The organism is Alcaligenes faecalis (genome assembly GCF_002443155.1).
Taxonomy (GTDB): domain Bacteria; phylum Pseudomonadota; class Gammaproteobacteria; order Burkholderiales; family Burkholderiaceae_B; genus Alcaligenes; species Alcaligenes faecalis.
The window spans coordinates 2802528-2915722 of record NZ_CP023667.1 but is presented as its reverse complement, the minus strand read 5'-3'; the positions used below and the strand labels follow the sequence as shown (position 1 = coordinate 2915722).

106 protein-coding genes, 2 tRNA genes, 3 rRNA genes and 1 other RNA gene (2 of these 112 cut by a window edge) are annotated in these 113195 nt (G+C 56.2%); 59 read left to right on the top strand and 53 right to left on the bottom strand.

Translation table 11 applies throughout. The annotated features are described in order from the left end of the window. A protein-coding gene (locus CPY64_RS13700; RefSeq protein ID WP_042488842.1) for a 2,5-dihydroxypyridine 5,6-dioxygenase NicX family protein crosses the window boundary here: on the top strand, nucleotides 1-909 show its 3' portion. 144 nt of this gene lie to the left of the window's left edge; 909 of the gene's 1053 nt are visible here — the last part of the coding sequence; its start codon lies beyond the left edge, outside the window; it ends in the stop codon at nucleotides 907-909. Nucleotides 910-916: 7 nt separating this feature from the next. After that, nucleotides 917-1519 (top strand): N-carbamoylsarcosine amidohydrolase, encoded by a 603-nt coding sequence (locus CPY64_RS13695; protein WP_026485445.1) that lies wholly within the window; start codon nucleotides 917-919, stop codon nucleotides 1517-1519. A 119-nt stretch (nucleotides 1520-1638) separates the two neighbouring features. On the opposite strand, the gene CPY64_RS13690 is transcribed toward CPY64_RS13695, so the two are convergent. The 3 genes from CPY64_RS13690 to CPY64_RS13680 all read right to left on the bottom strand — a co-directional run bounded on the left by CPY64_RS13690 (nucleotide 1639) and on the right by CPY64_RS13680 (nucleotide 6293). Beyond that, entirely contained in the window at nucleotides 1639-4941 is a 3303-nt protein-coding gene (locus tag CPY64_RS13690; protein ID WP_042488837.1) for an autotransporter outer membrane beta-barrel domain-containing protein, read from the bottom strand. Between the two features lie 675 nt (nucleotides 4942-5616). After that, nucleotides 5617-6036: a type II toxin-antitoxin system VapC family toxin gene (locus tag CPY64_RS13685; RefSeq protein WP_042488835.1), complete on the bottom strand. Its 420-nt coding sequence runs from the start codon at nucleotides 6034-6036 to the stop codon at nucleotides 5617-5619. A 2-nt stretch (nucleotides 6037-6038) separates the two neighbouring features. Continuing rightward, nucleotides 6039-6293 (bottom strand): type II toxin-antitoxin system prevent-host-death family antitoxin, encoded by a 255-nt coding sequence (locus CPY64_RS13680; RefSeq protein WP_042488832.1) that lies wholly within the window; start codon nucleotides 6291-6293, stop codon nucleotides 6039-6041. Nucleotides 6294-6452: 159 nt separating this feature from the next. Between CPY64_RS13680 and CPY64_RS13675 the strand changes: the two genes are divergently transcribed. After that, entirely contained in the window at nucleotides 6453-7055 is a 603-nt protein-coding gene (locus CPY64_RS13675) for a nucleotidyltransferase family protein (protein ID WP_042488828.1), read from the top strand. Nucleotides 7056-7063: 8 nt separating this feature from the next. On the opposite strand, the gene CPY64_RS13670 is transcribed toward CPY64_RS13675, so the two are convergent. Both CPY64_RS13670 and CPY64_RS13665 read right to left on the bottom strand, forming a co-directional pair. Next, nucleotides 7064-7804: a flagellar brake protein gene (locus CPY64_RS13670; RefSeq protein ID WP_042488825.1), complete on the bottom strand. Its 741-nt coding sequence runs from the start codon at nucleotides 7802-7804 to the stop codon at nucleotides 7064-7066. A gap of 112 nt (nucleotides 7805-7916) precedes the next feature. Then, on the bottom strand, nucleotides 7917-8837 hold the full coding sequence (locus CPY64_RS13665; protein WP_042488820.1) for a delta(1)-pyrroline-2-carboxylate reductase family protein: 921 nt from the start codon (nucleotides 8835-8837) through the stop codon (nucleotides 7917-7919). Nucleotides 8838-9052: 215 nt separating this feature from the next. On the opposite strand from CPY64_RS13665, the gene CPY64_RS13660 reads away from it, so the two are divergent. Next, on the top strand, nucleotides 9053-9469 hold the full coding sequence (locus CPY64_RS13660; RefSeq protein ID WP_022983226.1) for a YidB family protein: 417 nt from the start codon (nucleotides 9053-9055) through the stop codon (nucleotides 9467-9469). A 149-nt stretch (nucleotides 9470-9618) separates the two neighbouring features. Here CPY64_RS13660 and CPY64_RS13655 read toward each other — a convergent pair whose 3' ends face one another. After that, a complete protein-coding gene (locus CPY64_RS13655; protein WP_042488816.1) occupies nucleotides 9619-10899 on the bottom strand; it encodes a bifunctional O-acetylhomoserine aminocarboxypropyltransferase/cysteine synthase in 1281 nt (426 codons plus the stop codon). 272 nt (nucleotides 10900-11171) lie between these two features. On the opposite strand from CPY64_RS13655, the gene CPY64_RS13650 reads away from it, so the two are divergent. Continuing rightward, nucleotides 11172-13850 (top strand): AsmA family protein, encoded by a 2679-nt coding sequence (locus tag CPY64_RS13650; protein WP_042488813.1) that lies wholly within the window; start codon nucleotides 11172-11174, stop codon nucleotides 13848-13850. Continuing rightward, entirely contained in the window at nucleotides 13847-14239 is a 393-nt protein-coding gene (locus CPY64_RS13645) for an MOSC N-terminal beta barrel domain-containing protein (RefSeq protein ID WP_052363036.1), read from the top strand. Before CPY64_RS13650 ends, CPY64_RS13645 begins: the two co-directional genes overlap by 4 nt. A gap of 62 nt (nucleotides 14240-14301) precedes the next feature. Here the strand turns inward: CPY64_RS13645 and CPY64_RS13640 are convergent, their stop codons facing one another. The 3 genes from CPY64_RS13640 to rsmD all read right to left on the bottom strand — a co-directional run bounded on the left by CPY64_RS13640 (nucleotide 14302) and on the right by rsmD (nucleotide 15801). After that, entirely contained in the window at nucleotides 14302-14559 is a 258-nt protein-coding gene (locus CPY64_RS13640) for a YfhL family 4Fe-4S dicluster ferredoxin (RefSeq protein ID WP_042488810.1), read from the bottom strand. Between the two features lie 85 nt (nucleotides 14560-14644). Continuing rightward, nucleotides 14645-15151 (bottom strand): pantetheine-phosphate adenylyltransferase, encoded by a 507-nt coding sequence (gene coaD / locus CPY64_RS13635; protein ID WP_003802378.1) that lies wholly within the window; start codon nucleotides 15149-15151, stop codon nucleotides 14645-14647. A gap of 20 nt (nucleotides 15152-15171) precedes the next feature. Then, nucleotides 15172-15801: a 16S rRNA (guanine(966)-N(2))-methyltransferase RsmD gene (gene rsmD, locus CPY64_RS13630; RefSeq protein WP_026485455.1), complete on the bottom strand. Its 630-nt coding sequence runs from the start codon at nucleotides 15799-15801 to the stop codon at nucleotides 15172-15174. 193 nt (nucleotides 15802-15994) lie between these two features. Between rsmD and ftsY the strand changes: the two genes are divergently transcribed. Then, a complete protein-coding gene (ftsY, locus tag CPY64_RS13625; RefSeq protein WP_307188533.1) occupies nucleotides 15995-17353 on the top strand; it encodes a signal recognition particle-docking protein FtsY in 1359 nt (452 codons plus the stop codon). A 141-nt stretch (nucleotides 17354-17494) separates the two neighbouring features. Here ftsY and CPY64_RS13620 read toward each other — a convergent pair whose 3' ends face one another. Continuing rightward, complete coding sequence (locus CPY64_RS13620) at nucleotides 17495-19024, bottom strand: CYTH and CHAD domain-containing protein (RefSeq protein WP_042488806.1); 1530 nt, start codon at nucleotides 19022-19024, stop codon at nucleotides 17495-17497. Between the two features lie 119 nt (nucleotides 19025-19143). Next, complete coding sequence (locus CPY64_RS13615) at nucleotides 19144-19971, bottom strand: IclR family transcriptional regulator (protein WP_042488803.1); 828 nt, start codon at nucleotides 19969-19971, stop codon at nucleotides 19144-19146. A gap of 115 nt (nucleotides 19972-20086) precedes the next feature. Here CPY64_RS13615 and ribBA point away from each other — a divergent pair, with 115 nt between their 5' ends. From ribBA to CPY64_RS13585, 6 genes are read left to right on the top strand one after another with little or no spacing between them, the layout of a single operon-like run. Next, nucleotides 20087-21253 (top strand): bifunctional 3,4-dihydroxy-2-butanone-4-phosphate synthase/GTP cyclohydrolase II, encoded by a 1167-nt coding sequence (ribBA, locus tag CPY64_RS13610; protein WP_042488800.1) that lies wholly within the window; start codon nucleotides 20087-20089, stop codon nucleotides 21251-21253. Nucleotides 21254-21267: 14 nt separating this feature from the next. Continuing rightward, nucleotides 21268-21786 (top strand): 6,7-dimethyl-8-ribityllumazine synthase, encoded by a 519-nt coding sequence (gene ribH / locus CPY64_RS13605; RefSeq protein WP_042488798.1) that lies wholly within the window; start codon nucleotides 21268-21270, stop codon nucleotides 21784-21786. Continuing rightward, a complete protein-coding gene (nusB, locus tag CPY64_RS13600; RefSeq protein ID WP_042488795.1) occupies nucleotides 21740-22255 on the top strand; it encodes a transcription antitermination factor NusB in 516 nt (171 codons plus the stop codon). The genes ribH and nusB overlap by 47 nt, the downstream gene beginning before the upstream one ends. Nucleotides 22256-22268: 13 nt before the next feature. Further along, nucleotides 22269-23231 carry a thiamine-phosphate kinase gene (thiL, locus tag CPY64_RS13595; protein WP_042488792.1) on the top strand — a complete coding sequence of 321 codons (963 nt, stop codon included), beginning with the start codon at nucleotides 22269-22271 and terminating at the stop codon, nucleotides 23229-23231. Between the two features lie 9 nt (nucleotides 23232-23240). Continuing rightward, a complete protein-coding gene (locus tag CPY64_RS13590; protein WP_035275669.1) occupies nucleotides 23241-23762 on the top strand; it encodes a phosphatidylglycerophosphatase A family protein in 522 nt (173 codons plus the stop codon). Further along, nucleotides 23759-24265 carry a CinA family protein gene (locus CPY64_RS13585; RefSeq protein ID WP_026485462.1) on the top strand — a complete coding sequence of 169 codons (507 nt, stop codon included), beginning with the start codon at nucleotides 23759-23761 and terminating at the stop codon, nucleotides 24263-24265. The genes CPY64_RS13590 and CPY64_RS13585 overlap by 4 nt, the downstream gene beginning before the upstream one ends. 4 nt (nucleotides 24266-24269) lie before the next feature. Here the strand turns inward: CPY64_RS13585 and CPY64_RS13580 are convergent, their stop codons facing one another. Next, nucleotides 24270-25070 (bottom strand): IclR family transcriptional regulator domain-containing protein, encoded by an 801-nt coding sequence (locus tag CPY64_RS13580; protein WP_042488788.1) that lies wholly within the window; start codon nucleotides 25068-25070, stop codon nucleotides 24270-24272. A gap of 149 nt (nucleotides 25071-25219) precedes the next feature. Here CPY64_RS13580 and CPY64_RS13575 point away from each other — a divergent pair, with 149 nt between their 5' ends. Next, the gene (locus tag CPY64_RS13575) at nucleotides 25220-26206 is read left to right on the top strand and encodes a Bug family tripartite tricarboxylate transporter substrate binding protein (RefSeq protein WP_042488785.1); all 987 of its coding nucleotides are present in this window, start codon (nucleotides 25220-25222) and stop codon (nucleotides 26204-26206) included. Between the two features lie 11 nt (nucleotides 26207-26217). Further along, nucleotides 26218-27480, top strand: a complete 1263-nt coding sequence (locus tag CPY64_RS13570) for a CaiB/BaiF CoA transferase family protein (protein WP_042488782.1) — start codon at nucleotides 26218-26220, stop codon at nucleotides 27478-27480. Between the two features lie 182 nt (nucleotides 27481-27662). Here CPY64_RS13570 and pyrF read toward each other — a convergent pair whose 3' ends face one another. The 4 genes from pyrF to CPY64_RS13550 form a co-directional block, all read right to left on the bottom strand. After that, entirely contained in the window at nucleotides 27663-28490 is an 828-nt protein-coding gene (gene pyrF, locus CPY64_RS13565) for an orotidine-5'-phosphate decarboxylase (RefSeq protein WP_042488778.1), read from the bottom strand. 5 nt (nucleotides 28491-28495) lie between these two features. Further along, nucleotides 28496-28879, bottom strand: coding sequence for a diacylglycerol kinase (locus CPY64_RS13560; RefSeq protein WP_042488775.1), 384 nt, complete (start codon nucleotides 28877-28879; stop codon nucleotides 28496-28498). A 154-nt stretch (nucleotides 28880-29033) separates the two neighbouring features. Next, on the bottom strand, nucleotides 29034-30680 hold the full coding sequence (groL, locus tag CPY64_RS13555; RefSeq protein ID WP_042488773.1) for a chaperonin GroEL: 1647 nt from the start codon (nucleotides 30678-30680) through the stop codon (nucleotides 29034-29036). 34 nt (nucleotides 30681-30714) lie between these two features. Further along, nucleotides 30715-31002 (bottom strand): co-chaperone GroES, encoded by a 288-nt coding sequence (locus tag CPY64_RS13550; RefSeq protein ID WP_009454802.1) that lies wholly within the window; start codon nucleotides 31000-31002, stop codon nucleotides 30715-30717. Nucleotides 31003-31323: 321 nt separating this feature from the next. Between CPY64_RS13550 and CPY64_RS13545 the strand changes: the two genes are divergently transcribed. Continuing rightward, the gene (locus CPY64_RS13545) at nucleotides 31324-32157 is read left to right on the top strand and encodes an aminoglycoside phosphotransferase family protein (protein WP_042488770.1); all 834 of its coding nucleotides are present in this window, start codon (nucleotides 31324-31326) and stop codon (nucleotides 32155-32157) included. On the opposite strand, the gene CPY64_RS13540 is transcribed toward CPY64_RS13545, so the two are convergent. From CPY64_RS13540 to CPY64_RS13520, 5 genes are all read right to left on the bottom strand, one after another. Then, on the bottom strand, nucleotides 32149-32706 hold the full coding sequence (locus CPY64_RS13540) for a DUF1697 domain-containing protein (RefSeq protein WP_042488768.1): 558 nt from the start codon (nucleotides 32704-32706) through the stop codon (nucleotides 32149-32151). The genes CPY64_RS13545 and CPY64_RS13540 overlap by 9 nt on opposite strands. Before the next feature lie 339 nt (nucleotides 32707-33045). Further along, nucleotides 33046-34464, bottom strand: a complete 1419-nt coding sequence (iaaH, locus tag CPY64_RS13535) for an indoleacetamide hydrolase (RefSeq protein ID WP_052363035.1) — start codon at nucleotides 34462-34464, stop codon at nucleotides 33046-33048. 122 nt (nucleotides 34465-34586) lie between these two features. Further along, complete coding sequence (locus tag CPY64_RS13530) at nucleotides 34587-35732, bottom strand: GGDEF domain-containing protein (protein ID WP_042488765.1); 1146 nt, start codon at nucleotides 35730-35732, stop codon at nucleotides 34587-34589. A gap of 132 nt (nucleotides 35733-35864) precedes the next feature. After that, nucleotides 35865-36065 (bottom strand): hypothetical protein, encoded by a 201-nt coding sequence (locus CPY64_RS13525; protein ID WP_009454811.1) that lies wholly within the window; start codon nucleotides 36063-36065, stop codon nucleotides 35865-35867. A 516-nt stretch (nucleotides 36066-36581) separates the two neighbouring features. After that, entirely contained in the window at nucleotides 36582-37283 is a 702-nt protein-coding gene (locus CPY64_RS13520) for a pirin family protein (protein WP_042488761.1), read from the bottom strand. Nucleotides 37284-37380: 97 nt separating this feature from the next. Between CPY64_RS13520 and CPY64_RS13515 the strand changes: the two genes are divergently transcribed. The 4 genes from CPY64_RS13515 to CPY64_RS13500 all read left to right on the top strand — a co-directional run bounded on the left by CPY64_RS13515 (nucleotide 37381) and on the right by CPY64_RS13500 (nucleotide 41249). Beyond that, nucleotides 37381-38298: a LysR family transcriptional regulator gene (locus CPY64_RS13515; protein WP_042488758.1), complete on the top strand. Its 918-nt coding sequence runs from the start codon at nucleotides 37381-37383 to the stop codon at nucleotides 38296-38298. A 61-nt stretch (nucleotides 38299-38359) separates the two neighbouring features. Beyond that, nucleotides 38360-38827 (top strand): nuclear transport factor 2 family protein, encoded by a 468-nt coding sequence (locus CPY64_RS13510; protein WP_042488755.1) that lies wholly within the window; start codon nucleotides 38360-38362, stop codon nucleotides 38825-38827. 248 nt (nucleotides 38828-39075) lie between these two features. Continuing rightward, nucleotides 39076-40065, top strand: a complete 990-nt coding sequence (locus tag CPY64_RS13505; protein WP_042488752.1) for a phosphate acetyltransferase — start codon at nucleotides 39076-39078, stop codon at nucleotides 40063-40065. Beyond that, on the top strand, nucleotides 40062-41249 hold the full coding sequence (locus CPY64_RS13500) for an acetate/propionate family kinase (protein WP_042488749.1): 1188 nt from the start codon (nucleotides 40062-40064) through the stop codon (nucleotides 41247-41249). Before CPY64_RS13505 ends, CPY64_RS13500 begins: the two co-directional genes overlap by 4 nt. 29 nt (nucleotides 41250-41278) lie before the next feature. Here CPY64_RS13500 and CPY64_RS13495 read toward each other — a convergent pair whose 3' ends face one another. Further along, nucleotides 41279-42184 (bottom strand): LysR substrate-binding domain-containing protein, encoded by a 906-nt coding sequence (locus CPY64_RS13495; RefSeq protein WP_042488746.1) that lies wholly within the window; start codon nucleotides 42182-42184, stop codon nucleotides 41279-41281. Nucleotides 42185-42428: 244 nt separating this feature from the next. Between CPY64_RS13495 and hglS the strand changes: the two genes are divergently transcribed. The 4 genes from hglS (at nucleotide 42429) to CPY64_RS13475 (ending at nucleotide 48276) form a co-directional block, all read left to right on the top strand. Then, a complete protein-coding gene (gene hglS, locus CPY64_RS13490; RefSeq protein ID WP_042488879.1) occupies nucleotides 42429-43817 on the top strand; it encodes a 2-oxoadipate dioxygenase/decarboxylase HglS in 1389 nt (462 codons plus the stop codon). Beyond that, nucleotides 43814-45118 carry an NAD(P)/FAD-dependent oxidoreductase gene (locus tag CPY64_RS13485; RefSeq protein WP_042488743.1) on the top strand — a complete coding sequence of 435 codons (1305 nt, stop codon included), beginning with the start codon at nucleotides 43814-43816 and terminating at the stop codon, nucleotides 45116-45118. Before hglS ends, CPY64_RS13485 begins: the two co-directional genes overlap by 4 nt. 70 nt (nucleotides 45119-45188) lie before the next feature. Further along, nucleotides 45189-46718, top strand: coding sequence for an L-piperidine-6-carboxylate dehydrogenase (gene amaB, locus CPY64_RS13480; protein ID WP_096917430.1), 1530 nt, complete (start codon nucleotides 45189-45191; stop codon nucleotides 46716-46718). 154 nt (nucleotides 46719-46872) lie between these two features. Beyond that, nucleotides 46873-48276 carry an amino acid permease gene (locus tag CPY64_RS13475; protein ID WP_042488740.1) on the top strand — a complete coding sequence of 468 codons (1404 nt, stop codon included), beginning with the start codon at nucleotides 46873-46875 and terminating at the stop codon, nucleotides 48274-48276. A gap of 48 nt (nucleotides 48277-48324) precedes the next feature. On the opposite strand, the gene CPY64_RS13470 is transcribed toward CPY64_RS13475, so the two are convergent. The 4 genes from CPY64_RS13470 to CPY64_RS13455 form a co-directional block, all read right to left on the bottom strand. Then, a complete protein-coding gene (locus CPY64_RS13470) occupies nucleotides 48325-49626 on the bottom strand; it encodes a sulfate adenylyltransferase subunit 1 (RefSeq protein WP_042488737.1) in 1302 nt (433 codons plus the stop codon). Further along, on the bottom strand, nucleotides 49626-50537 hold the full coding sequence (cysD, locus tag CPY64_RS13465) for a sulfate adenylyltransferase subunit CysD (RefSeq protein ID WP_042488736.1): 912 nt from the start codon (nucleotides 50535-50537) through the stop codon (nucleotides 49626-49628). The genes CPY64_RS13470 and cysD overlap by 1 nt, the downstream gene beginning before the upstream one ends. Nucleotides 50538-50546: 9 nt before the next feature. Beyond that, on the bottom strand, nucleotides 50547-51284 hold the full coding sequence (locus CPY64_RS13460) for a phosphoadenylyl-sulfate reductase (RefSeq protein ID WP_042488733.1): 738 nt from the start codon (nucleotides 51282-51284) through the stop codon (nucleotides 50547-50549). Between the two features lie 186 nt (nucleotides 51285-51470). Further along, nucleotides 51471-52361 (bottom strand): DMT family transporter, encoded by an 891-nt coding sequence (locus CPY64_RS13455; RefSeq protein WP_026485485.1) that lies wholly within the window; start codon nucleotides 52359-52361, stop codon nucleotides 51471-51473. 152 nt (nucleotides 52362-52513) lie between these two features. Here CPY64_RS13455 and CPY64_RS13450 point away from each other — a divergent pair, with 152 nt between their 5' ends. The 4 genes from CPY64_RS13450 (at nucleotide 52514) to CPY64_RS13435 (ending at nucleotide 57831) form a co-directional block, all read left to right on the top strand. Then, complete coding sequence (locus tag CPY64_RS13450) at nucleotides 52514-53950, top strand: aminotransferase-like domain-containing protein (protein WP_042488729.1); 1437 nt, start codon at nucleotides 52514-52516, stop codon at nucleotides 53948-53950. 191 nt (nucleotides 53951-54141) lie between these two features. Then, a complete protein-coding gene (gene ahpC / locus CPY64_RS13445) occupies nucleotides 54142-54705 on the top strand; it encodes an alkyl hydroperoxide reductase subunit C (protein WP_042488726.1) in 564 nt (187 codons plus the stop codon). 116 nt (nucleotides 54706-54821) lie between these two features. Beyond that, entirely contained in the window at nucleotides 54822-56414 is a 1593-nt protein-coding gene (gene ahpF, locus CPY64_RS13440) for an alkyl hydroperoxide reductase subunit F (RefSeq protein ID WP_042488723.1), read from the top strand. Between the two features lie 466 nt (nucleotides 56415-56880). Continuing rightward, the gene (locus CPY64_RS13435; RefSeq protein ID WP_042489577.1) at nucleotides 56881-57831 is read left to right on the top strand and encodes an IS110 family transposase; all 951 of its coding nucleotides are present in this window, start codon (nucleotides 56881-56883) and stop codon (nucleotides 57829-57831) included. A gap of 419 nt (nucleotides 57832-58250) precedes the next feature. On the opposite strand, the gene CPY64_RS13430 is transcribed toward CPY64_RS13435, so the two are convergent. Continuing rightward, nucleotides 58251-59159, bottom strand: a complete 909-nt coding sequence (locus tag CPY64_RS13430; RefSeq protein ID WP_042489272.1) for a LysR family transcriptional regulator — start codon at nucleotides 59157-59159, stop codon at nucleotides 58251-58253. A 263-nt stretch (nucleotides 59160-59422) separates the two neighbouring features. Between CPY64_RS13430 and CPY64_RS13425 the strand changes: the two genes are divergently transcribed. The 8 genes from CPY64_RS13425 to CPY64_RS13390 all read left to right on the top strand — a co-directional run bounded on the left by CPY64_RS13425 (nucleotide 59423) and on the right by CPY64_RS13390 (nucleotide 67846). Next, on the top strand, nucleotides 59423-60946 hold the full coding sequence (locus CPY64_RS13425) for an acetyl-CoA hydrolase/transferase family protein (protein ID WP_042489275.1): 1524 nt from the start codon (nucleotides 59423-59425) through the stop codon (nucleotides 60944-60946). 146 nt (nucleotides 60947-61092) lie between these two features. After that, nucleotides 61093-61728, top strand: coding sequence for a leucine efflux protein LeuE (gene leuE, locus CPY64_RS13420; protein ID WP_042489280.1), 636 nt, complete (start codon nucleotides 61093-61095; stop codon nucleotides 61726-61728). Nucleotides 61729-61791: 63 nt separating this feature from the next. Further along, nucleotides 61792-62778, top strand: a complete 987-nt coding sequence (locus CPY64_RS13415) for a diaminopimelate dehydrogenase (protein ID WP_042489282.1) — start codon at nucleotides 61792-61794, stop codon at nucleotides 62776-62778. Nucleotides 62779-62911: 133 nt separating this feature from the next. Further along, complete coding sequence (locus CPY64_RS13410; RefSeq protein WP_009454854.1) at nucleotides 62912-63103, top strand: YqaE/Pmp3 family membrane protein; 192 nt, start codon at nucleotides 62912-62914, stop codon at nucleotides 63101-63103. 87 nt (nucleotides 63104-63190) lie between these two features. Further along, entirely contained in the window at nucleotides 63191-64777 is a 1587-nt protein-coding gene (locus tag CPY64_RS13405) for an ABC transporter ATP-binding protein (protein ID WP_226791381.1), read from the top strand. Further along, on the top strand, nucleotides 64764-65825 hold the full coding sequence (locus tag CPY64_RS13400; protein ID WP_042489285.1) for an ABC transporter permease: 1062 nt from the start codon (nucleotides 64764-64766) through the stop codon (nucleotides 65823-65825). Before CPY64_RS13405 ends, CPY64_RS13400 begins: the two co-directional genes overlap by 14 nt. Next, nucleotides 65825-66742 carry an ABC transporter permease gene (locus CPY64_RS13395; RefSeq protein WP_042489288.1) on the top strand — a complete coding sequence of 306 codons (918 nt, stop codon included), beginning with the start codon at nucleotides 65825-65827 and terminating at the stop codon, nucleotides 66740-66742. Before CPY64_RS13400 ends, CPY64_RS13395 begins: the two co-directional genes overlap by 1 nt. Before the next feature lie 24 nt (nucleotides 66743-66766). Further along, the gene (locus CPY64_RS13390; RefSeq protein ID WP_042489290.1) at nucleotides 66767-67846 is read left to right on the top strand and encodes a BMP family ABC transporter substrate-binding protein; all 1080 of its coding nucleotides are present in this window, start codon (nucleotides 66767-66769) and stop codon (nucleotides 67844-67846) included. A gap of 242 nt (nucleotides 67847-68088) precedes the next feature. Here the strand turns inward: CPY64_RS13390 and CPY64_RS13385 are convergent, their stop codons facing one another. Further along, the gene (locus tag CPY64_RS13385) at nucleotides 68089-69495 is read right to left on the bottom strand and encodes an MATE family efflux transporter (RefSeq protein WP_042489294.1); all 1407 of its coding nucleotides are present in this window, start codon (nucleotides 69493-69495) and stop codon (nucleotides 68089-68091) included. A gap of 3 nt (nucleotides 69496-69498) precedes the next feature. Beyond that, complete coding sequence (locus CPY64_RS13380) at nucleotides 69499-69936, bottom strand: PaaI family thioesterase (protein ID WP_042489297.1); 438 nt, start codon at nucleotides 69934-69936, stop codon at nucleotides 69499-69501. A gap of 145 nt (nucleotides 69937-70081) precedes the next feature. Here CPY64_RS13380 and CPY64_RS13375 point away from each other — a divergent pair, with 145 nt between their 5' ends. Further along, entirely contained in the window at nucleotides 70082-70573 is a 492-nt protein-coding gene (locus CPY64_RS13375) for a copper chaperone PCu(A)C (RefSeq protein WP_042489300.1), read from the top strand. A gap of 117 nt (nucleotides 70574-70690) precedes the next feature. Here the strand turns inward: CPY64_RS13375 and CPY64_RS13370 are convergent, their stop codons facing one another. The 9 genes from CPY64_RS13370 to CPY64_RS13330 form a co-directional block, all read right to left on the bottom strand. Next, nucleotides 70691-71497, bottom strand: coding sequence for an alpha/beta fold hydrolase (locus CPY64_RS13370; protein WP_042489302.1), 807 nt, complete (start codon nucleotides 71495-71497; stop codon nucleotides 70691-70693). 90 nt (nucleotides 71498-71587) lie between these two features. Continuing rightward, nucleotides 71588-72274 (bottom strand): tol-pal system protein YbgF, encoded by a 687-nt coding sequence (ybgF, locus tag CPY64_RS13365; RefSeq protein WP_042489305.1) that lies wholly within the window; start codon nucleotides 72272-72274, stop codon nucleotides 71588-71590. 216 nt (nucleotides 72275-72490) lie between these two features. Next, entirely contained in the window at nucleotides 72491-72994 is a 504-nt protein-coding gene (gene pal / locus CPY64_RS13360) for a peptidoglycan-associated lipoprotein Pal (protein WP_009454878.1), read from the bottom strand. Nucleotides 72995-73028: 34 nt separating this feature from the next. Beyond that, the gene (tolB, locus tag CPY64_RS13355) at nucleotides 73029-74339 is read right to left on the bottom strand and encodes a Tol-Pal system beta propeller repeat protein TolB (RefSeq protein WP_009454880.1); all 1311 of its coding nucleotides are present in this window, start codon (nucleotides 74337-74339) and stop codon (nucleotides 73029-73031) included. A 15-nt stretch (nucleotides 74340-74354) separates the two neighbouring features. Further along, complete coding sequence (gene tolA, locus CPY64_RS13350; RefSeq protein ID WP_042489309.1) at nucleotides 74355-75473, bottom strand: cell envelope integrity protein TolA; 1119 nt, start codon at nucleotides 75471-75473, stop codon at nucleotides 74355-74357. A gap of 50 nt (nucleotides 75474-75523) precedes the next feature. Beyond that, nucleotides 75524-75970 (bottom strand): protein TolR, encoded by a 447-nt coding sequence (gene tolR / locus CPY64_RS13345; protein ID WP_009454886.1) that lies wholly within the window; start codon nucleotides 75968-75970, stop codon nucleotides 75524-75526. Continuing rightward, the gene (gene tolQ, locus CPY64_RS13340) at nucleotides 75970-76644 is read right to left on the bottom strand and encodes a protein TolQ (RefSeq protein WP_009454887.1); all 675 of its coding nucleotides are present in this window, start codon (nucleotides 76642-76644) and stop codon (nucleotides 75970-75972) included. The genes tolR and tolQ overlap by 1 nt, the downstream gene beginning before the upstream one ends. Nucleotides 76645-76646: 2 nt before the next feature. Next, on the bottom strand, nucleotides 76647-77072 hold the full coding sequence (gene ybgC, locus CPY64_RS13335; RefSeq protein ID WP_003805592.1) for a tol-pal system-associated acyl-CoA thioesterase: 426 nt from the start codon (nucleotides 77070-77072) through the stop codon (nucleotides 76647-76649). A gap of 65 nt (nucleotides 77073-77137) precedes the next feature. Next, nucleotides 77138-78874, bottom strand: coding sequence for a proline--tRNA ligase (locus CPY64_RS13330; RefSeq protein WP_042489313.1), 1737 nt, complete (start codon nucleotides 78872-78874; stop codon nucleotides 77138-77140). 64 nt (nucleotides 78875-78938) lie between these two features. Here CPY64_RS13330 and CPY64_RS13325 point away from each other — a divergent pair, with 64 nt between their 5' ends. The 3 genes from CPY64_RS13325 to CPY64_RS13315 are packed head-to-tail and all read left to right on the top strand — an operon-like array spanning nucleotide 78939 to nucleotide 81692. Beyond that, on the top strand, nucleotides 78939-79505 hold the full coding sequence (locus tag CPY64_RS13325; RefSeq protein ID WP_042489316.1) for an RNA pyrophosphohydrolase: 567 nt from the start codon (nucleotides 78939-78941) through the stop codon (nucleotides 79503-79505). Then, nucleotides 79486-80172: a response regulator gene (locus tag CPY64_RS13320; RefSeq protein WP_042489319.1), complete on the top strand. Its 687-nt coding sequence runs from the start codon at nucleotides 79486-79488 to the stop codon at nucleotides 80170-80172. The genes CPY64_RS13325 and CPY64_RS13320 overlap by 20 nt, the downstream gene beginning before the upstream one ends. Then, nucleotides 80169-81692: a sensor histidine kinase gene (locus CPY64_RS13315; RefSeq protein ID WP_042489322.1), complete on the top strand. Its 1524-nt coding sequence runs from the start codon at nucleotides 80169-80171 to the stop codon at nucleotides 81690-81692. The genes CPY64_RS13320 and CPY64_RS13315 overlap by 4 nt, the downstream gene beginning before the upstream one ends. 1 nt (nucleotide 81693) lies before the next feature. On the opposite strand, the gene CPY64_RS13310 is transcribed toward CPY64_RS13315, so the two are convergent. Continuing rightward, nucleotides 81694-82617 carry an NAD(P)-dependent oxidoreductase gene (locus CPY64_RS13310; RefSeq protein WP_042489325.1) on the bottom strand — a complete coding sequence of 308 codons (924 nt, stop codon included), beginning with the start codon at nucleotides 82615-82617 and terminating at the stop codon, nucleotides 81694-81696. A gap of 225 nt (nucleotides 82618-82842) precedes the next feature. On the opposite strand from CPY64_RS13310, the gene CPY64_RS13305 reads away from it, so the two are divergent. The 4 genes from CPY64_RS13305 to CPY64_RS19200 all read left to right on the top strand — a co-directional run bounded on the left by CPY64_RS13305 (nucleotide 82843) and on the right by CPY64_RS19200 (nucleotide 87187). Then, complete coding sequence (locus tag CPY64_RS13305; protein ID WP_042489328.1) at nucleotides 82843-83880, top strand: ABC transporter substrate-binding protein; 1038 nt, start codon at nucleotides 82843-82845, stop codon at nucleotides 83878-83880. A gap of 82 nt (nucleotides 83881-83962) precedes the next feature. Beyond that, entirely contained in the window at nucleotides 83963-85048 is a 1086-nt protein-coding gene (locus CPY64_RS13300) for an ABC transporter ATP-binding protein (RefSeq protein WP_042489331.1), read from the top strand. A gap of 12 nt (nucleotides 85049-85060) precedes the next feature. After that, nucleotides 85061-86746, top strand: a complete 1686-nt coding sequence (locus tag CPY64_RS13295; protein ID WP_042489334.1) for an ABC transporter permease — start codon at nucleotides 85061-85063, stop codon at nucleotides 86744-86746. A 159-nt stretch (nucleotides 86747-86905) separates the two neighbouring features. After that, a complete protein-coding gene (locus tag CPY64_RS19200) occupies nucleotides 86906-87187 on the top strand; it encodes an FAD-binding oxidoreductase/lyase (RefSeq protein ID WP_042489336.1) in 282 nt (93 codons plus the stop codon). A gap of 199 nt (nucleotides 87188-87386) precedes the next feature. Here CPY64_RS19200 and CPY64_RS13285 read toward each other — a convergent pair whose 3' ends face one another. Both CPY64_RS13285 and CPY64_RS13280 read right to left on the bottom strand, forming a co-directional pair. Beyond that, nucleotides 87387-88892 (bottom strand): tripartite tricarboxylate transporter permease, encoded by a 1506-nt coding sequence (locus CPY64_RS13285; protein WP_042489339.1) that lies wholly within the window; start codon nucleotides 88890-88892, stop codon nucleotides 87387-87389. A gap of 16 nt (nucleotides 88893-88908) precedes the next feature. After that, nucleotides 88909-89367: a tripartite tricarboxylate transporter TctB family protein gene (locus CPY64_RS13280; protein WP_042489341.1), complete on the bottom strand. Its 459-nt coding sequence runs from the start codon at nucleotides 89365-89367 to the stop codon at nucleotides 88909-88911. Between the two features lie 340 nt (nucleotides 89368-89707). On the opposite strand from CPY64_RS13280, the gene CPY64_RS13275 reads away from it, so the two are divergent. From CPY64_RS13275 to ssrS, 3 genes are all read left to right on the top strand, one after another. Next, a complete protein-coding gene (locus CPY64_RS13275; RefSeq protein WP_042489345.1) occupies nucleotides 89708-90112 on the top strand; it encodes a hypothetical protein in 405 nt (134 codons plus the stop codon). A 3-nt stretch (nucleotides 90113-90115) separates the two neighbouring features. Next, complete coding sequence (locus CPY64_RS13270; RefSeq protein WP_042489348.1) at nucleotides 90116-90427, top strand: cell division protein ZapA; 312 nt, start codon at nucleotides 90116-90118, stop codon at nucleotides 90425-90427. A 53-nt stretch (nucleotides 90428-90480) separates the two neighbouring features. Further along, a non-coding RNA gene (gene ssrS / locus CPY64_RS13265) (6S RNA) lies at nucleotides 90481-90664 on the top strand. 55 nt (nucleotides 90665-90719) lie between these two features. On the opposite strand, the gene lgt is transcribed toward ssrS, so the two are convergent. Beyond that, entirely contained in the window at nucleotides 90720-91517 is a 798-nt protein-coding gene (gene lgt, locus CPY64_RS13260; RefSeq protein ID WP_042489349.1) for a prolipoprotein diacylglyceryl transferase, read from the bottom strand. Nucleotides 91518-91601: 84 nt separating this feature from the next. Here lgt and CPY64_RS13255 point away from each other — a divergent pair, with 84 nt between their 5' ends. Both CPY64_RS13255 and msrA read left to right on the top strand, forming a co-directional pair. Then, nucleotides 91602-91970 carry a c-type cytochrome gene (locus tag CPY64_RS13255; RefSeq protein ID WP_045931215.1) on the top strand — a complete coding sequence of 123 codons (369 nt, stop codon included), beginning with the start codon at nucleotides 91602-91604 and terminating at the stop codon, nucleotides 91968-91970. Further along, nucleotides 91967-92497: a peptide-methionine (S)-S-oxide reductase MsrA gene (gene msrA, locus CPY64_RS13250; protein WP_042489352.1), complete on the top strand. Its 531-nt coding sequence runs from the start codon at nucleotides 91967-91969 to the stop codon at nucleotides 92495-92497. Before CPY64_RS13255 ends, msrA begins: the two co-directional genes overlap by 4 nt. Here msrA and CPY64_RS13245 read toward each other — a convergent pair. The 4 genes from CPY64_RS13245 to CPY64_RS13235 form a co-directional block, all read right to left on the bottom strand. Then, on the bottom strand, nucleotides 92494-93474 hold the full coding sequence (locus CPY64_RS13245; protein ID WP_042489355.1) for a membrane protein: 981 nt from the start codon (nucleotides 93472-93474) through the stop codon (nucleotides 92494-92496). The genes msrA and CPY64_RS13245 overlap by 4 nt on opposite strands. A gap of 232 nt (nucleotides 93475-93706) precedes the next feature. Beyond that, nucleotides 93707-93871, bottom strand: coding sequence for a hypothetical protein (locus CPY64_RS19115; protein ID WP_165589494.1), 165 nt, complete (start codon nucleotides 93869-93871; stop codon nucleotides 93707-93709). 11 nt (nucleotides 93872-93882) lie between these two features. After that, a complete protein-coding gene (locus CPY64_RS13240) occupies nucleotides 93883-94989 on the bottom strand; it encodes a YeeE/YedE family protein (RefSeq protein WP_052363050.1) in 1107 nt (368 codons plus the stop codon). Nucleotides 94990-95000: 11 nt separating this feature from the next. Next, a complete protein-coding gene (locus CPY64_RS13235) occupies nucleotides 95001-95966 on the bottom strand; it encodes a sulfurtransferase (RefSeq protein WP_052363051.1) in 966 nt (321 codons plus the stop codon). A 648-nt stretch (nucleotides 95967-96614) separates the two neighbouring features. On the opposite strand from CPY64_RS13235, the gene CPY64_RS13230 reads away from it, so the two are divergent. The 7 genes from CPY64_RS13230 to CPY64_RS13200 all read left to right on the top strand — a co-directional run bounded on the left by CPY64_RS13230 (nucleotide 96615) and on the right by CPY64_RS13200 (nucleotide 103853). Beyond that, on the top strand, nucleotides 96615-96929 hold the full coding sequence (locus CPY64_RS13230) for a cell envelope integrity TolA family protein (RefSeq protein ID WP_157766852.1): 315 nt from the start codon (nucleotides 96615-96617) through the stop codon (nucleotides 96927-96929). Between the two features lie 979 nt (nucleotides 96930-97908). Beyond that, a 16S ribosomal RNA gene (locus tag CPY64_RS13225) occupies nucleotides 97909-99445 on the top strand. A gap of 93 nt (nucleotides 99446-99538) precedes the next feature. Then, nucleotides 99539-99615 (top strand) — tRNA-Ile (locus CPY64_RS13220). Between the two features lie 11 nt (nucleotides 99616-99626). Next, nucleotides 99627-99702: transfer RNA gene (locus CPY64_RS13215), tRNA-Ala, on the top strand. Between the two features lie 378 nt (nucleotides 99703-100080). Next, nucleotides 100081-102963, top strand: a 23S ribosomal RNA gene (locus CPY64_RS13210). 181 nt (nucleotides 102964-103144) lie between these two features. Continuing rightward, nucleotides 103145-103257, top strand: a 5S ribosomal RNA gene (gene rrf / locus CPY64_RS13205). Together the 16S, 23S and 5S rRNA genes with 2 tRNA genes alongside form the textbook arrangement of a ribosomal RNA operon. A 230-nt stretch (nucleotides 103258-103487) precedes the next feature. Continuing rightward, complete coding sequence (locus CPY64_RS13200) at nucleotides 103488-103853, top strand: DUF4870 family protein (protein WP_042486956.1); 366 nt, start codon at nucleotides 103488-103490, stop codon at nucleotides 103851-103853. 376 nt (nucleotides 103854-104229) lie between these two features. Here the strand turns inward: CPY64_RS13200 and CPY64_RS13195 are convergent, their stop codons facing one another. From CPY64_RS13195 to CPY64_RS13185, 3 genes are all read right to left on the bottom strand, one after another. Continuing rightward, entirely contained in the window at nucleotides 104230-104811 is a 582-nt protein-coding gene (locus tag CPY64_RS13195) for a hypothetical protein (RefSeq protein ID WP_042486958.1), read from the bottom strand. 18 nt (nucleotides 104812-104829) lie between these two features. Beyond that, the gene (locus CPY64_RS13190; RefSeq protein WP_226791380.1) at nucleotides 104830-106275 is read right to left on the bottom strand and encodes a cryptochrome/photolyase family protein; all 1446 of its coding nucleotides are present in this window, start codon (nucleotides 106273-106275) and stop codon (nucleotides 104830-104832) included. A 105-nt stretch (nucleotides 106276-106380) separates the two neighbouring features. Further along, nucleotides 106381-106659 (bottom strand): SWIB/MDM2 domain-containing protein, encoded by a 279-nt coding sequence (locus CPY64_RS13185; RefSeq protein WP_042486959.1) that lies wholly within the window; start codon nucleotides 106657-106659, stop codon nucleotides 106381-106383. A gap of 319 nt (nucleotides 106660-106978) precedes the next feature. Between CPY64_RS13185 and pyrC the strand changes: the two genes are divergently transcribed. Together pyrC and CPY64_RS13175 are read left to right on the top strand one after the other, a co-directional pair. Then, a complete protein-coding gene (gene pyrC / locus CPY64_RS13180; protein WP_042486962.1) occupies nucleotides 106979-108037 on the top strand; it encodes a dihydroorotase in 1059 nt (352 codons plus the stop codon). 135 nt (nucleotides 108038-108172) lie between these two features. Further along, entirely contained in the window at nucleotides 108173-108925 is a 753-nt protein-coding gene (locus CPY64_RS13175) for a hypothetical protein (protein WP_042486966.1), read from the top strand. A 4-nt stretch (nucleotides 108926-108929) separates the two neighbouring features. On the opposite strand, the gene ruvB is transcribed toward CPY64_RS13175, so the two are convergent. Further along, nucleotides 108930-110000 (bottom strand): Holliday junction branch migration DNA helicase RuvB, encoded by a 1071-nt coding sequence (ruvB, locus tag CPY64_RS13170; RefSeq protein WP_003803078.1) that lies wholly within the window; start codon nucleotides 109998-110000, stop codon nucleotides 108930-108932. 201 nt (nucleotides 110001-110201) lie between these two features. Between ruvB and CPY64_RS13165 the strand changes: the two genes are divergently transcribed. Then, a complete protein-coding gene (locus tag CPY64_RS13165; protein WP_042486968.1) occupies nucleotides 110202-111161 on the top strand; it encodes a threo-3-hydroxy-L-aspartate ammonia-lyase in 960 nt (319 codons plus the stop codon). Between the two features lie 71 nt (nucleotides 111162-111232). Here the strand turns inward: CPY64_RS13165 and ruvA are convergent, their stop codons facing one another. The 3 genes in view from ruvA to purH are tightly spaced (at most 18 nt apart) and all read right to left on the bottom strand, a layout consistent with a single transcriptional unit that may run on beyond the window. Then, nucleotides 111233-111814: a Holliday junction branch migration protein RuvA gene (gene ruvA, locus CPY64_RS13160; protein ID WP_026484735.1), complete on the bottom strand. Its 582-nt coding sequence runs from the start codon at nucleotides 111812-111814 to the stop codon at nucleotides 111233-111235. An 18-nt stretch (nucleotides 111815-111832) separates the two neighbouring features. Then, complete coding sequence (ruvC, locus tag CPY64_RS13155) at nucleotides 111833-112378, bottom strand: crossover junction endodeoxyribonuclease RuvC (protein WP_003803085.1); 546 nt, start codon at nucleotides 112376-112378, stop codon at nucleotides 111833-111835. A 1-nt stretch (nucleotide 112379) separates the two neighbouring features. After that, nucleotides 112380-113195 carry the 3' portion of a bifunctional phosphoribosylaminoimidazolecarboxamide formyltransferase/IMP cyclohydrolase gene (gene purH / locus CPY64_RS13150; protein WP_026484736.1) on the bottom strand. The gene runs 777 nt beyond the window's last position, so 816 of the gene's 1593 nt are visible here — the last part of the coding sequence; its start codon lies off the right edge, out of view — the gene reads right to left on this strand; it ends in the stop codon at nucleotides 112380-112382.

The window sequence follows — 113195 nt, the reverse complement described above, 5'->3', positions numbered from 1 at the left end:
TCCATGGGCGCGATTGTGAATCGCTTGGACTTGTTGCCGGTCAACGCGGAAAAAGCCTTGAGCCGTGACTCGCTGGCGTACTTGGGTACGACCCCGCTGACGGGTAACGAAGCGGCGATCGCAGCCTTGAAGGCCAGTGATCTGGTTCTGGACCTGATGACCCTGTTGTTCTCGCCCGAGCAGATCGACATTCTGAAGTCGGGCACCAAGATCCTCTTGGCGGTGGAGCCACCCGAAATTCTGGTTCGTACTGTGCCAACCGAAGCAGATCGCGCACGCGTGACCGCTGCGGCCGCTTTGATCAAGGCCGCCAAGGAAATGAGCATCACCTCTCCTGCCGGTACGAACCTGCGTTGCCCGCTGGGTGAGTTCCCGGCGATTCGCGAGTACGGTTTTGTGGATGAGCCCGGTCGTTGGGACCACTGGCCCAGCGGTTTTGTGCTGACCTGGCCGAATGAGTTGGGCACCAACGGCACCATCGTGATCGACAAGGGCGACATCCTGTTGCCACAGAAGAAATACTCTACCGAGCAGATCATTCTGACCGTGGAAAACGGCTATGCCACCAAGATTGAAGGTGGTGTCGAAGCCGAGCTGCTGGACGAATACATGAAGACCTTCAACGATCCCGAAGGTTATGCGATTTCCCACATTGGTTGGGGTTTGCAGCCACGCGCTCACTGGTCCACTTTGGGTCTGTACTCGCGTGAGAACACCATTGGCATGGATGCCCGTGCGTTCGAGGGTAACTTCCTGTTCTCCTTGGGCCCGAACAACGAGGCTGGCGGCAATCGCACGACGGCCTGCCACATTGATATTCCTTTGCGCAATTGCACGGTCAGCCTGGATGGCCGCGCTGTGGTGCGTGATGGCAAAGTACTGGACGGAGGCGTTGGTGAGTACGAATGAAGGAGCGGTGTACGCTCAACAAGGTTTTGGGTCGACGCTGGAGCCTAAAGCTCCTTACGGCTTGTTGATTATTGATCTGGTGAACGGCTTTGCAGATCCTGCCGTGTTTGGTGGCGGCAATATTCCTGAAGCTATCGAGAACACACAGAAGCTGCTGGCAACGGCTCGTGAACAGGGCTGGCCGGTGGCTCACACCCGCATCGTGTATGCCGATGATGGCGCTGATAACAACATTTTCAGCATCAAAGTCCCTGGCATGCTGGGTCTGACCGAAGACGCCCACAACAGCCATATCGTGCCGGAACTGGCTCCTGCACCCGGTGAGTTCATCGTTCGTAAGAACGTGCCGTCGGCGTTTTTCGGTACACCCTTGGCGGCATGGTTGACGCAACGTGGTGTGCAAACGCTGCTGGTTGCCGGTGCGGTTACCAGTGGTTGCGTGCGTTCCAGCGTGGTCGATGCAATGCAACTGGGTTTCCGCCCCTTGGTGGTATCGGATTGCGTGGGTGACCGTGCAATTGGCCCTCACGAGGCGAACCTGTTCGATATGCGTCAGAAGTACGCCACCGTGGCAACACGTGAAGAAGCGATGAAGTTGATCGGTCTTTGATCGAGTATCGGTAGTCTGCCGCTTGGGGGCAGGCTGTCGGACCTGCGCCCCTGGGAGTCGAACGACTCTCGGGGGCTTTTTTATAGTTGCTGTTCAGGTCCGTGTGAGGCCATCGGTTTTTAAAACGCCCAGCGCAGATTCACCTGTCCTTGCAGCGACGAATATCCACCGCCGAACTGTGAGCTGATGCCGGTCCCAATCGACAGACGCTCACTGCGTTGCCAGGTCAGGCCTGCACGCAGGCTCATCGTGTCGCGGGGCAGCAAGTTATTACGGGTGTTGAACGCCGTATCCGTGGACGCAATGGCGAAACGGGCTGCTTGAGTCAGGTCGCGATCCAGCCATTCGTGATTCCAGCCCACGTCAACGTTCACGGCCAGCTTGCTGCCATCAGTCAGGTCGCGATTCCATTCCGCCGTTAGCCCCAGGCTGGAGCGCAAGGCGTCTACGCGCTTGCTGTCCAGGTGAAGGCGCGTGGCGGCGTTGCCCGATTCGTCGACCGATGGACGGGACACCAAGGCGTAGTTCATGCTGGCAAAGGGGCCTACCGAAAACGAGGGGTTCAGCTCCCAAAGGTAGCCTGTGCCTGCGTCAATCGACAGATTGCGTCCCGTCCAGTCGGACGAGTGCGTGGCCTGATAGTCTCCAATGGCAATTTGCCTGCGCATATCGGCTTGTTCCAGACCCAGGCGCAGCCCGCTGAATGCAAAAAGACCTTCCCGTGCACCGGGGCGGTATTGCAGATGGGCTGCAAGGCCGAACGCGGTGGCTTTGCTCTTGCCGGAGTAAGGGGCATCCGGTTTGACCGACAGATCGGAAATATCAAGCTGGGCTCCTACGGCGAAGTCAGGGGCCGACTCCAGGGCGCGCCCGGCTCCAACGATCAGGCCGTAGCTGTTGGCATCGTAGCCAAGCATGGACCCGCGTGTGTTTTGATCGCCACTGGCACCAAATACCAAGGCGTAGCCCTGCCAGTCGGTGCCGGGCCGCAACATGCTTTGGCTCAGGCCTTGGCGGGCGGTTTGCATGATTGAACGCTCGTGCATCAGGGAGGCGGCTAGTGCAGCGCTGTAGCCAGCGGGTGAGATCTGGTCCAGGGCGACGGATATTTGTGAGCCGTCCGTGGCCGAGAAATCGAGTGCTTGGAACAGGCCTTGTGCGGCTGCTGGCCCAGCGGCGGCTAGTTTGAACAAGGCTTGGCCGGCTTCTTGTTGGTTCTCGTCGCGGCCATACTGGCTATAGGCATTGTTGGCTCGCGTGGCTGACAAGTGATAGCGCTCATTACCCAAGGGAGCAACGTCAAATTGCAAGGTGGGTGATACGGAGGCGATTTGAGTGGTGCCGAAGCTGCCGCTGTAGCTGGTTGCTTCAACAAACGAGCCTGTGTCGACGGACCAGGCGTTTTGATACCAGTCGGCGGCGGGCGTCAGTTGCAGCGCGCCGGCCAGGTCCGCATGGCCACTGACGGCAAGGGTGTCGTGGCCGCCTTTGCCATCAAATTCGGCTAAGAGGCGGCCCGTTACTGTTTGTTGAAAGTCGCCATTTACATTGATACGCCCGACGGAGTTGCCGGGCGCCAGGGTGCCGGCATTAATCAGAGCATTGCCGCTGGCCAGATCGAAGCTGGCATTACCGCCTAAGGTTGCCGCTTCCTTGATGGTGGCGCTGTGAACCTGCAAGGTGCCGTTCAGTTGCGTTGTGCCGCCGTCAAATGACAGGGCCAGATTGTCTTTGCCGGTGATGTTGCCAGCGTAGCTCAAGTGGAATGCGGCATCGGGCTGATCAATGCTGCGGCCCATATTGTCGGCAGCCTGACCAAAGGACAGTGTAGTCAGGCGCAGCTGCTTGTTGTCGTCGCGTTCTGCGTAATGCGAAACTATATCGCCTTCAATTTGTGCGCCCTGCATCAGGTTGATGCGCCCAACGTAGGCATTGTCAGAGATCAGGATGGCCGCTTCTTGACCTGCAATTCGCCCGCTGATGTCGGCTTGTTGAACCAGGGGGCCGTTCAGTTCGGGGAGCAGGGCTTCATTGTAGCCCTCGCTGCTGCGGATGTAGGACCCACGTCGCTCGACCACGTTGCCTAGCGAGTTGGTGCCAAAATCAAAACGCAGGCCTACACCCTGAGGACCGGTAGCCTGGATGTCGCCGCGTTGAACCAGTGTGTGTCCACGTCCGTAGGCAAATTGAATGCCTTGCCCGTTCAAACCATCTGCGTAGATTCTGACGCCTGGATCGATGACAAGCGTGTTGTTCTCGCCATCGACCCGTATGCCTGCACCGCCTGATCCTGCTGCCAACAGGTCAGCGGCTTGTCGGACCTGATTATTGCTGCCATAGATATGCAGGCCCAAGCCTAATGTGGATTGGTTGTACTGGCCTGGAAGGTATTGTGTGCCCTCGGCATTTCGGGCAAAGAAGCCTTGTGTATTTACTAGCTTCAGGCCATCGCCGTAGATCGAACGTCCGAAGAAGTTTGCTCGGTCAATGGTGTAGCCTAGGTCTTGCAGAACCGCCAGCTCAGCTTCCATGAAACCCGAATAGTTACGGTAGTTCTGGTGGCTCATGACGCTGTTTCGAAGTTCGATATGGCTCATGAAGTCGCCGTCTATGTGGCCTCCATTACCTAGTATTTTTACGGGAACACCACGCAGGCCTCCTGCCAAAACTTGCTCGATATTGGCACCGACCAGAAAACCTTTGTCCTGACGCAAGTCGAAGGCATCAGGGTCGTAGGAGGTATTGCAACCATTGCACAGAATTTTCTGGCCTGCCTGTGCTGGATTACCGTTGTCGTCCCTTAGCAGTTGCGCCCAGCTGTTCAGCTGGGTTGTGAAATACGGTTGTATGTCATAGCGATCGCCTTTGTTTATCACATGGTTGGTCACGCCTAGCCCATGGGCAACTTCGTGGATGGCCGTCAGGAGTACGCTGTCTTTACCAGTCAGGGGTGTTTGTGTAAACGCCGGGTTTGTTGCGTAGTCGTGTTGGCCCAGGCCAAACAAACCATGTCCACCGAACGGCAGCGTGCCTGTGGCAGGTGACAGGCCGAAGATATTGTGTTGCATTTGCGTCAATGCGCTTTGGCCGTCGTTTGCTGTGGGTGAGCCTCCGTAGGCATTGCCTGGCATATTAATGGTGCCGATATTGATGATGGTCGCGGGATTGGAACCTTGGGTCTGGAGTATTTCAGCCCAATAGCCCAAGCCGTCAACGATCTCGTTTTTGTAGGCTTCATGACCTTGCCAGCTCCAGGAGGACGTAGTGCTCTCGTCGTCGAATGGATCATCGTCAATTTCAAAAAAACGCGCGATAAAGACGGGGCGTCCCGAGGCGTTTTCTATGATTCTGTCTTCCAGGGCTTGAGCAGACAGTGGGGCAATGACAAGCGCCAGGGCGGCACACAGTTTTGTTGGTTTCATTGTTAAGCAGGTGTTGAAGGCGCGAGATATTGTTTGCACTGGATGGCCCCTGAGGTAGAGGAAACAGTTTGATTGGAGTTGGGCGTTCATTATTGCTGCATCGTGAGGGGCTGACACAGGGGGAGTTCCCTTGGTCTGCGTCAGGAAAATATATCAGATGGTGTCAAATGGATATGGATGGTTTTAAACCCTTGGCCCTGTTTTTTAAACGGGGCGGTGGTTTGCCGAGGCCCAGGGATTGTGTGCTGGCAGGAATGGTCGTTGTTTAAGAGGAGCCTTCTTCTGGGCGTGCCGTTTGGGCTTTGAGTGAGGCCGGTGGATGGTTTTCTTGTGAGGCCCGGGTACGGCTTGTCTTGGCGGGTCTCTTGCCCACGCTGCGCGTGGGTTCCCTTGTCAGAGTACTGACTCGCCCGCCAAGCCGTACCCGGGCCTCACAAGAAAACACGCGGCACTGGTTAAAGCCCAAACGGCACTGGGGCGGAGGAAAAGAAACGAGGAGGGTGGGAGTTGGAGGGGAAAGTAGTCAGATAGTCAGGAGCGAGTCTGCCTGCCAAGGCCAGGATTGGGAAACTGAGGAGGCCGGAATAGTGACGCTGCTAAGAGATGATATTTGCTGGTGGCCGGGTATCTGAATAGAGGATGCTGGGGGCTGCTAATTTTGGAGAGCTGTTCGGCTCAGTGTTCCCACGGGTTGAGGAGGGTGACAGGGGTACCTTTGAAGTCTTTGGTGTTGCGCGTGACGACGGTCATGTTGTGAACCAGGGCTGTTGCCGCGATCAAGGCGTCCCGTTCGCCCTTCTTGTTTGGAACATGCAGTTGGGCACATTGTCGTGCTACCGCTGCATCAATGTTCAAGGTGGCTTGGGAGAATGCGGGTAGCACCTGATTTTCATACCAATTGCGCAATATGGTTCCCTGGGCGGCATCTTCCCGCTCTTTGCTCAGGATGCCTTGTTCCAGTTCCAGGACAGTAATGACGGATATGTACAGGGTGGCGGCGTTGACGCTGTGAATCCAGGCGGTGACATTTGCATCGGCTTTGCCGGATTTCATTTTCCGTATTTCGGAGACGACGTTGGTGTCCAGAAGGTACATGGTCAGAAATCAATGGGGCGAGTGTTGATGTTGCTATGAGCAGGTTCAAAGTCGATGTCGACGTCATCGTCAGACATGGCCAATTCATCAATGATGTTGCGGCGTTGCTCGGTCAGTTGCAGGTAATTCTGGAATGTCATTAGCACGTGTGAGGGGCGGCCACGATCGGTAATGATGACGGGACCATTGCTCGCGGCTTTTTTGGCCTCACTGGTGGCCTGGTTGAATTCTCGGCTTGAAAGAGTGGTGATAGTCATGATGCACCCTCCTGCGGTTTGTGAATGTAGTTATGTTACTACATTGAGTGTTGCTTGGTTTCTTCGTGCTTGTTTCTATCAATAAATTTATCCTGTAGGCAGGGGCGTGAAAAGACATGGTGTGACAGAGAAGTCACGTGAGACTGGAAAGGTGAATCAATGGCAGGGCAGCAGCATGTATCTGGAGTGACGGGCATTATTCTGGCGGCGGGCCTGGGTAGGCGGTTCGATCCGTCGGGCCAGCAGTTGAAGCTATTGGCCAAGACTGAAGATGGCAGAACGATGGTGCGCCGCGTCTGTGAGACGGCTTTGCCTGTGCTCGATGAGGTGCTGCTTGTTTGTGATGTTCATGAGCAGATTTTGCGTCAGGGGCTGGGTGACTTGCCGATCAGGTTTGTCCATGCACCTGAATCCATCCGCGGTATGGGTGTCAGCCTGAAAGCCGGGATCCACGCTTGCAGCCCCCGTTATGGTTATGTTGTTTTGCTGGCGGATATGCCTTGGTTGCGGCCAAGCACCGTAGCGGCGGTGGCCCAGGCTGTGCAGGATGGGGCCGGAATTGTACGCCCCGTTTTGAATGGCCAGCCCGGCAATCCGGTTGGCTTCGGGCTGGAATGGCGTCAGCAGCTTTTGGAGCTTGCAGACGAGCAGGGCGCGCGTAGTTTGTTGCAGGCCAACAAGGGTCAGACCTTGTTTGTACCTTTGGTGGACGAGGGGATTTTGCGGGATGTGGACACCCCCGGCGATTTGGGGATGCCCTAAGCATCGAATCAGCCGTGACCGCGCTGTTTGGCGATCTGCTGGCGCTCCAGGCGGCTGATGTAATGCTGAATCGCCATCTGTGTGGAGGCAGACAGATCAATGAAGGTACAGCCTAAACGTTGAATCTGTTTGCCATTAGGCAACTGCTGTGTTTCAGTACGCGCTACTTGTAGTGCCACTACAAAAGAACCGGCTTGCGGCAGTTCCAGCAGGGACTCGGTTTTATGCGTGCCGATCACCTCTGCCAGGGTTTGTGATTCGTCCACCAAAGACAAGCCGCCACCACTGATATCGTGCAGCAGAAAGCTTTTGGATTCGTTATTCAAGCGCAAGATCACCATGGCCGGTTCGCTGACAGGCACGTTGACGCGAAAGAACTCGCGTCGCTGCAGGCGGCGAATGGATTCGGGGATCGGGATCGCCAAAGCTGGCTGCCCTTCGTAGGACACGACCTCGGGGGTGGGGCCCTGAAACGTCACCTTGATCTTGTCTACCGATGTCTCGAAATGGGTGTGTTCAGACTGAAGCAGATTGCGGGTTTTTTCTTCTTTGTTGGCGGTATCAATCACCACCACGTTGTTGTCCAGATCAATATCCAGAATGGTGGTGACAATCCGGTCATTGCCTTGATTGGCTTCCATGTGCAGTAACAGGCCCCCTTTTTCGATAGCCCGTAAAACACGCAGAATTTCAAACTTGGACTGGATCTGATACGGATCGTCTTCGGTGGGAGGGAGCGTAGAGGTCATGGGTAGCGCGGCAAAAAGAGATCGGTAAGTGACTGTAAGAGATTGTACGCGCCAGAGTAACACTCTGGACGCGCTTTGGCGTGTGAGGTCAGCTAGTTAACAACCTAAGTATTTAGGCTCGATTCAAATGATGTAAAGCACAACGTGCCGCTGCCAAATCCCATGCAGCCGAGCCTACCGATTTGAAGAATAAAGGCTTGTCTTTTGGGGCGGGTGTACGCAGGGCTTGGTGAATGCTGTGGACTTGCTCCCAATCCACGCCAGCCTGGATCAGGTCGCCTGCTTCCTGGCGGGCACCGGCGACATCATCGGCATACAGGCGACTTGCCAGCAAAGTGTGTGGCTCGAATTCAGCCATATCCGGTTGGAAGGCGCCCAAGCCAATCAGCAAGCGGTCCAGGCGGGCAGCTTCGTGATACACGGGCGTCAGGCTGGATGTCAGGGCGATCAGCACATCAGTTTTTTCCGGAATAGCCGTGGCGGCCTGGACCCGGTCTCCGAATCGGGCTTGCAAAGACGTGGCCACAGCCTGTGCACGGTCTGGGTTACGGCCGGTCAGGGTGACGTGCGCTTTGGGGTACAGCGTCATGATGGCATCGCAATGCGCGACAGCCTGTTGCCCGTACCCCAGCAAAGTAATATGTTCCGGCCCTTGGGGCCACAGAGCTTGGATACCCAGCATGGATACAGCGGCGGTACGGCGTCCAGATAGGGTGGGAGCATCCAGAATCAATAAAGGCAAGCCATTTTGGGCATCGTAAACGCTGACCAGACCCTGGATACTGCCAAGCTTTTGTTGCTGATTGTCCAGCATTACATTGGCCAGTTTATGAACACCTATATCGTTTGAGACCGCAGGCATGGACAGCATTTTCCCGGTTTTGGGATAGTTCAGAACCTGACGGGTTGGGGCGACGATAGTGCCAGCAGCATATTGGGCCATGGCTTTGCCTAGCTGGGCGACCAGTTCGGGATAAGGCAGGGCACGAGCAGTCTCTTCAGATGACAGGACGGTATAGGAAGCTTGCGTCATTCCAGGGTCTCCATGGAGTCGGTCTGTGGGGGATGCCGGACTATTGATAATCCAGTGTAGCGTAGGCCCAGCCAAGGGCAATAGGGCCTTTCCGCCAGTGATCTATTGACCCACCTTGACAATTAATCCGCCCCGTCTGGCGGTCTGTCACGGCATAATGAGGCCTGATATCAGCACCTGCCCACGCGCGGGGCCGTGCATTGGGGAGAAAAATAATGAGTTTGCTTAATTCTGTTGTGTCGGCCTTGTCGGCTACGGATTCCAAATCCAAAGAGCAGGGCGCTTTGTTGCCCGCCCTGATTCAAGTCATCAGCAGCTATCCAGGCGGTTTGAGCGGCCTGATCGAGCGCTTTCGCTCGGGCGGTTTTGGCGATGTGGTGTCGTCCTGGATTTCGCAGGGCAGCAATCAGGAAATCGGCCAGCAGGATTTGCTGGGCGTGATGGGGCAACCCGCTATCAAGCAATTGGTGGACCTGTCGGGCTTGAATCAGCAAAGCGTGCTGGATAATCTGAAGATCATGCTGCCGTCCCTGATCAATCAAGCCAGCCCCAACGGTCAGTTTGACCCATCCCACATTACCGATGCCAGCAGCCTGCTGGGAGGTTTGACGCAGTTGTTTCGCAAGTCCTGATTCACTTGCGTCCGTGACGCGGTCTGCCTGAGGGCCGAATTACCAAGAATGAAAAAAGCCTGGAGTCGGTGCAATACCGATTCCAGGCTTTTTTAGCTTGATGCAGAAAAACCTGTACAGCAATTCCGGCCTGTACAGGTTTTTTGGTCTTAGCCGCGTGCTGCTGCTTCCAGAGCTTGTTCCAGATCGGCCAGAATGTCGTCGATGTGCTCCAGACCAATGGACAGACGCACCATGTCTTCGCTCACGCCCACAGCGGCCAGCTCTTCGGCATTGAGCTGACGGTGAGTCGTGCTGGCAGGGTGGCAAGCCAGGGATTTGGCATCACCAATATTGACCAGACGCAGCACCAGGTTCAGCGCATCGATAAAGCGGGTACCGGCTTCAATGCCGCCTTTGATACCAAAGGACAGAATCGCCGCAGGCTTGCCGCCCATGTAGCGCTTGGCCAGTTCGTGATCAGGATGGTCAGGCAGACCGGCGTACTTCACCCAGGACACTTGCGGGTGCTTATTCAGGTACTCGGCCACTTTCAGGGCGTTTTCTGTATGACGCTCCATGCGCAGAGGCAGGGTTTCGATGCCTTGCAGAATCTGGAAGGCGCTCAAGGGAGCCAGGGCAGCGCCGGTATTGCGCAGCGGAGCCACGCGGCAGCGACCGATAAAGGCGGCTGGGCCGAAGGCTTCGGTGTAGACCACGCCGTGGTAGGACGGGTCAGGGGTGTTCAGGATGGCAAAGCGCTCTTTGTGCTCGGCCCAAGGGAATTTACCGGAGTCCACGACCATGCCGGCGATAGTGGTGCCGTGGCCGCCCATGTATTTGGTCAGCGAGTGCACGACGATGTCGGCACCGTGCTCGATAGGACGGCACAGGGCAGGCGAGGCCACGGTATTGTCTACAATCAGGGGCACGCCATGACGGTGAGCGGCATCGGCCAGCGCACGGATATCAATGATGTTGCCAGCCGGGTTGCCGATGGTTTCGCAGAACACGGCACGAGTGCGGTCGTCGATCAGGGCTTCCAGCGCTTCGATGTCGTTGGGCTGGGCAAATTTGACGGTAATGCCCTGACGCGGGAAGGAGTGCGCGAACAGGTTGTAGGTGCCGCCGTACAGTTTACTGACGGACACAATGTTGTCGCCGGCCTCTGCAATCGTTTGGATAGCATACGTGATGGCCGCCATACCAGAGGCTACTGCCAGGCCCGCAACCCCACCTTCCAATGCTGCGACGCGCTCTTCAAGCACGGCATTGGTCGGGTTCATGATGCGGGTGTAAATATTGCCGGGTACCTTCAGGTCAAACAGATCCGCGCCGTGTTGCGTATTATCGAAAGCGTAGGAAGTGGTCTGATAAATCGGAACAGCAACCGCTTTCGTGGTCGGATCTGGCTGATAGCCAGCATGAATGGCAAGAGTCTCTAGTTTCATAGTAATTCTGGAATTGATTATCAAGTGGCTTATATAAGACAGAGCAAGCATAACCCCTGAATGTAGAGAAATACATCTAAGGGCGCAGACATTAAAAGTATGCCTATATTTCTTTCGGTAATAATGACTTATTACAGACAACTGGCTCTGCTTTTTAAAGAGCGGGTGGATATTTCTTATTTTCGTTACTTCGCAATGGCCCGACATGGGTTAGCATTTCGTATCCGGGCAGATGGCGTGTTGCATCCTGCCCCGAGGTCCTAGAGGCTTACATGAAAGTATGGTTTAAGCGGGGCTTATTCAGCCTCGTCGTTTTAGCTATTGTCACGGTGGTAGGCGGGGCGATTTTCCTGCTGACATTCAATCCTAATTCGTACAAACAGAAGCTGGCTGACATCGTCCAGCAAAAGTATCAGCGTACGCTCAAGATTGACGGTGATATCGAACTTTCTTTATTTCCCCGCATTGGCCTGTCCGTGCAGGGGCTGTCCCTGTCTGACCGTAATTCGGAAGATCCTTTTGCTTCTTTGGAAAGCGCCCGTTTTGCGGTGGCCTTGTGGCCCTTGATCAATAACCGCCTGGTGGTGGACCACGTCGCTGTTACCGGCTTCAAAGCCTGGATTGTGCGCGATGAAGAAGGCAAGCTGAATTTCGACGACTTGCTGCAAGCCCCGCCGGCCGGCCCTCACCTTCCCGTTGCTCGCTCCGGCGTGTCCTTGTTGCCCGCAGCTCAAGCTGCCGAGGCTCCTCAGCCAGCCGAGCCTGCTCTCGAGTCCTTGCCTGTCCCTGAGTTGATTGCCAAGCGCTCAGGCAGCGAAACGGATTTCCAGATTGATATTGCGGGTTTGAGCCTGAAGGGCGGTGAGATCCATTATTTCAGCAAACGCAGCAATGTGATTGGCCGCTTGTTGCAGCTGGAAGTGAACACGGGTCGCATGACCTTTGGTCAGCCTTTTGATGTGGCTTTCAAGAGCCGCTTGTCGGGGGACTATCCCGTGGCGGATGGCGTGCTGGAAGGGCAAGGGCAACTGAGTCTGGACCCCGCTTCCAAATCCTACGGTGCGCAAAAGCTGAATTTGAGCTTTATCGGTGATCTGGACCAGTTGCAGGCACAAAGCCTGACGCTTAAGGGGAATGTGGCCTACAAGGCTGCTCAGCGCCAGTTCAGTGCCACCAATCTGGATACCCAATTGCAAGGTCAGTGGTTGGGTGCTTACCCGGTCAGCGAACTCAATGCCACGCTAAATACGCCCAAGATGGAAATTGACAGCGTCAGCGACCTGGTGTCTTTCGAGAAGCTGGCTTTGCGTGTCCGTGGTAAGAATGAAGATCAGAATCTGGATCTGGCCTTGGATGTGCCTCGTATCCAGGTATCGCCTGCTCAAGCTGAAGGCTCACCGGTCGTTGCCAGCTTGAAAGTCAGCGGCCCCAAGGTCCTGGGCCTGGGCTTGACGCTGCAAGGTTTGTCCGGTAACAGCCAGGAATTGGTATTTGAGCAGGCCAAGCTGGATGGCGCCATCAAGCAAGGCAGCCGTGTTGCGCAATTGAAGGCCAGTTCTCCCATGCAGTGGCAACCGTCGAATGAATGGCTGCGTCTGCCAGAGATTCAAGCCAATATCCGCGTAGAAGACGAGGCTGACGCAGGTAGCCGCTTCGAGATGCCGCTGACTGGTCAGGCAGACCTGAACAAAGGCAAACAAGAATACAGTGCACAGTTAAGCAGTAGCACCGAGCAGGCTCAAGGCAGCCTGGATGTGAGCTTGCAAGATAAAGGTAAAGGGCCTTTGCTGGGCGCGGTGTTGAAAGCGGACAAGCTGGATCTGGACGAGTTGCGTTCGATTTTCTGGATGACGGCCCCTGACGTGGTGAGCACATCGGAGCCAGGGCCAGAAGCCGAAGCTCCGGAAGCCGCTGCCGAGCAGGAGCCGCCCAAGGCAGAGCAGGCAGAGGCTACTCCCGCAGCCGAAGAAGCGGTTGAAGAAGCTTCCTCTTACGCCTGGTTGGATACGCTCAGCTTTGATCTGCGTTTTGAAATCGAAAAGCTGCGCAGCCTGGGTGTGGTGATGGATCAGGTGAAAGCTCAGGTCAAGAACCAGGGCCAGTTGATCGATTTGTCGCAATTCAATGCGCAGGCGTATGAAGGTCAGCTTCAAGCCAAGGCCAAGGTTGAGCCTGGCAAGCGCTTTGAACTGGGCCTGAAGCTGCAGCAAATGCAGGTCGGTTCGCTCTTGCTGGATGCTTTTGGCAATGACTACCTGGCAGGCAAGGGTAATGTGGACCTGAACCTGAAGGCTCAAGGTGCCACAAGCGAAGAACGCTTGAATGCCCTGGAGGGTGGCCTGACGGTCGATTTGCATGATGGCAGCTGGCGCAGCGTTGATCTGGACCAGAGCGTGCGCGACATTAACGAAGCCGTGCGCAATGCCTTTGGCGGTCAGATTCCTTTGCTGCTGCCCGAGTCCGATCCTTTGCGTCGTACGGTGTTGAACCGTTTGCAGGGCAGTCTGGATATCAAGAAAGGACAAGCGACTTTCCGTAATTTACGGGCCACCACCCCGATTCTGACGGTGACAGCGGCTAAAGGTGCCACGTTGGATTTGGTGAACCAGCAAGCAGATGTGACCTTGCAGGCTCGCCTGAACCACAATAATCTGGCCGTGGAAGAGCGCAAGTCCTTCCAGGACCTGCGTAATGTGCTGATTCCTATCCATATCTCCGGTCCCTGGACAGGGCTGTCCTATCAGATTCAGTGGAAAGACATTGCCAGCAACTCCATCAAGAAGGCGCTACAAGACGGTTTGCTGGACTTGTTGAGTCAGCAAGCCTCGGAAGCTAAAGCAGAGTCCAAATCCGATGTGAAGTCCGAGGTGAAGCAGATCATCAAGGAAGAGCTGGGTGCCAAGGTTCCACAAACCGTGGGCGAAGCCATGAAGCAGTGGTTCAAGCCATGATTACGGATTCAGCGGTAAGTTCACCTGACGAGACGGTTTGCCTGTTGCAAGGCGGCCCGTCTCTAAGTGACAGCAAGGCACTGGCCTGCAAGGGACGTTGGGTTCTGGGGGATGATCGGGGGCAGGTTCTGGACGCCGATGCGCTGCCTGCCTTGGCCGAGCTCAGCATGGAACTGCGTTTTGGTCAGTTGGTGCTGCGTGCCCCCGGCATGTTGCGTCTGGATATTGAAGTGGACGTTATTGAAGACGATCCAGATTCTTTTTCCCTGTGGCAGGAAAATGGCCAGCCCGTGCAATTGGTAGACGAAGGGGATTTGCCTGCTCAGTGGTTCAGCTGCTATACAGGTCAGCCGCTGCGTTTGTTAAAGCGTTTGCCCCAGGCTGAGTAAGCCTTCTACGTGGTGGTCCACATAGAACAAGCCCTGCTTATGGCAGGGCTTTTTTATTCTGCTTATGTCGTAGGTTCGGACTGCAGCCGGTGATAGCGGGCAAGCAGCGTTTCCTGGCTTTCTTTGTGCTCGGGGTGAACCTCGATACATTCGACCGGGCACACCACCACGCATTGCGGCTCGTCAAAGTGGCCGACGCATTCTGTACACAGGTTGGGATTGATCTCGTAGATCTCCTCGCCCATATAAATAGCCAGGTTAGGGCACTGCGGCTCACAAACGTCGCAGTTAATGCATTCTTCAGTAATGTGCAGTGCCATAGCGCAGTGTCCTGATAAGCGTGGTCCTTGGATTTGACCAGTCGGTCACCCTACAGTGTAGTACGGACCGCTGCGCAGGGCGAGTTCAGGTGGCTGAAACCGCTTGCTGGTTGCGTTCCTTGGCTTTGGTTTGTAGCCAACGCTCCACGGACGGGAACACAAATTTGCCCACATCGCCGCCCAAAATGGCAATTTCGCGCACGATGGTGCCGGAGATGAACTGGTACTGGTCCGAAGGAGTCATGAACATGGTCTCGACTTCGGGCAGCAGGTGACGGTTCATGCCAGCCATTTGAAATTCGTACTCAAAATCGGACACGGCGCGCAGGCCACGTACGATAACGCGACCATTTTGTTCGCGTACAAAGTCCTTGAGCAGGCCGGAAAAGCTTTTCACTTCCACGTTCGGGTAGTGGCTGAGCACTTCGGAGGCGATCTCAACACGCTCTTCAACGGTGAAGAAAGGGCGCTTGTTCTGGCTGGAGGCCACACCGACCACAACGTGATCGAAAAGGTTGGCGGCTCGCCGGACCAAGTCTTCATGGCCTCGGGTCAGGGGGTCGAAGGTGCCGGGGTAAACAGCTGTGATCATGGTGCATCCGCGTAAGTGGTTCAAGTTGGCAGGTCGGAGTCCGGGGGGAGCGGTGCAGGCGTCCCGGAAAATTCGGCATTATTGACTGTTTTTTGCATCGCAGCAAATCGCAACAAATGATAATGTACCTGCCCTGCCTTATCCTGTCGTAGTATCCCGTATTGATCCGGGGCTTGTATAGGGGTTTCGGACTCAATGTAAACCAGTGCGTCCGGTGCCAGCACATTGGGCAGCAAGGGCCAGATACGTTCCATCCAGTCGTGCGCAAAGGGCGGGTCTATAAAGACCAGATCGTAGCGCATCTGGCTGCGCTCCAGAATATGGAGGGCGTCCCCCGCATGGATACGGACGTGATCTGCCTTGAGCTTGGTACGCAGGCTGCGCAAATTGCTAACAGCGGGTCCGTGGCGTTCCACCATTTGTACAAAGGCGACACCGCGCGAGGCCGCTTCAAAGCCCAGGGCTCCGCTACCGGCAAACAGATCCAGTACGTTCTTGTCGCTGAATTGTCCGCCCCAGAAGTGGTTAAGCCAGTTAAACAGCGTTTCGCGCACACGATCCGGTGTGGGGCGCAGGCCGGGTGCATCGACGACTGAAATCGGTGTGCGGCGGTAATCACCACCTACAATACGGACAGCATGTTTTCTCATTAGCGCTTTGATCGGATAATGTGGTCATTCAACAGAATTTTCTAGTGTAAATCGTATGTTCAGTTTTTTTAAAAGAAAGAAGGCCAAGCCAGAGCCACAAGTCACTCAAACGGAGCTGACCGAGCCGCTTTCTCCTGCCCAGCCCGAGGCTGACGGGGCAGACGCATCCCCTGCGGTATCGCAGGAGCAAAGCATGCCGGTTCAAACGCCGGCGGTCTCGCCGGCTGTGGCTGTGGATCGCCAGGCAGCCAGCCAGGCTGAACATCGCGCTGCTTCGCAGACCACGCCCACGCAGCCAGAGGTGCCACAACCGGCCCCGGCCAGTGTCCCTGCCCCAGAGCCTGCTCGTGTCTACGAGCCTGAGGTACAGCCCGTACCTGAACCTGTCCGTACTCCTGAACCGGAAGTGCAGCCTGTGCCGGTGCCTGAACCCGAGGTGCAACCGATTCCTGAGCCAGAGGTGCAGCCAGAACCTGAGGTTCAGCCGACTCCTGAGCCTGTGCCGCAGCCAGAACCCGAGGTGCCGCCGACTCCTGAACCGGAGCCACAGCCAGAGATTGTTCCCGTTCCCGCACCAGCGCCCCAGCCTGAGCCAGCTCCGGCCCCAGAGCCAGAAGCCGCCGCCCCTGTGGTGAAAACCTCCTGGATGTCCCGCCTGAAACAGGGCTTGTCGCGTACAGGACAGAGCCTGAGCAGCCTGTTCGTCGGTGCCAAGGTTGATGAAACACTGTTCGAGGAACTTGAAGACGCCTTGCTGATGGCAGATGCGGGCGTTGAGGCTACCGAGAAACTGATTACCGCCTTGCGTGCCCGTGTTCGCAAGGAAAAAGTCAGTGATGCGGCTCAGGTCAAACAAATCTTGTGCGACATCCTGACTGACCACTTGAAGCCCTTGGAGAAATCGTTCCCTCTGGAGTCGAGCAAGCCGCTGGTTGTCATGATTGCCGGGGTGAATGGTGCAGGTAAAACCACGTCTATCGGTAAATTGGCCCACACCTTCCAGGAGCAGGGCGCAAAAGTCTTGCTGGCCGCCGGCGATACTTTCCGTGCTGCTGCTCGTGAACAGCTGATTGAATGGGGCACCCGCAATAACGTCAGCGTTATTGCTCAGGATGGAGGCGACCCCGCCGCCGTGGCTTTTGATGCGGTACATGCAGGCCGTGCTCGTGATATGGGTGTGGTCATGGTGGACACTGCCGGTCGCTTGCCGACTCAGCTGCACCTGATGGAAGAGCTCAAGAAGATCAAGCGTGTGATTGGCAAGGCCGATGGCCAGGCTCCCCATGAAATTCTCTTGGTTGTAGACGGCAACACCGGCCAGAACGCCATTTCCCAGATCCGTGCGTTTGATGCGGCCTTGGGGCTGACTGGCCTGGTTGTCACCAAGCTGGACGGTACAGCCAAAGGCGGTACGCTGGCTGCCGTTGCAGCCTGTGCGCAAGGCGTACGTCCTATCCCGGTTTACTGGATTGGCGTGGGCGAGGGTATGCAGGATCTGCAGGCTTTTGTGGCACGAGAGTTCGCGTCGGCCTTGTTGGGCATGAACGCCTGACAGTCGCGTTTGGCTACAAAAAACCGGCGATGTCTTTGTAGGCATCGCCGGTTTTTTATTACTGAACTGTCCAAGGTGACAAGCGGCACTCGATAGAAACCAAAGGCTTGACCTGCGGATCGGCTTTAGTGGCCTTGCTGCTTAGCGTCGTAGCAATTCAGTCTGTGGCTGATGCTGATCCAAGGCATTCAGAGCATGCTGGGCATGGGCGGCACGCCCTTGGCGGGCATGAGTCAGCCAGTCCCGCGCAAATTGCGCCTGCTCGGGATTGGCTGCATGTTGAGCATACCAATCCAGTGCCACGTCCACATCGGTAACCGCGCCAATCAAGGCCTGACATTCGCGCAGCACTTTGTGCAGCCCTTGCTTGTCGGCAGCGCTGGGCAAAAACTCCAGGCAGTAGCGCAGGCTCTTGATCCGGTTGCGCAAACGATGCTGCTTGTCCTGACTGATCTGTGCGAAGCGCTGACTGCGCAATTGAATGGTCTGAAACCAGCGGCTGATACGGGCTTCGACCAGATGCTCGGGCTGGGGCACGCCATCCAGTTCTAGCGTAGGGCCGCAGATCAGGCTTTGCAGATTACTTAATAGCAAGGATTGGAACTCGGCGGCACTGGCCAGTTGTACAGGGTCGTGTTCCAGGTGGGCTGGAGTCGGTTCGGGGGCCGGACCGGGCATGCCAGCTTGCAGCAGCAAGGGAGTAATCTCCAGCTGCACCAGGTCGTGGTCACGCGCCTGACCAAACAGACCGAAGTAATGCGTCAGACGGGTATTGGCATAACCTTCGCTGGCTGACAGCCACATTTTGAACAGCTTGCGGCAGGAGCGCAGACGGCGCAGACCGACACGCATCAAGGCCAGGTAGTCGGCCTGACGGGAAGAGTCTGGGCGTATGCCATCCACGCCCGCCAGCAAAGCCGCATTGCGAATGACCTGCTCCAGGCTCATGGTGGCGCTCAGGCTGTAGAACTGCTCCAGGTCCTCGGTATCGACAAAATGGGGCTTGGGCAGATCGTAGGCCTTGCGCGTCAAGGCGGCAGCAACTTGCTCTGGCGACAGGTCCAGGCTTTCGGATTTCGCACGGCGACGATCCGCCAGACTGGCCAGTGCATCGCCGCGTTCGGACTTGCTGCGCATCTCCAGAATCAGGCCATGCTTGTACAGCCAGCGTTGGCCGACTTCAAACATGGACAGGCTCTCGCCGCTGATCAGTTCAATTTCCAGCTCGTTGACCAGCAGCTTCAAACCATTGGATTCGATATGGCCTACGTCGTAGGCCAGCTCCAGTTCCGACTGGCCTTGCTTGATCAGGGCCAGCTCGCGCTGGATGCGGGTTTGATAACGCGCTTGAATCTGATCCGCGTAACGAGCCAGCGCAGCGTGGGCGGGTGTGTCCTGATACAGGCTCAGGTCCAGTTCCGGGCCAGGACGGGGGTGATTGATTTCAATGCGGGACAGGGTATCAGGACCGGGCAGTTTGACGGTCTGAACCCATTGCTCGCCTTCCTTGCGCAGACGCAAGGCGATACTCGAGCGCGCCAAATCGCGTTCGGGCGTATCAAAGTAAATGGCATTTAAGGTAATGCTACCCGTGCGTACGGCGTCAAAGGCGGTCAATAAACCGGGACGGGCACTCTCGGGTACAAAAAATTTCAGTTCTTGTTCTAGCACAGCATCGCACTCGAGAAATCACCCACAACAGGTGGGCGGATAAAACGATTATTTTGCATGTAAACCAGCCAAACTTGAAGTGTCGACACCCGTATAAGTGTGTGTAGTCATGTCAAGTTTTATAAAGGGGGAGTACCTAGTGGCTCGCGCCAGCCCAACTGGTGTGAAATGCTGTTGGCGCACTGTCGCAACTGAGCCAGGATGGGGCTGTTGATACTGGCATCAAACAGCGTACTGGGGCCCAGACTGGTCAGGGCCAGCACAATCTGGCCGGAGTGATCAAACACGGGGACGGACAGGGCATCAATACCGGGCAAGGGGTTGCCCAGTGCCTGTGCCACACCTTGTTCACGGATTTTTTCCAGCATGGCAGCCAGTTCTTTGGGGCTGGGGCGCAGCGGACTGATACTGGTGACAACAGCGCTGTCACCTGCCTCGCGCTCAATGTAGTGGCGCGCCACTTCAGGGGGCAGCCAGGCGGCAAAGACGTGGCCGGTGGCCGTGTGCAGCATGGACATGACCGTGCCGCAGCGCATGTTCACATGGACTGGGTAGCTGGCCTCGCTGATATGAACCATGGTGGGTCCGTGTGAGCCCAGCACCGCCAAGCCCAGGGTGTGCCCGATGCGCGAGGCCCAGGCTTGAACCAGGGGCAGGGCAATCTTCACCGGGTTCTGGCTTTGCAAGCTGACCAAACCCATCTGCAAGGCAAACGGCCCAAGCTCGTACAGGCCGGTAGCCGGAGCCTGCTGCACCAGTCCTACGTTGGTAAAACTGACCAGATACGGGTGGGCTTTGGCCGAGCTCATTCCCGCCTGAGTAGCCAGATCACGCAACATCATGGGTTGTCCGCTGTCCACTAGCACTTTCAACAGGCCAAAACCCGTTTCAATGGATTGGATACGGCGACGTTTTTCGTCCAGAGCAGGCAAAATGGGTTCGGTCATAGGGGTTTGGGGCGGTTTGGCACGGTCTTCAAGTGTACCGACTAATGAAGCTGCCCGCCGGGGCCTGGGTGTCGTAAAATGGCCTTAATTATTATCTGTCTGAGCAAAGAGCACGATGAATCAAGAAATTCAGTCCGACGCTGGTCAACTGGGCGCCAGTCCAATCGCTCCCGTTCCAGAGATTGTTGAAGAGCTGCGCGCAGGTCGCATGGTTATTCTGGTTGACGAAGAGGACCGCGAAAACGAAGGCGATCTGGTCATGGCCGCCGAATTCGTGAATGCCGAAGCGATCAACTTCATGGTGACTCATGGTCGCGGTCTGGTTTGCCTGACCCTGACCGAAGAACGTTGCCGCCAACTGGACCTGCCTTTGATGGCCACCCGTAATGGCACACGTTTTGGCACCAACTTCACGGTGTCGATCGAAGCGGCTGAAGGCGTGGAAACCGGTATTTCTGCGGCTGACCGTGCCCGTACCGTGCAAGCGGCCGTGGCCCGTGATGCGCGTCCGATTGACCTGGTGCAGCCAGGCCACATTTTTCCGCTGAAGGCGGCCAAAGGTGGCGTGCTGGTGCGTGCCGGTCATACCGAAGCGGGCTGTGACCTGACGGCAATGGCCGGTTTGACCCCGGCGGCTGTCATTTGCGAGGTGCTCAATCCTGACGGCACCATGGCGCGCTTGCCGGATTTGCTGGTGTTCGCCCGCGAGCATGGCATCAAGGTTGGCACCATTGCGGACCTGATCCAGTACCGCAGCGAACACGAATCCATGATCGAGCGTCTGCACAAGAAACCCGTCAAGACCCCTTACGGTGAATTTGAGTGCCACGCCTACCGTGATCTGTCTTCTGGTGGCCTGCATCTGGCGCTGGTGCACGGTGAAATCAGCCCCGACGTGGAAACTCTGGTCCGTGTGCATGAACCGACTACCGTGCTGGATGTCTTGATTGAGGGCGATGTGGGCCACAGTTGGACCCTGCCCACTGCGCTGCGTACCGTGGCCAAATCCGACAGCGGTGTTGTGTTGCTGATGAATTGTCAGAACTCCGAAGAAGAGAGTTTTGAGCAGATCCAGGCCTGGGGCGCAGACAGCCCGGCACAAACGCCACGCGGTCGTCCTAGCCGCAATGATTTGCGCACGTATGGAATTGGTGCACAAATTTTGCGTGACCTCAATGTTGGCAAAGCCCGTTTGATGTCGCGACCACGTAAAATGCCAAGCATGGCCGGGTTTGCATTGACCGTGACGGGTTACCATAGCGAACCAGACTCTCAATCCTAAGCGGAGCTTCCAACATGAATCCTTACATTGTTACCCCTGACCTGAACGGGGAAGGTCTGCACATTGGTATTGTGCGTGCACGTTTTAACGAATCCATCGGCCTGACCGAATTGGAAGCCTGCCTGAAAGAGCTGGAGGCTCTGGGTGTGGACGAGCGCGACGTGACTGTTCTGTCCGTACCTGGCGCGTTGGAATTGGGCATTACTCTGGGCCAGATGGCCGAAACCGGCGAGTTTGATGCCCTGATCGCTCTGGGCGCCGTTATCCGCGGCGACACCTACCACTTTGAAGTGGTCAGCAATGAAAGCGCTTCGGCCATTACCCAAGTCTCCCTGGCAACCGGTATTCCTGTTGCCAACGGTGTACTGACCACCAACACAGATGAACAAGCCGAAGTTCGCGCTGCTGAAAAGGGTCGCGATTGCGCCCGTACAGCGGTCGAGCTGGGCAATCTTATCGCCGTCCTCGAACCCGAGCTGGACGACGATGAGGACGAAGATTACGAGGACGAAGATCTTGACGACGACAAATAAAGTCCCGGCCAGCAAGGCCAACGGACGATCCGCGCGCCGCCGCTCGCGCGAATTTGCCCTGCAGGGCATCTACTCCTGGCTTTTGCGAGGGGCAGATGGCCTGCAGGAAGCTACCTCCATCGACGCCCATATCCGGGGTGACGAGGAGTTTGGCGAAGCCGATGCCGCCTGGTTCAAAACCTTGCTGTTCGGCGTAATGCGCGAAGCCCCCGTGCTGCGCGAACGCTTTTTGCCTTATGTTGATCGTCCTTTGGAAGAGCTCTCTCCCATCGAACATGGCATCTTGCTGATTGGCAGCTACGAACTGGTGCATCACGTTGAAGTGCCTTACCGCGTTGCCATTAATGAAGCCGTTGAACTGGCCAAATCTTTTGGCGGTACGGACGGTTTCAAATTCGTGAATGGCGTGCTGGACAAACTGGCCGCCGACGTACGCGCACCGGAAGTTGCCAAGCAGGCCCGCCGCTAAAACGGGGCGTGCCGTGCTGAACGAGTTCGGTCTTATCCAGCAGTATTTCAATCGTCCCGCTCCCGAAGGTTATTTGGGAGTGGGTGACGATTGTGCCCTTTTTACTCCGACACCCGGTTGGCAACTGGCCAGCAGCGTGGATCTTCTGATCGAAGGGCAACATTTCTTTCCTGACGTGGACCCCTTTCTCTTGGGGCACAAGGCGCTGGCCGTGAATCTGTCGGACCTGGGCGCCATGGGAGCCAAACCACGCGCCTGCCTGCTGGCTTTATCCATGCCCGAAGTCCGGCCCGAATGGCTGGCCGCATTCTCCAAAGGTTTGTTCCAGTTGGCCGATCAGGCGCAATGTCCCTTGATTGGCGGTGATACCACGCGCAGCAAGCAAGGTGTGGTCATCAGCATCACGGTGCTGGGTGAAGTCCCGGCGGGGCAGGCTTTGCAACGCAGTGAGGCCCGGCCTGGTGACGATATCTGGTTGACGGGCACCCTGGGGGCGGCAGACATTGCCTTGCGTCTCCTGCAAGGTCGCCTGGCTTCGGATCCGGATCGACTGGCTGCCAGCCGCCCAGCCCTGGAGCAACCCTGGCCGCCGTATCGCCTGGGACATGCTCTGGCAGGTTTGGCTCATGCCGCCATTGATGTATCGGATGGTTTGGTCCAGGATCTGGGCCATATCGCCAAAGCCAGCCAATGTGCTGCCCATCTGGATTGGGATGCCTTGCCGCTGGACCCTTCCCTGAAAGGCTTGCCTGCCGACTTGCAACGTGAAGCGGTTCTGGTGGGCGGCGACGTTTTTCAGCTGTGTTTCACCGCAGATCCCCTGCGCCGCGAGTCCATCTTGACGCTGGCTCAGCGCGAAGGTGTGCAGCTCAGCCGTATTGGCTCCATGCATGCCGGTAGCGGGGTGCATGTGCGTGATCAACAGGGACTGCATCCTGCCCCTGCCCAGGGCGGTTTCGATCATTTTGGTGGCTGAGTCTGTGTCATGAGCACATTTCCTGATCCTTCCTTGAATCCGATTCAACGTCCTACCCTGGATTGGGTGGTGAAAAAGCCTTGGCGCTTGATTGCTTTTGGTGGCGGTACTGGCGTATTGCGTCCAGGGCCGGGCACTTGGGGCACGGTGCTGGCCTGGGTCTTGTGGGTCTTGGGTCTGCATGTGCTGACCGACACGCAAATGGCCATTTTCTTGCCGGTCACCTTTTTCATTGGTTGTTGGGCTTGTCACCGCACAGGCTACGATCTGGGTGTGTCCGATCACAGCGGCATGAACTGGGATGAGATGGTCGCTTTCTGGCTGGTGCTGTGGCTGATTCCGCAGACCTGGCTGGCACAGGGCATCGCATTCGTTTTATTTCGTTTCTTTGATATTCTCAAACCACCGCCGATCCGCTATTTTGATCGTCGTCTGCATAATGGTTTTGGCGTTATGTGGGACGATCTCCTGGCGGCAGGCTATACCTTGTTGCTGATGGCTGTCTTGGTACGTTTTGGAGTTTTCTCATGAGCGATTACGAGCACGGCAATGCCGCCCTGGCCCTGGGGCGAGCCCTTAAAGATCGCGGCTGGATGGTCGCCTGCGCCGAGTCATGTACAGGTGGCCTGCTGGCTGCTGCCTTGACGGACCTGCCCGGTTCCAGCGCCTGGTTCGAGCGCGGTCTGGTCACCTATAGCAACAAGGCCAAGGTTCAGGAACTGGGTGTGAACCAGGACACCCTGGATCGCTTTGGTGCAGTCAGCGAAGAAACCGCCATGGAAATGGCGGCGGGTGCGCTGGAAGCTACAGCAGATGCAGAGCTGGCTATTTCCACGACCGGCATTGCCGGCCCGGACGGAGCCACCGCGGGCAAGCCGGTTGGCCTGGTGTGCTTTGGTTTTGCACAACGCCGGGGCGACGGTATTGTGACCCGCGCCTCTGCCCGTATCTTTGATGGAGACCGGGCCCAAATCCGTCAGCAGGCCGTGGAATACGCCTTGGCCAGTGCGCTGACCATGCTCAATCCCGCCTGATTGCTCAGGCCGGCAACATCAAACCCAGCTGCCTGGCGCTCGAACGTAGTTCGGGCAGGCAGCGCTGGATCAATTTCTCTTCTGTATCCTGCCAGTCCTTGATGCTGATGCTCATCCCGGCCACGACGCGCCCGCTGGCACTGCGCACGGGTACGCCAATTGCCGTCAAACCTAGCTCCAGCTCTTCCTTGATCAAGGAATAATCCTTTTCCTGTACCTGCTTTAATTCGCGCAGCAAAGCCTCGCGAGTATGGGCGGTGTATTGCGTCATGATCTTGAAGGGAGCCAGCTCCAGATAGGCGTCCAGCCTGTTTTGTGGCAACTGCGACAGCATCATGCGTCCGATCGAGGTGCAATGGGCAGGCAGTCGGCTACCCAGGCCCAAAGACACAGTCAGCACACGCTGTCGTTGTGCACGTGCCAGATACAGGATCTCGTCCCCATCTAGCAAGGCCAGCGCACAGGTTTCACCGACACGATCACTTAAATCGTCCAGTATGGGTTGGGCCAGACTGACGATGGAGGTCGACGAAAAATAGGCATGACCCAGTTGCAAAATCGCCGGGCGCAGTTTCCAGAACGCACCTTCCTGCTCCGCATAGCCCAGGGCTTGCAGGGTATAGAGGCAGCGTTGCACCACTGCCCGCGCCAGGCCTGTTTTCAGAGCAATTTCTGCGGCCCGCAATGGTCGTCTTCTGTCTGAAAAAGCCGTAATTACCTGCAGGCCACGGGCCAGCGACTGCATATAGTCCGGGTCACCCTTGTAGCTGTTGGGGGCGGGACCTGTCTCTTTATTCGTTGTCATTGCTCAGTAAGGGGCAAGGCCTAGTTTTGTTCGATTAACGAACCTGATGGGATTCACAAGAATTATCGATGATAAATTGTAAAAAAAACAAGACTTAGCAATTTAATAATCAAGTTCGATTATCGAACAAAATAAGTTTGGAGTGATTCATGAAAAAAGTGCTCGCCCGTAAAGTGGCTCCTCTGCTGGCCGGAATGGGTCTGTTGTTTTGTTCCTTGGGTGCGCAAGCCGCGTACCCGGACAAGCCTATCCGTCTGGTTGTGCCCTTTACGCCGGGTGGCGTGACTGACGTGATTGCCCGCGGTGTTGCGCAGCAAATGTCCAAGGATCTGGGCCAGATCATCATTGTGGAAAACAAGCCCGGCGCCAGTGGCATCATTGCTACGGACTTTGTCGCAAAATCCGCCCCTGATGGCTACACCGTCTTGCTGGCCGCGGTGGGTCAGGCGGTGGTGAACAACCACCTCTACAAGAAACTGCCTTACGATCCCGCGCAGGACTTGACGGCTGTTTCGCTGGTGGCCGAAGGGCAGAACGTGCTGGTGGTAAATGCCAAGCAAAGTCCCTTCAATACGGGTGAGGAGCTGATCAGCCACGCTCGCGCCAATCCCGAAGATCTGACCTATGCGTCCTTTGGTAATGGTTCGTCCTCGCACCTGTCGGCAGCGGCCTTTACCACGATGGCCAATATCGATGTTATCCATGCTCCCTACCGTGGCAGCGCACCGGCCATGACGGACCTGCTGGGTGGTCACATCTCCTTCATGTTCGACAGCATGGGCACAGCGATTACGCACATCAACGCTAACACCGTGCGTCCCTTGGCCGTATCCGGTCCCGAGCGTTCCTCCTTGCTGCCAGAGGTTCCTACCTTCGCAGAGCTGGGTCTGGACCAGGGCTATAACGTGACAGCCTGGTTTGGTTTCCACGTCAGCAGCGGCACTCCGGCTGAAATTGTCGAGCGTCTGAGCCAGTCCATGAAAACCGTTAGCCAGAATGCCGAATTTGTTGAAACCTTCCGTCGCCAGGGTGTGGACATCATTTCCTCTACCCCTGCTGAATACGCCGAGTTCCTGCGTCAGGAAGACGAGAAGTTTGGCAGCCTGATCAAGCAAGCCAATATCACGCTGGACTAATCGTTTTTTGAATGGAGCACTGTAACGTGAGCGATCAGCACGCCTCGCAGGCGACGCGTCCTGCCCCTTTGGATGGCATCCGGGTTCTGGATCTGACACGCATTCTGGCTGGTCCATGGTGCACACAGAACCTGGCTGACCTGGGGGCCAATGTCTACAAGATAGAACGGCCCGAAACCGGCGACGATACACGCGCCTGGGGCCCGCCCTTTTTACAGACACCTGAAAAGGAAGATACGGCTGAAGCGGCCTACTACTTGTCGGCCAACCGTAACAAACAGTCGATCAGCCTGGACATTGCCAGCCGGGAAGGGGCGGATGTGGTGCGTGCCATGGCACGGGAATGCGACATCCTGGTCGAGAACTTCAAGGTGGGCGGCCTGGCCAAGTACGGCCTGGACTACGCCAGCCTGAAAGAGATCAACCCCCGTCTGATCTACTGCTCGATTACCGGCTTTGGCCAGACAGGCCCTTATGCCGAGCGTCCGGGTTATGACTTCATGATCCAGGCCATGGGCGGCATGATGAGCCTGACGGGCGAGCGTGATGACAAGCCCGGCGGTGGTCCACAGAAAGCGGGGGTTGCGGTGGCGGACCTGATGACGGGCATGTATGCCACCAGCAGCATTCTGGCCGCCTTGTTTGAACGTTCGCGCAGTGGCTTGGGGCAGCATATCGACATTGCTCTGCTGGACTGTCAGGTTGCCATGCTGGCAAACCAGAACATGAACTATCTGGTCAGCGGTCAGGCACCCAAGCGGGCGGGCAATGCGCATCAGAATCTGGTGCCGTATCAGGTGTTTCCGACGGAAGATGGTCACATCATTGTGGCTATCGGTAATAACCGTCAGTTCGCGGCTTACTGCGAAGCGATTGGTCACCCGGAGATTGTTGAGGATTCGCGTTTCAACATTAACAGTCAGCGGGTCAAGCACCGGGATGAGCTGGAGCAAATCCTGAGCGCCGCAATGCAAACACGTCCTAGTGCTTATTGGCTGGACGCCCTGGATAAGATTGGCGTGCCAGCCGGGCCTATCAATGATCTGCATGGTGTGTTCTCGCACCCGCAGGTCCAGGCCCGGAACATGCGGATCGAGCTGGACCACAGCCAGGCTGGCAAGGTCAGCATGACGGCCAGCCCCATGCGTTTTTCAGATAGCCCGGTGTCCTACCGCATGGCTCCACCGCAGTTGGGCGAGCATACCGAGCAGGCGCTGGAGAGTTTGCTGGGGGCGGATAGCCTGGAACTGAAGCAGTGGCGTAACCGGAACTAGATTGCGTAGTTCAAAATAAAAAGCCCCGCTCGTTTGGGATTGAATCCAAGTGAGTGGGGCTTTCTTGTATCTACACTAATTGCTGTCGCTGTCGCTGTCGCTGTCGCTGTCGCTGTCGCTGTCGCTGTCGCTGTCGCTGTCGCGATCCCCGGACTTGTTCGACAAGCCGGGAGGGCCATCAATCAACGCTGCTTGTTGCGTGCGTCATTAATGGCATTGCGCGTAGCAATTGCTGCAGCTTGTGCGGCATCACGCCAGTCATCGCCACGGCTGGCGTACAGAATGGCACGCGAGGAGTTGATCATCATGCCGTTGCCTTGGGAGTCCATACCAGCGGCAACCGTGGCGACCACGTCGCCACCTTGCGCGCCAATGCCGGGCACCAGCAAAGGCATGTCACCAATACGGGCGCGCACTTTGCCAATTTCATCAGGGAAGGTTGCGCCCACCACCAAAGCACATTGGCCGTTCGTATTCCATTTCTCTGCCACCAGGCTGGCTACGTGCAAGTACAGTGGGGTGCCGTCGGCCATTTCCATGAATTGCAGGTCCGAGCCGCCGGGGTTAGAGGTGCGGCACAGCACGATCACGCCCTTGTCCTTGTGCTCCAGATACGGCTCTACCGAGTCAAAACCCATGTAAGGGCTGACGGTGACGGCATCTGCACGGTAGCGCTCAAAGGCTTCGCGCGCGTACTGCTCGGCTGTCGAACCCACGTCCCCACGCTTGGCATCCAGAACGATGGGCAGGTGAGGGTAGCGGCTGCGAATGTAGTCGCACAGGTCTTGCAACTGATCCTCGGCACCCTGAGCGGCAAAGTAGGCAATCTGCGGTTTGATGCCACAGGTGTAGTCGGCGGTGACGTCCACAATCGTTTTGCAGAACTCGTAAATCGCGCCGGGTTTGTCGGCCAGCTCCAAAGGCAGGCGGGCAGGGTCTGGGTCCAGACCCACCATCAGCATGGATTGGTTGTCCGTCCAGGCACGGTTCAGTTTTTCTATGAATGTCATGGGAATCAGGAAAGTAAACGGCTATACAAAAAGCTGAGCCAGACGGCACCAGCAAAAATAAGGGACAGCAGCACGGCAGCACTGGCCAGATCCTTGGCCCGCCCGATCAAGGGGTGGTGCTCCAGGGTAATCGTGTCGGCCAGGGCTTCCAGGGCCGAGTTCAGCAGTTCCACCACCAGCACAAAGATCAGTGTGCCCAGCAAGACCAGAATCTCCGCCGGGGTTTGTCCCAGCCAGAATGCCAGTGGCGTCAGGACGACGGCCAGTGCCAGTTCCTGGCGAAAGGCAGCCTCATGGCGCAGGGCGGCGGCCAGGCCTTGCCCGGAGTAGCGCAAGGCATTGAACAGGCGGCCCAAACCACCTTTGCTTTTGAATGGAGAGTCTGACATGAAGGAAGCTGCTGATTGAAGTGCCCTGATTATAGGGGTTTGCTTGGACGAAAAAAAACCGGATGGAAAAATCCATCCGGTTTTTGTACTAAAAGCGTGGCGATCAGGGCAGAAGTGATCAATTTCCGCCCGGATCGGGGTGCTGATGTGTGGCTTAGAAGCCGCCCATACCACCCATACCACCCATGCCACCCATGTCAGGCATGGCTGGAGCAGGTTTGTCTTCCACGATTTCGGTTACGGCCACTTCGGTGGTCAGCAACAGGCTGGCGATCGAAGCTGCGTTTTGCAGAGCAGTACGAGTCACCTTGGTTGGGTCCAGAACGCCTTGCTCGACCAGGTCACCGTATTCGCCAGTAGCGGCGTTGTAACCGTAGGTGCCGGTGCCGCTGGCTACTTGGTTGACAACCACGCTGGCTTCTTCGCCGGCGTTGGAGACGATGGTGCGCAAAGGAGCTTCGATAGCACGCAGGATCAGCTTGATACCGGCGTCTTGGTCGGTGTTGTCGCCTTTCAGTTGGGCAACAGCTGCGCGGGCACGAATCAGTGCAACGCCACCGCCAGGAACGATACCTTCTTCGACGGCTGCGCGAGTAGCGTGCAGGGCGTCTTCAACGCGGGCTTTCTTCTCTTTCATTTCGACTTCGGTGGCAGCGCCAACGCGAATCACGGCAACACCGCCAGCCAGCTTGGCCACGCGCTCTTGCAGTTTTTCACGGTCGTAGTCGGAAGTGGACTCTTCGATCTGAACGCGGATTTGTTTCACGCGAGCTTCGATGTCGGTGCCATTGCCAGCGCCGTCGATGATCGTGGTGTTTTCCTTGGCCACTTCAATGCGCTTGGCCTGACCCAGGTCGTCCAGAGTCGCTTTTTCCAGGGACATACCGGTTTCTTCGGAGATCACGGTACCGCCAGTCAGGATAGCGATGTCTTCCAGCATGGCTTTGCGACGATCGCCAAAGCCAGGAGCTTTAACGGCGGTAGTCTTCAGAATGCCACGGATGTTGTTCACAACCAGAGTAGCCAGGGCTTCGCCTTCCACGTCTTCAGCAACGATCAGCAAAGGACGGCTGGTCTTGGCAACTTGTTCCAGAACGGGCAGCAGATCACGGATGTTGGAGATTTTCTTGTCGAAAATCAGCACAAACGGATCGTCCAGAACAGCAACTTGCTTGTCAGCGTTGTTGATGAAGTAAGGGGACAGGTAGCCGCGGTCAAACTGCATACCTTCGACCACGTCCAGTTCGTTTTCCAGGGATTTGCCGTCTTCAACGGTAATCACGCCTTCTTTACCCACTTTGTCCATGGCATTGGCGATGATCTCACCAATGGAGTGGTCGCTGTTGGCGGAGATGGAACCGACCTGAGCAATTTCTTTGCTGGTGGTGCAAGGACGGGACAGTTGACGCAGTTCGTCAACCACAACGCCCACGGCCTTGTCGATACCGCGCTTCAGGTCCATTGGGTTGATGCCGGCGGCAACAAACTTCAGGCCTTCTTCAACGATGGCTTGAGCCAGAACAGTAGCGGTAGTGGTACCGTCACCGGCATTGTCGGAAGTCTTGGAAGCAACTTCTTTAACCAGTTGAGCACCGATGTTTTCGAACTTGTCTTTCAGTTCGATTTCTTTGGCAACGGACACACCGTCTTTAGTAACGGTAGGAGCGCCGAAAGAGCGGTCCAGAACAACGTTACGGCCTTTAGGGCCCATGGTGGTCTTAACAGCGTTGGCCAGAACGTTAACGCCGCGCACGATGCGGGTACGTGCGTCGTCGCCGAAGTAAACTTGTTTTGCGGTCATGGTTTGAATCCTATTGAATTTTCGTTGGCGGTACTTATTCGATCACGGCGAAGATTTCTTCTTCGCGGATCACCAGCAGCTCTTCGCCGTCGATCTTGACGGCCTGGCCGGAGTATTTGCCAAACAGAACTTTGTCGCCGACCTTCAGATCCAGCGCCAGAACCTTGCCGTCCTCGGTTTTCTTACCGGGGCCAACGGCCAGGATTTCGCCTTGATCGGGCTTTTCAGTCGCGCTCTCGGGGATAACGATACCGGAAGCGGTGGTGCGTTCGTTGTCCAGACGCTTGACGATCACACGATCGTTCAAAGGACGCAGTGCCATGGAGAAACTCCTGTTTAAAGATGACTTTAGTTGTTGGTCCGATTGTGGGGGCGAGGCGTTTTAGCACTCAACCCCTTCGAGTGCTAATTATAGGGACGACTTTTCTAATTTCAAGAGCACCAGGGTCAGGCTGTTACATATTTGTCCTGGGGCGTGAAGTAGGGGGGAGGGAAACGCCGGGTTCTGGTGCGTGTCTGGACTTGGACTCACATTAATAAGGCAAGCTCAGTTAAGCTGGCCGCTTTCGATCATGAACGGTCGGGCATGATTGAACGCTAGGCTTTCCTTCTGTCTAGTTGGATTTCTACGAAAACAAGGTAAATGTCCAAGCTCAACCTATTCAACGTCTATCTCCAACGCTGGGGGGCTCAGGCCGCTGGCAAGCCGTTCAGTACCGCGACCAGCGATCTTCTGCCTGTGTGCCTTAGGGGGAAGTTGGAGGGGCAGCCGGCGATGATCAAAATCACACGAGATCTTGACGAGCGCATCGGCGGCCAAGTGCTGCAATGGTGGGCAGGTGATGGCGCGGCGCATGTATATGCCCGCGACCCGGACTCAGGAACACTGCTGATGGAGCGTGCAACAGGATCGAAGGATCTATTGCGTATGGCTTTAGAGGGGGAGGATGATGCAGCGACCACCTGTATCTGCCATGCCCTCGAACAATTGCACTCAAACAGACCTTCGGCCCCACCTGACAGTCTACGCCCCCTAAGTGATTTTTTTGAATCGCTTGCACCGATGGCACAGCAAGAGGGCGGTCTGATGGCTGAATGCGTAATAGTGGCCAATGAGCTGCTACGTGATCAGCGCGAGCAGGTCATCCTGCACGGGGATGCGCACCATAGCAATATCCTCGATTTCGATCAGCGTGGATGGCTGGCAATAGATCCCAAGCGCGTCACTGGTGAGCGCTATTACGACTACGTAAATGTGCTGTGCAATCCTGACCTTAAAACGAGCACCAATCCAGCGCGCTTTGCACGGCAGTTGTCGGTGGTCATTGACGTTGCAGGCCTTGAGCGTCAACGCTTGCTCAGATGGGTTATGGCTCATGCCGCTTTGTCAGCTGCCTGGTTTCTGGAGGACGGATTGCGCGTCGAGGCCAGCAAAGAGCTGGCCGTTGCGGATATCGCTCGACAGGCCTTAGCTTGAGGTTTCCATCCCAACCTTGTTACCCGTACTCAAGGCGATCAGCTTGCTCATGGTGTTGAAGTTGCGTGTCGTCGCAACGACCTTGAGCTTTCTCTCGATGAAATTATTGTTCGCTTTCAGGTCTCGATACCGGGTCGCACACACGATATAGGCGATGTCATCAATAACGCGGACTTGATCCGGTGCGTGCTCCAGGGCGTGGAAGGCATGCCGCAAGGCGCTGTCTGCCGGGGAGCGCAGCAGGGTGAAATATAGCTGGCTGGGGCTCTGGTCCTTGAAAGGATTGTTCGCCATGACTTGCATGAAATAAGCCGGCGTTCGGGCGATAACCTGAATATCTCCGCCCAGCTTGTTCTTGATGGTGTGGTGAACCAGTTGCTCCAGCTCCGGCTGTTCCAGCTCTGTGGACACAATCACATTGCCGCTTTGTATATAAGTCCGGACTTCTTTCAAACCCGCTGCTTCCAGAGCCGCACGTAGGGGTGCCATCAAGACCCTGTTCTTGCCGGTGGGCATGACGCCGCGCAATAAAAGAATCTGCGTATTCATGGTGTGTGCTGGCCGTGAAGTTGGGGTGTTGCCGTGCGGGCGGGAGTTTCAGTGCGCTATTTTATGCTGTATTAAAAAACAGTGGTGAGTTTGGTTTTCAAGGCTCGTCAGTCTGCATTGTGTGAGCATCACGGCTGGTTGGTGCAGATGTTGCGTCGGCGGTTTAGTGGTAATACGGACCCGGGCGCATGACGCCTTCGTGAGGAGCCTCATCAAAAAAACAGGCCGATTTCCCTAGGAATTCGGCCTGTTTCTTGTTGGGCTGATGGCATTTGGATGTGGCGAGTTATTCAGCCTGGTGCAGTAGCCTGCAGATTGCTTAATCCGCCTTTACGTCGTTTATGCCCGTTTGCTCAAATCCGGTGCAGGTGTGGCTGGTAGTAAAGGATCAATCGCACGGCACAGAGCCAGCAGTTGATCATCTGCACCGATACCGGCCTCAATCAACATCCCCACTGGCAGACCACCCGACAGGCCGATAGGCAGGGAAATACCCGGTGCGCCCAGGTTCGAACCCAAGTCGGTACGAGAGATGTAAGTGTTGAACGTAGGCACAGCCTTGCCGTTCATCATGGTGGTTTCATCATCGCCAATCGGGCAGGCGGTCAGCGGACTGGTTGGGAAGATCAGGCCACCCACATTGGACTGGCGCAGCAGGTCTGCATAGGCTTGCTGCATCAGGGGGCGGTCTACATTCAGCGCTTCTTCGTAGGCTTCCTGGCTGATGGTGTAGTCGCCCGTAATGGCGTCGAAAATCTCTTTCACATCGGGGCTGTGAATGCCAGCAATCAACTCGTCCAAGCTAATGTCGTACTTGTTTTCGGCCAGGTACAAAGGCAGGTTCTGCAAGGTTTCATACAGCACAATCGGCATGCCGACGCGGGCATTGATCTTCAGAGCCGGAGACAGGTCTACATCGACCAGCGTGATACCGGCTTTTTGCAAATCATCCAGAAACGCCAGGGTCACGTCGGCCACACCGGCATCCATATCCTTCCAGAAGCTGTCACGGGGTACGCCCAGACGCAGCTCCTTCAAGGAAGGAGTGGCAATCACAGTGGGGGCCTTCTGGCAGAGCAGGCTGTCCAGCAAGCTGATGTCAGCCAGACTGCGAGTCATGGGGCCTGCTGTATCGCGGGTAGGGGACAAAGGCACAATGCCCTGGCCCGAATAACGGCCCACTGTAGGACGGAAACCGTACAGGCCGCAAAGCGCGGCAGGTAAACGCACCGAAGCGCCCGTATCCGTGCCCAGGCCAGCCGGGAACTGACGAGCTGCCACAACCGTTGCAGTGCCACCGGAAGAGCCGCCGGGAATACGACTTGGATCATAAGGGTTGCGACTGGGGCCCGTAGTGGCGTTATTGGTCGTAATCCCAAAAGCCAGTTCGTGCATCACGGACTTGGCGGGCAGCACGGCACCGGCCTTGCGCAATTGTGCGACTACATCTGCATCTTTCAGCGGCACGCGACCTTGCAGGGCGCCGGTGCTGGACGTGGTGGGCATGTCCGTGGTGTTCAGGTTGTCTTTCATCACCAAAGGCACACCGTCCAGCGCCAAGGCTTCGCCACGGGCGCGGCGTGCGTCAGACTGATCGGCCTGCTGGTAAAACAGCTCTGAATCCAAATGTGCCAGACCGCCCAAATGGGCCATTTCTTGTGACTGTTTGAGCAGCTCGTCGGCAATCTCACGGGCGCTGAACTGGTTTTTTTCCAGACCTGCCAGCAGTTCGCTGGCGCTAAGTTCGGTAAGTGACATGGGGTCTCCTGGGGAGGCGTGAACGCCCCCGGCTTTTGCTGTGATAGTCCTATCAATCAGCATCTAACGGGGCTGTCTTGAAAAAAGAGACTGTAAGGGTATCAGCAAGCAGGAGGAATAACTCAGGACGCCTTCCAAACGACCTTGTTGCGGCCAGCATGCTTGGCTTCGTACAAAAGCCGGTCAGCTTGCTCAATGGCCTGGTTGATGTCGCCATTGCTGTTTAGCTGAACCACACCGAAACTGGCCGTCAGCGTATGCGCCGTGGCCGGGATATGCAGATTCATCACACTGCTGCGCAAACGCTCGGCAACCAGCACGGCGGTATGCAAGCTGGTGCTGCGTATCAGCAAGACAAACTCCTCGCCCCCAAAGCGGGCTGCCAAATCGTCCTGGCGAACCGTGCGAGCCAGTAAGGCCCCGAACTCCTTCAAGGCCCGATCGCCCGCCACATGGCCCCAGGTGTCATTGACCATCTTGAAGTGGTCCAGATCGCAGGTCATGACCGCCCAGCCGCTATGTCCATACAGCTCCAGCCGTTTTTTGACCTGCTCGAAAAAAGCACGACGGTTCAACAAACGGGTCAAAGGGTCCCGGCTGCGCTCATGATCCAGCGTCTGCACAATCGACATGGCCGTACTGGTCAAAATAGCCAGCGCGACCCAAATGCTGATGAACATATTGGTCGCCAGCATCAAGAGCCAAAACCCGGAGCGGGTCAGCTCTGGCTGCATCTCGCGAGGGATCAGTGTGGCCAGCGCAAATACACGAACAAAGGCATAAAGCAAGGCTGTCAGGTAAGAGGCCCGCAACAGCGTTGCCAAAGGAATCGTGCGTGACCTGCCGGACAAGATCGACTTGATGGGCAAAGCAACCAACAAGGCCAGGCCCCAGTTCAGAATTTGTAAACGCAGCCAGAGATCATCATCAATCTGGGAAAAATAAAAAAGCAGCCCCAGCGTGACGAGGACGATTACTCCAGCCAATCTGGGATGAGCACGTCCGCCAAAACGTAAAGCGACCCCATGAGACAAGGCCCAGACACCATATAAATACATAGCAGACAAGGGCAGAGTCCAGCGGGCGAGTTGCTCATTGGGCATCAGGCTATGGATCCCCATAGGAATAGCCGTGGAGATATACCCCGAGGCAATCCAGAGCAGGTAACGGTGATCGCGTAGACGGCTCCAGCAGTAAATCATCGCGATGCCCAGCAATGCCGCGCAGGCAGGGACGATCAGAACGAAATACTGGTTGGGAGAGGACACGGTGTGTTCGCGTGCATTAAGAAGAGTTGAAAACTGGCGTTACAACAATTGTAACGATATTGCTGCAGGGCAGACGCTTATCGATTGAGAACAAACAGTTTAATCAGAGAAAAGAGGAAGTTTTGATCTGCTTTATGAGCCGGTTTCCGTTAAGGGAAGGCTGCGCAGAATGAGAAGGACAGACAAGGGGAAGGATTGTTTACCTAAGCTAAACAAAAAATCAGGAATACTTTTCAAAACCACACCGAAAACAGACAGTTGAGACAGCCCACCTCCAACTGTATTTTTCATGGCAGGAAATTGAGCCACGAAAAATACCCCTGAATCCATCATCAATTAGCTCATAGAGCGGCATTACAGTTACGTTTCGCCCTCAAATTGCTCACGATGCCAGCCACTTGGAGCCCTGCCTGGGTGTCGGGGCGATTCGGAGTACTTGCCGCGGTCAGGAGATAGCGTAGGGGTGCAAGCGCCCTGTTGTTTGACCGGGGCGCTTGTGGTTCGTCCGGGGGACGAACCACCCCGGGAGTTCAGGGTGCGCCCGTAGCTATCTCCTGACAAGGGCACCGGTGCGCAGCACCGGCAAGTGCTCAGCCCGGACACCCAGGCAGGGCTCCAAGTGGCGTCTTTCTGCCAAGGTGGAGTACTGAACAAACGACATTACGCCAGCAAACGGCAAGGCAACCCAAGCGTTCTATTGGGTTGTTTAATTTCCGAGCTGACATATGACCTTAAAAAGACATATATCTTCTCTTACCTGCGTTTATTTTCAGAGCACCAGAACAGCAAAAAGAAGCGGGGGGAGCGCTCAAACGGCCCCCCCCCATCTTCAAAACAGCCCTTCCGCAATTACTGCGCTGTCTCAACCAGCACCAGCTCAGCATCCTCCAGCGCCTGAATTTCCAGCGTCGTTTCATTGCGAATCGCCGCTCCATCACGAGCATTCAGTTCCAGCCCATTCACCGAAACCCGCCCCGTGGCAGGCACCAGATAAGCCAGATGCTCGGCAGGCAAAGACAAAGTCGTGCTTTGACCTTTTTTCAAGGTCGCTCCCAGCACACGAGCCTGGGCACGAATCGGCAAAGCCTCCGCGTCACCCTCGAAACCACTGGCCAGGGCCACAAACTGCCCCGAACGCTCATCCTTGGGGAAAGGCTTGGCACCCCAGGCAGGCGGCAAACCACGACGCTCTGGCTGAATCCAGATCTGGAAAATCTGCGTCGTGCCATTTTCCAGGTTGTACTCCGCATGGCGAATACCCGTGCCGGCACTCATTACCTGCACATCGCCCGCTTCCGTACGACCTTTGTTGCCCAAACTGTCCTGGTGGCTGATCGCCCCTTCACGCACATACGTAATGATCTCCATATCGGCATGATCGTGAGGCGGAAACCCGGTGTTGGACGCAATCGTGTCGTCATTCCAGACACGCAGGGCACCCCAGCTCATGCGAGCGGGATCGTAGTAATTGGCAAAAGAAAAATGGTGCTTGGCGTCCAGCCAGCCGTGGTTGGCGCCGCCCAGTTCATTAAAAGGCCGATGTTCAATCATGATGCGCTCCTTAATATTGGATACTAAAAAGAATTCTAAGCGTCTAGCTGATTGAATAAAATAGAATCAATAGCATAGAATTCATTCCAAAATTGACATGAAAACACTTCCTGATCTACAGGCATGGGCCATCTTCGCCACCGTGGCGGAGACCGGCTCTTTTGCCCAGGCAGCCGAAGTGCTGGGTCTGTCCCAGCCCACTGTCTCCAAGGCAATCACAAGATTGGAAAAACAGCTGCACGTATCGCTGTTTCACCGCACCTCCCGACGCCTGTCCCTGACAGAAACCGGGCAAGCCAGCCTGGAGCAGGCCCAGGCCGTTCTGGCGGCCGGACAAAGCGCCGAAGCCCTGGCACGCGACCAGAAAGAAAGCCTGCAAGGACGCATCAAAATTGCTGCTCCCATGTCTTTCGGGCTGGAGCATCTGGCCCCTTTGCTGCCAGCCTTCATGGAAAAGCACCCGGCCGTTCTGCTGGACCTGCACTTTAACGACGCCCAGGTGAACATTGTTGAACAAGGCTTCGACATGGCCTTGCGTATCTCGACCATGGATGACTCCAGCCTCCTGGTGCGTCGCCTGTGCAATCTGCGCTTGCGCCTGGTCGCAGCCCCCAGTTACCTGGCCAAGTACGGCAGACCCACTCACCCCAGTGACCTGGCCCAGCATATGAGCCTGCGCTACGCCTACGAGCGTCGTGGTAGTGTCTGGCGCTTTCAGCAAGGGGAAGAGTATTACTCCCAAACCGTGCCCTGCGCCTTGCAAGTCAACAACGCTCAAGCTTTGATCCCACCCTTGCTCCAGGGCCTGGGGCTTAGCGTGCTGCCCCAGTTTCTGCTGGGCGATATGGTCGAGCAAGGGCAACTGGAGGTCGTATTGCCGCAATGGGATCTACCCAGCCTGACCTTGCATCTGCTGACGCCTCCGGGTCGGTCCCGCTCGGCTCGAGTGCAAGCCTTTATCGACTTTCTGGTTGCCGGATTTGAACAAGCACCCTGGGCCGATACCGGCCAGTAAGAGACTGCTTACGTTTTGCCGCTAGACTGTCTGGTCCACTCTTGTTTTCTAGGAGATCACTATGGATAAACGTCCTCCCTTGCCACCTTTCGATCTGGAGAGTGCTCGCCAGAAAGTGCGTGCTGCCGAGGATGCCTGGAATAGCCGCGACCCAGTCAAGGTTTCGCAGGCTTATACCGTGGATACGCGCTGGCGCAATCGCAGCGAATTTCCACAGGGACGCGATCAGGTTCAATCTTTTTTAGAACGCAAATGGCAAAAAGAACGCGAATACCGTTTGATTAAAGAACTCTGGGCCTGGCATGAAAATAGAATTGCCGTGCGTTTTGCCTACGAATGGCAAGATGAATACGGGCAATGGTGGCGCAGTTATGGAAATGAAAACTGGGAGTTTGATGAGAATGGCTATATGGCAGTGCGCCATGCCAGCATTAATGATCTGGACATTACCGAGTCCGAGCGCAAATTCCATTGGCCCTTGGGGCGACGCCCCGACGAGCATCCCAGCCTGAGTGAATTAGGCCTGTAACATCCGGCCCGGATACTGGCGGATCTGGGCTATCGTGATGAATAAACAGCCATAAAAATAAAAGTCCGGTTTGCGCTTTGCAAAACCGGATTTTTTTTAAATATTGAATCTTTATGCCTCGTTCTTGGCGCGCTTAAAAGAATGATGGGCAAACTATTGAAGTTTCCCTGTTCGCAATCAAAGACATGCGGGCAGATAAATGGTTTAGTGTTGGGTTAGCTTCGTTCATCTCCAAGGAGTCATCTATCATGAATCACCCTGCTGGCCTGGATACGGCCGCCGTGGATCGCACTGGGCCTTCCAGTCATTATTCCCGCTTGATCGAGCAAGCTCGCAAAGAGCACAGCCGGATTTGTGTGGTGGCTCATCCCTGCGACGATGTGTCTCTGGGAGCCGCCTTGCAGGCACGGGCTCAAGGCCTGTTCGAGATCGTGCTGGTTGGCCCGCAGGCCCGTTTGCATTCCGTGGCGGCAGAGCATGGTTTGAGCCTGGAAGGGGTAACCTTGATTGATACCCCTCACAGCCATGCCTCGGCAGAGCGCGCCGTCGAAGAAGTACTGGCCGGACGCGCGCAGTTGCTGATGAAAGGCAGCCTGCATACGGATGAACTGATTCAGGCCGTGCTTTGCACCCAGGGCAAAGGCTTGCGCACGGGCCGCCGCCTGAGTCATGTGTTCATCATGGATGTGCCCAGCTATTCCGAACCCTTATTCGTGACGGATGGCGCCATCAATATCTTCCCCGACCTGAGCACCAAGGCAGATATCGTGCAGAACGCCATTGATCTGCACCACGGTCTGGGCCTAGGCACACCGCTGGTCGCTATCCTGTCTGCGGTCGAGCAGGTGACGGAAAAAATCCCCACCACACTGGAAGCCGCTGCCTTGTGCAAGATGGCTGACCGTGGCCAGATTACGGGTGGAGTGCTGGACGGCCCCCTGGCACTGGACAACGCCATCAGCCCCGAAGCGGCGCGTATCAAGGGTATTGTGTCGCCCGTCGCTGGCAAGGCACAGATTCTGGTGGCGCCCGATCTGGAAGCCGGCAATATGCTGGCCAAGAACCTGACTTTCCTGTCTGGTGCGCAGGCTGCCGGCATTGTGATGGGCGCTCGTGTGCCGATTATTCTGACCAGCCGTGCTGATAGCGCCCAGACCCGCATGGCATCGTGCGCCGTCGCCAGCATTTACGCAGGTTATCTGGAGCGTAAAGTGGCTGTGGAGGCCAAGCACTCATGAGCGAGCAGATTCTGGTCATTAACGCAGGCAGTTCCAGCCTGAAGTTTCATATGTACAAGGTTCAGCCGGGCGACCAGCTGGACTTTGAATTTGGCGGTCAGGTTTCGGGCATTGGCAGCAGCCTGCCTGCGTTCAAGGTCAAGGATGCGCAAGGTCAATCCATGGTCAAGCAGGACCTGGATGGCGAGCAGGCCAAGGACTTGCATACGGCTCAGGCTTTGGTGGCACGCTGGTTGCTGGAGCATGTCGATGGTCGGCCTATTGCGGTTGGCCACCGCATTGTGCACGGGGGCGCCCGCTACGACAGCAGTGTGCCCCTGACGCCGCAGGTGCTGGAGTATCTGGACAGCCTGTCGCCCTTGGCACCGCTGCATCAGCAAAACAATCTGGCCCCTGTCCGCGTGATCTTTGAACACTACCCGGAAATTTTCCAGGTTGCATGTCTGGATACGGCTTTCCACCAAGGGCATGTTCCGTATTTGCAGCATTTTGCCTTGCCGGAGCGTTTTTTTGAGCAGGGCGTGCGCCGCTATGGTTTTCACGGCTTGTCCTATCACTATATTTCCCAGCACCTGCGCCGCGAAATGCCCGAGCTGGTCGATGGGCGTGTTGTCGTTGCCCACCTGGGTTCCGGCGCATCGGCTTGCGCTCTGAAAGAAGGCCGCAGCGTTCACACCACCATGGGTTTTACGGCGCTGGATGGCTTGCCGATGGGCACACGACCAGGGCGTCTGGATGCCGGTGTGGTCTTGTGGATGCTGGAGCAGGGCATGGAGCACGACGAGATCCAGTCTGTGCTGTATACCCAATCCGGTTTGAAAGGCCTGTCCGGTGATCAGGCAGATATGCGCGCGCTGGAGGCTTCGGATGACCCTCGTGCCAAGCTGGCAGTGGAGTACTTCTGCTATCACACGGCAGAGAATCTGGCGGGTTTGTGCGTGGCCTTGAAGGGCCTGGATACCTTGGTGTTCACGGCGGGGATTGGCGAGCACAGCCCATCCATTCGTGCAGGCATCGCCAGGCACCTGGAGTGGATGGGGGTGGAGATTGATCCGGTTCGCAATCAGGCTGGGGAAGCCGTCATTTCGACAGGCGACAGTCGGGTCAAGGTCCTGGTCATTCCCACCAACGAAGAGCGGGTTATCGCCGAGCAATCTCTCGCCTTGGTGAGGAAAAGTTCATAGCACCACCGCGGCGGTTTGAAGCCCCGGCCTCAGTCCGGGGCGCGTTCCCGCGTGATTTCCGCTTGTAGCCATTGTCGAAATGCGATCAATGGTGGGTAGTCGCAGCGTCCCGCCGGACAGGCCAGGTAGTAAGCCTCCGTGTTCAGGCAGGGCGAGTCCAGAGCTAGAACCAAGTCACCGCGACTGAGCTCCTGTTTGAACAGAAATGTGGGCAGTAAGGCAATTCCAAGGTTGGAGATAGCTGCTTGTGTAATCAGCGCAAACTGGTCAAGCAGCATGCCGTGAATTTTCACGTTGCCCACACCGTTGGCATTGAACCATCGCTCCCAGGCATCGGGCCTTGAAACCAGATGCAGTAAAGGTGCCTTGAGCAAGTCAGCTGCCGTCTGGAACTGATAGTGCTCGCGAAGGGCGGAACTGCAGGCAGGTACCACGGTTTCTGACATCAGAAAATCCAGATTCGCCCCCGGCCAGTCGGGCAGGCCGTAATGGATGGCGGCATCCACATTTTCCATTTGAAAGTCAAACGGTTGCAGGCGCGTTAGCAGGTTAATGGTGATGCCGGGGTATGCAGCCACAAACTCTGGCAGCCGGGGGGCAAGCCAACGAGTCCCGAACGTGGGCAGGATGGCCAGGTTCAGCGTTCCGCCATGCGGATTGGCTTTGAATCCCAGGGTGGCGTTGGCAATGCGTCGAAGAGCATCGCTTAGCTCTTGGGCGTAAGTGCTACCCGCCTGAGTCAAACGAACCGTCTGGCGTTCTCTGACGAAAAGTTCCGCGCCCAATATTTCTTCCAGCAGTCTGATCTGTCTGCTGACGGCGCTTTGGGTCAGATTCAGCTCGCCCGCTGCTGCCGTGAAGCTGCCCAGCCGGGCGGCGGCTTCAAAGGCAATCAGGACGTGCATGGGAGGAAGAAAACGTTTGGGAATGGACATGCTGGTTTGCTAAGGGAAAACGTTTAGTCATTCTATTTAGGAATGACTTGAGTTGGAATCATCGTTTGACCCCTCTTGCCTCTGCTCACAGAATGAGGTGCAAGATTGCTAAGTATTTCAGGCTTATAAGATGACGGGCTTCCGCTGGCTGTGGTGTGAAGGAGTGCATACGAGTACACGGAAGTGATTCACTAATGGACTGACCTTGCCTTGTCGACAGGTCATGCAATTTGCTGGCGGTTCTATGGACACCTCTGTTTTTGTTTCTAAGGACGAAATCCGTTCCCGTTTCTCAGGCGCCATGTCGGCCATGTATCAGCAGGAGGTGCCGCAGTACGGGGCCTTGTTGAGCCTGGTGCACGAGATCAATGCCAGTGTGCTCAAGCATGACCCAGCATTACGCAGCGCCTTGCAGCAGCAGTCGGAGTTGACCCGTCTGGATGTGGAGCGCCATGGCGCCATTCGGGTTGGTACAGCGGCGGAGCTCAAAGGGATTGCAAAGATTTTTGCCGTCATGGGTATGTATCCCGTTGGTTATTACGATCTGTCGGTGGCGGGTGTACCCGTCCACTCCACCGCGTTTCGCCCTGTGGACGACCATGCGTTACAAACCAATCCCTTCCGGGTGTTCACCTCTTTGCTCAGACTGGAGCTGATAGAGGATGCGAATCTGCGAGCGCAGGCAGCTGCAATCTTATCGCAACGGACTATTTTTCCCTCAGGGTTGCTGGAGTTGGCGGAACAGGCGCACATGTCTGGTGGCCTGACCGAACTGCAGGTCACGGAGTTTGTGGCTGCCGCCACCGCCGTTTTTCGCTGGCATCGCCAGGCGACTGTCGATCAGGACACGTATCGCAAGTTGCATGAGGCACATCGTCTGGTGGCCGATATTGTTTGTTTCAAGGGCCCCCATATCAATCACCTGACTCCCAGAACCCTGGATATTGATGCGGTACAAGAGGCCATGCCCCAACGGGGGATCCCTGCCAAAGAACTGATTGAAGGCCCACCGCGCAGGCGCCATCCCATCCTGTTGCGCCAAACCAGTTTCAAAGCCTTGGAGGAGGAGATTGAGTTTGCCGGTCAAGCCAGGGTAGGGTCTCATACCGCACGTTTTGGTGAGATAGAGCAACGTGGCGTGGCTTTGACCCAGGCGGGCCGGGCACTTTATGACTCCTTGTTGGCGCAAGCCAGAGATGCCGGGCAGCAAGCCGCTACTACACAGACGTATGCCGAACGTCTCCAGCACGTGTTTGCTCAGTTTCCAGATGACAGCGATGAAATGTACGAGCGTGGGCTGGCTTTTTTTCGATTTGAACCACGGGACCCTGCTATCTGGCAGCAGGAACTGGCTGCCGGCCGGCCCTGGAATCTGCCTGATTTGATCAAGCGCGGCGTAGTCGCATTGAACCCCATTACTTACGAGGATTTTCTGCCAGTTAGCGCGGCGGGGATTTTCCAGTCCAACTTGGGTGATGCTGAACAGAGAAACTATGTATCGCAAGCGGCTCGGTCTGAGTTTGAACGCGATCTGGGTGGCCCCGTGCTGGATGAAATTGAACTTTACCGCGCTGCTCAGATGCGTTCCGAGCACGCCTTGCAGCAACGTTTTCTGGCGGAGTCGAGGTTATGAACGCGGACGGGCGCAGCCATGGACTCTGGCAGGCATCAGCTCCAGCCCCTGTGGCCTGCCAGCGTTTACAAGGCCAAGTCCAAGCGGATGTTGCAGTTATTGGCGCTGGATTTACCGGCTTGTCCGCAGCCCTGAATCTGGCACAGGCTGGAGCGCGGGTGGTGGTCCTGGAAGGGGCGCAGATCGGCTTTGGCGGATCGGGACGAAATGTGGGGTTGGTCAATGCTGGCTTGTGGCTTGAGCCAGAGACGTTGCTCAAAACCTTGGGTTCTTATTACGGGGGCCGCCTATTGCACTTGTTAAGCGGGGCGCCGGCTGCTGTGTATGAATTGGTAGCCCAACACCGGATTGATTGTCAGGCCGTGCAGAATGGTACTTTGCACTGCGCGGTCGGCGCGGGTGGCCTTCGCAACATCCGGAAGCGTTGGCAGCAATGGCAAGCTCTCGGGGCGCCGGTGGAGTTGCTCGATCACACACAGGCTACGGCGGCAACGGGAACCACCGCCTATGCGGGTGCCTTGCTGGACCGGCGCGCGGGCACGCTCCAGCCTTTAGCCTATGTTCGAGGACTGGCGCGGGCAGCGATCACGGCGGGGGCCCGCATTTGCGAGCAAAGTGCCGTCAGGCGGGTTGAGGATGGCCGCACGCACTGGGTGTTGCAAACGCAGGACGGGGAGGTGCTGGCACCTTGGGTCATTGTGGCGACCAATGCCTATACCAGCGATATCTGGCCAGCCTTGCCCGCAGAACTGGTGCGTCTGCCTTATTTCAATGTGGCCACGCAACCGCTGGATACTGCACTGCGCGCTCAGATTCTGCCGGGGGGGCAGGGAGCGTGGGACACGCGTTCGGTTTTATCCTCGTACCGCTTCGATCAAGCCGGTCGCCTGGTGTTTGGCAGTGTGGGGGCATTGCGCGGACGCGGACAAGCAATACATAAGGCGTGGGCGCAACGCGCATTGCAGCACTTGTTTCCGGCCTTGAAGCACGTGCAGTTTGATTATGAATGGTATGGCTGGATAGGCATGACGTCGGATGCCGTGCCCCGCCTGCATCAGCTGGGGCGACAGGTCTTGTCATTTAGCGGCTACAACGGGCGTGGCATTGCTCCTGGAACGGTCTTTGGACGTGAGCTGGCGCATCTGGTTTTGGGGCGGATCAAGGTGGAAGAGCTGCCTTTACCTCTGTCTCCGCTCAAGTCGGTCCCGTGCAAGCCTGTGAAGGAGGCCGCTTATGAATATGGCGCACAGTTGGCGCATCTTGTCGGTGCCCGCAGCGCCCAAGGGCGGCGTCGGTCTTGAAGGCAGACTTTTTTGAGGAATGGGCGTGCTTCTGAAAGCCGATATTCCGCATTTTTTATGGGGTACACGTATGACTTACACAAGCATGACGCAGACAAGCGAACTGGCCCATTCCACCCTGGCCCAATTGGGTGTGACGGCTGCGCTGGATGTTCAAGGGGGAATGTCGGTGCGCTCGCCTATCGACGGGGGCATTCTGGCCCATCTGCGGCCTCACAGCAGCGAGGAGCTTAGCAAGGCGATTGCTCGTGCCCATGATGCCTGGCAGGTGTGGCGTACCGTGCCTGCGCCGGCACGAGGTGAGCTGGTTCGACTGCTGGGCCAGGAGCTGCGGGCCGAGAAGCAGGCTTTGGGCCAGTTGATTTCCCTGGAGGCTGGAAAGATTACGAGTGAGGGCTTGGGTGAAGTCCAGGAAATGATTGATATCTGCGACTTTGCGGTGGGTTTGTCCCGACAGCTCTACGGTTTGACGATTGCCTCTGAGCGGCCTGGTCATCGCATGCTGGAAACCTGGCATCCATTGGGAGTGGTCGGGGTGATCACCGCTTTTAATTTTCCCATGGCGGTGTGGGCCTGGAATACTGCGCTGGCCTTGGTGTGTGGCGATGCCGTGATTTGGAAGCCCTCCGAAAAAACACCCTTGTCCGCCCTGGCGTGCCAGGCTGTATTTGAGCGGGCAATGGCGCGGTATGAGGCCGGGCCGGCGCACCTGAGCCAAGTGCTGATTGGTGGGCGCGAAGCCGGAGAGCTACTGGTTGATGATCCTCGGGTGGCGCTGGTGTCGGCCACCGGCAGCACACGGATGGGTCGGGAAGTGGGGCCTCGTGTGGCGCGTCGTTTCGGGCGCGTTTTGCTGGAACTGGGGGGCAATAATGCCGTTATTGTCACGCCTAATGCGGATCTGGATCTGGCGGTCCGGGGGATTGTCTTTGCGGCGGTCGGGACGGCGGGGCAGCGCTGTACAAGTACCCGACGCTTGATTGTGCATCGTAGTGTCAGTGAGCAACTGGTAGAACGGCTCAAGCAGGTGTATGGCAAGCTCAGGATTGGCAATCCGTTGCAGGAAGGAACGCTGCTGGGACCTTTAGTCGATCGGGCCTCTTTTGAGGCGATGCAGACTGCACTGGATGCGGCGCGTGCTCAAGGGGGGCGGGTTAGCGGTGGAGAGCGGGTGCTGGAGGATGAGTTCGCATCGGCCTATTACGTCAGACCAGCCATCGTGGAAATGGACAGCCAGACCGATACGGTACGGCAGGAAACCTTTGCACCTATTTTGTATGTGCTGCGCTATGAGAACCTGTCCGAGGCACTGGCGCTGCAAAACGATGTTCCGCAAGGCTTGTCGTCTGCCATTTTTAGTAATGACTTGCGTGAAACAGAGGAGTTTCTGTCGGTCAGTGGTTCGGACTGCGGTATTGCCAACGTCAATATTGGTACTTCCGGGGCGGAGATCGGTGGCGCCTTTGGTGGGGACAAGGAAACCGGCGGGGGCCGCGAGTCCGGTTCCGATGCCTGGCGTGCCTATATGCGCCGGGCGACCAATACCATCAACTACTCCCGAGAATTACCCTTGGCGCAGGGGGTGAAGTTTGACCTCTGACGCTGCCTGAGTGTTCGGACGGAGGGTCCTGGGCGATGATCGGCGGGGCCTGGCTGTTGGGTGACGTGCGCCTATAGCAAGCGAAGCATATCGTCGGGGCGCACCGGGCGGGTCAGAACTGCCCCGCCATTGAATAAAAAGCGAGGAGACAATAATGACCATGCCTGAACAGGCAGGCCAGGGTGCGCTCGCGCACGGCCTGAACTCAAGACAGATGTCCATGATCTCTATCGCGGGGATCATTGGTGCCGGACTGTTCATTGGATCAGCCAATGCCATCGCGAAGACCGGGCCGGCAGCGGTACTGTCCTATATCTTGACGGGAGCATTGGTGCTGCTGGTCATGCGGATGTTGGGCGAGATGGCTGTCGCCAATCCTGATAGCGGCTCATTTTCCACCTATGCCGCGCGGGCGATCGGGCCCTGGGCGGGTTTTTCCATTGGCTGGCTGTATTGGTGGTTCTGGGGCTTGATCATTCCCGTTGAAGCCATTGCCGGGGCCTATATCTTGCATCAATGGATGCCGGATATCCCTTCGTGGCAGTTTTCCATTGTCATCATGGTCGCCTTGTCGATGACCAATCTGTTTAGTGTCAAGAATTTTGGCGAGTTTGAGTTCTGGTTTGCCTTGATCAAGGTGCTGGCCATCATTGTGTTCATTGTGGCCTGTCTCTGCGCCCTGACCGGCTTCTGGCCCTGGGTTGACGGGGGGAAGGTGCCGATGATTCCCGTGTTCAGCAACTTCGCGCCGCAAGGCATGGGCGCCGTGCTGGCGGGTATCCTAATTACGATGTTTTCATTTTTTGGGGCGGAGATCGTGACGATTGCCGCCTCCGAAACTGATAACCCGCAGGAAAAGATACGTAAGGCGACCAATCTGGTGGTCTACCGTATTTCCCTGTTTTATGTGTTGTCGATTTCCTTGATTGTGCTGATCGTCGGTTACGACGATCCCAGGCTGATGCAGGTAGGGTCATTTCAGCGCACGCTGGAAGTTCTTCGCTTGCCTGGAGCTAAGCTAGTTGTGGATGTAGTGGTACTGATTGCGGTGACTTCCTGCATGAACTCCGGCTTGTATACGGCCTCTCGAATGATTTACTCCCTGTCCGTCCGTGGTGATGCTCCTGCTTGTATTGCCAGGGTATCGTCCAAAGGTGTGCCTTATAACGCCGTACTTGTATCGACCTTGGCCGGTTTTGCAGGCTGCCTGGTGAACTATCTCTTGCCTGGACAGGTGTTTTCGTTCTTGCTATCCACAACGGGTGCGATTGCCCTGATCGTTTATTTGGTGATTGCTGTGTCCCAGCTACTGTCGCGTCGCCAGGCAGAAAACTCAGGCATAGATTTGCCATTCAAGATGTGGTTTTTCCCCTGGCTGACCTATTTGTCCATCGTGCTGATCTTGGCGGTGCTGGTGTATATGGCGATGGTGGAGGCGTACCGCTATCAGTTAGCCATGACTTTGGGTGTGAGCGCGTGTATTGTGCTGGCGGCATTAATGAGGCTCAGGCGCGGTTCAGCACGGGGCCGGTCTGTCAGGCAGCAAGAGGCGTCGTGATCTTATACGGTGCCTGCGGCAAGACGTGTGTCTACCGCAGGCTGTTCTTTATACGCGCTTCTGGACCAGACCAGCAGCCACGGTCTGGTTCGTGCTGGGGTCAATCAGGATGAAAGAGCCCGTGCTGGAATGATCCTGATAATCGTCCAGCACCAGTGGATCACGGCTGACCAGGCTGACACGGCCAATATCGTTTAAGGACAAGGTGCCAGTGGCTTGCTGCTCTTGCAAACTATGCACATCGCGCAAGGCATGCACGGCTTGCACCTTGGCTTGCGTCAGACGCGTGCCTTGCTTTAACCAGTAAGAGCGGGTGGTGTTCAAGGCCTGCTCATCCAGCCAGCACAGCTGTGCATCAAAGTGTTTGCTGGTGCTGATGGCTTCATGGGCCAGCGTCAGCAAATCGCCTCGCGAAATATCCAGCTCACGATCCAGTACCACGGTTACTGCGTCCCCGTCACTGACGGAAACTTGTTCTGTACCGGCGCGGAACAGTTGCGTGATGACGGCGGTTTTCCCGCTAGGCCACACCTGAACGCTGTCGCCTACCTGGATGCGGCCACCACTGAGCTGGCCGGCATAACCACGGAAGCCGTCAGCGCTGCTGCCACCATGACGCGCCACCCATTGCACAAACAAACGGGCAGGGCGTTGAATGTTCTCGCGCAGATCCAGCGATTCCAGCAAAGGCAACAGCGGCAAACCTTGATACCAAGGTGTGTGGGGCGAAGCCTGGGTGATGTTCTCGCCCTTCAAGGCCGAAAGCGGAATGATGTGAAAGTGCTCAATCCCCAGCTGCGTAGCCAGTTGGCGATAGGCCTCGTGGATACGGTTGAACACGGCCTGATCCCAATCGACCAGGTCCATCTTGTTTACCGCTACCACGATATGACGCAGGCCCAGCAGCTTGGCAACGGTGCTGTGGCGCTTGGTCTGGGTCAGCAGTTCACCGTCTTTGGCGCGATGCGCATCAATCAGGATGATGGCGGCCTGGGCGGTGGAGGCTCCCGTAATCATGTTGCGGGTGTACTGTTCGTGACCGGGGGTGTCGGCTACGATGAATTTGCGTTTGGGGGTAGCGAAGTAGCGATAGGCCACATCAATCGTGATGCCTTGTTCGCGCTCGGCTTCCAGGCCGTCGGTCAGCAGGGCCAGATCGGGCTCGGCGTCTTCGCCACGCTTGTATTTGGAGCGTTGGATAGCCGCAATCTGGTCGGCAAACACGCCATGGCTGTCCACCAGCAAGCGGCCAATCAAGGTGGATTTTCCGTCGTCCACGGAGCCAGCGGTAATCAGACGCAGCACGCCCTGATCGGCAGCCTGCAGCCAGGCGTCATTGACTGTGTTCATTAGAAATATCCTTGTTTCTTGCGGTGTTCCATGGAGGCTTCGGAAGTCTGGTCATCCATGCGGGTGGCGCCGCGCTCGGTAATGGTGGCCAAGGCGGTTTCAGCAATAATGTCTTGCACGGAGGCGGCGGTAGAGAGCACCGGGCAGGTGCAGGAAATATCCCCTACAGTGCGGAAACGTACATCGCGCCATTCAGAAGTTTCACCATCCAGCAGGGGAGTCAGCGGGGTGATGGGAACGATCAGGCCCTGACGCTCCACCACTTCGCGTGAGTGGGTGTAGTAGATGGATGGCAGATCAATGGCTTCACGCTGGATGTATTGCCAGACGTCCAGCTCGGTCCAGTTGGAAATCGGGAAGACGCGCAGGTTCTCGCCCTTGTGGATGCGGGTGTTGAACAAGTGCCACAGCTCGGGGCGTTGTGCTTTGGGGTCCCATTGGCCGAACTCGTCGCGAAAGGACACGATGCGCTCTTTGGCGCGGGCTTTTTCTTCGTCACGGCGGGCACCACCGAAACAGGCATCAAAGCCAAATTCGGCAATGGCTTCCAGCAAGGTGACGGCCTGGGCTCCATTGCGGCTGGCGGTTTCATTGCGCAGCACGACGGTGCCGCGCGCAATGGAATCTTCCACGCTGCGCACAATCAATTCGGCGTTCAGTTCCGCGGCGCGGCGATCCCGAAATTCAATCACTTCCGGGTAGTTGTGGCCGGTGTCCACGTGCATCAGAGGAAACGGCAATGGGCCGGGCGCAAAGGCTTTCTGGGCCAGTTGCAGCAGCACGGCGGAGTCCTTGCCGCCGGAGAACAGCAGCACGGGTTTTTCAGCTTCAGCCGCGATTTCGCGCAGAATAAAAATGGCCTCGGCTTCCAGCCAGTCCAGATGAGTACGGGTAAAGAGTGGTTCGCCCATGGGGTTCCTTCAGGTGTTGACACTGCTATTCAGATTGCTGGCATGCAGGCCGCATTCCAGGCTGTCGCGCTGTTCCCACCACCAGCGCCCGGCGCGCACGTCTTCACCGGGGCGAATGGCGCGCGTACAGGGCTCGCAACCTATGGAGGGGTAGCCCTGGTCGTGCAGCGGGTTGTAGGGGATGCTCAATCCACGGATCACGGCCCAGACATCGTCCTGAGTCCATTCGATCAAGGGGTTGAATTTCTGCAGCCCAAAGACGCTGTCGTATTCCTTGCTGGACAGTTCGGTGCGGCTGGCGGTCTGTTCGCGACGCTGGCCGGTGATCCAGGCTGATCGGCCTTGCAAGGCACGGCGCAGCGGCTCCACCTTGCGGATCGCGCAGCATTCTTTGCGCAGCTCCACGCTTTCGTAAAAAGCGTGTGTGCCATGCGTGGTGACGTGTTCCTGAACCCGGTCCGGGTCAGGGTGAAAAAACAGGATAGGGCGTTCGTAGTGTTGCTGGATGTCGCGCCCCAATTGCAAGGTCTCTTCGTGCAGACGACCGGTATCCAGGGTGACAGTTTGCAATTCGGGGGTGTAGATGGACATGGCATGAAACAGCACCATGTCTTCCGCGGCCAGGGAACTGGCCAGAACGGCATCAGCATGTTCGTGTGCGATGACTTGCAGGTCGTCGCGCAGCTGTTTCCACAGCATCAGGGGCCGGGCGCTCAGGGCAAGCGCGGCAGGGGCTTGGGCGGGCATGATCAGATGTCCTTGCGGCAATACCAGTACCGGCCCTGCTCAAAACGGAGTCACGTGGGCCGCGCTATTGCCTTACATGGTTCATGGAATGATGAGCCAGTGTGCTTGCGCGAGCCCCCGCTGGGAACGAAGTATTAGTTAGGTGAATATGCCCTTGCTGTATTTAGCCGCCTTGCCATTGTGTTTTCAGGCGCGACGGCTGGCCGCAATAATGGCGATGATGACGATGCAGGACAGCCAGGTCAGCAAGTCCACTTGCTCGCTTAACCACACTGCTGAAATCAGCACGGTCAGAAAGGGCTGGGCCAGTTGTACCTGCCCGATACGAGCCACACCACCCATGGCCATGGCCTTATACCAGGGGAAAAAGCCCAGCAGGGAAGAGAACAGGGCCAGGTAGAGCAGGGCCATGACAGATTGGGAAGAAGGCATTTCTGTCATAGGAAAGGTCAGCCACAAGGTGGCAGGAATGGTCAGCGGCAAGCTGGCTGCCAGGCACCAGCAAATGGTGCGCCATCCACCCAGGGTACGAGCCACACGGCCACCTTCGGCATAGCCCACGCCGGACATGAACACGGCCAGAGCCAACCAGATATCCCCGGTTTGCAGTGCGCCTTCACCAATATAGAAAGCGTAGAGCAGCACCAGTACGGCACCCAGCAGGCTCAGCATCCAGAAGCGGCGGCTCAAGGGTTCACCGCTACGGGCAGAGGCAACAATGGCGGTGGCCAAAGGAATCAGCCCGCTCAATACGGCCCCGTGCGAGGAAGGCACGGTCTGCATGGCAATCGAGGAAAACACGGGCCAGCCTACGATTACACCCGTACAGGACAGGGCGATGCCGCGCCATTCCGACGCCGTGGGGCGACGGCTGCGGGTCGCCAGCAAGATGATGGCCGCAAACACCCCCGCGATACTGGCTCGCGCCATTCCGACCAGCCAAGGGTCAAAGCTTTGCACCGCCAGCCGTGTCATGGGCAAGGTGAAGGCAAAGACGGTAACCCCGATAAAAGCGTAGAGATAGATCAGCAATGCTGGGGCGGTACTGGGCATGGGAAGACTGGTGCTGCGGCTCATGAAAATCACCACGGATAAGAAATAGGTTTATCACAGCTTTGAGCTTAAAATAAATAAGCAATACAGTTGCGATACAGTTTATCAATCAGTCGGCCAGGCTGTACTGGTCATACTTCCGCTACAGTCGGTTTTCTCGCTTAAAGGTCAGCATCATGGAATGGTTGGATTGGCAGCCCGTGCGCGGTTCGGACGTGACGCTTAGCGATCAGTTGGTTGCCTGGGTGCAGCAGGCTCTGCATTTTCGCTATCGGGGTGGCAGTCGCTTGCCTTCGGTGCGTCGGTTGGCACAGTCTGCTGGCGTCAGCACGCATACCGTTGTGGCCGCCTACGACAAATTGATGGCTTTGGGCCTGGTGGAGTCCCGGCCTGGTTCAGGTTTTTTTGTGCGGGTGCGCAGCCCCCGGCGTTTGCGTTCTGAATCCCTGCATGTAGAAAAGAATGAGCCGCGCAAGATTGATGTGAACTGGATGCTGAACAGCTTCATGGGGCAGAGTGATAGCGCGGGTATTCCCCGTCAGTGGCTGGATAACGAGATGATTCTGGCTGCTTTGCGGCAGGTCAGTCGTAGTGCAGGCTCCAACCTGCTGGGCTATGGGCACTCTCATGGCTATCGACCTTTGCGCCAACATATTGCGGGGCAACTGGAAGATAGCGGCATACAGGCGGACCCTGATACCCAGCTTTTATTGTGCAGTGGTGTTACGCAGGCGCTGGATTTGCTCTTGCGCCATTGGTTGCGGCCCAGTGATGCGGTCGTTGTAGAAGATCCGGCCTGGTATCTGCTGTTTGCCCGTCTGGCCGTGGTCGATGTGCGAGTGCTGAGTGTGCCGCGCCGTGCAGATGGTCCGGATCTGGCGGTCTTGGAACAACTGGCACGCGAGCATCGTCCACGTCTGGTCATCCTGAATACCGTGGTGCACAACCCTACCGGCTTTAGTTTGAGCCCGGCGGTGGCGCACGGCATTCTGACCTTGGCCCAGACCTGGGATTTTCACATTATTGAAGACGATACCTATAGTGAGCTGCATGCCAATCCTGCCTGCCGTCTGGCCCAATTGGATCAGTTGAACCGGGTGACATTGGTAGGGGGCTATTCCAAGGTGATGGCTGCGGGCCTGCGGGTGGCTTATATGGCAGCGGCTCCCGAGCTTTTGCAAGCCCTGGTGAATCTGAAAATGCTGGCGGGCTTGACCTCTCCGGAGCTGGGCGAGCGGGTCATCCACCGGGTGCTGGTAGACGGTCCCTATCGCAAGCACCTGGAGCGACTGCGCCGTCATGCAGATGCCGACAGGCATAGAACCCTGGAACAATTGGCTCATGTGGGGCTGGCACCGGACGCACCACCCCAGGCAGGCATGTTTGTTTGGGTGGATACGGGTGTGGATACAGAAAGTCTGGTGCGCGCCTTGGGGCGACCCGGCCATTTATTAGTACCGGGGGCCTTGTTTTCTCCGCAACAGCAACCATCTACATATATGCGTATTAATGTTTCTTTAGGCGATGATGCGCAGTTTTGGCAGGATTTTGCCCGTTGTTTGCGTAGCGCAAAGCAGTCCTCCAGCCCCGTGCCCAGCGAAGTAGCCTTATAGCTTGAACGCTGATAGTTGCACTGTCATCTAGCTCTGTTAGCATAAGTCTGTGCGACGCATAGAAAGAAGTTTTTATGCGACGTGCGATAGCTAATAGCAATGAACGTTATTGCATTAATCAATTTTACTAATCGGCAGTGGCTTCCTATAATGGCTTTACTGTCAATGATTAATCACTCACCGGAGCAAATATGTCTTTGATCAACACCGTCATCAAACCTTTTAAAGCACAAGCTTTTCACAACGGCAAATTTATCGAAGTCAGCAACGAAACCGTTGCCGGTAAGTGGGCTGTTTTTGTTTTCTACCCAGCCGACTTTACGTTTGTTTGCCCAACCGAACTGGAAGACTTGGCCGACAACTACGCCGAGTTCCAAAAAATGGGCGTAGAGGTTTACTCCGTGTCCACCGACACCCACTTTGCTCACAAAGCATGGCACGACACGTCGGAAGCCATCAGCAAAGTTAACTACCCAATGATCGGTGACCCAACTCATCAGCTGTCGCGCAACTTTGACGTGCTGATCGAAGAAGAAGGTATCGCTTTGCGCGGTACGTTCGTAGTGAACCCAGAAGGCGAAATCAAGGTTCTGGAAATCCACGACAACGGTATCGGCCGTGTGGCTTCCGAACTGCTGCGCAAAGTTAAGGCTGCCCAGTACATCGCCGCTCACCCTGGCGAAGTTTGCCCAGCTAAATGGGAAGAAGGCGCCAAGACGCTGACTCCTTCCCTGGATCTGGTTGGCAAGATCTAAGACCTTTTAAACACGGGTCTTAAGCGGTGGTCGGCGCGCTGCGCCGCCACCCCGGTGCCTGACCGGTTCAGGCACCTCACGTTGTTTCGTTCAGTACAGGATAAAGGGCGTTTCACATGTTAGATGCAAACATCAAAACTCAATTGAAGGCATACCTCGAGAAGATCACGCAACCGATCGAGATCGTTGCGACGCTGGATACTGGCGCCAAGTCCGTCGAGCTGCGCGAACTGTTGCAAGAAATTGATGGCCTGTCCGACAAGACCAGCTATCGCGAAGATGCGGATGCGCAAGAGCGCAAGCCTTCCTTCCAAATCAACCGTCCCGGTACCGACATTAGCGTGAGCTTTGCGGGTATCCCGATGGGACACGAATTTACCTCTTTGATTCTGGCCCTGCTGCAAGTGGGTGGCCATGAGATCAAACTGGATGCCGCTGTGATTGAGCAGATCCGTAATCTGCCCGGCGACTTTGTTTTTGAAACGTATTTCTCGCTGTCGTGCCAGAACTGTCCTGACGTGGTGCAGGCTCTGAACGCCATGTCCGTGATCAACCCACGTATCAAGCACGTGGCGATTGACGGTGCCCTGTTCCAGGACGAGGTTCAGCAGCGCAACATCATGTCGGTTCCGGCCGTGTTCTTGAATGGCGAAATGTTCCATCAAGGCCGTGCCAGTGCTGAAGAGTTGCTGGCCAAGCTGGATACGGGCGATAACTCGGCTCGTGCTGAAGCCTTGAATGCCAAGGACGAGTTTGATGTGCTGATCGTCGGCGGTGGTCCTGCTGGTGCAGCCGCTGCTGTGTATGCTGCTCGCAAGGGTATTCGTACGGGTGTGCTGGCCGAGCGTTTTGGTGGTCAGGTGCTGGACACCATGTCTATCGAGAACTACATCTCGGTGGTTGAGACCAATGGTCCTGCGTTTGCAACGGCGCTGGAGCAGCACGTCAAAGCCTACGATGTGGACATCATGAATCTGCATCGTGCCAAGGGCATTCGTCGTGAAGGCAAGCAGGTCATTGTAGATGTGGATGGCGGCGCTCAGCTCAAGGCCAAGTCCGTGATTCTGGCTACCGGTGCCCGCTGGCGTGAACTGAATGTGCCTGGTGAGCAGGATTACCGTAACCGTGGTGTGGCGTACTGCCCGCACTGTGATGGTCCTTTGTTCAAGGGCAAGGACGTAGCTGTGGTCGGCGGTGGTAACTCCGGCGTCGAGGCGGCGATTGACCTGGCTGGTTTGGTCAAGCACGTTACCTTGATCGAGTTCGGTGATGCCTTGCGTGCTGACCAGGTTTTGCAGACCAAGCTGCGCAGTCTGCCTAACGTGTCGATCATCATGCAGGCTCAGACGACTGAAGTTCTGGGTGATGGCACCAAGGTGGTGGGTCTGAATTATCTGGATCGTGCTACTCAGGAAGCCAAGAGCCTGAAGCTGGATGGTGTATTCGTTCAGATTGGTCTGGTGCCCAACACGGAATGGTTGAAGGATAGCGATGTGGGTCTGTCGCGTCATGGCGAGATCGAGGTTGATGCTCGCGGTGCGACTTCGCTGGCTGGTGTGTTTGCAGCGGGTGACGTAACGACCGTTCCTTTCAAACAGATCGTTATTGCTGCAGGTGAAGGTGCCAAAGCTGCTTTGAGCGCATTTGATTACCTGATCCGTAGTTCGGCTGACGTTGAAGAGACGGTTGCAGAGAAAGTGACTGCTTAAGTCTTTCTGATTGTTGGACCTGGCTGTTCAAGAGGGCCACCCTGTTTGGGGTGGCTCTTTTTTTTGTCTGGGGGTGGGGTGACAAGTAGTTGTTGTGTATCGGGAGTGCTTCAGCATTGATTGGGTGCTTTGAGAAAAGTCGTCTCAGGAAAGACGCCGCTCAAGCCGTCTGCCCCTGCCTCGGGGCTTGACTACTTGCCGGTGCTGCGCACCGGTACCCTTGTCTGTTCTGGAATCCGGGCGCCCTGTGAACTTGTATGGTTAAGTTGTCGGGGTGGAGGGACATCCTGAACGATCGGCCAATGCCGGACCGACACCGCGAGAACTCTCCCGCCCCACCCATCACCGTCGATAAGGAACTGAGCGGCGCCGTTCATCGAACCGCGACCGCCGATCTGAACGCAAGTCAACGAGCCGGATGGCGTACACCCCGACGTTACTCATTGTGCGCTTTGGAGGTGCTCCCATGCAAACGACTGTGCTTTATATCGGTGCTGATGTTGCCAAGGCTGAGCTGGTCATCAGCGTAGCGGGCCAACGGCCCTGCATCATTGCCAACACGACGACTGGCATTACCCGTTGGTTAAAGACAGTGTCAGAACACGCGCTAATTGCCATGGAGTCAACGGGCAATTACCACGCCTTACTGGCCCAGTTGGCTTATCTGCATGGCTTGACGGTCTATATCTTGAACGCGCGTGATGTCTTTTACTATGCACGAGCCTTAGGCAGCCGGGCCAAGACCGATAATATTGATGCAGAGGTCATTGTCCGCTACCTGCAAGAGCATCAATCCAGCCTGCAAGCTTGGCAACCGCTCACCCCCGAGCAACAACAGTTGCGTCAACTGTTGTCTCGTCGCGCTCAAGTGATCACTCACCAGAGCGCTTTACGCCAGGCCTTTACCGACGTGGATCTATCAGGTGTCGATACCCAAGCGTTACAACATGGATTTGATGTTGTGCTGGCCTCAATGGATCAACAAATACAGCATTTGATTGCGAACGACCCGCAGCTCGAACAGGGATATCAACGTTTGCGTAGTGTGAGTGGCATCGGTCAACAGACAGCGGCCTTGTTGACCGAACTGCTCAATCGTATTCCCTTTGCCAATGCGGATGCCTTAGTCGCGTATAGCGGGCTCGATCCCCGACCCAACGACTCAGGGACCAAGCGAGGGCGTCGTCGTATCAGCAAGCGTGGGCCGGCTTTGCTGCGCCGACAACTGTATTTGGCAGCGATGTCGGCCTGCCGCAGTGCGGCATGTAAACCGTTGTATGAAGCGTATCGTGCCCGAGGCCTGGCGGGCACAGAATCGATTGTGATTCTGGCTCGTAAGTTGCTGCGCATTGCATATGCCGTGTGGAAAAGTGGACAAGCCTTTGACCCGTCCAAACTATCGCCTAAAACAGCTTGACCCAAACCATAGAACCTCGCGGGGTACTTGGTCCCCCGGACCAAGTACAAGCGTCCCGCTCAAACAGCACAGGGCTTGCATCCCGGATTCCAGAACAGCCCGCGGCAAGCAGTCTGAATCGCCCCGAGTCAGGGGCAGACGGCTTGAGCGGCTCGATGCATGAGATGGCGCGATTTTTCAGTCGTTTCATGTACGAGAAATTGGCAGGGATGTGGAACCAAAGAGGTGTTTGACGCTTTATGTTCCATGTGGTGCTTCATAGAGATTGCCTACGCATTAATCCAGGCTCTTCCAAACCGAAGCGATGTCAAATAAGAAAGACATGCTCCTGCATGTACATGACAATTCAATGCAATTGGGCCGGCCTTAGCCTGGTGTTGAATACACGATGAGCATTCAAGGGCTAATAAATAGTCCTGCTATAAATCTCCTTCAAGCTCCGGCCAGTTCCCGCCCAACACATCCGCACAGACCTGTAGCCACGCTCTGGCCGCCTGTGACAGATACCGTCCATTCCACAGCAGCGCCACTTCCCAGTTCAACGCCGGCTCCACCACTTCTTTGGCAACCCAGTCCCCCGGTTCCAGCCGAGACAGAAACGGCTGGGGCAGTAAAGCCACCCCCATGCCTGCCTGTGCCATGGAAGCCACCCAATCCCACTGATTGCTTTGCGCCGCAATATTTGCCCGCAAGCCTGCGTGAGCAAAAGCACGCCGCAACATACGGGTCAGGGCATAGTCTTCGCCCAGGAAAATCAAAGGATGCTTTTCCAGCTCCCGCAGCTTGATCTTCTTTTGCGCACCGGCCAGCGTATCTTTATGGCCAATCGCCCACACCGCATGTTTGGCCACGGGAGTAGCCGACACATTCAACTCCGGCCCCAAAGGCAGAATACTTAGCCCCATTTCAACTGTGCCCGCCGCGACCATGCGCTCGATCCCCATGCCGGTTTCCTCATGCAGAATCAGCTCGATCTGCGGATGCCGGTTCTTGAAGGTCTTGAGCACCTCTGTAAACAGCACATTAATCATGGGTGGAATACCGACATCCAGACGACCGCGTTGCAGTGCTTGAACTTCATGAACCTCTCGCAGCAAGCCCTGCATGCTCTGCAAAACTTCCTGCCCTCGCTCCAGCACCACTTTGCCGCAATCGGTCAGCTGCAATTGACGATGATCGCGGATCAGCAAGGGCTCGCCCAGCTCATCCTCCAACTGCTTCACCATCTTGCTGATGGTCGATTGCGTCACGTTCAGACTCTGTGCGGCTTGCGTAAAGCTTTGATGTTTAACGGTTTCAATGAAGTATCGCAAGGATCGAATGTCCATGATTAGCTGGCCTTTTGTTTATGACTTTTACGACTTCGTATGAGTTATTTTATTCATTATGGCGATGCTATGCTGGCTTTGTTCAAAAAACATAAACGCCTGTTGTCAGGGCGATTTCGGCTTTTTATCTCCGGCTCATACAGCCACTATTTTTAAAGCGTGATGTCGTTCTGTTGCGTGAAGATCTCGCCTGGCGCTTTCGGCCCCGGCTCCTTCCGAAAGCAACAACAGGTAGATCAATGACACAGAGACAGGAGCACACGATGTTCAAGGATCGCATTCGTTCCCCCGAATTGGAAGGCAAAGTCATGACCGCTCAGGAGGCAGTCGCCTTCTTCAAGGACGGGATGAATGTCGGGATGAGCGGTTTTACCCGCGCTGGGGACTGTAAAGTCATGCCTCGTGCCTTGGCCGAGCGCGCCCAGACCGAGCAATTAAAACTGAATGTGGTTACCGGCGCCTCGCTGGGTAATGATAGCGACGGCATGATGGCCGAGGCCGGTGTTCTGGCCCGCCGCTCGCCGTTTCAAGTGGACTCGGTGCTGCGCCGTCATATCAATGAAGGCAAGGTCCTGTTCACCGACCAGCACTTGTCCCTGACTGTGGAGCACATGCGCTCGGGCAACCTGCCTGCCATCGACATCGCCGTCATTGAAGCGGTTGCCATTACTGAAACCGGCGCAATTGTGCCGACAACATCGGTAGGCAATTCGGCCAGTTTTGCCCAGCAAGCCAAACAAATCATTGTTGAGCTGAACCTGAGCATGCCGGTGGAAATGGAAGGCTTGCACGATATCTACGTGCCCGAGGCTCGCCCCAATCGTCAGCCTATTGAATTGATGGATGTGGACCAACGTATTGGCACCACCGCCATTCAGGTGGATCCTTCCCGCATCGTGGGTATTGTAGTGACCGATGCTTTGGACAGCCCCTCCAGCGTGCTGCCACCTGATGAAGAAACCAAGGCAATTGCCGGTCACATTATTGAATTCCTGAAAGGCGAAGTAGACGCTGGCCGTATGAGCCACTCCTTGCTGCCCTTGCAGGTTGGTATCGGTACGATTGCCAATGCCGTCACTTACGGCCTGCTGGATTCTCCCTTCACCGATCTGAAAATGTACTCGGAAGTCTTGCAGGACAGCGCGATTGCCATGCTGGACTCCGGCCAACTGAGCTTTGCCTCGGCTTCGTCCTTGACTCTGTCGGCTCCCAAAATGGCGCAATTCCTGGAAGGTTTGGAAAACTACCGCGACAAGCTGGTGCTGCGTCCTCAGGAAATTAGTAATCACCCGGAACTGGTGCGTCGCTTGGGCATTATCGCGATCAACACCGCCCTGGAGTTTGATATCTACGGCAACGTGAATTCCACCCACGTCTGTGGTACCCACATGATGAATGGCATTGGCGGCTCTGGCGATTTCGCCCGCAATGCACACCTGTCCATTTTTGTCAGCAAGTCCGTCGCCAAAGATGGTGCTATCTCCAGCGTGGTGCCTATGGCATCGCACGTAGACCATTGCGAGCACGATGTGGCTGTTTTGGTTTCCGAATGGGGCTTGGCTGATTTGCGTGGTTTGGCTCCCCGTGAGCGTGCCCGCGTCATCATCGAAAAATGTGCTCACCCCGACTATCGTCCTGCCTTGCTGGACTACGTTGAACGCGCCAGCCAACGTGGCGGCCATACGCCCCACATTTTGGAAGAGGCCTTGTCCTGGCACGTTCGTTTCCAGCAGGAAGGCACCATGAAACAGGAGCAGTTCCAGACCCAGGAACTAGCGACTGCGTAGTCCATCAGGTCCGGTAATGCGTAGCCGAGTCAGTCCGGCAGCGTAGACCTTACAAATTGACCTGATCGCCCCTGGCATTCCACCCGTGCCAGGGGCATTTTTTTAGCGCTAAAATTGCGGATTCTGCTGCGTTTAGCGAGGCCGGCGTGTTCGAACAAATCGGTGTTATCAATTTCTGGGCCTTTGTGGTGGGTACGGTGTTTATCGTGCTATTGCCTGGACCCAATTCTTTATACGTTCTGGCCAGTGGCGCCGGACATGGCGTACGCGAAGGTTATAAAGCGGCCTTGGGCGTTGTCGTGGGCGACGGTATTTTGATGACGCTGACAGCCCTGGGCGCTGCCTCGCTGCTTAAGACGCTGCCCATGTTGTATATGGGCATACGCTGGCTGGGCGCTGCCTATTTGTTGTATTTGGGGGTGCGGCTGTTACAGTCAGCCTTCAGGCAAGGCGGCCCGGTCCAGTCCGTGGACACGCGCTTGCGTCACGAAACCCGCTTTCGCAAGGCCTTGCTCCTGAGCTTGTTGAATCCCAAGGCCATCTTGTTCTTCCTGTCCTTTTTCGTGCAGTTTGTGGACCCGTCCAAAGGTCACACAGGCCTGGCCTTTATGCTGTTGGGTCTGGTGGTGGAGCTGATCAGCATTTGTTATTTGTCTTTGCTGATTTTTGGCGGTGACCGTCTGGCAGGAATTTTCCGACGTCATCAGCGTTTGTCCCGTATGGGCAATGGCTCGGTGGGGCTGTTGTTCATGGGCTTTGCCGCCCGCATGATCAGCGACTAGGCCAGCCGCTTCAGAGCGCAGCAGTTCTGACAGCACTTATTTATCAGTTTTAAGGAAAACACCATGAGTAGCAAAATCCGTGTCGGTATTGCAGGTTACGGCAATTTAGGGCGAGGCGTAGAGCTGGCCCTGGCACAAAACCCGGACATGGAGCTGGTCAGCGTTTTTACTCGTCGTGACCCTGCTTCCCTGCGTCTGCAAAGTGCAGGCGTGCCCGTGCGCGCCCTGGACCAGATCGAACAGTACCGCAATGATATTGATGTGCTGATTCTCTGTGGTGGCTCTAAAAATGACCTGCCCGAGCAAGGCCCGGCCTTGGCGCGCTGGTTCACAACGGTGGACAGCTTTGATACCCATGCCCGTATCCCCGAGTACTACGCGGCTGTCGATGCGGCCGCTCAGGGCGCTGGCACCACGGCTCTGATCGCGGTGGGCTGGGACCCAGGCCTGTTCTCCCTGAATCGCCTGTACGGCGAATGCGTTTTGCCTGTTGGCCAGACTTACACCTTCTGGGGCAAGGGCCTGAGCCAAGGCCACTCGGATGCGATCCGTCGTGTGGCTGGTGTGGCCGGTGGTGTGCAATACACCCTGCCTATCGAAGCTGCGGTACAGCGTGTGCGCAATGGCGAACAGCCTGAACTCAGCACCCGTGAAAAGCACAAACGTCAGTGCTTTGTCGTGCTGGAGCAGGGCGCGGATGCCGATACCGTGCGTGAAGCAATTGTCACCATGCCTGACTATTTTGCAGACTACGACACCGAAGTGAACTTCATTGATGCCGAAACTCTGGCTCGCGACCATGCCGCCATGCCGCACGGTGGTTTTGTGATTCGTAGCGGTCAGTCCGGCTCGGGTTCGCAGCAGGTGGTGGAGTACGCACTGAATCTGGGCAGCAATCCCGAATTCACGTCCAGCGTGCTGGTCGCTTATGCGCGCGCCGCGTACCGCATGAACAAGAACGGTCAGACTGGTGCCCAGACTGTCCTGGACGTGGCCCCAGGCCTGCTCTCGCCCAAGACGCCAGCTCAACTGCGCAAAGAACTGCTGTAAATTTTGTTCGTGATCCAGGCCCGGCTCAGCACGGCTGATCCGGGCCTCTTGTTGTACTTGTTGGAAGGCAAATGATTCAGTCGGGCAATAAAGGGTAAAATAGCGCTCTTCTCAGATTATTGCGAGTGTTCTCATGCGCTTACTGATCGCACTGCTGTTGCCATGGCTGGTTTTTTTCACGATTGGTCGGCCTGTAGCAGGCATTATTTGCCTGATTTTGCAGTTGACCGTCATTGGATGGATTCCTGCCGCTATTTGGGCGGTATATTCTCTTAGCCAATACAAGACTGATAAGAAAATAGAGCAAGCCTTGGGCAAGCGTTAAGCCCCAGGTTCTTCTTCCCTTTTTGTACGTCTGAGCAGGCCATGCAGCGCTTGCTCGGGCGTTTTATATTTTTTTGCTGATACAGCCATGACCCCATCGTCTCCCGTGGGCCATTCTTCTGAGTCCGGTGAGCAAACGGTATCCCCAGACCCCAAGGCTGTGCCACGCCTCGAACTTCGCAATATCACCAAGGCCTATCCCGCGGTGGTGGCCAATGACAATATTTCCCTGTCTATCCTTCCGGGGCAGATTCACGCCGTGCTGGGGGAGAATGGCGCAGGCAAGTCCACCCTGATGAAGATTATTTACGGGGTGGTCAAACCGGATCAGGGTCAGATTCTGTGGGACGGTCAGCCCGTTCAGATCAGCAGCCCGGCTGCAGCCCGACAATTGGGCATTGGCATGGTGTTCCAGCACTTTTCCTTGTTTGACACCCTGACTGTCACGGAAAACATTGCGCTGGGTTTGCCTGCTTCCACCAATATGCAGGAGCTGGCGGGCCGCATTAGCGAGACTGCCAGCCAGTACGGGCTGGATCTGGACCCGCAACGTCACATTCACACCTTGTCCGTGGGCGAGTGCCAGCGGGTGGAAATTGTGCGGGCCTTGCTGGGCAAGCCCAAGCTGCTGATCCTGGACGAACCCACGTCAGTGCTGACGCCGCAGGCTGTGCGCCGTTTGTTCGGCACCTTGCGCCAACTGGCCGCAGAAGGTTGCAGCATTGTCTATATCAGCCACAAGCTCGATGAAATTCGCGAATTGTGCAATGCCTGTACGGTCATGCGCATGGGCAAGGTCACGGGTTATTGCGATCCTCGTGAGGAAACCACGGCCAGCCTGTCGCGCCTGATGATTGGTGCCGAGCCCCAGTCTCTGGGTGAACGCAGCATGCAACAAGGCGGCACGCTCTTGCAGGTACGTAATCTGCAGTTGAGCAAATCCCATCCTTTTGCCTGTGAATTGCAGGATGTCAGTTTTGATCTGCACCAGGGTGAAATTCTGGGGGTAGCCGGTATTTCCGGTAATGGTCAGCAGGAGTTGCTGGCGGCCTTGTCGGGTGAAGATACCCGTGCGCAGGCAGACATGATTTTGCTGGATGGCCAGGCGATTGCCCAGCGTGATGCGGCCTGGCGACGTGACCAGGGTATGGGTTTTGTCCCCGAGGAGCGTTTGGGACGCGGTGCTGTGCCGGAGTTGTCTCTGGCTCAAAACCTGCTGCTGTCTCATCAAAACCCGGAAACGGTGAAGCGTGGTTTTCTGCGCTTTCCCAGTATCCGCCGTCTGGCGGGAGGGATTATCAAGCGTTTCCGCGTCAAGGCCTCCAACGAGCAGGCCGCTGCCAACAGCCTGTCGGGCGGGAATCTGCAAAAGTACATTATTGGTCGGGAAGTGACTCGCCAGCCGCGCATTCTGATGATTGCCCAGCCAACCTGGGGAGTGGACGTGGGGGCCGCTGCCCAGATTCACGCCGAGTTGCTGGCCTTGCGCGATGCAGGCTGCGCCTTGCTGGTGATCTCCGAAGAGCTGGATGAATTGTTTGCGATTGCTGATCGCCTGATTGTTATCTCCAAAGGTCGTATGTCTCCCTCTATTCCCGTGGCGCAAGCCAGTGTTGATCAGATTGGGCAATGGATGAGCGGTTTGTGGGAGGAGGGTGAGCATGTTCAGGCTTGAGACTCGTGCCACGCCCTCCACCTTGATGGCCTGGTGTTCGCCTTTGCTGGCGGTCTTGTTGACCATGGTGGTCGCCGGAACCTTGTTCTGGTCGCTGGGCAAAAACCCTTTGGCGGGCTTGAACGTATTTTTTCTGGAGCCTTTGCGTGACCTGAATGGTTGGGCCGAGGTGGGCGTCAAGCTGATTCCTCTGCTGCTGATTTCTGTTGGCCTGGCAATTTGCTTCCGGGCCAATATCTTCAATATCGGGGCAGAAGGGCAGTTGGTGATGGGAGCGCTGGCAGCCGGGGCTTTTGTCCTGCAGGTAGACAATGGCGATAACGGTGGCTTTTTTCTGATTAGCGTCGCCCTGGCCTGCGGCATGCTCGGTGGCATGGCCTGGGCCGCGATTGTGGCTTTCTTGAAAGACCGTTTCAATGCCAACGAGATTCTGGTGTCCCTGATGCTGGTCTATGTGGCCCAGCACCTGCTCAGCTATCTGGTACACGGTGCCTTGCGTGATCCTGATGGTTTCGGCTTTCCGCAATCCAGCCTGTTTTCGGATGGCTTCCTGTTGCCCGCCGTCTTGCCCGGCACTCGCTTGCATAGCGGTATTGTGCTGGCGCTGATCGCTTCGGTGGCTGCCTGGCTCTTTCTGACACGAAGCATGGCCGGTTTTCGTCTGCGAGTGGGCGGCATGGCTCCCTTGGCAGCTCGGTATGCCGGCTTTTCCTCCCGTAAAGCCTTGTGGAGCTCCTTGCTGATTTCGGGGGCATTGGCTGGGCTGGCGGGTGCCGCAGAAGTCATGGGCCCGGTTGGGCAACTGACCCCTTCGATTTCTCCCGGCTATGGTTTTGCGGCCATTATCGTGGCCTTTGTGGGGCGACTGCACCCGCTGGGATTGATATTTTCCTCTTTTGTGATGTCCTTGCTTTATATCGGTGGGGAATTGGCCCAAAGTCGTTTGGGTCTGCCCAATGCAATTACCGGCATTTTCCAGGGCATCCTCCTGTTTTCCTTGTTGGCTTGTGACGTGCTCATCACCAAGCGTTTGGTCTGGAGAAAGTAATGGACGCGATTGCACCTTTGCTAGCCGCAACCATCAACGCAGGCACCCCTTTGCTCCTGGCAGCCTTGGGTTTGCTGATCAATGAAAAATCGGGTGTCATCAATCTGGGCTCGGAAGGCATGATGCTGATGGCGGCCATTGTGGGCTTTGCCGTGGCCGTGCAGACGGGCAGCCCTGCGTTGGGCTTTGTGCTGGGCGCCGTTGTGGGAGCCGTGATGGCCGCTGCCTTTGCCTGGCTGACGGTCTGGCTGGGGGCCAACCAGGTGGCTTGTGGCCTGGCCTTGTCGCTCTTCGGGGTAGGGGCCTCCGCCTATATCGGCCTGCCTTTCACCGGCAATTCCCTGACTGTCACCAAGCTGTCCATTCCGGTTTTGAAAGACATTCCGCTGATCGGGCCTGCGTTCTTCCAGCAGCATTACATGGTCTATGTGTCCTGGGTGTTGTGTATTGCCGTGGCCTGGTTCCTGGCTCGTACACGGTCTGGCCTGGTCTTGCGCGCCGTGGGTGAGTCGCCCGCTTCGGCCCATTCGCTGGGCTACAACGTGCGCTACATTCGCCTGGGGGCCTTGATGTTTGGCGGTGCCTGCTGCGGTCTGGCCGGTGCCTTCATCTGTCTGGTCTACACACCCATGTGGGTAGAGAATATGGTCGCCGGGCGTGGCTGGATTGCCCTGGCACTGACGACCTTTGCAACCTGGCGTCCCTGGCGCGTGATGCTGGGCGCTTACTTGTTTGGTGGGGTCACGATCCTGACCTATCATGCGCAGGCTCTGGGTGTTCCGGTAGCCTCGCAATTGCTGGCCATGATGCCGTATCTGGCCACGATTATTGTGCTGGTTTTAATTTCCCGAAACGCTAACTGGATCAGGTTGAATATGCCTGCATCGCTTGGCAAAAACTTCAATCCCAACAACTAGAGGACTGACATGACTGGAAACTTTATGCGCAAGGCCCTGATGGCCGCTGCCATCGCTTCCCCCCTGGCCGCCTTGCCTGTGTCCGCTCAGGCAAACGATCAAGAACCCCTGAAAATCGGTTTTGTGTATGTCAGCCCTATCGGTGAAGCCGGTTGGACCTGGCAGCAGGATATTGGCCGTCTTGAAATGGAAGAGGCCCTGAAAGGCCGTGTGGTTACTCAGTACGTGGAAAACGTGCCTGAAGGTGCTGACGCAGAGCGCGTGATTCGCGATCTGGCCCAGCAAGGCAACAAGCTGATTTTCACGACCTCGTTTGGCTACATGAACCAGACGCAAAAAGTGGCCAAGCAGTTTCCTGACGTGAAATTTGTCCACTCCACCGGCTACAAGACGGCTCCTAACGTGGCGACCACCAACGCCCGTTTCTACGAGTCCCGTTACCTGGCTGGCGTGCTGGCTGGCAAAATGACCAAATCCAATGTGGTCGGTTACGTGGGGGCTCACCCCATTCCTGAAGTGCTGCAAGGTATCAACGCCTTCGCCATCGGTTTGAAGAGCGTGAACCCCGAAGCCCAGGTGCGCGTGGTTTGGGCCAATAGCTGGTATGACCCAGGTAAAGAGCGTGATGCGGCTGTGACCTTGCTGGGTCAGGGCGCAGACGTGGTGACTCACCACACCGACTCCACTGCTACCGTGCAGGCAGCTGAAGAAGCGGGCAAGTACGCGATTGCTTACCACTCCGACATGAGCAAGTTCGGTCCTAAAGCCCAGCTGGCTGCTGTGACGCACCACTGGGGTGACTACTTCACTCGCAAAGCCACTGAAGTTCTGGATGGTAAATGGCAGAACGACAGCACCTGGGGTGGCCTGAAGTCCGGTATGGCAGCTTTGGAAGGCTTCGGTCCTGAAGTGCCTGCTGACGTGAAGGAGTTCGTTCTGGCCAAACAGGCCGAGATCGAGGCTGGCACGCTGCAGCCTTTTGCCGCACCGATCAAGGACAACGACGGCAAGGTACGTCTGGAATCCGGTTTTCTGGATGACGATGCGTTGAACCGCATGGATTACTACGTGGAAGGCGTGGCCAGCAAACTGCCCAAGCAGTAAGCTGCCCCGCAGTCTGTAGATAAACAAAGCCCCTTGTCGGATTCTCCGACAAAGGGCTTTGTTATAGGTGGACTGTGTCGCTTTTCAGGCTGTTGCCTGGTTCAAGTCTGAGCTGGTTCGGTGTTTGTTCCGGGTCTGGTTTGTCATCCGTTCAGGAAGACAAGTCTGATGCACAGAGCTGAAATACAGAGCCAGAATACAGAGTCGACCTGCAAAATCGATCTATGGAACCGACCTCAGAACTATGCTGCCTGTGCAGGCCGCTTGCGTCCCAAGCGTGTCGATGCCCGCATCCAGCGCAGCGTCATGAGCACGGCAACCACCGATAAACCTGTTACCAGCCCGATCCAGATTCCCGTCCCGCCCATATTGAACTGGAAAGCCAGCAAAGAGCCCGTAGGAACACCCAGCACCCAATACCCTAACAAGGCCAGCAACATGGGTATGCGTGTGTCATGCAGGCCGCGTAGCATCCCCGCAGCGACGGCTTGAGCGCCATCACTGATCTGGAACAGGGCGGCCAGTGCCAGGAAGGTAATGGCCAGCTGAATAACGGCCTGGTTTTCAGGGACATCCAGATCCAGGAACAGACCAATCAGGGTCAAGGGGGCGAACCAGAACACCAGGGCCGCCAGTCCCATGAAGCCCACCCCCAGAATGTAGGAAATCCAGCCGGCACGACGCGCACCCAACGGATCGACCCGGCCTGCGGCCAGCCCTACACGGATGGTGGCAACCTGGCTGAAGCCCAAAGGAATCATGTAGGACACCGAGCAGATCTGCATGGCAATCGCGTGCGCGGCCAGATCCGATTGCCCCAGCACGCCCATCATCATGACGGCGGCATAAAAGACCAGAGTTTCCAGGGTGAAGGTAATCGCAATCGGAATGCCCAGCGCCCACATCTTCCACAGGTGCTTTAGGCTCCATTGCCACGCATCGTTGAACAGGTAGTAGCGTCTAAAGCGCGGATCACGCAGTACCACCCAGCTCAGGGCTGCAAACATGAAGATGCTGGACAAGGTGGTCGCCAGACCCGCACCCGCCAACCCCATGGCGGGCATGCCCAGATTGCCAAAGACCAGGAGCCAGCCCAGTATGGCATTGATGCCAATAGCCGTAATGGCCACCGCCAGGGTCCATCCCGGCTTTTCCATGGCCGCCAGGAAGGAGCGCAGCACGATGTAGCCCAGATAGGGCAGCAAGGCCCATTGCAGGGTATGCATATAGGTGACGGAGCGCGCCGCGACTACCGGGTCCTGGCCCATCGCCAGCAAGATGTGCTCGGCATTCCACAGCACCATCCAGGCGGGCAAGGTAATCAGCAACGCCGTCAGAAAACCGTGGCGAATGATTTGCTGGGACTCGCGTACATTGCGCAGTCGCCGTCCCAACGTAGTGGCCAGCATGGGAACGACAGCAGATACCAGCCCCATGCTGAAGATCATGAAAGCTTGATACAGGCTGGCGGACAGGGATCCGGCGGCTAGCTCATCAGGGCCAAGGCGGCCCATGTAAATCAGGTTGGTTGCCAACAGGCTGACTTGAGCCAGATTGGTCAGAATCAGAGGGCCGCCCAAACGCAGGGAGGATTGCAACTCCGCCAGCCAGAGCTGGCTCGGGCCGGTAGTTTGAGACTTTGCAAACATGGTTTATTTGGCGCGAGGCAGGGACCAGGTGCTGATAACTTGTGCGACCGCCGGGCCACCGTTGGCAGGCTCCAGCAGAACATCGCCCGCGCAGGTACGGCCAGTCTTGTGGATTCGGGCATGAGCCAGAATATCGCCGGGAGGGGCCTTGCGCAGGAAGTTGATGGTCAGGCTGGAGGTGACGGCATCGGGATTGCCCGTCGCACCCACAACAGCGGCATACAAGGCCAGATCAGCCAGCCCCATCAGCATGGGGCCTGCCACCATGCCACCCATACGCTGGTGGGCATTGCGCTCGGGCAAGCGCAAACAGGCGTTGTCGTGGCCAATGTGTACGACATCAATACCCAGAACGGCGGCAAAAGGGTGCAGACGCTCTAGAAGATCACGAAACTGAACAATATCGATTTTGGGTTCGGGTGCAGAATGTGGGCTGGTCATGACGTCGTCACTGAAAAGAAGGCCGTTGTAAGAAAGGCATACTGGCTGGTACTGTATCAGATCGACCCGCGTATCGGGGTAGTTCGGCACCCGGCTGTTCAGGGCTGGTCTCATTCCAATCAATCAAAAACAAGCGAGGAGCATCATGAAACGCAGCGCAATTGTTCTTGCCTTGGGTTTGCTGGCATCGACGGGCACCGTGATGGCACAAGGGCATGCAGGCCATGGTCATGGCATGCCCGAAGCGGTACGTGCCTTGAGCACACAGGTTCATGCCAGCCAATGCTGGGTGCGCATGCTCCCGGAGCCCGCTCCTTCGGCTGCGTATCTGGAACTGGAAAACAAGGGCGAGCAGAGCGTGGCTTTAGTGGGAGCCAGCACCTTGTCCTTCGGGCATGTGATGCTGCATCAGACTACCGAGCACGATGGCATGTCACGCATGTCGCATGCCTCCGAGGTGGAGATTCCGGCAGGTGGAAAACTCAGCCTGAAACCCGGTGCTTTTCATGTGATGCTGGGGCAAGCCAAAGAAGATCTGTCTTTGGGCGAACGCATTATCTTGAGCCTGCATTTGTCTGACGATACACAGGTCCAGGCCGAGTGCGAACTGCGTCCCGCCAAGACACAGGCCTACTGATTCAGACAGGCGCTTCTATATAAAAGCTGGCCGTATTTGAATTGACCCCGAAAAAGCCTGGATGCTGTTTAATTTTTTGGGAGCAGTTCAATCAAGCGGCCAGTTCTGTTTTCGTGTTCAGGCTTGCAGCGCTGTCAGCACCGCCTGGTTGAAGGCCTTGGGATTGGCCAGATTCATGCCATGGGCCGCCAGAGGGATACGGTGCATCTGATCCTCACGCCGGTGCTGGCGAATGATATCCATGCAGTGGTGGTAGCGTGTGGGGCTGTTCTCGCCCGTGATGAAACTTAGCGGAGCAGCCAGTTGCTTGAGCCAGTCCAGATCCGGGCCCTGGTTGGGCTCCTGCTGTTGCTCCAGCATGGTGTGGGCGTTGTCCTGAATCATCTCGCGGAACCAGCGCGTCATTTGCTTCCAGGTCCCTGAGCCATTGACCGTATCTACGAACAGAGCCATGGCACCATCGCGGTCGCCCTGTTCCAGGCGTTCGGCCACTTGTTGGAACAAAGGAGCATAGGAGTAGGCACCGGGAGTCGGAAAGCCAGGATCCGCCAGGGTCAGGCTGGCTACCTGCCCGGGCATTCTTTGAGCCAGCAGCAGGGCAACATGACCACCGCGAGAGTGACCCACGATATGCACCTTCTCATCAGGAACATGCTGGTCCAGCAGGGCCTGCAAGTCCTGGGCGTGTTGCGCCGTGCTGAAGTTGCCGGGGCTGGGCGCACCGGGCCAGTAGGAGCGCAGGCTGGGAGCCAGAACCCGATACTGGGTGGCAAAGGCGGGGATCTGCCAGCGCCAGTAGCGCCAGTCACACAGGGAACCGTGTATCAGCAAAACGGGCGTGCCTTGCCCCTGATCTACAAAGGTATGGCGATAAGCTTGTGCGGTCAGTTCACGCGTGGAGATGTCGGCGAAAGGGTTTGTCATGGCAAGCAGTAAAAGTCAGGCAAGGATCGATCACCTGAAAAAAACAGACCGGGTCTGAACCCGGTCCGTGTGGCATTACGCGCTGGCTACTTATTCCAGCAGTTTCAGGCGGCTGCGCGCAGTCTCGGCCGCTTCAGATTGTGGGTAGTCCTTGACGATGCGCTGCAAAGTGGTCTTGGCGCCGCTCAGATCGTTCAGCTCGATCTGGCTGGAGGCCGTCACCATCAGGGCGTCAGCTGCGCGTGGGCTTTGCGGGGACGCTTTCACAAAAGCCTGAAGCTTCTGGATGGAGGCCTTGAAGTTCTTGACGGCGTACAGGCTGCTGCCTTCGTAAAAACGCACCTCGTCAGCCAGAACGCTGGAGGGGTAGGCGGCCAGAAAGCCGGCAAAAGCATCGGCTGCGGGTTTGTATTGACCAGCGCGGTAGGCGTCCATGGCGCTGTCAAAGACGGCTTGTTCCTGTGGGTCTGCGGCATGCGGGCTTTGCTGTCCGGCAGGCGCATTGTTCTGGCCCTGGCCGCTGGCTTGCCAGCTCAGTTTTTCAACTTGGCCACGCAGCGATACAACCTCGGAGCGCAGGGTATCAATTTGATCAGCCAACTGCAGGCGAGCCTGGGTGTTTTGCTCGTTCATCTGACGAATTTGCTGCCGCAGCTCCAAAATGGCGCGTCGGGCCTCGTCATCGGCAAAGGCCTTGGCCGGCAGGCTGGCGAACAGGGCGGCCGTAGCGAACAGGGCAACGGTCGCGAGACGAAAAGGCTTTTTATAAGCGTGCATAGTGAAGTCCGTTAAAAAATGTGCATCCGCAATGCGCAGGCTCCTCACCTGCCGGTTTCCCCTCTGTTGGGGGCTGTGATCTGGGGGCTTTGTGCCGGCCTGGCGAGCCCGCTGTCCAGCATAACGAATTTTCAGTGGATCGGGCGTGCTGCCGATAAAAAACGCCGCGGCGTTAACAACCGCCACGGCGTCGGAACCACTTGGTCGATGCAGAAATTATCGTTGGTAAACGATGTCTGCGCGACGGTTTTCAGCGTAATCAGCTTCGGTGTTACCCAAGGCTTTTGGACGCTCTTTACCAAAGCTCACAGCTTCGATCTGGCTGTTGCTTACGCCCAGCAGACCCAGCATGCGTGCCACGGCGTCGGAACGACGCTGACCCAGAGCCAAGTTGTACTCGGCACCACCACGCTCGTCGGTATTACCTTCGATGCGTACGGTTTGTTGAGGATGGCTGCTCAGGTACGAAGCGTGCATTTCTACCAGGCCACGGTACTGGTCGTTAACGACGTAGCTGTCGTAGTCAAAGAACACCGAGCGTTGTTGTGCCAGTGGGCTTTGAGGGTTGAAGGGGTCCATGATCTGGCCTGCGCTGGCAGAGTCCGATCCTGTACCGCCGGTTGAACCGGAGCCAGATTGATCCAGAGGAACCGAGCTGCAAGCAGCAAGGGCGGCAGCCATAACGGCGAGGGTAAGACTTTTAAGAATGCGCGAGCTCATTTGAATTCCTTTTGAAAAAGAGTCACACAGGATGTCAGTTGGTAAATGGTCCCCAGGTGGGTTCGCGTACTTTGCCATTCAAAGACGAGAGGGTCTGACGAACGCGACCGTCCACGGATGTCACAGCTAGGACACTGCGGCCCCCCTGAACAGAACTATATAAGATCTGCATCCCATTAGGGGCGAAACTCGGAGACTGATCGTCGGGACCTGTCGTCAGCAGTTGCTCAGCTCCTGATGCCATATCTTGAGTGGCAATTCGGAAAGCACCGTTTCTGCGTGTGACGTATACAAGCCTAGTACCGTCTGCAGAGACCTCCGGTGAAATATTGTAACTCCCGTTGAAGGTAATGCGCTGTGCATCGTCACCACCCAAGCTTACTTTGTAAATATTGGGAGCGCCACCACGATCGCTCACAAATACAAGGGAGTTGCCATCGGGCATAAAACTCGGTTCAGTATCAATCAAGGGCGAGCGCATCACACGGCGCAGTCCGGAACCGTCCGTATTTAGCGTGTAAATCTGCGAAATACCGTCTCTGGAGAGCACAACAGCGACCTGATTGCCGTTCGGTGCCCAGGCTGGACTACTGTTGTTGCCCTTGAAATTAGCCAGAGGTTCACGGTGGCCGGTGGCCAAAGTTTGCACATATACAACAGGTTTGTCGTTTTCGAAGCTCACATAAGCCAGCTTTTTACCGTCAGGAGACCAGGCTGGAGAGATGATTGAGTGTCGAGAACGCAACATTACTTGCGGATTTTGGCCGTCGGCGTCAGCAATTTGTAACTCGTAGTTGTTGCCTGTTTGCAACACATAGGCCAGTCGAGTGGAGAAAACGCCTCGTACGCCGGTAATTTTTTCATAGATCCGGTCTGCAATCTGGTGGGAAATACGGCGCAGTTCTTTTTCGCTGCCCGCAAACGCCACGCCGTCCAGCTGTGTTTGACGGACCGAATCCACGAGGCGATAGCTGATGGAATATTGGCCGCCAGTCTGGGCAACCGAACCATAGGCCAGGTAATCGGCACCACGATTGCGCCACTCGTCGTAGGCAATGGTGCTTTCGGCATTCAGACCAGCACCAGTGGCATTGATCAATTGGAATTGACCCGAACGGGTCAGGTCGGCACGGATTACCTCGGCCAGCGACTGGCTGGCTGGATTATCCGCAAAATCGGCGATCGCGATGGGGTACTGGGTAGCACCCACACCCGATATGTCGACCCGCAGTTGGGCCTGGGCCGGTTGGCTGGCGAACATGCCAGCGGCCAGGGCAAACGCTCCGGTGGCCGTGGCGCGCCAATGACGACCCAGGGTCGCCAGGGCAGGGGTAGCGGCGGTCATTATGCAATCTCCTGATTAATCGAACATACGGTACTCGCCATCAATATACGATGGGTAGCTTCCGCTAGGCGGTTTGGGGAAGGGGCTGCAACGGGCAAGACCCTTGGATACGGCATCATCGAACTGCGCGATGCCGGACGATCGTTTGATTTGAACGCGGTTGGGCGTGCCATCGGCATTCAGGTCCACACGGTACTGCAGTGCAGGATTGCCACGCACTTCAGAGCGCGGTGGGGTGCTGTAGACCACGCCAGGCTGCACGCAAGCACGCACCTTGGCGGCATAGCCACCGTCACCACCGCCGCCACCGGCCTGGTTGCGATCGGCGGTACCACCAGGACGACCTGGGGCGCCTTCACGCATGGCTCGACGGAATGCTTCTTCCTTGGCCTTGCGTTCGGCATCCGCCTTGGCCTTGGCGGCAGCTTCAGCACGGGCTTTGCGCTCAGCGTCTGCCTTGGCTTTGGCCTCGGCGTCCGCTTTGGCCTTGGCTTCAGCATCGGCCTTGGCCTTGCGCTCAGCGTCTGCCTTGGCTTTGGCGTCGGCCTCTGCTTTGGCCTTGCGGTCGGCTTCCGCCTTGGCTTTGGCTTCAGCCTCGGCTTTCTCCTTGCGTTCCTGTTCCTGCTTTTCCTTCTGTTCGCGTTCGCGTCGTTCAGCGGCTAGCTTGTCCTGACGCTGTTTTTCCTGACGCTCCTGTTCCAGCTTTTCTTCACGCTCTTTTTTCTCGCGTTCTTTGCGAGCCTGCTCCAAAGCGATTTCTGGATCGACTTCGGGCTCAGCAGGAGGCGTGACCTTTTCAGGTTCAGGGGGCGGTTTGGGAGCCGGAGGTGGTTCGGGCTCCGGTTCGGGCGTGGGTTCTGGCTCTGGAGCCGGTTCAGGCTCGGGCTGCGGCTCGGGTTCGGCCTCGGGGGCTTCGGGATCAGCATTGACGGCCGCGTCGGGCGCAACGCCGTCCATCCACAATTCGACCTGCACCGCATTTGGTGTTTTGGGCGCAGAAAAAAGGGCTCCCGCCAAAATGGCGAGCAGCAACAGCCCGTGCAGACCCAGGGCGATGAGCAAGCCGCGCCGATCTTCCTTTTGCTCAGGCGAGCGCAGCGCCTGATTGCGGGTATTGCGTGTTCTGTGCTTCATTCAGTTCAGGTTTTTCGCGCCGGACGGCGAGCACGCTATCCGGCCAGAGGTTATTTGCGAGCGTCAGGGTCGCTATTGCGATCGACGATCAGACCCAGGCGGTTGATGCCATTGGAGCGCAGTTCATCCATCAAGCCCATGACGGTCTCGTAGGGAACCTTGCCGTCGGCGGCAATGACAACCGGGCTGTCGGCCTGCATACGCGAGCGTACTTCATTGAGCAGTGTGGACTTTTCGATGTTCATGAACTCGGAGCCCGCATCGCGCAAGCGTATGGCCAGTTTGCCGTCCTTATCAACCTGGATTTCCACCGGCTTGGCAGGCACTTCGGAGGCTTGGCCTACCGAAGGCAGTTCCACCAGACCGGGGGTAATCATGGGAGCGGTGACCATGAAGATCACCAGCAGCACCAGCATCACGTCGATATACGGGACGACGTTGATTTCATTTTTCATGCGCCGGCCGTGACGGCCGGTGCTTCCACGCATCGATGGCATCAGTTCACCTGCCGCTGCAAGATGTTCAGGAATTCGTCGATAAAGCTGTCAAAGCGGATCGAGATACGGTCCAGCTCGTTGGTAAAGCGGTTGTAGGCCACCACGGCGGGGATAGCGGCAAACAGACCGATGGCCGTGGCAATCAGGGCTTCGGCAATACCGGGGGCCACCGAGGCCAGGGTTGCCTGCTGCATGCCAGACAAACCGATAAAGGCGTGCATGATCCCCCAGACGGTACCCAGCAGCCCGATGTAGGGGCTGACCGAACCGGCAGAGGCCAGGAAGTTCAGGTGTGTTTCCAGCGTATCCATTTCGCGCTGGTAGCTGGCGCGCATGGCACGACGTGGGCCGTCCAGCAGGGCAGGGCCCGAGCTTTGGCTGCGACGGGCCTTGATGAACTCGGTCATGCCGGCTTCAAAAATACGGGCCAGTGCACCGTGTTCGGCGCGACGCGAGGAAATGGATTGCTGAAGCACAGCCAGATCGCCACCTGCCCAGAAGTCGTCCTCAAAACGGCGGGTCTGTTCCAGCGTGCGTTTAAGTGCAGCCCGTTTACTGAAAATATAGGCCCACGAGAGAATCGAGATTCCCAGCAGGATCAGCATGACAAGCTGAACGGGAATACTGGCATCGAGAAGTAGCGAAATCAGCGACAGGTCGCTAGTAGCTTGCATGGTCAGTCCTGAACCTTTTCCAAGAGGGTACGTAAATCAGAGTCCAGCTTGCTTGGACGAAGCGTGTTGGCGTCAACGCAAACAATTTGGATGGTGCTTTGGCATAACAGTTCCCCACCTCGCAGGGCACCTTGTTCGAAATGGATGGTAGCCGAACCCAGCTGGGTAATGCGGCTGCGCACCGAGATCAAATCATCGAGCCGGGCAGGTTTGAGATATTGTATTTCAACCTTCTTGACTACGAACAGGCGTTGATTCTGCTCGGCCACATCGGATTGATTAACACCCAAATTCCTGAGCCATTCCGTGCGCGCACGTTCAAAGAACTTCAGGTAGTTGGCGTAATATACGATCCCCCCGGCGTCGGTGTCCTCGTAATATACGCGAATATCAAGCCTGGCCTGGGTGTCCCACTTGTCATTAAGCATGTCGTTCGTAAAAGAGTTTATGTTGGCGGGCGGGGGCGGCCCAAGGCCAGCCCCGCTTGGAGACCTTACAGCGTGGCCAGACGCTCCACGCTGACCTGAGCAATCTGCTCGACCGGGACGTTAGTGCTGCTGGCGTCGCGGCGTGCCTGCATTTCAACCATGCCTTCTTTCAGGCCGCGCTCGCCGATAGTAATGCGCAGTGGCACCCCAATCAGCTCCCAGTCGGCAAACATGATGCCAGGACGGGCATCGCGGTCGTCCAGAATGACATCAACACCTTGCTCCTTGAGCTGGGTGTACAGATCAGTCGCAGTCTGACGCACAGCATCACTCTTGGTAAAGCCGATCGGGCAGATCACCACTTCAAAAGGCGCCAGAGCGCGAGGCCAGATCATGCCGCGCTCGTCATGGTTCTGCTCGATGGCAGCGGCCGCAATACGGCTGACGCCAATGCCATAACACCCCATTTGCATGACAGCAGGTTTACCATCAGTTTCCAAAAAGGTGGCGTTCAGCTTCTTGGAGTAGACATCGCCAAGGAAGAATACGTGGCCCACTTCAATGCCGCGCTGGATGGCCAGCTTGCCGCCTTCGGGAGCCGGGTCGCCGTGAACCACGTTACGCAGGTCGGCCTTGACGGGCTCGGGCAGGTCGCGGCCCCAGTTCACGCCGGTGTAGTGGAAGCCTTCTTCGTTGGCGCCACAGACAAAGTCGCTCATGTTGGCTACGGTCAGGTCAGCAATCACTTGGACTGGCTGGCGGGTGCCGATCGGGCCCAGATAACCGGGCTTGCAGCCAAAGACGGCCACAATTTCTTCTTCCGTTGCCAGACGGTGGCCTTTTTCAAAGCCGGGCAGCTTGGAAACCTTGATGTCGTTGACTTCATGGTCGCCACGAACCAGCAGCAGGTAAACCGTCGTCTTGGTTTGGCCATCCTCTTCCAGGTCAGTAGCCAGCACCACGGATTTAACGGTGGCAGTCAGGTCCAGGCCCAGTTGCTGGGCTACCAGCTCGCATTTCGGGGCTTCCGGCGTGGCCGTCTTGACCAGGGCTTCGCCAGGAGCGGCGCGCTCGGCCAGCAGGCAAGGGGCGGGCGCCAGTTCGATATTGGCAGCGTAGTCAGTGTCGGGGTTGTAAACCAGCAAGTCTTCGCCCGTATCGGCAATCACCTGGAATTCATGGCTGCGCGACCCGCCAATGGAGCCGGTATCGGCGGCCACGGCACGGAAGTTCAAGCCCAGACGTCCAAAGATACGCATGTAGGCGTCATACATATTGTCGTAGCTGGCCTGGGCGTCTTCGGCGTTGCGGTCAAAGGAATAGGCATCCTTCATGGTGAATTCACGGCCACGCATCAAGCCGAAACGGGGGCGACGCTCGTCACGGAATTTGGTTTGAATGTGGTAGAAGTTGATGGGCAACTGGCGCCAGCTGTGGATTTCGTTGCGGGCGATGTCCGTGATCACTTCTTCGGACGTAGGCTGCAGCACGAAGTCGCGCTGGTGGCGGTCCTTGATTCGCAGCAGTTCGTCGCCATATTTTTCCCAACGGCCCGACTCTACCCAGAGTTCGGCTGGCTGGACCACCGGCATCAGCAATTCGATGGCGCCGGAGCGGTCCATTTCCTGACGGATGATGTTTTCAATCTTGCGCAGCACGCGCAGGCCCATTGGCATATAGGTATAAATGCCGCCGGCGGCTTTGCGTATCATGCCGGCGCGCGTCATGAGCTGGTGGCTGGCAACTTCGGCCTCGGTAGGCGCTTCTTTCAGGGTATTAATGTGATACTGGCTAGCATGCATGGTAGGGAACTCGTCAGGTACGTATAATCAGATCTAATTGTATTGAATTCGTTAGAGGCGGCCTATGTTAGATCGAGAAGGCTACCGTCCTAATGTCGGAATTATCCTCGTTAATCGCAAGAACGAGGTTTTTTGGGGCAAGCGTATTCGGGAACATGCCTGGCAGTTCCCGCAAGGCGGTATCAAATACGGTGAAACACCCGTACAGGCGATGTACCGCGAACTGCACGAAGAAGTGGGCTTGCTGCCTGAGCATATCCGTATATTAGGCCGGACGCGAGATTGGCTTCGCTACAACGTGCCCAATCATTTTGTACGTCGGGAGGCGCGTGGCCATTACAAGGGCCAGAAACAAATCTGGTTCCTGTTGCGGCTGGTCGGGCGGGACAGCGATGTCTGCCTGCGTTCTTCCACGACGCCGGAGTTTGATGCATGGCGTTGGAGTCAATATTGGGTGCCACTTGATTCAGTAATTGAGTTCAAGCGGGAAGTCTATCAGCAAGCGCTGAACGAGCTGTCGGATATTTTGTTCCGGCGGCGCCAGGAAAATCGTTATTTACGTCAGCGCCTCCAAAGCGCAGTTGATGCCGATACCGTAGACAGCAGGGATCATGCGCATATTATTGGTTGAAGACGAGCGGGAAATGGCCGCATGGCTGGAGCGGGCCTTGGCGCAAAGTGGTTTTTTGCCCGATCCCGCTCACGATGCTCGTACGGCAGAAGTGTTGTTGGCGGCCCATGAGTATGATGCGGTCGTGATGGATTTGCGCCTGCCCGACAAGCACGGGCTGGTGCTGTTGCGCGAGATGCGCGAACGCGGCGATCACACTCCCGTGCTGATTCTGACCGCTCAAGGTGCCTTGCAGGACCGTGTTCGTGGCCTGAATCTGGGTGCCGACGATTTCCTGACCAAGCCCTTTGCTCTGGAGGAGCTGGAAGCACGTCTTGCCGCGCTGGTGCGGCGCAGCCGTGGCCGCGTGACCCCGGTGGTCAGTTGTGGCTCGCTGGAATACAACCCTGAAAGCCGGGCTTTTCTGCTGGATAACGTCATTGTGCATTTGACGCCGCGTGAACATGCGGCCTTGCTGGTCCTGATCAGCCGCTCGGGCATGCCGGTTGAAAAGTCCCAGCTTTTTGCCCGCGTGTTCGAGCACGACAGCGATGCCAGCCCCGATGCCATTGAGGTCGTCTTGCACCGCCTGCGCAAGAAATTGGCCAATAGCGACGTGCATATCGTGACGGTGCGGGGTCTGGGCTACATGCTGGAAGTGCTTGAGGCGGAATCCGGCGTTTCATGACAGCACCTTCTCCACCCCCCGCCAATGCCTGGCAAGGCAGTTTGCGCTTTTGGCTGCTGGTCCTGCTGATACCGGGGGTGGTCGCCTTGCTGTTGTACGACAGCTGGGAAGATTACCGGGCCATGAACTCCGTCACGGAAAATGTGTATGACAGTGCCTTGCTGGAACCGGCCAAGGTGCTTGAGACCAGTGTGGAGTTCAATACCGATGGCAGTTTACGCATCGATCCACCTTTTTATGCCCAGGTCATGCTGGAGTCCAGACCGGGCAATCGCAAGTATTTCCGCGTTGAAGAAATCACCCCTCTGGTTCGCAATCTGGGTGGTGCCGATGCCAACCAGTTAAAAGGTCGCACCTTGTTGGGGATGGAAGGGCTGCCGCGTCCCTCCAATCTGGCCGACCATGAGGGCGTGCCGGTGTTCTACGACTCCTATTTCCGCAATGACACTGTTCGTATGGTGGCCTTGTGGCGCGACCTGCACTACAAAGGTCAGCACAGGCAGGTTCTGGTCATGGTGGGTGAAAGCCTGGATTTGCGCCTGCGTACCCAGCAAGAAGCCTGGCGCGAAGGCATTTTCCGCAATTTGCGCATGCTGCTGCTGGCTGTGCTGCTGGTGTGGTTTGCCGTAGCCTGGGCCTTGCGGCCACTGCAGGCTTTGCGTCAGGAAGTGCGCAACCGCAGTGTGGACGACTTGCAGCCTTTGGACGAGCGCGATGTACCACGCGAGGTCGTTCCCTTGGTGCGCTCGGTCAACCATCATATTGAGTTGTACCGTTCCGTGCTGGACAGGCAGGCCCAGTTTCTGGCCGACGCCTCGCATCAATTACGTACTCCCTTGGCGATCATTCATACCCAGGCTCAGTACGCTCGCCGCGAGCCGGATATCGAGCGTGTCCGAGAGTCCCTGGGGGCAATTATCAAGCAACTGGGACAGGCGACTCGCCTGACCGAGCAGTTATTGGCTTTGGCCCACGCCAGCCATACCACCACCATGAGCCAGGGCCAGGTGGATCTGGCCAGCTTGGGGCGTGAGGTCGTGTTGCAATACCTGCCCCTGGCGCGCGAGCATCGGCAGGACCTGGGCTGGATCGGGCCGGGCGAGGATGGGGAGCAAGCACCTCTTTGGGTTTACGCCAGTGATGCCGAGATTCATGAATCCGTTTCCAACCTGATTCACAACGCCATCAATCACGCCGGTAGCGGCAGTGCGATTACAGTCTCTGCCGGGCACGACGACAAGCAGGCGTGGATCAGCGTGACGGACAATGGCATGGGCCTGGCAGCCAGCTTGCGTGAAAGTGTATTTGTACGTTTTGACCGCGGTGGGCCGGCACGCAAGGGTGGGCGGGGTTCAGGCTCGGGACTGGGGCTGGCCATTGCGCTGGCTTACGCCGAGCGCAATGGCGGCACAATCGTGCTGACGGATGGCGAACCCAATGATATGGGCGGCTACGGTTTGAAGGCGACGCTACGTTTGCCCTTGCTGCAAGCCGAGGCGCCCAAACCAGAAAGCGCTTGAATCAAGCTGCGTTGTTTGGGCGGGCCAGCAGATGGAACAGGGTAGAGATATCCCAATCGCGGTGGCCTTGCTCGGCAATTTTCGCAAACTGTTCCTGGATCAGGCGGGTTGCTGGAAGTTGAGCCCCATTGCGCTGAGCCTCCTGTTCTACCAGATCCAGGTCTTTCAACATCCAGTTCACCGTGAAGCCGGGTTGAAAGTCTCTGGCCAGCATCGTGGGTCCTTTGGTTTCCATTTGCCAACTGCGGGCTGCACCCTTGGTCAGGACAGACAGGGCCTGCTCCATATCCAGCCCGGCTCGCTCACCAAAAGCCATGGCTTCAGCCAGACCTTGCAAGAGGCCGACGACGGCAATCTGGTTCACCATCTTGCATAGCTGTCCCGATCCCAATGGCCCCATCAGGGTGCAAGCCTGGGCGTAGCTCATCATCAGGGGGCGGGCGCGCTCCATATCTTCCGTTTGGCCACCACACATAATGCTGAGCATGCCTTTCTGGGCTCCGGCCTGTCCGCCGGAAATCGGCGCATCGACAAATGCGACCTGCTTGCTGGCGGCCAGTGCCCCTAACTCCCGCGCAACTTCGGCGGAGGCGGTGGTGTGGTCGATAAACAGGCTGCCGGCTTTCATACCAGCCAGCGCGCCGTCTGACCCCTGAAAAATCGCGCGCAAATCATCGTCATTTCCCACACAGGCCATCACGATGTCGGCTTGTGCCGCTGCCTGGGCCGGGGTGGCCGCCCATGCCTGTTTGAATTCCGCGCTCCATTGTTCCGCTTTGGCCTGATTGCGGTTGTATACCGTCACGTGATGGCCGGCCTGAGCCAGATGGCCTGCCATCGGATAGCCCATCACTCCCAGACCAATGAACGCCACTTTTTGCGGGCTGCCAGGTTCATAGTGTTTTGGCTGAATGGATGGGGTCATGGCGTGGGTCTCCTTAAGAATAATCATGTTCGGATGTACAGCTTAGCGCAGCTTTTTAAGCGGGATTGTCGCCTGCGTGAATAAGCGACAAGGCGTTTGAAGCTTGACGGCATCAGGCCCCTCATGTTCTAAACCAAACATAGATCTGTAATAAATGGAATTTGCCTGTCTGGATTATGATGGGCGCAGATAATTTCCTGGCTAATTAACTGGAACTTGAATCCTATGACCACTTTCGATCGTCGTCGTTTCTTGAAGCTGGCGGGTGCCACCGGACTGGCGTCTATGAGTACCTCTTTGCCATGGACGGCGTGGGCGGCAGATGCCGCTGTACTGGAAAAAGCGAAGGCTCAGGGCCAGGCTGTTTTCTACGCCAACATCACGGCCGTAGAGCCCATCATGAAGGCTTTGCAACAAGCGCAAGGCATTGAAGGCAAATACACCCGTATTTCCAGTTCCAAGTTCATTCCCACTATCCTGACCGAGTTCAACGCCGGCAAGTTGATGGCGGACGTGGTTCAGGCTCCTCTGCCCATGTTGCAACTGCTCAAAGAGCAGGGCGTGCTGATTCCTCATCAGTCCGAAGCCATACAGGGCTACCCGGAGTGGGCCGTTCAAGACGATTCGATTATTCAATTTGGCATTGAATATGTGTCTTATATCTATAATACGGACCACCTCAAAGCCGAGGACGCTCCGCAACGCTACGAAGATCTGGCCGATCCCAAGTGGAAAGACAAGATTGTGATGGCCAACCCGTCCAACCATCCATCCACTATTGGCTGGCTGATTGGACTGAAGGAAAAAGTCTTTAGCAGCGAAGAACAGTGGCTGGACTTCCTGAAAGGTCTGGCTGCCAACAAGCCCATGTTTGTGGCGTCCTTTGGCCCGACTCCCGCTCCTGTTGAAAGTGGCGAGAAATTGATTGCCATTTCCATGCCCAAGTACATCGTGACCAAGTCGCCTGCGCCATTGGCCTGGGGCCCCATGTCGGATCAGCCCTTGCTGGGTTCTCCACGTGCCATCGCCCTGACCAAGAATGCACCACATCCTGATGCGGCCCGCGTGTTTCTGGACTACTGGCTGGGTAATGAAGCCATGGGCATTCTGGCCAACAAGGTGGGCGAATATGTGCTGGCTCCAGGGGTGCATCCTCCGGTAGCGGGTATCGATCAAGCCAAGGTCGAGCCTATTCGTGACCTGAGCGACGAAGAATTGGTCCGCTGGGGCCGCGAATTCAGCCGTATCTTCGCCGTCCGTTAAGCGGCGCGACAGTACGACGGGTTCGTCAAGAACGGGGCGCCTTGGCGCCTCGCCTCATTTTTATTGAAAACATTTACTCATTATGCAAATTGAAATTACCGGCCTTAGCAAGACCTATGTCTCAGAGGGCAAAACCTTCAAAGCTTTGGACAATATCAACCTGACGATTCCCGCTAATGAGTTTTTCACACTGTTAGGACCCAGCGGCTGCGGCAAAACCACACTGCTGCGGTGCATTGTGGGTCTGGAAACTCCAGACGAGGGTGAAATCCGCATTGGGGACGAGATTGTCTGGTCCAGCGCCAAGAATATTGCTGTGCCGGTGGAAAAGCGCGGTCTGGGCATGGTGTTCCAGACCTACGCTATCTGGCCGCACATGACGGTGTTCGACAATATCGCGTACCCACTGCAAGTGCGTGGCGAGCGCAAAGAGGTGATTCGCGAAAAAGTGGCGAACATCCTGAAGTTTGTGCAGCTGGAAGGGGTGGATCAGCGCTCCGCGACGCGCCTGTCCGGCGGTCAGCAGCAGCGTGTGGCATTGGCCCGAGCTCTGGTGGCCGAGCCTAAAGTCATTCTGTTTGATGAGCCGCTCAGTAACCTGGACGCCAAGCTGCGTGAAGAAACCCGTAAAGAACTGCGCGAATTTCTGAGCCGTCTGGACATTACCGCTGTGTACGTGACGCATGATCGTGTCGAGGCGCTGGCCTTGTCCAACTCCATCGCCGTGATGCGTGGTGGCAAGATTCTGGAAATTGGCTCGCCCGAAAAAATTTACTTTGATGCTGATCATCGCTTTGTGGCCGACTTTATTGGTCGTGCCAATCAGATCAGCGCCAAGGTGCTGGAGCAGCGAGCAGACTCCACCATTGTGGAATGCGAGCTGGGCCAGTTGCATTGCAAGAAGCGTGACCTGCCCGTGGGCACCGAAGTTACCTTGTGCATTCGCCCGGAATTTATTCGTGTCAGCAGCCAGGCCAATGAAGTGGGGCAGAACCTGTTCCACGGCCAAGTCCAGGCCCTGGAGTTCGTGGGTGAGTCCTACGAGGCCGAGGTCAAAGTGGGTAAAGAACAGCTCCTGGTGTGTATCGATCCTGATGTGAAGGTGAAGGAAGGCGATACCGTGCGCTTTAACCTGCATCCTGAACACTGCATGCTCTTGTCGGCATAAGGGCGGGACATCATGAATCACACACGCAGACCACTTAGCTGGTCGCTTATTCTGATTGTCGGCTTTCTGACGCTGTGCCCGGTCCTGATGTTGCTGCTGGGCAGCTTCTCGCAGGGTCTGACGGCTTTTGGTTCCTTCACCACGGCTAAATATGTAGCCGCCTACACCGATCCCTTCTTGCTGGAAGTCACCTTCAATACGGTGGTTTTCGTGCTGGGCTCGTCCCTGTTCTCTACTGCGCTGGCTGTTTTCCTGGCCTACCTGAATACGCGTACGAACATGCCCATGAAAGGGGTGTTCACGGTGCTGTCCATCGTGCCCATGATGATTCCGCACTTGCTGTTCTCGGTGAGCTGGGCATTGTTGCTGAATCCGTCCAACGGCCTGATCAATATGTTCTTGCAGGACACCTTGGGTCTGCAAGAAGCGCCGCTGAACATTTATTCCCTGTGGGGCATGATTCTGGTCGAGGGCTTGTTGAACATGCCCGTGGCCTATCTGATCATCGCGCCTGCCATGGCCTCGTTTGACGTTTCCATGGAAGAGTCCTCGCGTGTATTCGGGGGCGGTCTGTGGCGTACCTTGACGCGGGTTACCCTGCCGATTCTGCGTCCAGCCATCATGGCGGCCTTTATTCTGGCGATTGTGCGGGCCTTGGCTTCCTATGCCGTGCCACGTGTTCTGGGTACGCCGGGTCGAGTGGATGTGCTGGCCACGTATCTGTTCGAGATGATCTCAACGGGCTTTGCGCCGGACTACGGAAAAGCGGCGGCGCTGGGCATGAGTGTGCTGTCGGCCTCCATAGCCCTGATCGTGCTGTACCGCTACATGACGAAAGAAAGCAGCAAGTATGTGACGATCTCCAGCCGTGGCTTCAAACCCACCCAGCTGGAACTGCGCCGCGCGAAAATCCCGCTGTTCATTATCGTGGGCATCATCAGCTTGCTGATGGTGGTGCTGCCGGTGGCCGTGCTTCTCTACACCTCCATGATTCCGTACTCCATGGTGCCTAGCGCTCGCGCCTTCTCCTTGATGAGTTGGGCGAACTGGATTGATGTCATTCAAGACCCGATCTCCAAAGTGGCCATGAAGAACAGTCTGTTCCTGGCTGTGGTCGGGGCCAGTCTGGGTGTGTTGCTGTCACTGTTTGTGGCCTATGTCGTGGTCAAGCTGCGCACGCGAGCGGCGGCGCTGCTGGATACCTTGAGCTTCCTGTCCTTCTCCTTCCCGGGGATTGTGATCGGTATCGGTTTCATGTGGTTCTTCGTGCAAACGCCTTTGTATGCCACGCTGACCGCCTTGCTGCTGGCCTATATTGCCGCCTACCTGCCTTACGGTATCCGACCTTTGTCGGCCGCTTTTGTGCAGGTCCATGCTCACCTGGAGGAATCCTCGGCCGTAGCCGGTGCCAGTTCCTGGACCACCATGCGTCGCATCATTATTCCTTTGCTGATTCCCGGTGTGGTGTCTGCCTGGATCTTGATGGCCACCATGTTCATTCGTGAGCTGACGGTATCGGTGGTGCTGTCTCGTCCCGGTACGGAAGTGCTGGCGGTACAGGTGCTGGGCTACGCCGAAGATGGTTTGTGGGGCAAGCTCTCGGCGCTGGGGATCATCATGATTCTGATCTCTACCGTGCTTGTGTTACTGGCCATGCATATCGGTAACTTCTACAAGCGCCGTCAAGGCACGATGTAAGCTGGGTTGATCTCAAAGGCCTGAATTCCGCAAGGGATTCAGGCCTTTGTTGTTTTTGCTGGGAACAGAAGATCGTATCTTGTCGCCTGGCTGGCTGTTCGCTTGCTCATGCGCATAGTGCGCTGGCTGATTTTGTTTACTCATTAGTAGTAGAAAGTTATGACGCATAAATGCAAGGTGCTGGTCATCGGTGGTGGCGAGGTGGGCTTGCAGAGCCTGGCAGAGGAAACTTGCCAGTCCCTTGCTCAGTTGTTGCAATTGCCTTCTATTCCGCGCGTATTGTCCATCGAGGTCGGGCAACGCCCCATGACAAGCAACAAGCAACCCTTGTGTGGACCTATCGGGACCTTGGATGGTTTGGTCTCAGCCGTAGCCCATCCCGGTGTTATTTTGGCTCCCTTGTTGGGAAGGCTGTGCACGCAGGCGGTTCTGGCTACTTGATGTTTGTTCTTGGAGGCGGCGTCGTTCAGCTCACCGAGAATTGAGCTGCCTTGAACGCAGGCAGTAAAATCAGTCGATAAAACAAAAGGCCTGATTTCGTGGAGAGATGAAATCAGGCCTTTCTGCTTTTTGTTAACTGCGCCGGTTTGAGGGCTCCCTTGCGGGAGGGTTTTCAAACCAGAGAACCGCCGGCTGTGCCTTAGTCTTCTTCCACGAAGGTCTCTTCACGTTTTTTCTTCACGGACGGCAGAGCTACGATCACAACCAGAATGGCAGCTAGAACCAGCAATGATAAGGACAGCGGACGCGTCAGGAAGGTGGTGTAGTCACCGCGGGATAGCAGCAGGGCGCGGCGGAAGTTTTCTTCCATCATTGGTCCTAGAACTAGCCCCAGCAGCAGCGGAGCACCTTCACAACGCAGCTTGGACCACACATAGCCAACTAAACCGAAGGCGGCGGTGACCAAAATATCGAACACGTTGTAGTTCAGCGAGTACACACCGACCGTGCAGAACACCAAAATAGCGGGGAACAGCAGGCGGTAAGGAACTTTCAGCAGTTTCACCCACAGACCGACTAGTGGCAGGTTCAGAATGACCAACATCAGGTTACCAATCCACATGGAGGCGATCAGGCCCCAGAACAGTTCTGGGTGGCTGGTCATCACTTGTGGGCCGGGCTGAATGTTGTGAATGGTCATCGCGCCAATCATCAGGGCAGTCACGGCGTTACCAGGGATACCTAAGGTCAGCAGTGGAATGAAAGAGGTCTGGGCCGCTGCGTTATTGGCTGACTCGGGACCTGCCAGGCCGGCAGGGTGGCCTTTACCAAAGCGCTCCGGATTCTTGGAGATTTTTTTCTCCAGTGTGTAGGAGGCAAAAGAGGACAAGACCGCACCACCACCGGGCAGGATACCCAGGCAGGAACCCATGGCAGTACCACGGACCACGGCAGGCCAGGACTCTTTGAACTCTTGCTTGTTGGGGTACAGGCTACCTACCTTGCCCGTGATCTCAACGCGCTGGTCGCCCAGTTCCAGGTTGTTCATGATTTCGGAGAAGCCGAACACACCCATGGCTACCACAGCAAAGTCGATACCGTCCTGCAGCTCTGGAATACCAAAGTCGTAGCGGGCCACGCCGGAGTTCACGTCTGTACCGACCATACCGAGCAGCAGACCCAGCAAGATCATGCAGATGGCCTTAGGCAGGGAACCCGAAGCCAGCACCACGGCACCGACCAGGCCCAAGACCATTAATGAGAAATACTCTGCTGGCCCGAATTTGAAGGCGACTTCAGCCAGGGGCGGCGCAAAAGCGGCCAGCAGCACCGTGGCCACACAACCAGCGAAGAAAGAGCCCAGGGCGGCGATAGCCAAGGCAGCACCAGCCCGGCCATTTCGTGCCATCTGGTGTCCGTCCAGTACCGTCACCACCGCCGAGGTTTCTCCCGGCAGAGCAACTAGAATGGCGGTCGTGGACCCACCATATTGAGCGCCATAGTAAATACCCGCCAACATGATCAGGCCAGCAACGGGGGGCAGCACATAGGTAATGGGCAGCAGCATAGCGATGGTGGGCACAGGGCCAATGCCAGGCAACACACCAATCAACGTACCCAGTATGCAACCAAGCAAGGCGTAGGCCAGATTCTCGGGCGTGAACGCCACCGAGAAGCCCAGCAGCAGATTGTCAAATAATTCCATTTCCGTTCACCTCCAATCAGGCCAGAAAACTTGGCCACAAGGGGAACACCAGCCCCAGGCCCTTGATGAATGCCAACCAGACGAACAGCACCAAAAAGACAGCTGCGCCCAGTGCAATAGGCCAACTAAATTCATGGCTGGCAAAGCTGCTGAGCAGTACAAGCAGGAAAATGGAGATGTAAACACCCAGCGAGTTCAGTGTCAGACCGCAAAGCACGACTGCGCCGATGATAACGAAGAGCACTTTCCAGTTAAACTTCTCTACCTCGGTGTTTTCTGCTTTGGCAGACATCGAGCCCAAAGTGACAACCGCCCCTAATAAGCTCAGGCATACACCAAGCCAGAAGGGGAAGTAGCCGGGTCCCATGCGGGCGGCTGTTCCCATCGAGTAGCTGGTAGCCCCGAGCGCGAAAGCGGCGCCCACGACCACGAACATGACCCCGGACCAGAAGTCCTGTTTATTTTTAATTTGCATAAGGTGGATTCTCCTTGTCTGCCTTGCGCATTGGTTTTCCTTTTTCCTGTGTCAGCTTCTTTATGGTGGAGCGGACTCCACACTCTGCTTGTGCCGACTGCATTGAGCAGAGGTGACGCATGGTAATGGAGCACTTGAAGACTGGAAACCCTGAGATGACCCTAGTTTTTAGGGGTTTTCCCGGTAATTCCGGAAATTTAGGGTTTTTTGGGAGCGTGTTCGCAGGTGGATGGCATGCTTTGAAAGAAGTTTGAAAGGTAATGGAAAGATGGGTGAAAGGTTATCATTAGTATGAAATTCCTCTACCCAGTAACGCTAGCAATGGTTTACGATAAGGCCCATGTTGCAAGATCTCGACTTTCTCGCTGACCGTATCGGTCAACTGGTAGAGCAGTCTCGTCAGCTCAACGCTGAACGCGCTCAATTATTAGCTCGTCTGAAAACTCAGGATGCCGAGCTGGACGCCTTGCGCCAGCAAAATCGACGTCAACAGGACGAGTTCGAGTCCCTGTCCACCGGTGTTGCTTCGCATCAGCGTCAACTGGACGTGGTGCAGCAACAAGCGCAAGCTGATCAGGCTGAACTGAAAAAGCTGCTTGAACAAGAGCAGGCCCAGGTAGCTGCCTTGCGTCGCGAGTTGGACAGCGCACGCGCCGGCATGGGTGTGTTGCGCGATGTGGCAGGACAGGCTCGTGACCAGATCGGTTCGATCCTGATGCGTTTACCCGGTGCCGTACAGGAGTAAGTCATGGAACGAGTTGATATTTCCCTGTTGGGCCGCGATTATTCTCTGGCATGCCCTCCATCTGAAAAAGCCCGCTTGCTGGAAGCTGTCAAACTGGTAGACCAGCGCATGCAATCCATCAAGGGTTCGGGCCGCGTTTCGGGCAACGAACGTATCGCTGTTATGGCCGCTATTCAGATCGCCAGCGAGTTTTTATCTGCTAAAGCACCTGATGGTCCTCTGGCTAATGTTGCTTTTGGCGATTTCAAGCGTAAAATTGAGGACATGCACGCGATGATTGACGATGTCATTGAGCCTTCGGGCACATCGCGCTAAACCGAATTTGCAAGCAGCTCCTTGTTGTCCCTCGCGAGCTGCTTCATCCCAGTAAGTCCCTGCCGTGTTCGTGACACGACCATACATTCCTTGAACCAATGCTTTTGGCATACAGGTTGTTGGATTAGCCAGTAGGAGCGATCGTCCTCGTCGACGAACCCGAAGCTGGCTTGATGACAGCCGATCTTGGACCCTCGGTTCCAGGATGCCGGTCTTGACGGCAATGGTGGGGCACCTGCAAAAAAAGCCCGTCCAGATATCTGGACGGGCTTTTTCTTTTCTGCTGCTTTGTTTATTGCTGACTGCCGGGCGTAACACCGCGTTTGCTGGCATACGCAAACAGAGCCAGGCCAGCCACAATCATGGGCAAGGACAACCACTGTCCCATCGACAAGCCTGCGCTGAGCAGACCCAGATAGCCGTCGGGCTCGCGGGTGTACTCCACCATGAATCGGAAGAAACCATAGCCGATCAAGAACAGGGCACTGGTCTGACCCACGGCGCGTGGACGGCGCGTAAACCACCACAGCAAGATAAACAGGGCGATACCTTCCAGAGCCATCTCATACAACTGCGAAGGGTGGCGGGGCGTTGCATCCACTTGCGGGAACACCATGGCCCAAGGCACATCACTGGGGCGACCCCACAGCTCGCCATTGATGAAGTTACCCAGACGACCCACCGCCAGTCCCAGTGGAATCAAGGGGGCCAGAAAATCGCTGACTTCCAGAAAACGTCGTTGGCGGTTACGGGCAAAAAGCGCAATCGTGACCAGCACGCCGATCAGGCCGCCATGAAAGGACATGCCGCCTTGCCAGACATACAAAATCTCCAGCGGATGCGACAGGTAATAGGAAGGTTGATAGAACAGGGTGTAGCCCAGACGCCCGCCCGCCACCACGCCCAGAACGCAGTAAAAGATCAGGTCCTCCAGGTCCTTGCGAGTCAGCAAGGCATAGCCCGCGCGGATACGCGCCGTGCCAGCCAGCCACACCAGGCCAAAGCCCACTAAATACATCAAGCCATACCAATGAATGGCAAGGGGTCCAAGTTGTATGGCGACGGGATCAAACTGCGGGTGAATTAACATGCGTGCCCATTACAGAGATGAATATCAGATAATAGCGTGACTGCGAGCCCAGACCAGGGCTGGGTAAATTGTAAGGGAAGGATCATGCTGCATTCAGTCTCTTGGGCCAGCTGTTTACCATTAGTAGTTTTTTGTGGGTTGCTGAGTTTTAATCCTGCGGCAAAGGCTGATACGGTAGCGCTGATGGATATCGTGCAGGCGCAGTGCTTGTCCTGTCATCAGATTGATCGTAAACGGGTGGGGCCTCCTTTTCGGGAGATCGCCCAGCGCTACGCGCCAGGTCCGGCGCAGGAAACCCGGGCGTATTTGCAGCGACAAATTCAACAGGGTAGCCGGGGGAACTGGGGAGCTATTCCCATGCCTGCTCAAAACCGGATCAGCGCCGAGCAAGCACAAGCTATTGCCGCCTGGTTGCTGAGTCTAGCCAATTCGTCAACAAAGGAGAATTCATGAAGGAAACAGCCATATTAGGTGGCGGATGCTTTTGGTGCACTGAAGGGGTGTTCAAGGCCCTGCGAGGTGTGCAGTCGGTGGTGCCCGGATACTGTGGCGGCCATGTGGAAAATCCCACCTATGAACAGGTTTGTGGCAAGCAGACCGGCCATATCGAAGTGGTCAAAGTGGAGTTTGATCCTTCTGTTATTTCCTATCGGGATTTGCTGGAGGTATTTTTCCTGACCCACGACCCTACCACGCCCGATCGTCAGGGTGCTGACCAGGGGCCGCAGTATGCGTCTGCCATTTTTTGCCAAAACGAAGAACAGCGTCGTCAGGCTTTCGAAGTCATTGAAGAGATCAAGTCGCAGTTTGATGCGCCTATCGTGACGCATGTGCTCGACAGCTCCACTTTCTGGGAAGCCGAGGACTATCACCACGATTATTTTGCCTTGAACCCCGAGCAAGCCTATTGCCAGATGGTGATTGCGCCCAAACTCAAGAAGTTCTATCAGCGTTTTCAGGATCTGCTGGTCAAAAGCTAAGCATCCTGAGGGTGCGAAGCAGAAGCAAGGTAGCGTCTGTACAGGGCGCTACCTGGTAATGTCAGACGGGCCATCAGGCCAATAATCAGCAAGGTCAGAACAAGTCGGCCGACCAGGGCCACCCAGATGTTGGCACCCAGAGCCAGAATAAGAATGGTGTCTTCAATCAGGGAATGGCTTAAAGACAGCCAGGACAAGGCCAGCAGGCGCGTTCGGGGGCTGTAATTTTGTTGACGGGATTCATCAATAATCAGGGCACCGCCGTAGCTCAGGCCCAGCAACACACCAATCGTGGTTGTGGGGGCGACTCGCTCTTCCAGTCCTGAAAAACGCAGCAAGAGCAGCAGAAGCCGGGTCAGCAAACGGGTGAAGCCGATTTTCTCCAGGACTGACAGGATTAACAGCAAGCCAAGAATAATCAGCCAGGTCATGAAGAGGGAACTGGCCGTCCCCCACAGCCAGTCTGCCCAGCCTTGCCAACCACCTTGCGTGGCATTGGATTGCCCGTAAAGCCAGGCAAGTGACACGGGCTCTTGCAACAGCCCGGTACTGTTCAAACCCCAGGCCAGCAGAGCGCCGTACAGCAAGGCGCAGACAATTCGTAGCGCGGCCGTAAACCAGAAACTGGCTCCGGCTCGGCGCACAATGGCCTGCTCCATGGGCATATTGTGTGCAAATAGCATCATGGTGCCCAAGACGCTGATTTGAGCCACGTTGAAACTCAAGCTGTCACCCAAGGCTGCCATGGAGCCTATGCCGGCATATATACCGGCCAGGGCGGTGGTGGCCCAGACGATCCCGGCTTCGGCTGGCAGTCCAACCAGCGCCATGATCGGGCCTATCAGCTTGCCGACTTGCTCGATCAAGCCTAGTTGCGCGGCAATACGCACCGCAATCATGATGGGGAGCATGATGCGCGCAACGGTATAAAACATGCGCAGGCTGCGGCTAAAGGTGGTGCGAAGGAAGGTCAGCATGACAGCAGAAGGTTGGAAAATCTGTCTGATGCTAGCACGGCTCAGTGCTTGCTACGTTGTGCCTTGGTGCTTGCGTGGGGGGCGGGCAATGCGGGCTGTCGGTTTGCTACTACAAGCGGATGCGCTTTCCTTCACCCAAAAGAAAACCCCTGAGGTTGAAACCCGATGCAGCCAGGTGAGGCTGTCAAGTTTCCTTCCATCAGGGGTGTTTGCGAGCCAGGTTGGCCCAGACTTAACGACCCGAGCAGTGACCGCCGCTGGCGGCTTGTCCGCTACCCCAGGCAATGGGAGCGGGTTCGGGACGGTAGGGGTAGTCTTGCAGGCTGTCCATGACGACTAACAAGACAACGGCCAGCCAGAAGGTACTGGTAATAAGGCGGAAGGTAGTTTTGCTCATGGTGGCGCGACTCAAGGATTAACGCGGCGACGAATGCGCACGCCTATGATGGACCCGGCAAAGGCCAGTGCAAACCAGACCCAGCCATGTATGCTGGCCGAGGCAATGCCTCCCAGGAATGCGCCTACATTACATCCAAAGGCCATACGGGCACTGTAGCCCATGACCAGACCGGCAATTGCGCCTACCCACAGAGTGCGGGCATTGGGTGATTTGAAATTGGCAGGATGGTTCCAGCGCGAGGCGGCCATGGCACCCAGAATCAAACCAAAGTTGGTGACCGAGGTAACGTCAGCCAGGACGGGTTCAGCCAGGCGTTGTGCGTGTGGAGCCACGCCCCAGAATGCGTCGCCAACCGGGGACCAGCCCAGAGCCGAGAATACTTTTGCACCCCACAGGCCAATACCGTAGACGATGCCCCAGGGTTGGCCTGCGACGACCATGTGAATGGCGTACAGCACGGCCAGCAACAAGGCACCCATCCACCAGCGCATTTCCCATTTGGCGGGTGTGCTGTTGTGCTCTTTCTGATGGCGACGTGCGCCTCGACCGACGAACCAGGATACGGCGGCGCAGCCCAGTACGGTAATCAGCAAGGCGGTCGGCCAGCCCAGGGAAACAGTCAGGTCGATAGCGGGCAATCCGCCCAAGGCAATCCAGCCGGGTTGGTGCGATGCGCCCAGAAAGCTGCCAATTGCAAAGGTAGGCAGAACCGCAAAGGAGATCGGTGCGCCAGCGCCTGCTTTATAGAGAGTACCGGAACCGCATCCGTCGGCCAGTTGCATGGCAGCGCCAAACAGGAAGGCACCCAGCACCAGGCTGATGGTCAATGGGGCAATTGCGCCAACCAGCTCGCCACCGCTATCAGCAATCAAGGGCAGGGTGAAGGCGGCGGCCAATACCAGCAGGAGCATTTGTGCCCAGATACCTTGAGGGTCGCGACGCTCGATATAGTTGCGCCAGCCGGTCGTGAAACCGAAACGGGCTCCTTGCAGTACGGCACCAAAGCCAATTCCCAACAGGGCGAGCAGGCCTTGGCGCAGTCCACCTACCAGGGCGACCCCGACAATCAGGGCCAGGCTGGCCAGGATAAAGCCCAGTCTAGTCAGATAAAGCATGATCGATTTCTTTAGTTAATGGCGCGCTTGGCATCGAGTTTCAGAACTTCGAAACGGGAGGGCTGGTTGTCCATGGGCAAGTTGCTGCGGCTCCATTCCACGACGGACTCGGGGTAGAGCTTCACGTTGGGGTTGCCTGCCAGCTCGGACAGTACAAACCAGTTCGTGGCAGCCCAGTGGCCGGTATTGCAGAACGAAACGGTGGGCTTGTCATCCAGTCCTTGTTCTTTGACGATCTTGACGAGTTCGCCTGTGTCTTTCAGGACAGGTTTGTCACTACGAAAGAAGCTGTTGAAATCCAGTTCGCGTGCGCCGGGCAAGGTGCCGTAGCGAGCGGCGGCATCAACGCGCTTTTCGCCTTTGAAGAATTCTGTTGGGCGTGCGTCCAGCAGGACGGGGGCTTGGCCGTTCTTGATGTAGTCAGCCACTTCTTGCGTGCTGACCACCATGTCTTTGTTGTAGTGGTAGCTGAATTCGGTGGGCGTGACGGTAGGGGTGTCTTTGCTCAGGGGTTTGCCTTCGGCTTCCCAGGCTTGCAGGCCGCCGTCCAAAATCGAGAGTTGGGTCAGGCCGCCCGCTTTCAATGTCCAGTAAACGCGTGCCGCTGCGCCGAAGTCCGTGGGGTTGGCGCCTGCGTAGGTGACGACAACGTAGCTGTCTTTGGAAATGCCGGCTTTGCTGAACAGGGCAGACAGGTCGGCTTCGGAGCGCAAGGCACCGGCGTTTTCGGCTGGGCCGCGGTAGGCACCGTATGGGGTGTGAACGGCGCCGGGGACGTGGCCTGCTGCATATTCTTTGTCTGTGCGGATATCCAGAATGCGCAGGTTGTCTTGATCCAGCTTGGTGGCCAGTTCGCCAGCCGAGATCAAGGCGGCTGATTTGGCTGTCGTGTCGGGTGTGCTTGGCTCCGCGGAGGCAGTCGGTGCCAGGACCGTGCTGAATGCAAATGCCAGGGAGATGAGGATAGGTTTGATCATTATTACTCTCTTGAGTAAGCAGGGGCCTGCTTAGAGGATTAAGTGCATAAGGAATGGTAATGAACGCGGCTACAGAAAATAACAATGAATTGGGGATTAGCTTATTGCTTGGAGGCGTAAGGGGGGGCTGTCTATATAGAGTGGATAGGAAGGGGGGGCTTTGCTTGAAGCTCGACTTGGGGGATTGTGTTTATGTGGTTGGGTCTGTCTAGCAGCTAAGTGTGTTTTTGTTCCCTCTATATATAGAGAGTAGAGTCTTAGTGATGAACGGCTTATCTATATAGAGGGTGGCGCTCATTGTTCCAGCCGCTCTACGTAGGGCGCCACTCGAAGCCCCGGGACAGGGTGTTGGGGCGGACGACTTGCCGGCGCCTCGCGCCGGTACCCTTGTCGAAGTCACCATCGGGGCGCAGTCTGAACTCGCCCAGTGATTGGTCCCCCGGACCAATCACAAACGTTGGGCTCAAACAGCAGACTGCTTGCATCCCCGATGGCGACTCCGACTGCGGCAAGTCGTCTGACTCGCCCCAACACCCTGTCCCGGGGCCCCGAGCGGCTAACAGCCCTGCATAGTGCTCGACCCTTGGAGGCCATTCAACTCTCTATCTAGATAGAGACATTACTTATTGGGGGCGGACGGCTGATGCTGTGTTCGTGTTGCCGTTCTTTTATTGGCCCACCCGTCTAAGTATTACTCCAGCAAGCAAGCAAGCAAGCAAGCAAGCAAGCAAGCAAGCAAGCAAGCAAGCAAGCAAGCAAGCAAGCAAGCAAGCAAGCAAGCAAGCAAGCAAGCAAGCAAGCAAGCAAGCAAGCAAGCAAGCAAGCAAGCAAGCAAGCAAGCAAGCAAGCAAGCAAGCAAGCAAGCAAGCAAGCAAGCAAGCAAGCAAGCAAGCAAGCAAGCAAGCAAGCAAGCAAGCAAGCAAGCAAGCAAGCAAGCAAGCAAGCAAGCACAAGGACTGGTGACTATATTGGGGAGAGTTTGCGCTTCCCTTCTATATAGAGAGGAAGAATGTTGAGTGATTGGAGGCTATCTGGCGATTTTTCACGAGGGAAATAGCTGTTTAGCCCAGGATATGGGTCTGAGGGCAGGCTGCCCCACGATCACGGGAAAAAAACAGAAGTTAATCTAAAAAATATTTTTATAGTTATTCTTCATAGTTATCAATCAGCTACATCGCTTTACGGAGTTTTCTCTCCTGAGATACCTAGAAAAATGGCAAAGAAGGCTTGCAAGTCTGAAAATCATCGTGCTATAGTTCTTTTCTCGCTGCAGCACACACAGGGTTTTCCCTCAAAGCGCTACAGAGAGCAGTTAGACAAGATTCACCGCCTTGGCCAAGAGGCCCGCACCGAAGCTTGAATGACTGAGTCAGGTAACTGACACGGTGTAAAACCCGGAGCTTGACAAATCAGAAAATTCTGTGTTAAAGTTCTAGGTTCTGCTCCAGAGAACGCAGCGTTAAGTTTTTAAGCGGTTTCGAAGGTTGAAACAAATTTGAAAATTTACCCTTGTTTGTGAAGTTGGATGGTTGACCCTTTGGGTTGATTGTTCGCCAGGTAGGACGGAACGAAAGTTCTGGTTTAAGCGGGATGAGTTGGACGGTTTTAAAACTTTCTAACTTCTTCAAAAAAACGCTTGACACACTGCCTGATCTGCTTCATAATCTCGTTTCTCTGCTGCTAACACAGCAAGGCACGAAGCGCTAAGCGCGACGAGCCAGCCGGGTTAGTCGGTAGAACGACAGGCAACTGTCACTGCTCTTTAACAATTAACAGCCGATAAGTGTGGGCGCTTGGAATGAGCGAGTCGAACCCTTCGGGGATCGCCACAAGTTTGTATCAAGTGCTCACAAACGAAAGATGAAGAATTACCTTGTGTAACTCTGAATTTTTCTTTGAGACACAATCGGTCTCGTCGCAAGACGGGACAACCACAGAGATTAAACTGAAGAGTTTGATCCTGGCTCAGATTGAACGCTAGCGGGATGCTTTACACATGCAAGTCGAACGGCAGCGCGAGAGAGCTTGCTCTCTTGGCGGCGAGTGGCGGACGGGTGAGTAATATATCGGAACGTGCCCAGTAGCGGGGGATAACTACTCGAAAGAGTGGCTAATACCGCATACGCCCTACGGGGGAAAGGGGGGGATCGCAAGACCTCTCACTATTGGAGCGGCCGATATCGGATTAGCTAGTTGGTGGGGTAAAGGCTCACCAAGGCAACGATCCGTAGCTGGTTTGAGAGGACGACCAGCCACACTGGGACTGAGACACGGCCCAGACTCCTACGGGAGGCAGCAGTGGGGAATTTTGGACAATGGGGGAAACCCTGATCCAGCCATCCCGCGTGTATGATGAAGGCCTTCGGGTTGTAAAGTACTTTTGGCAGAGAAGAAAAGGTACCTCCTAATACGAGGTACTGCTGACGGTATCTGCAGAATAAGCACCGGCTAACTACGTGCCAGCAGCCGCGGTAATACGTAGGGTGCAAGCGTTAATCGGAATTACTGGGCGTAAAGCGTGTGTAGGCGGTTCGGAAAGAAAGATGTGAAATCCCAGGGCTCAACCTTGGAACTGCATTTTTAACTGCCGAGCTAGAGTATGTCAGAGGGGGGTAGAATTCCACGTGTAGCAGTGAAATGCGTAGATATGTGGAGGAATACCGATGGCGAAGGCAGCCCCCTGGGATAATACTGACGCTCAGACACGAAAGCGTGGGGAGCAAACAGGATTAGATACCCTGGTAGTCCACGCCCTAAACGATGTCAACTAGCTGTTGGGGCCGTTAGGCCTTAGTAGCGCAGCTAACGCGTGAAGTTGACCGCCTGGGGAGTACGGTCGCAAGATTAAAACTCAAAGGAATTGACGGGGACCCGCACAAGCGGTGGATGATGTGGATTAATTCGATGCAACGCGAAAAACCTTACCTACCCTTGACATGTCTGGAAAGCCGAAGAGATTTGGCCGTGCTCGCAAGAGAACCGGAACACAGGTGCTGCATGGCTGTCGTCAGCTCGTGTCGTGAGATGTTGGGTTAAGTCCCGCAACGAGCGCAACCCTTGTCATTAGTTGCTACGCAAGAGCACTCTAATGAGACTGCCGGTGACAAACCGGAGGAAGGTGGGGATGACGTCAAGTCCTCATGGCCCTTATGGGTAGGGCTTCACACGTCATACAATGGTCGGGACAGAGGGTCGCCAACCCGCGAGGGGGAGCCAATCTCAGAAACCCGATCGTAGTCCGGATCGCAGTCTGCAACTCGACTGCGTGAAGTCGGAATCGCTAGTAATCGCGGATCAGAATGTCGCGGTGAATACGTTCCCGGGTCTTGTACACACCGCCCGTCACACCATGGGAGTGGGTTTCACCAGAAGTAGGTAGCCTAACCGTAAGGAGGGCGCTTACCACGGTGGGATTCATGACTGGGGTGAAGTCGTAACAAGGTAGCCGTATCGGAAGGTGCGGCTGGATCACCTCCTTTTAGAGCGAATGGCTCGCAAAGCGAAAGCGTCCACACTTATTGGCTGTTAGTTAATGTCATGACCATTGAAGGTATCGCCCACTGGTGATAGATGGGTCAGTAGCTCAGTCGGTTAGAGCACCGTCTTGATAAGGCGGGGGTCGTTGGTTCGATTCCAACTTGACCCACCAACGATTACCTCGGGGGATTAGCTCAGCTGGGAGAGCACCTGCTTTGCAAGCAGGGGGTCGTCGGTTCGATCCCGTCATCCTCCACCACCGCTTTTGTGGATGGTTGTCGATACAGCAAGGTTCATGACAGAGTATAGGGCACAGGACAACAACGGTTGACCTGGCGCTAGATTCAACGAAGAGTGTTCTTTTTAAAGAATACTGCTCGTTGGGTTATGCAACCCACGAATTGCTCTTTAACAATTAGGAAGAAGCACAACGAAGGTGTGTTGTCTAATAAACGCAAAGCGATTAGTCGCCTTGTGATGACAATACACGGGTTGTGATTGCAACAGAACAAATTATGTTCAACGAAAGTTCTCAAAAATATAGACGTTGTTCGATCTTCGGATTGGATGACAGCTAAGGATTGATGAACGGCAACAACGTATACTCATATTCCTATAACAGCATCAAGCGTTATAGGATCAAGCGAATAAGTGCATATGATGGATGCCTTGGCGATCACAGGCGATGAAGGACGCGGTAGCCTGCGAAAAGCTACGGGGAGCTGGCAAACAAGCTTTGATCCGTAGATGTCCGAATGGGGAAACCCACCGTAGTAATACGGTATCCCATGCTCAATACATAGGCATGTGGAGGCGAACCGAGTGAACTGAACCATCTCAGTAACTCGAGGAAAAGAAATCAACCGAGATTCCGGAAGTAGTGGCGAGCGAAACCGGACCAGCCTGGATGTTTTAGCGTAGTGAATAGTCGAATGGAATGGAAAGTCCAGCCGTAGCAGGTGATAGCCCTGTAGGCGAAATTCAGTACGTGGAACTAAGCATCGAACAAGTAGGGCGGGACACGTGAAATCCTGTCTGAATATGGGGGGACCATCCTCCAAGGCTAAATACTCGTGATCGACCGATAGTGAACCAGTACCGTGAGGGAAAGGCGAAAAGAACCCCGGAAGGGGAGTGAAATAGATCCTGAAATCGTATGCATACAAACAGTAGGAGCACCTTCGTGGTGTGACTGCGTACCTTTTGTATAATGGGTCAGCGACTTACATTCAGTGGCAAGCTTAACCGAATAGGGGAGGCGTAGCGAAAGCGAGTCCGAATAGGGCGATTCAGTCGCTGGGTGTAGACCCGAAACCAGGCGATCTATCCATGGCCAGGTTGAAGGCACGGTAACACGTGCTGGAGGACCGAACCCACTAATGTTGAAAAATTAGGGGATGAGCTGTGGATCGGAGTGAAAGGCTAAACAAGCCTGGAGATAGCTGGTTCTCTCCGAAAACTATTTAGGTAGTGCCTCGTATATTACTGCCGGGGGTAGAGCACTGTTATGGCTAGGGGGTCACAGCGACTTACCAACCCATGGCAAACTCCGAATACCGGCAAGTACAGTACGGGAGACAGAGCACCGGGTGCTAACGTCCGGACTCAAGAGGGAAACAACCCAGACCGCCAGCTAAGGTCCCTAACTATGGCTAAGTGGGAAACGAAGTGGGAAGGCATAGACAGTCAGGAGGTTGGCTTAGAAGCAGCCATCCTTTAAAGAAAGCGTAATAGCTCACTGATCGAGTCGTCCTGCGCGGAAGATGTAACGGGGCTAAGCCATAGACCGAAGCTGCGGATGTGTACTATGTACACATGGTAGGAGAGCGTTCCGTAAGCCTGTGAAGGTGTTCCGTGAGGAATGCTGGAGGTATCGGAAGTGAGAATGCTGACATGAGTAGCGATAAAGGGGGTGAAAAGCCCCCTCGCCGTAAGTCCAAGGTTTCCTGCGCAACGTTCATCGGCGCAGGGTGAGTCGGCCCCTAAGGCGAGGCAGAGATGCGTAGCTGATGGGAAGCGGGTTAATATTCCCGCACCGTCGTAGAGTGCGATGGGGGGACGGATTGCAGAATGTTATCGGGGTGTTGGATGTCCCCGTTGGCGCATCATAGAAGGCACTTAGGCAAATCCGGGTGCGTAATTCAAGGGTGTGACTGGATAGAGCTTCGGCTCTAAACTAACTGGAAGCAGTTCCAAGAAAAGCCTCTAAGCTTCAGCTCTACGAGACCGTACCGCAAACCGACACAGGTGGACGGGATGAATATTCCAAGGCGCTTGAGAGAACTCAGGAGAAGGAACTCGGCAAATTAATACCGTAACTTCGGGAGAAGGTATGCCTCATTAGTGTGATGTGCCTGCGCACAAAGCATGAAGAGGCCGCAGTGAATCGGTGGCTGCGACTGTTTACTAAAAACACAGCACTCTGCAAACACGAAAGTGGACGTATAGGGTGTGACGCCTGCCCGGTGCCGGAAGGTTAAGTGATGGGGTGCAAGCTCTTGATCGAAGCCCCGGTAAACGGCGGCCGTAACTATAACGGTCCTAAGGTAGCGAAATTCCTTGTCGGGTAAGTTCCGACCTGCACGAATGGCGTAACGATGGCCACACTGTCTCCTCCTGAGACTCAGCGAAGTTGACATGGTTGTGATGATGCAATCTCCCCGCGGCTAGACGGAAAGACCCCATGAACCTTTACTGTAGCTTTGCATTGGATTGTGAACCGGCCTGTGTAGGATAGGTGGGAGACGTTGAAGCGTGGTCGCCAGATCGCGTGGAGTCATCCTTGAAATACCACCCTGGTCTGTTTGCGGTTCTAACCTAGGTCCCTTATCGGGATCGGGGACCGTGCATGGTGGGCAGTTTGACTGGGGCGGTCTCCTCCTAAAGTGTAACGGAGGAGTTCGAAGGTACGCTAGAGACGGTCGGAAATCGTCTTGATAGTGCAATGGCATAAGCGTGCTTGACTGTGAGACTGACAAGTCGAACAGGTACGAAAGTAGGACATAGTGATCCGGTGGTTCTGTATGGAAGGGCCATCGCTCAACGGATAAAAGGTACTCTGGGGATAACAGGCTGATACCGCCCAAGAGTTCATATCGACGGCGGTGTTTGGCACCTCGATGTCGGCTCATCTCATCCTGGGGCTGTAGCCGGTCCCAAGGGTATGGCTGTTCGCCATTTAAAGAGGTACGTGAGCTGGGTTTAAAACGTCGTGAGACAGTTTGGTCCCTATCTGCCGTGGGCGTTGGATATTTGACGGAGCCTGCTCCTAGTACGAGAGGACCGGAGTGGACGTACCACTGGTGTATCGGTTGTCATGCCAATGGCATTGCCGAGTAGCTACGTACGGAAGAGATAACCGCTGAAGGCATCTAAGCGGGAAACTCGTCTGAAGATTAGATATCCCGGAGGCTTGACCTCCCTGTAGGGTCGTCCGAGACCAGGACGTTGATAGGCTGGGTGTGGAAGTGCAGTAATGCATGTAGCTAACCAGTACTAATTGCCCGTGTGGCTTGATCCTATAACCCTTGAGGTTGTAGTGAGTTAAGTTGTTGACCACAGAACGTAATATTGAAGTGCAGCGCAACCCGCGCTCGACACCTTCGTAACCGCTGCTAGCTGATCCGTACTGATCGCTAGTGGTGTGCTTCTTCCAATTGGCTGGGGCGTCCCTTAAAAAGACGACTCGGCAACCAGTTACGCTTGACGACCATAGCGAGGTGGTCCCACACCTTCCCATCCCGAACAGGATTGTGAAACGCCTTTGCGCCGATGATAGTGGACGGACGTCTGTGAAAGTAGGTCATCGTCAAGCTCTTATTCCTCAAAACCCCCGCAAGCGCACCGCTTGCGGGGGTTTTGTTTTATGCGTCGCCCACGCACAGGCCAGCGGCACACTCTGATGGCATCATAGAAGCGGCGTTTCTTACGTCGTTTCTTTTATCTGTATGGTGGTAGCTCTGCCACTGTCATACGGTTAATGCCCAAAGTATGGGTAAAATAGTTCGGTATAGTTATTGTTAATGCTTGTTTCAGGAGAACCGAATGAATCAGCCTATTAGCCCCGAGCTTGAACCAGGCTTGTCGCTGCGCAAGATTACGCACATCTGCTATGGCTTGTTTTCTTTGGCTATGATCAGTGCAGGTATCTTCGGTGCTGCAGCTGTAGCAGCTGTGATTCTGGCTTACGTCAAACGCGGTGATGCATCGGGCACAATTTATGCCAGCCATCTGGATTGGGTCATCAAGACTTTTTGGTGGGGCCTGTTGTGGATGGTGCTGAGCGCTTTGCTGACGACCATCTTTATTGGTTGGGTAACCGCGCTGGTAGCCTTGGTCTGGATTATTCATCGCTTGATCAAAGGCTGGCTGGCTTTGGCGGGTGGTCAGGCCCTGGGGCACGATTACTAAGCAGATCTAGTATGAAGATTGCTCTGGCTAGGCCAGAAAGAGGTAATTTAAAAGGTGCTCTGATGAGCACCTTTTTTTATGTGACCTAGTTTTGTGATGTCGTTTCGATCCGCTTTGAACTGGATCTGCCTTGAGTGTCCTGGATATACAGGCTGACTCCGCCTCATGGCATGACTGGCAAGCTGTGTTCTTTACCCTGTGCAAGCCTCACGGAAAAACCATCAAGACGTTTTAACCGCGTTTCAGAAAGTCTCGCTATACAAGGCAGGGCGTGCACCGTTTCAAGCCTTGCATCCGGGCGATGCCTTGGCTAGTTCCGAGCCGTTTCCTGCATGGCTGGATTTATCTCTATCTATGGGCGCTCAAAAGGGAAGCCTCAGGGTGCCAGCAGGTGGATCTGCTCGATGTGCATATGATGCATACATTCACGCAGCAGCAGTAGGTAAATACCCAGGTTCTGATTGTTAACCAGCTGATGGATATTTTCCAAAGAACCAGCGTTAATCATTTTCAGACTGACGGCCCCTTGGCTGGCGGCGGCATACAGGGTGAACAGGTCGTCAATCGTGTCCCGATTCAGGATGATGTGCTGCTCTCTGCCTTGGGCCTGATGGAGCCAGGTGCCAAGTTCTTCTGCGAACTCACTGGCGGCAAATACCATGAACTGACGCAGGTCCAGGCTGGCTGGCATGATGGCGTCTTCTACGACTTCGATGGCATGTTCCAATTGCGCTGCGCGTGAACTGGAGTCTGAAAAGCAGCTGGCCAACAACTGGACTCCGCTTAGTTCCGGGAAGTGCTCGGTATGTACAGGGGCGCCTTTATGAGCCAGGCTGATTTCGGCATGATCGGCACTGAAATCCAGGATGGCCACTTGTGCCTGGGGATGGGCGGCTTGCAGGTTTTGCAGCAGTACTGATGTACTGGTTGGAGGTGGTGGTCTGGAGCTTTCTGACATAAATATCCTTAAGGTATTTCAATCCGTGTGCTCTTGCTCTCCTGCTTGCTTGAATAGAGCCAAAGCAAGATGCCGTTGTGTGTCGTGATCCACGATGGGGGCCGGGTAGTGTTGTCCCAGCCTGAATTCGATAGGGAGCTGCTTGGCCTGCCAGGGTGCGTGAACAGCCTGCTTGTCCAGCGACGCCAGCTCAGGCACATAGCGGCGTATGAATTGTCCGTCTGGATCAAATTTACGTGATTGGGTGATGGGATTAAAGATGCGAAAGTAAGGCTGTGCATCGCATCCCGTGGAGGCGGCCCATTGCCAGCCTCCCACGTTAGAAGCCATGTCGTAATCAAGCAGCTTCTGGGCAAAGTACTGCTCACCCCAACGCCAGTCTATCAGCAAGTCTTTCACCAGAAAGGAGGCGCTGATCATGCGTAGCCGATTGTGCATATAGCCTGACTGGTTCAACTGGCGCATGGCGGCATCAACAATTGGATAGCCGGTCTGGCCGTCTTTCCAGGCCTGAAACCAGTCTTCGCGATTAGGGAAGGGTAGATCCTTGTAGGCGGGTTTGAAGCTCTCTGTGGCTGTCTCAGGGTGGTGCCACAGGAACTGCTGGTAGAACTCTCGCCAGATCAGTTCGCTAAGCCAGGTAGCCGAACCTTCAGAGTCGCTGGGCCAGGCCAAAGAGACGGCTTGGCGAATAGATAGCGTGCCAAAGCGCAGATGTGGGGCAAGATAGGAGACGCCTCGTTTGGCCGGAAAATCCCTGAGCATCTGATACGCGTGGATTCTGGGTTCGAATTGCTTCAGCAAGGTCTGAGCTCCTTGCCAACCCGCAGGGTTCAGCAGTTTTGCGCGAGACTCTCCCTGAAAGCCCAATTCGTCCAATCCTGGTAAAGCTTGCTCAGGTAGCACAGCCCATTGCCCTTGCGAGCAATCATAGGCCTGGACATCCTCCGATTGGATACGTGCCAGCCAGTTCCGCTTATAGGGCGTAAAAACCGTATAGGGCTGCTTTTGCTGTGTCAGGATTTCATCTCGCGCAAAAATGACCTGGTCCTTGAAAAGCTGCAGCTCCACGCCTTGTGCAGAGAGGGCATGGCTGACAGTCTGATCCCGAGTGATTGCCGCAGGCTCATAGTCCTGGTTCGTATAGACGGCTTTTGCATTCAGGCTGCTCGCCAGCTCTGGGATTTTTTGCATAGGATCGCCGTAAACCGTAATCAGTTCGCTGCCATACTGGCGCAGTTGTTCCTGAACCTGCAGCAGGCTGTCGTAGATAAAAGCCAGCCGTATATCATCGGCGGGCAGGGACTTCAGAATTGTGCTGTCAAAAACAAACACACAGGCCACGGGCAAACCGCTTTTCAAAGCATGGTGCAAAGCTGCGTGGTCGTGCAGGCGCAGATCCCGGCGCAGCCAGCATAGAACACGTGGGGCTTGATCAGGAGGGGCAGAGGTTGACATCGACATGAAGACGCGAATTCAGGGGCTTGATGATGCCACATGAAAAAGGGCCGCGGCTGAAAGCTCAGCGACGCGGCCCGATATTGCCAGAGGTGCCCAGGCACCCCACGCTTATTTCAAGTGAGTGCTGACCAGCTTGGTCAGTTCAAACATGGAGACCTGGTCCTTGCCGAACAAGGGGCGCAGCTTGGCGTCGGCGTTGATGTTGCGACGGTTCTTGGGATCCTGGAGATCGTGCTTCTTGATGTATTCCCAGATTTTCTTCGTAACTTCAGTACGCGGCAGCGCGCCAGGGCCAATCACAGCAGCCAGGGTCGGGCTAGGAGTGAGTGGTTTCATGAAGGCTGCATTGGGTTTGCGGGTAGCAGGCTTTTTTTCAGTGCTGGCCATGAACGGAACTCCTGAGAAACGAGTTGAAGGGGCGGGTTATGCGCTAGGGCACGACTTGTCTGTCAGCATACCGTGATACCCCCTATACGTCCAAGCCCTTTGTGCGTAAGAGCTTTTCCCGTCTGTAAGCAGATTTTCCAGTGTTTACAGGCTGCTGCAATGCACTATTAATTTGGGCTCGGGATTCCTGGGCCAATCATGCGCAGCACAGGTAGCTGTAGCATAATGGTGGATTCGGCCTGCTGAAAGGCAATTGTGGCACCTGTTGCTTTATCGACGGTTCAAAGCACAGGGCCTTTGTTTGATATTGAGTAAAGATATGAGCCCTACTGTGGATACCCTGGTCATTCGTCGTCCTGATGATTGGCATTTGCACCTGCGTGACGGTGCTGTGTTGGAATCGGTCTTGGGCCATACTGCGGCACAATTTGACCGGGCTATCGTCATGCCCAACCTGACCCCGCCCGTTACAGCCACCGCACAGGCTCTGGCCTACCGCGAGCGTATTCTGAGCGCCCTGGCCAAAACCGAGTACGTCGGCAAGTTTGAGCCTTTGATGACTTTGTACCTGACGGACAATACTCAGCCTGAGGAAATCGTTCGCGCCAAGGAAAGTGGGTTTGTGCATGGCGTGAAGCTGTATCCCGCCGGTGCCACCACAAACTCCGATGCAGGCGTGACAGATTTGCTGAAGAACTGTTCCAAGGTGCTGGCCCAGATGCAGGAATCGGGAATGCCTTTGCTGATGCACGGTGAGGTCACGGACCCCAGCATCGACTTGTTCGACCGCGAAGCCGTATTCATCGAGCGTGTGATGATTCCCATGCGCAAGGCTTTTCCCGAACTGAAAGTGGTGTTTGAACACTTGACCACGGCAGAGGGTGCCGCTTATGTGAGCCAGGCCGATGGCCCGGTTGCCGCGACGATCACGGCGCATCACCTGCTCTATAACCGTAATGCCTTGTTCCAGGGTGGCTTGCAGCCACATTGGTACTGTTTGCCGGTCCTGAAGCGCGAGAAGCACCGTCAGGCTTTGGTGGATGCCGCCACCAGCGACAGCAATCGTTTCTTCCTGGGCACAGACAGTGCACCGCATTCGCGTAGCCGCAAAGAGCAGAGTTGTGGCTGTGCGGGCTGTTATACCGCGCTGCACGCCATGGAGTTGTACGCGTCGGCTTTTGACAAGGCCGGACGTCTGGACCGCCTGGAAGCCTTTGCCAGCCTGAATGGCCCTGCCTTCTATGGTCTGCCGGTCAATGAAGGAACAATGACTCTGCAACGCAGCCAGTTCACCATTCCTGAGTCCGTGGAAATGGCTGGTGAGCCATTGATTCCTCTGGCTGCCGGTCAGGCTCTGGACTGGAGTGTGGTGAGCTAAGGATGAAAGAAGCCGCCCGATTTCAGTGTCTTTGATGGCGCTGAGTCGGGCAGCTCCTGATACCTGGTTTCACTGCGAGATAGCTCCGTGGAAACTGCTTTTCTTGATATAGCGTGGTCTGCCTTGGCAGTTCGTATGGCCGCCACCGCTTTGGTTGTTGTTCTGGTTTCGTGGTCAGTCGGGGCATTTGGCCCCTTGATTGGTGGTGCGCTGGCGGGCTTGCCCATGGTATTGGGCCCCGGCTTTTATTTTCTGTCCCAGCAGTTTCCTGCCGATTATGTGCAGCAGGCGGCAACCTATGCCGTGTATTCGCTAAGCGCGACTCAGCTGTTTTTGCTGCTCATCATTCTTTGCGCACCCACTTTGTCGCCCTGGCGCACCTTGTTGTGTGCGGTAGCTGGTTGGGCGGTGGCGGCCTTGCTCCTGTCCTTTATGCCCGTGCAACCTGTTCTGGGGCTGGCTTTGTTTATTGCTGTGACTGCATTCAGCTTGCGTGTTTCGCGTCGTCTGGCCGGCATGAAAGGCAGCAGCAAAGCGAAGGCGGGCTGGGGCTTGCTGATATTCAGAGGGGCTTTGGCAGGACTTCTGGTCGCTATCGTGACCACCAGCAGTTCTTTGCTGGGGCCGAGCTTGTCCGGGCTGATTATGGCTTTCCCTATTGGCTATACCGTGGTGGCGGTGACCATCCATCAAACCTTAGGTGCGGCAAGCTTGGTAGCGACCTTGCGTTCAGCGTTGTGGGGGACAGGCAGTCTGGCGGGGTTCTGCACCACGCTGGCGCTGACTTTCACGCATTTGCACTGGCTGACAGCCTTGTTGCTGGCTGCCGCCGTGTCGATTGCGATTACCTTGCTATTGGTGTTTCGCCCCTGGGCTCGCCGGGGTTAAGCACTTATTCTGCGTCGAACAGATCCTGACCCTGCGTGTTGCGTGGAGGCGTTAGCCCCAAGTGACGCCAGGTGTTCAGGGTAGCAATGCGGCCCCTGGGAGTACGTTGCAAAAAGCCGTGCTGGATCAGGTAGGGCTCGATCACATCTTCGATCGTGTCGCGCTCTTCGCCAATGGCTGCGGCCAAGCTGTCTACCCCTACTGGACCACCGTCGAATTTATGCACGATGGCTTCCAGCAGTTTTCTGTCCATCAAATCCAGGCCTTGCGGGTCCACTTCCAGCATGGACAGGGCAGCTTGAGCACACTCGGTATGGATAATGCCGCCGGTTTTAACTTCGGCGTAGTCGCGCACCCGGCGCAAGAGCCGGTTGGCGATACGTGGTGTGCCGCGTGAACGGCGGGCAATTTCGTAAGTGCCTTCATCGGTTGTGCTGACATTAAGCAGCCCGGCACTGCGCGCCACGATATGCGTCAGGTCTTTGACGTCATAGAACTCCAGGCGAGACACAATGCCAAAGCGGTCGCGCAAGGGATTGGTCAACATGCCAGCGCGAGTGGTGGCACCGACCAGGGTAAAGGGCTGCAAATCCAGTTTGACGCTGCGGGCGGCCGGGCCTTCGCCAATCAGGATATCAATTTGAAAGTCTTCCAGCGCTGGATACAGAATTTCCTCCACGACGGGGGACAAGCGATGGATCTCGTCAATAAACAGAACGTCGTTGGGTTCCAGATTGGTCAGCAAGGCAGCCAGATCACCGGGGCGTTCTAGTACGGGGCCGGAAGTCTGGCGCAGGTTCACCCCCATTTCATGGGCAATGATGTGAGCCAGGGTGGTTTTACCCAAACCGGGAGGACCAAACAGCAAGACGTGGTCCAGCGCTTCCTGGCGCTGGCGCGCAGCGGCAATAAAGATTTCCAGCTGTTCGCGCGCCCGGGCTTGCCCGACATAGTCCTCCAGCATCTTGGGTCGCAAGGCGCGTTCGATGGACTCTTCGTTGGGTGACAAGGGTTTGGGCGTGATGATGCGCTGTTCAGAAGGCAGGCTGGAGAGCGAATCGGAGTGTATGGCCATGATGACTACGCTGATTGAATATACAGTATGGTACACCAAGCACCCGCCGCCTGAGTACCAAGGAACATGGCGATGTGCATGGAGTGTCTGTGCAAATCGCTTGCCTTGTGCAGGCAGGCTAGTTTTGTGTGGGCAGGTCTAGGCTGCTTCGCATGGCATCGCGCATAATGTGGGCTGGAGTTTTCAATCGAGATTTTAGCCATGTCCCTGGAATTACCTGATTTTGCTGATGTTGTGGCCGCTGCTGAGCGCTTGGCGCCTGTGGCACACCGCACACCAGTCTTGACGTCCGCAACCTTGAACGAGCGCCTGAATGGCGAAGTCTACTTCAAGTGCGAGAACTTTCAGCGTATTGGTGCTTTCAAGTTTCGCGGTGGCTTCAATGCGCTGGCGCAGTTGAACGAGCAGCAGAAAAAAGCAGGTGTCGTGGCTTTTTCCTCTGGCAATCACGCGCAGGCGGTGGCCTTGTCGGCCAAGCTTTTGGGTATCCCGGCCACCATTATCATGAATTCGGATGCTCCGGCTGCCAAACTGGCTGCAACGCGCGGCTATGGTGCCAAAGTGATCGAGTACGATCGCCTGACCCAGGATCGTGCCCAGATTGCACAAGAGTTGGTGGATCGTGAGGGGCTGACCTTGATTCCTCCCTTTGCACATCCCGATGTCATCACGGGGCAGGGGACGGCTGCATTGGAGCTGTTTCAGGACGTGCCGGACTTGCAGCAGTTCTACGTTCCCTTAGGAGGCGGTGGCTTGCTGTCGGGCTGCTTGCTGGCTGCCAAGGCCATGGCTCCGGCTTGCGAAGTCTTTGGTGTGGAGCCGCAGGCAGGGGATGATGCCCAGCAGTCCTTGCGCAGTGGGGAGATCGTCAAGATTGCGCCACCTGCATCCATTGCTGATGGGGCGCTGACCCAAGCTTTGGCACCGATGACATTTGAGTTGATTCGCAGCATGGTGACGGATATTTTGACGGTGCTTGATCCCGAGCTGGTTCAGGCCATGCGTTTCTTTGCGGAACGCATGAAGATGGTGGTGGAGCCTACAGGTTGCTTGGGTGCCGCGGCGGTAATGCGGCAGGGTGATTTGCAAGGCCGCAAGGTCGGTGTGCTGATCAGTGGCGGGAATGTGGATGTGTCCGCCCTGGGGCGTCTGCTCGCTTGATGAATGGAATAGTTAAAAAAACCGGGCCGTTCATATGAACGGCCCGGTTTTTTATACATAGTCGTGTCGTATCAAGCGCGTGACAGCGACTTCAATGCCTGCTTGATCCCTTCCGACACATCAATATCATCCGGCAAGGCTTTGACAGCAATACTGGCCTCCTTGTTGGAGTAGCCCAGGGCTTCCAAAGCGTGCAACACATCATCACGGCTATTGGGAGTGGCGCTGACGGCGCCACCGCTGCCCAGGTCTGCACCCAGCTTGCCACGCAGTTCCAGCAAAAGACGCTCGGCGGTTTTCTTGCCTATGCCTGGAATCTTCACCAGACGGGAAGTCTCCTGGCGGGTAATAGCATCGGCCAGCTCTTCAGCACTCATGCCCGAAAGCAAGGACAGGGCCGTGCGGGCGCCAATGCCGGTGACTTTGATCAGTGCCTTGAAAGTGCTGCGCTCGTTCAGGCTGGAAAAGCCAAACAGCACGTGAGCATCTTCACGAATGGCCAGATGGGTGAACAGATTGACCTGCGCGCCCAGTTCCGGCATTTGGTAGAGCGTACTCATGGGTACATCGATTTCATAACCAACCCCACCCACATCCACACAGATGGTAGGCGGTTGTTTTTCGATCAAGGTACCCCGGATGCGACCTATCATGACGTTCCTTCTGGATAGTTAACCCAAGATCCGGCCAGCGCGAATGCGACGGCGCGGCCCGGTGGTGATGGCTCCGCTTTTTTGCAGGCCGCCCACCACACTGCTGTGATGAGCATGGCTGATGGCGCAGGCCAGGGCATCGGCCGAGTCCGGCGCAGGCAGGCCGTTCAGCTGCAGAAGCCGCTGTACCATCAGCTGGATTTGTTCTTTGGCAGCATGGCCGCTGCCGGTGACGGTTTTCTTGATCTGCAAGGCCGTGTACTCATGCACATCCAGCCCACCTACCGCCAGCGCACACAAGGCGGCACCCCGAGCCTGTCCCAGCAAAAGGGTCGAGGCAGGGTTGCTGTTTACAAAGACTTTTTCGATGGCAGAGGTATCGGGCTTGCTTTGCTCAATCACTTCCGTGATGTGAGTCAGAATCAGCTTTAGTCGCTCTGCCAGAGGCAGATCAGGCGGGACCACAATGGTCCCGCTGGCCACATAGCGCAAGCTGGGCCCCTGGGCGTCGATCACTCCGAAACCAGTGCGACGCAAGCCAGGGTCTATGCCCAGGATTCGCATATTAGTGACGGAAGTGGCGTGTGCCGGTCAGGACCATGGCAATTCCACGCTCGTTGGCGGCGGCAATGACTTCGTCATCACGCACGCTGCCGCCGGGTTGAATCACGCAGGTGGCGCCCGCTTCGGCAACCACATCCAGACCATCGCGGAAGGGGAAGAAAGCGTCGGACGCGACAGCCGAACCCTGCAGGGTCAAGCCAGCGTTTTCAGCCTTGATGGAAGCGATGCGGGCAGAGTCCACACGGCTCATCTGGCCAGCACCTACGCCCAGCGTCATGCCCTGACCGCAGAACACGATCGCGTTGGATTTCACGTACTTGGCCACGTTCCAGGCAAACAGCATGTCTTGCATTTGCTGGGCGCTAGGTTGGACTTGCGTCACGACCTTGAAGCCTTCGGTGTTATCGCGGAACGTGTCGGGTGTTTGTACCAACCAGCCGCCACCGACACGCTTGACGTCAAACGCGTTGTGAGCCTGGCCGGGCTGAATGCTCAGCACGCGCACGTTCTTTTTCGCGGCAAACACGTCCAGAGCACCTTGAGTGTAGGAAGGTGCCAGCAGCACTTCCACAAACTGGCTGCTGATCGCCTGGGCAGCGGCTTCGTCCACTTCGCGGTTGAAGGCAATAATGCCGCCAAAGGCCGACGTTGGATCGGTTTGGAACGCTTTGCGGTAGGATTCCTCGGCGGTTTCGCCCAGGGCTACACCGCAAGGATTGGCGTGCTTGACGATGACGCAAGCGCCCGCGTCAAAGCTGCGTACACATTCCCAGGCGGCATCGGCGTCAGCAATATTGTTGTAGGACAGTTCCTTGCC

Coding starts and splice junctions, on each gene's coding strand:
- CPY64_RS13305 (WP_042489328.1), top strand. CDS start 82,843: ATGACCACTTTCGATCGTCGTCGTTTCTTGAAGCTGGCGGGTGCCACC.
- hglS (WP_042488879.1), top strand. CDS start 42,429: ATGGACACCTCTGTTTTTGTTTCTAAGGACGAAATCCGTTCCCGTTTC.
- CPY64_RS13395 (WP_042489288.1), top strand. CDS start 65,825: ATGGACGCGATTGCACCTTTGCTAGCCGCAACCATCAACGCAGGCACC.
- tolQ (WP_009454887.1), bottom strand. CDS start 76,644: ATGCAAGCTACTAGCGACCTGTCGCTGATTTCGCTACTTCTCGATGCC.
- CPY64_RS13400 (WP_042489285.1), top strand. CDS start 64,764: ATGTTCAGGCTTGAGACTCGTGCCACGCCCTCCACCTTGATGGCCTGG.
- CPY64_RS13545 (WP_042488770.1), top strand. CDS start 31,324: ATGTCCAAGCTCAACCTATTCAACGTCTATCTCCAACGCTGGGGGGCT.
- CPY64_RS13325 (WP_042489316.1), top strand. CDS start 78,939: ATGTTAGATCGAGAAGGCTACCGTCCTAATGTCGGAATTATCCTCGTT.
- CPY64_RS13380 (WP_042489297.1), bottom strand. CDS start 69,936: ATGACCAGCCCACATTCTGCACCCGAACCCAAAATCGATATTGTTCAG.
- CPY64_RS13320 (WP_042489319.1), top strand. CDS start 79,486: ATGCGCATATTATTGGTTGAAGACGAGCGGGAAATGGCCGCATGGCTG.
- CPY64_RS13370 (WP_042489302.1), bottom strand. CDS start 71,497: ATGACAAACCCTTTCGCCGACATCTCCACGCGTGAACTGACCGCACAA.
- CPY64_RS13650 (WP_042488813.1), top strand. CDS start 11,172: ATGAAAGTATGGTTTAAGCGGGGCTTATTCAGCCTCGTCGTTTTAGCT.
- CPY64_RS13235 (WP_052363051.1), bottom strand. CDS start 95,966: ATGATCAAACCTATCCTCATCTCCCTGGCATTTGCATTCAGCACGGTC.
- iaaH (WP_052363035.1), bottom strand. CDS start 34,464: ATGTCACTTACCGAACTTAGCGCCAGCGAACTGCTGGCAGGTCTGGAA.
- ribH (WP_042488798.1), top strand. CDS start 21,268: ATGAATCCTTACATTGTTACCCCTGACCTGAACGGGGAAGGTCTGCAC.
- CPY64_RS13470 (WP_042488737.1), bottom strand. CDS start 49,626: ATGAACACAGTCAATGACGCCTGGCTGCAGGCTGCCGATCAGGGCGTG.
- msrA (WP_042489352.1), top strand. CDS start 91,967: ATGAAGGAAACAGCCATATTAGGTGGCGGATGCTTTTGGTGCACTGAA.
- pyrF (WP_042488778.1), bottom strand. CDS start 28,490: ATGACATTCATAGAAAAACTGAACCGTGCCTGGACGGACAACCAATCC.
- ruvB (WP_003803078.1), bottom strand. CDS start 110,000: ATGGCCATACACTCCGATTCGCTCTCCAGCCTGCCTTCTGAACAGCGC.
- CPY64_RS13310 (WP_042489325.1), bottom strand. CDS start 82,617: ATGACCCCATCCATTCAGCCAAAACACTATGAACCTGGCAGCCCGCAA.
- ybgC (WP_003805592.1), bottom strand. CDS start 77,072: ATGCTTAATGACAAGTGGGACACCCAGGCCAGGCTTGATATTCGCGTA.
- CPY64_RS13460 (WP_042488733.1), bottom strand. CDS start 51,284: ATGCCCGCCCAAGCCCCTGCCGCGCTTGCCCTGAGCGCCCGGCCCCTG.
- CPY64_RS13270 (WP_042489348.1), top strand. CDS start 90,116: ATGGAACGAGTTGATATTTCCCTGTTGGGCCGCGATTATTCTCTGGCA.
- CPY64_RS13185 (WP_042486959.1), bottom strand. CDS start 106,659: ATGGCCAGCACTGAAAAAAAGCCTGCTACCCGCAAACCCAATGCAGCC.
- tolA (WP_042489309.1), bottom strand. CDS start 75,473: ATGAAGCACAGAACACGCAATACCCGCAATCAGGCGCTGCGCTCGCCT.
- CPY64_RS13430 (WP_042489272.1), bottom strand. CDS start 59,159: ATGGACATTCGATCCTTGCGATACTTCATTGAAACCGTTAAACATCAA.
- CPY64_RS13495 (WP_042488746.1), bottom strand. CDS start 42,184: ATGTCCATTCCCAAACGTTTTCTTCCTCCCATGCACGTCCTGATTGCC.
- CPY64_RS13520 (WP_042488761.1), bottom strand. CDS start 37,283: ATGATTGAACATCGGCCTTTTAATGAACTGGGCGGCGCCAACCACGGC.
- CPY64_RS13190 (WP_226791380.1), bottom strand. CDS start 106,275: ATGTCGATGTCAACCTCTGCCCCTCCTGATCAAGCCCCACGTGTTCTA.
- CPY64_RS13655 (WP_042488816.1), bottom strand. CDS start 10,899: ATGAAACTAGAGACTCTTGCCATTCATGCTGGCTATCAGCCAGATCCG.
- groL (WP_042488773.1), bottom strand. CDS start 30,680: ATGACCGCAAAACAAGTTTACTTCGGCGACGACGCACGTACCCGCATC.
- CPY64_RS13525 (WP_009454811.1), bottom strand. CDS start 36,065: ATGATGGATTCAGGGGTATTTTTCGTGGCTCAATTTCCTGCCATGAAA.
- CPY64_RS13200 (WP_042486956.1), top strand. CDS start 103,488: ATGAATCAGCCTATTAGCCCCGAGCTTGAACCAGGCTTGTCGCTGCGC.
- ahpF (WP_042488723.1), top strand. CDS start 54,822: ATGTTAGATGCAAACATCAAAACTCAATTGAAGGCATACCTCGAGAAG.
- CPY64_RS13245 (WP_042489355.1), bottom strand. CDS start 93,474: ATGCTGACCTTCCTTCGCACCACCTTTAGCCGCAGCCTGCGCATGTTT.
- CPY64_RS13645 (WP_052363036.1), top strand. CDS start 13,847: ATGATTACGGATTCAGCGGTAAGTTCACCTGACGAGACGGTTTGCCTG.
- CPY64_RS13500 (WP_042488749.1), top strand. CDS start 40,062: ATGAGCGAGCAGATTCTGGTCATTAACGCAGGCAGTTCCAGCCTGAAG.
- CPY64_RS13405 (WP_226791381.1), top strand. CDS start 63,191: ATGACCCCATCGTCTCCCGTGGGCCATTCTTCTGAGTCCGGTGAGCAA.
- CPY64_RS13285 (WP_042489339.1), bottom strand. CDS start 88,892: ATGGAATTATTTGACAATCTGCTGCTGGGCTTCTCGGTGGCGTTCACG.
- CPY64_RS19115 (WP_165589494.1), bottom strand. CDS start 93,871: ATGAGCAAAACTACCTTCCGCCTTATTACCAGTACCTTCTGGCTGGCC.
- CPY64_RS13570 (WP_042488782.1), top strand. CDS start 26,218: ATGGAGCACTGTAACGTGAGCGATCAGCACGCCTCGCAGGCGACGCGT.
- CPY64_RS13585 (WP_026485462.1), top strand. CDS start 23,759: ATGAGCGATTACGAGCACGGCAATGCCGCCCTGGCCCTGGGGCGAGCC.
- ruvA (WP_026484735.1), bottom strand. CDS start 111,814: ATGATAGGTCGCATCCGGGGTACCTTGATCGAAAAACAACCGCCTACC.
- CPY64_RS13485 (WP_042488743.1), top strand. CDS start 43,814: ATGAACGCGGACGGGCGCAGCCATGGACTCTGGCAGGCATCAGCTCCA.
- CPY64_RS13255 (WP_045931215.1), top strand. CDS start 91,602: ATGCTGCATTCAGTCTCTTGGGCCAGCTGTTTACCATTAGTAGTTTTT.
- nusB (WP_042488795.1), top strand. CDS start 21,740: ATGAGGACGAAGATTACGAGGACGAAGATCTTGACGACGACAAATAAA.
- CPY64_RS13165 (WP_042486968.1), top strand. CDS start 110,202: ATGTCCCTGGAATTACCTGATTTTGCTGATGTTGTGGCCGCTGCTGAG.
- CPY64_RS13455 (WP_026485485.1), bottom strand. CDS start 52,361: ATGAGCCGCAGCACCAGTCTTCCCATGCCCAGTACCGCCCCAGCATTG.
- rsmD (WP_026485455.1), bottom strand. CDS start 15,801: ATGAGAAAACATGCTGTCCGTATTGTAGGTGGTGATTACCGCCGCACA.
- CPY64_RS13300 (WP_042489331.1), top strand. CDS start 83,963: ATGCAAATTGAAATTACCGGCCTTAGCAAGACCTATGTCTCAGAGGGC.
- CPY64_RS13175 (WP_042486966.1), top strand. CDS start 108,173: ATGGCCGCCACCGCTTTGGTTGTTGTTCTGGTTTCGTGGTCAGTCGGG.
- CPY64_RS13435 (WP_042489577.1), top strand. CDS start 56,881: ATGCAAACGACTGTGCTTTATATCGGTGCTGATGTTGCCAAGGCTGAG.
- CPY64_RS13450 (WP_042488729.1), top strand. CDS start 52,514: ATGGAATGGTTGGATTGGCAGCCCGTGCGCGGTTCGGACGTGACGCTT.
- ybgF (WP_042489305.1), bottom strand. CDS start 72,274: ATGCACGCTTATAAAAAGCCTTTTCGTCTCGCGACCGTTGCCCTGTTC.
- CPY64_RS13410 (WP_009454854.1), top strand. CDS start 62,912: ATGCGCTTACTGATCGCACTGCTGTTGCCATGGCTGGTTTTTTTCACG.
- tolB (WP_009454880.1), bottom strand. CDS start 74,339: ATGACCGCCGCTACCCCTGCCCTGGCGACCCTGGGTCGTCATTGGCGC.
- CPY64_RS13540 (WP_042488768.1), bottom strand. CDS start 32,706: ATGAATACGCAGATTCTTTTATTGCGCGGCGTCATGCCCACCGGCAAG.
- cysD (WP_042488736.1), bottom strand. CDS start 50,537: ATGGGCGAACCACTCTTTACCCGTACTCATCTGGACTGGCTGGAAGCC.
- CPY64_RS13240 (WP_052363050.1), bottom strand. CDS start 94,989: ATGCTTTATCTGACTAGACTGGGCTTTATCCTGGCCAGCCTGGCCCTG.
- tolR (WP_009454886.1), bottom strand. CDS start 75,970: ATGCCATCGATGCGTGGAAGCACCGGCCGTCACGGCCGGCGCATGAAA.
- pal (WP_009454878.1), bottom strand. CDS start 72,994: ATGAGCTCGCGCATTCTTAAAAGTCTTACCCTCGCCGTTATGGCTGCC.
- ruvC (WP_003803085.1), bottom strand. CDS start 112,378: ATGCGAATCCTGGGCATAGACCCTGGCTTGCGTCGCACTGGTTTCGGA.
- CPY64_RS13280 (WP_042489341.1), bottom strand. CDS start 89,367: ATGCAAATTAAAAATAAACAGGACTTCTGGTCCGGGGTCATGTTCGTG.
- CPY64_RS13515 (WP_042488758.1), top strand. CDS start 37,381: ATGAAAACACTTCCTGATCTACAGGCATGGGCCATCTTCGCCACCGTG.
- CPY64_RS13550 (WP_009454802.1), bottom strand. CDS start 31,002: ATGGCACTGCGTCCTTTGAACGATCGTGTGATCGTCAAGCGTCTGGAC.
- CPY64_RS13330 (WP_042489313.1), bottom strand. CDS start 78,874: ATGCATGCTAGCCAGTATCACATTAATACCCTGAAAGAAGCGCCTACC.
- CPY64_RS13195 (WP_042486958.1), bottom strand. CDS start 104,811: ATGTCAGAAAGCTCCAGACCACCACCTCCAACCAGTACATCAGTACTG.
- CPY64_RS13505 (WP_042488752.1), top strand. CDS start 39,076: ATGAATCACCCTGCTGGCCTGGATACGGCCGCCGTGGATCGCACTGGG.
- ribBA (WP_042488800.1), top strand. CDS start 20,087: ATGAATCAAGAAATTCAGTCCGACGCTGGTCAACTGGGCGCCAGTCCA.
- CPY64_RS13510 (WP_042488755.1), top strand. CDS start 38,360: ATGGATAAACGTCCTCCCTTGCCACCTTTCGATCTGGAGAGTGCTCGC.
- CPY64_RS13575 (WP_042488785.1), top strand. CDS start 25,220: ATGAAAAAAGTGCTCGCCCGTAAAGTGGCTCCTCTGCTGGCCGGAATG.
- pyrC (WP_042486962.1), top strand. CDS start 106,979: ATGAGCCCTACTGTGGATACCCTGGTCATTCGTCGTCCTGATGATTGG.
- ahpC (WP_042488726.1), top strand. CDS start 54,142: ATGTCTTTGATCAACACCGTCATCAAACCTTTTAAAGCACAAGCTTTT.
- CPY64_RS13665 (WP_042488820.1), bottom strand. CDS start 8,837: ATGACGCAAGCTTCCTATACCGTCCTGTCATCTGAAGAGACTGCTCGT.
- CPY64_RS13385 (WP_042489294.1), bottom strand. CDS start 69,495: ATGTTTGCAAAGTCTCAAACTACCGGCCCGAGCCAGCTCTGGCTGGCG.
- CPY64_RS13415 (WP_042489282.1), top strand. CDS start 61,792: ATGAGTAGCAAAATCCGTGTCGGTATTGCAGGTTACGGCAATTTAGGG.
- CPY64_RS13690 (WP_042488837.1), bottom strand. CDS start 4,941: ATGAAACCAACAAAACTGTGTGCCGCCCTGGCGCTTGTCATTGCCCCA.
- CPY64_RS13660 (WP_022983226.1), top strand. CDS start 9,053: ATGAGTTTGCTTAATTCTGTTGTGTCGGCCTTGTCGGCTACGGATTCC.
- CPY64_RS13670 (WP_042488825.1), bottom strand. CDS start 7,804: ATGACCTCTACGCTCCCTCCCACCGAAGACGATCCGTATCAGATCCAG.
- CPY64_RS13560 (WP_042488775.1), bottom strand. CDS start 28,879: ATGTCAGACTCTCCATTCAAAAGCAAAGGTGGTTTGGGCCGCCTGTTC.
- CPY64_RS13615 (WP_042488803.1), bottom strand. CDS start 19,971: ATGACCGAACCCATTTTGCCTGCTCTGGACGAAAAACGTCGCCGTATC.
- CPY64_RS13680 (WP_042488832.1), bottom strand. CDS start 6,293: ATGACTATCACCACTCTTTCAAGCCGAGAATTCAACCAGGCCACCAGT.
- ftsY (WP_307188533.1), top strand. CDS start 15,995: ATGCCGGTTCAAACGCCGGCGGTCTCGCCGGCTGTGGCTGTGGATCGC.
- CPY64_RS13315 (WP_042489322.1), top strand. CDS start 80,169: ATGACAGCACCTTCTCCACCCCCCGCCAATGCCTGGCAAGGCAGTTTG.
- CPY64_RS13685 (WP_042488835.1), bottom strand. CDS start 6,036: ATGTACCTTCTGGACACCAACGTCGTCTCCGAAATACGGAAAATGAAA.
- CPY64_RS13640 (WP_042488810.1), bottom strand. CDS start 14,559: ATGGCACTGCACATTACTGAAGAATGCATTAACTGCGACGTTTGTGAG.
- CPY64_RS13425 (WP_042489275.1), top strand. CDS start 59,423: ATGTTCAAGGATCGCATTCGTTCCCCCGAATTGGAAGGCAAAGTCATG.
- CPY64_RS19200 (WP_042489336.1), top strand. CDS start 86,906: ATGACGCATAAATGCAAGGTGCTGGTCATCGGTGGTGGCGAGGTGGGC.
- CPY64_RS13390 (WP_042489290.1), top strand. CDS start 66,767: ATGCGCAAGGCCCTGATGGCCGCTGCCATCGCTTCCCCCCTGGCCGCC.
- CPY64_RS13295 (WP_042489334.1), top strand. CDS start 85,061: ATGAATCACACACGCAGACCACTTAGCTGGTCGCTTATTCTGATTGTC.
- amaB (WP_096917430.1), top strand. CDS start 45,189: ATGACTTACACAAGCATGACGCAGACAAGCGAACTGGCCCATTCCACC.
- coaD (WP_003802378.1), bottom strand. CDS start 15,151: ATGATCACAGCTGTTTACCCCGGCACCTTCGACCCCCTGACCCGAGGC.
- CPY64_RS13590 (WP_035275669.1), top strand. CDS start 23,241: ATGAGCACATTTCCTGATCCTTCCTTGAATCCGATTCAACGTCCTACC.
- CPY64_RS13675 (WP_042488828.1), top strand. CDS start 6,453: ATGGCAGGGCAGCAGCATGTATCTGGAGTGACGGGCATTATTCTGGCG.
- CPY64_RS13580 (WP_042488788.1), bottom strand. CDS start 25,070: ATGACAACGAATAAAGAGACAGGTCCCGCCCCCAACAGCTACAAGGGT.
- CPY64_RS13375 (WP_042489300.1), top strand. CDS start 70,082: ATGAAACGCAGCGCAATTGTTCTTGCCTTGGGTTTGCTGGCATCGACG.
- CPY64_RS13475 (WP_042488740.1), top strand. CDS start 46,873: ATGACCATGCCTGAACAGGCAGGCCAGGGTGCGCTCGCGCACGGCCTG.
- lgt (WP_042489349.1), bottom strand. CDS start 91,517: ATGTTAATTCACCCGCAGTTTGATCCCGTCGCCATACAACTTGGACCC.
- CPY64_RS13275 (WP_042489345.1), top strand. CDS start 89,708: ATGTTGCAAGATCTCGACTTTCTCGCTGACCGTATCGGTCAACTGGTA.